Origin of the sequence: Providencia sp. R33 (assembly GCF_019343475.1) — a bacterium.
GTDB lineage: Bacteria > Pseudomonadota > Gammaproteobacteria > Enterobacterales > Enterobacteriaceae > Providencia.
Genome location: NZ_CP072453.1, coordinates 3,564,896 through 3,680,238, shown reverse-complemented (window position 1 = coordinate 3,680,238; position 115,343 = coordinate 3,564,896). Strand labels below are relative to the sequence as shown.

Here is a 115,343-nt window from a genome sequence, read left to right as displayed (position 1 = left end):
CTTGCTGGCCAAGTCCACGTTGGCGGCTCGTTATGGGTGACTGGCGCCGATAAGCAAGTTCGCATCAGAGGGATCCACCGGCAAAACCAATCTGCGGATTTTGCACAAGCGGGTGACCGTGTTGCATTAAATCTTTCAGGTGATATTGATAAAGAAGATATCACTCGAGGTGATTGGTTACTCGCTGAAAAACCTGCATTTATTGCTAATCGCGTGATTGTTGAACTAGAGTGTGATTCGCTGATTAAGCATTGGCAACCTGTTCATTTATACCATGGCGCAAGTCATATCACTGGGCGAGTTTCTTTATTGGTTGAGCACGGGGAAACGCCTATACTTGCCGAGTTAATTTTAGATACCCCATTGTGGCTAGTAGATAATGACCGTTTGATTATTCGAGATATCAGTGCCCGCCAAACGCTAGGTGGGGCTAGAGTGATCAGATTAACCTCCCCTCGTCGAGGAAAGCGCCTTCCTGAGTTTTTAGATTGGTTAGCTTTACTGTCTACAGAAAGTGATGAGCTCACGCATTTCAAGTTGCAACTCCCGCAAGGTGAACTGAATCTACAAGACTATGGTTGGGCTCGGCAATTAACGGGTGATGCACTTGAAAACGTATTAGTGCAAACGGATGCAGAACATGTTGGCAATAGCGTTCTTTCGGCTTTTAAAGCGCAAGCCGCGAAAGAACGCTTAATTCAAACTCTTGAAAAATTTAACGAAGTACATAGTGATCAGATAGGTGTTGGAAAAGCGCGTTTAAAACGTATGGCACTACCTTCAATGAGTGATGTGTTAGTTTTTAAATTAATTAGCGATTTGATTGATGATGGTATTATCAAACAAACCCGCGGTTGGTTGCATATGCCGCAACATGGGCTTATTTTTGATACTCAACAGGCAGTGATTTGGCAACAAATATCCCCGTTACTGACACGTAATGAAGCATGGTGGGTACGTGATTTAGCGCTTGAAAGTGGTCATGAAGAAGAGACCATGCGCCGAGTACTCAAAAAAGCGGCACAAATGGGGTTAATCACCGCGATTGTCCGTGATCGTTATTATAGTCATGAGCAAATTAACCATTTCGCATCACTGATCCATCGTCATTGTTTGGAAAATGACGTCATTTTTGCTGCTGATTTTCGCAATGAATTAGGCATTGGGCGAAAACTTGCGATACAAATTCTTGAGTTTTTTGACAAAAGCGGTTTTACTCGTCGTAAAGGCGATGGTCACTATTTACGAGATAAAGGCATTTTCGTTGAATAAATTGAGTGTTTTGATCCGCTATAGTGGTGCCTCATAGCAAACCTCTCATATTAAACTTGTGGTAAAACTGATGAAGAAAAAGTTATTTGCAGGCTTTTATCTAGCATTGATCTTTATTGGCTCTCTTTTCTTGGTGTTTGAGAAAGGTAGCGTAATTTATCCTGCACTCATATCGCTCAGTGTATATGCTGTGTTATTTGGTATTTTAATGGTACTAACCGCGCGTTGGTTATTTTCAGCTATCATCACCAGCACTCTGTTTATTATCATAAAATTTCTAAATCAGTTAAAAGTCCATTACTACAAAGAACAGCTTTTCTTTACCGATATTAATATCATGACAGACACCTCCAATATGGGCACGTTAAGCCATTATTGGTTGGCTGGCGTAGCATTAGTTGGGCTATTCATTTTACTGGTGGTTAATGGTGTCATTAGCTGGCGTTTAATTAAGTCGAGCAAATCACGTGTTTCACGTATTTTAGGTGTGCTACTGGTTGTTGTGGGTTATTTTGGCGCTAATTTTGCGAGCTCCCATTATTATGACCGATGGTCCCAGACGTTGCCAAAAGGCCGCGGGACTGTGACTAATATTATTATGTCCGCAAAAAACGCCAGTTACCAATCTCCTGAGTTTGCGGGTACCGCTGACTACTTTATCGAAAAAGCGTCGACCGTCTCATTAAACAATAGCACCTCGTCAGAAAAGCCAGATATTGTTTTATTACTGCAAGAATCTACGGTTGACCCGCATATTTATGATTTACCTGAAGGCACAAAACTCCCTAATTTATTTATGTTCCAACAAGATGAGGGCGTTATTGCCCATAGCCAAATGCGAGTCCAAACTTTTGGTGGCGGCACTTGGTTATCTGAGTTTTCGGCCTTAACTGGATTAAATAGTGACGATTTTGGGGCACAAAAAAGTGGTGTGTTTTATTTTATTGTCGACAATCTGAAAAATAGCTTATTTAAAGAAATGAAAGCCAATGGTTATTATACCGTTGTGCTGACGCCTTTTAATAAAGGGGCTTATCATTCAGGCCATGCATATGAAACATTAGGTGTAGACAGGATTATTCAGCCGCAGGAGCTAGGTTATCCGGGTAAATTACAAGATAACTTATGGACTATTAGCACAGATGACATGCTGAAATACGTCAAAGAAATCTTAGCAAAAGAAACGGATAAACCTGTCTTTATTTTCTCTTTAACCATGTATGAACATGGGCCTTATAAAGAAACACATAGCGATGATTTCGGTATAAAAGATAAAATTAAGCATCAAGATGCAGCTGGTGAATTTAGCCATTATATGGAAAAAATTACCGCATCCGATGGAGCAATGCGAGATTTTGCTGAGTTTATTGATAAGCGTGACCGCCCGTTAATGTTTTTATATTTTGGTGACCACCAACCCGGTATTAGCTTAAATCAGTATGACTCGCCATTCTCATCACCTGCGTATTTAACGCAATTTACGTTGCGGGATAATTTAAAATCAGGCACCGCAATCAAAACAGGCGCGTTAACGGATATTTCATTTTTGGGCGGTATTTTATTAGAAAGAGCAAACTTAAAAGTTTCCCCATTCTATGAAGCAAATATTAAAATGCGCCATTTATGTGATGGCAAGCTCAATGATTGCGAAGACCAAAAACTGTTAGACAGCTACCGTAATTATGTTTACCGCACATTGGAAGCGGCAGATAAAAAAGGTGCTCAATAAATAATGATTACTAGCCGTAAGTTTTAAAAAACTTGCGGCTTTTCTTATATCGATGCTTAAAATTTTAACTCTTCCTTAAAATTCCCTACTTTTTTATGCATTATTGTTTTAATAATAAAACCATTCTTTGTTTTTTTTGTCTTACATGAAGTTGATTTTTCTGTGAAATTCGGTGCTCTTTTGAGCTTTGTAAATGGTTTAACGCTAGAAGACGATAAATATGAAATACTTGGTCACTGGAAGTGCGGGGTTTATAGGGTTTAGGCTATGCCAGCGTTTATTGGAAAATGGGCATGAGGTCGTTGGGATTGATAACCTAAATGCCTATTACGATCAGGGATTAAAACAATCCCGTTTGCATTTGTTGGAGCAGTATCAATCATTTCGATTTATTCACCTTGATTTGACTGATCGTGAAACAGTGAGGGTTCTGTGCACCCAAGAGCAATTTGACCGTGTTATCCATCTTGCTGCACAAGCGGGGGTACGTTATTCATTAGAAAATCCATTTGCTTACGCTGACAGTAATTTGACGGGGCATCTTTCTATTTTAGAAGGTTGCCGCCAAGCCAAAGTTAAACATTTAGTTTATGCATCTTCTAGCTCTGTCTATGGCGTTACAGATAACGCACCATTTACAACTAATATGCCAACAGATCATCCAATATCGTTGTATGCTGCCACAAAGAAAGCCAATGAATTAATGTCCCATTCCTATTCACACTTATACCAGTTGCCGACAACGGGCCTGCGGTTTTTTACTGTGTATGGGCCATGGGGTCGCCCGGATATGGCGCTATTCAAATTCACCAAAGCCATTTTAGCGGGTGAACCAATCGATGTTTATAATAACGGCAATCTCAGCCGCGATTTCACGTTTGTTGATGATATTGTCGAGGGGATGATCCGGATTTCAGATATAATTCCCCAAGCAGATCCAAATAATCATTCGACATCGCCAGAGCAAAGCAGCGCGCCATATCGTATCTATAATATCGGTAATGGGAAGCCAGTTAAATTAATTGATTTTATTACTGCACTGGAAAAAGCGCTTGGTAAAGAAGCGATTAAAAACTTTTTACCGATGCAGGCAGGGGATGTATACACAACTTGGGCAGATACCGAGGACCTGTTTAATGTGACAGGTTATCACCCACAAATTTCTATTGAACAGGGTGTTCAGGCGTTTGTTGACTGGTATCGCTCTTATTACCATCAATAATATCAATAACCTGTAATCCTGTAGCAGGATTCGAGAGGCAAGTTTGAAAATAGCAATCGCAGGGACTGGCTACGTCGGTCTATCTAACGCCATGTTACTGTCACAACACCACGAAGTGGTTGCAGTAGATATTATTCCCGAAAAAGTGGTGATGTTAAACAACCACCAATCGCCGATTGTCGACACGGAGATTGAACAATTTTTAACAGAAAAAACACTGCATTTCCGTGCCACGGAAGATAAAGTAGAAGCTTATACAGGCGCACAGTATGTCATTGTTGCGACACCGACAGACTACGACCCAAAAACCAACTATTTCAATACCAAATCGGTGGAATCCGTTATTCACGATGTGAATGAAATCAACCCAACTGCGACGATTATCGTCAAATCGACCATTCCTGTTGGTTTTACCGCACGTTTACGGGAAGAATTTGGCTACACCAACGTGATTTTCTCCCCAGAATTTCTACGTGAAGGCCGCGCATTGTGGGATAACCTGCACCCATCCCGTATTGTGGTGGGTGAGCGCTCTGAGCGCGCGCAAATTTTTGCTGATTTGCTGCTTGAAGGCGCCATCAAAAAAGACGTTCCGGTTCTATTCACCGATGGAACGGAAGCCGAAGCCATTAAACTGTTTGCTAACACCTACTTAGCGATGCGTGTAGCCTACTTTAACGAGTTAGACACCTACGCAGAGAGCCGTGGTTTAAATGCACGCCAAATAATTGAAGGTGTATCCTTAGACCCACGTATTGGCAGCCATTATAACAACCCGTCATTCGGTTACGGCGGTTATTGTTTACCGAAAGATACCAAACAATTGCTGGCCAACTACGATGACGTGCCGAATAACCTGATTAACGCGATTGTGGAATCCAACCGCACCCGTAAGGACTTCATCTCTGACGCGATTATTGCTAAAGCACCACGTAAAGTCGGTGTCTATCGCTTAGTGATGAAAGCAGGGTCAGATAACTTCCGCGCCTCTGCGGTGCAAGGCATCATGAAACGCATCAAAGCTAAAGGCATTGAAGTGGTGGTGTATGAGCCAGTGATGAAAGAAACCGAGTTTTTCCGTTCAAAAGTGGTCAATGACTTAGCGGAATTTAAAGCTCAATGCGACATCATTTTGGCTAACCGTATGGTGCCTGAAATCGAAGATGTGGCAGACAAAGTGTATACACGCGATTTATTTGGCAATGACTAAATATTGATTCCCTGAATGGGTTGGTTGTTTGCCAACCTATTCTTCCTCTTTTCTCTCCATAAAAACCGCTCATTTTGTGCGGTAACTCGCAACATCCCTCTTTTCAAAGCCGTTTTTGCAAGAATCGCTAAGAAATGTCCTTTTTCATTTGTTAGCATCCGCCGATTGACTAAAAAACGGGCGTTGTCGTCATGCAAAAAATTATAAAAAAACAAAGAAACGACTTCATGACTTACCAAAAAGCAGGTGATATTGATTTTTGGCAAGTCATGATTGACTATATTGATGGAAAAATTGCTAGCAAAGATTTAGGCAGTGGAAATCCAGAGCGAAGTGTCGAGCGTATTTCGCTAAATGGTCGAAATTATATTATCAAGTGCGAAAAAGAGCGGGACAAGCGCATAGAAAAGCGAGTAATGCGTATGCTATCTGGCCCATTCTATTCACGTTTATTAACGCGTTTAGTCTCTGCACAAAATCAGGGTTGTACCGTGACAAATGACATCTATTTTGTGGCGGAAAAAATGCAATATCGTGAATCTGTTGAAACGTGGATTATTGCTGAATATGTCGAAGGGACAGTTTTATCAGAACTGGATGATTTAACGCCTTATTATCCTGAAATGAAATCGGTCATTGAGCAACTTCATCACTATGGCTTGTCTTCAAATGATATCCATGCAGGTAACTTTGTTTTGACAGAAGATGGATTAAAAGTGATTGATTTGTCTGATTATGGAAATTTAACCATATGTAAAGCCAATGACTTAATCGCATTAAAGCGTTTTTATGGCATAGAGCCAGACAAAAAAAGTGGAACTTATCGATTCATTAGCTTTAGGGACAATTTCCGCCATTGGTCAAGAAAACTACGAGGTAAGAAAACTCGGCGATAGCCTAAATTGAGTTTTCTTATTGGCGATTTTATTGATTTAACTGATAAAGCGCATCCAAAAACTCAGGAATAAAGCTACCCGTACCGCGGCAGCGCTGTGTCGCCGTTTTTCCTGCTTGTTTCATTAGTGCACAAGCGGTTGCAACATGTTGTAGTCTATCACCAGATAACGAACAGCTAGCGGCAACGACGGCAGATAGTGCGCATCCCGTCCCAACGATACGGGTCATCAAAATATCTCCACCTTCGACCGCAATTGTACGTACGCCATCAGTGATATAATCAATTTCACCACTGATGGCGACAATCGTATTCGCTTGTTTGGCCAGTAATTGTGCGGCAGGAAGGGCATCATTCGTGGAGTTTAGGGAGTCTACGCCCCGACCTCCGAGGCTAACACCGGCTAATGCCATAATTTCGGATGCATTGCCGCGAATTGCAGCAGGTTTAAGGCCAAGAAGCTCATGGCAAAAGTGGGTACGAAAAGTGAGGGCACCAACGGCAACGGGGTCAAGAACCCAAGGTTTTTGCGCGGTATTGGCACTGTGTACAGCGCGTTTCATTGCTTGTTGCCTATCCGCCGTGAGTGTTCCCACATTGATTAATAAACTGTTTGCTATGGAGGCAAATTGTTCAGCTTCTTCAGGTTCAATGACCATGGCAGGAGAACAACCTAGCGCTAACAGGACATTTGCCGTAAAGGTTTGAACGACATCATTGGTCATGCAGTGAACGAGAGGGGATTTTTCGTTAATTTGTTGTAATATCTGTGATTTTACAGTGTCGTTGATGTATTCAAATTCGGACATGATCCCCTCATTTAGCGTGATAGAGCATAAAATAGTGAATTGATTTTACACTCTATCCCGTTGAATGAAAGACGCAGTTAATCGCAGAGGTATTTTTCCATCACCATCCCACCCGCACCTTGTGCGACAATTTCATAAGAATCATTGGCTGCATAAATACGTGTTTGGATATGGGGGAAGGAAGCGAGTTTCCCTTCAACGGACTTTTTCGTCATTTCAAAGAAATGATTTTTTGGTGTTAAGGTTCCGCCACAAACAACGACATCAGCCTGAGTGGTTAAAATGGCATTCGCGATAGCGATTCCATAATAATAAGCGGCTTCTTCAAGCGCTTCGAGGCAAATAGGGTCGTTTAATGTCAGAGCTTGGAAAATTGTGTGGTAGTTAATGTCAGACTCATTATTAACTAGCTCATTAATGACGGAATTTCTACCTAATCTGAGCTGCTGGATCACGCGAGATTTAATCGCAGATAACGAGCTGTATTGTTTTAAGCAGCCAAACGAGCCGCACTCACAGCGTTGCCCATTGATATCAATAGTTGTGTGGCCAAAGGCCTGTGCGGTACTGATCGGCGCTGGCGCGTAATGATTATTGATGATCGTGCAACTGCGAATGTCTGTATCGCAGGTAGTAAATAAAAATCGTTGGCTATCAGACGTGTAACGTAATCGGTATTCGGCAAAAGCGGCAAAACTGATCCCGCTTCCTAGTAGCACAAAGCAAGGGACTTTTTGCGTAATGTAGCCGTAGAGCCCTTTAATGCGCGAGTTATATTGATGATAGGGGAGTTTGTCGCGCTCTAAAATATGGTCGATAGCAATACCGATACCGAGTAGGTTTTCTACGCTTAGTTGGTGCTCTGCAAGGAGTGAGTCTACTTTACCAAGTAGATGGTCAATCATATTTTCAGCCGTTTCCAAGTGCTCATATTTGACTTTCACCATCCCTAAAATTTCGAGTTTTAGGTTTTGTAGAACAATGGTGGAATAAATATCACTCATCTCAATACCAACAAGGTAGCCATCTGCTGGGTTGATACTGTACAGAATGGGTTTCCGCCCTCCAGTAGACTCCCCTAGCTCTGAGGTTGAAATTAATTGGCATTTACTTAGCTCATCTAGCAATCTTGCACAGGTAGCTGGCTTCATACTCGCGAGCGTGGCGAGCATTTCGGCTCGAATGGGGCCATGTTTGAGGATCAACCGGTAAAGTACTTTCAATTTTTGCGTTTTTGAATTTTTTGAGGTGCGAAATTCATTTAATAATGTATGTAGCAAGCGCCTCACTCCTTTTCGTTCCAACCATTGGGCTTAAGACTAGCAAATCTACGCACAAAGTTCTGCATCATGTGACACATCATACCTAAAAACTTTTTCTTAAAATGAGATTAAGATCTCTGTTCTGTTTTAAAATTGCGCTATGATCGATTTTAACAATCTATATTCGATTTTAAATTTGGAGATAGCCATGCACCAGACCAATGATATTTTAGAAAGCTTAAAGTTTATTCAGTCACGCACAGATATGAAACCAACGGTCGGGATCATTTTAGGCTCTGGATTGGGCCCATTTGCAGACACTCTCGAAAATGCAGTGCATATTCCTTATAGCGAGGTTCCTCACTTTGCTAAGTCTGAGGCGGTTGGCCATGCGAATGAATTAGTGATTGGTACAATTGCGGGCAAAACTGTGGTTGCAATGAAAGGCCGTTTTCACTATTACGAAGGTTTTTCATTAGACCAAGTTACTTTCCCTGTGCGTTTGATGAAAGCACTCGGTGTTGAAAAATTAATTATCACTAACGCCTGTGGTGCAGTAAATACCGATTTCAACCCAGGTGACCTGATGATTATTACCGATCACATTAACCTGACTGCGAATAACCCATTAATGGGGCCTAATAACCCTGAGTTGGGTGTTCGTTTCCTAGATGTGAGCGAGGTTTACAACAAAGAACTACGTCAGACAATCAAAGATGTTGCCTCTGAACAAGGTGTTTCTGTGCGTGAAGGTGTTTATGCATGGTGGACTGGCCCGACGTACGAAACCCCAGCAGAAATTCGCATGATCAGAATATTAGGGGCTGATGCAGTGGGGATGTCGACGGTGCCTGAAGCCTTAGTTGCTCATCACTCGCAAATTAAAACAGTCGGAATTTCCTGTTTAACCAATATGGCATGCGGTATTTTGGAACAACCGTTAAGCCATGATGAAGTGATTGAAACCGCAGAAAAAGTGAAAGCGACATTCTTGAAATTAGTCACTGGTGTGATCGCGCGTTTCTAATTTAAAGATTCTTTTTCTCAAAATAAAATAAAGATGCTGTAATTATAGATAGGGTGAATATTGAAATGAAATTTAAAGGTCTGATTTTAGTTTCTTTAGGCGCTTGTAGTTATGGCATTCTTTCAACATTAGTTGTACTGGCTTATCGCGCAGGTTATTCCTTAAATGATGTGATTGGTAGCCAAACAGTACTCGGCGCGATTTTGTTGTGGTTCTTTGTCGTTGTCGGCGCATTAATAAAAAAAGCGCGTTTAGTGTGGCCAACTCGGCAACAAGGTTTATTGATGTTACTCACGGGGACGACAACAGGGTTAACGGGCTTATTATATTATGCATCGTTACAATATTTGTCCCCTGCATTAGGCGTGGTGCTATTTCTGCAATTTACCTGGATGGGCGTCGCAATTAATGCAGTCATAAACCGTCAAATTCCACCATTAATGACAATTGTTTCTGTAGTGGTCATTTTAATAGGCACCGTACTGGCAACTGGGTTATTAAATAGCCAAGAAATTGTATTTCACTGGGCGGGGGTTTTATTAGGATTATGTGCAGCATTATCCAATGCGATACGGGTTTATGTGAGCGGCGCATTGGCTGTAAAGACCGACCCAATGATGCGTTCAGCGATTATGGTAACGGGCGGGGCTATTTTGACATCCATTATTGTGCCACCGACCTTCTTATTTAGTGCCTCAGTGTTCCAATCGTTATTCTTTACTTATGGATTACCTCTGGCTTTCTTTGGTTCTTTCTTCGGTATGTGGATGTTTGCTAAAGGCACTCCCCTTATTGGAACAAGTTTAGCGACCATTGTGAGCTCAATGCAGTTACCCGTCACTATTTTGCTCTCAGTGACTGTTTTGCAATTACCCCTCGAATTCATTCAGTTTGTTGGTGTCGCCGTCATCTTAATGGGGGTGGCTATCGCCGAGCTGAAAATAAAAATAAACAAATGTAACTCCAAACGGAGCTTCGTATGAATATTAAATCCCGCTTGAAAATCATGCTTTTCCTACAATATTTTGTTTGGGGAAGTTGGTTAGTTACGCTCGGCTCGTATATGATGAAAACCTTGAGTTTCTCAGGTGCTGAAGTTGGTTTAGTTTATAGTTCTAAAGGCATAGCGGCTATTTTAATGCCAGGGCTTATCGGAATTATTGCGGATAAATATATCCCAGCAAATCGCTTATATATGATTTGCCATTTGATAGGAGCAGCTGCGCTATTTTATGCCGCGACAGTCACCAGCTCATCGGTGATGTTTTGGGTGATGTTGGTAAATGCGATGGCTTTTATGCCGACAATTGCGCTTTCAAATACCATTAGCTACTCGTCATTAAGCCAATACCAATTGGATTCGGTCAGTAATTTCCCACCAATCCGTGTATTTGGAACTGTTGGGTTTATTATCGCCATGTGGAGTATCAGTTTATTAAAATTCGAACTCAGTAGCATGCAACTTTATATTGCAGGTGGTTGTTCATTGCTATTAGCTGCATATTCCCTAACGCTACCAAAAATTGACGTGAATAAAAAAGCCATTTCAAGTAGCTGGATGAGTAAACTTGGTTTAGATGCGTTAGTGTTATTTAAAAAACCGATAATGGCCGTATTCTTCTTATTTGCGATGTTACTTGGTGCGGTTTTACAAATTACCAATACGTTTGGGAACCCATTCTTACACGACTTTGGGCTCAATCCGTTGTATCAAGATAGTTTAGTGGTGCAATACCCCTCCATTTTATTATCTGTCTCACAAATGGCTGAAGTGTGTTTTATTCTAGCAATCCCATTCTTCTTAAAACGCTATGGCATTAAAACCGTTATGCTATTAAGTATGTTTGCATGGACATTGCGATTTGGTTTCTTTGCCTTCGGAGACCCATCAGCGATTGGTTTGATGTTCTTAATTATGTCGATGATTGTGTATGGTTGTGCATTTGATTTCTTTAATATATCAGGCTCTATTTTTATCGAACGAGAAGTTGATACACGAATGCGTGCGAGTGCCCAAGGATTATTTATGACCATGGTGAACGGCGTCGGGGCATATTTTGGCGCAATTCTTAGCGGATTAGTTGTCGATTACTATACTGTTGACGGTATTAAAGATTGGCAAATGATTTGGCTGGTATTCTCATCTTACACCATTGTTTTAGCAATTATTTTCCAGTTTACATTCCATTATAGCCACGATAAAGACGCGGCAATGAAGGAAGCCAAAGCGAGCTAAGATTAACGGCTAAAAATCAAGATCAAGCCTAAAAAGAGAAAGCCATTAAGTTGGCTTTTTCTTTTTGGTGCAATTCAACTAAACGTAGTTACGTTTACCCCGTAAAATATGCTCTGTTAGGGTTTCTTCTGCTTGAGAGAAGGCTTTTTCCTTCAGCTGCTCAACAAGTTGCTGATGTTGGCGTGTGGACTCAAAATAATATTCATTACGGTAAATGGGATCTGGCTGGAAATAAACACGTTGGCGAATATTATCGGCTAAATCTAAAAAGACGGTGTTATCGAGTAGCTCTAGAAAGAAGCGGTGAAAGCGTTCATCTTCTTTAATCCAACCTTGGTAATTATTTTCCGCAAGTAGGGCTTTTTGCTGTTCAATAATGGCTCCTAAACTGGCGAAATGCTCTTCAGTTAAATAATCACGAACAAGTTTAATGGCATGAGACTCAATGGCTAAGCGTAAATCATAATTATCCCGCGTTTCTTTTAAAGACAGTTTTTGGATAAATACCCCTTTGCGGGGAATAATTTTAACCAAACCTTCATTCTGCAACTGATATAGTGCTTCGCGAATTGGCGTGCGGCTCATTCCAAGCTCTTCTACTAAGCTGTTTTCAGAGGTGTAGCTTTCCTCGCCAAACTGCTTACTGAGAATTTTATGTTTAATTGCCGTATAGGCTTGTTGGCTGAGTGGTTTATCTTTCATTAGGATCTTGCGTCAAAAGTAGAAATTTCAGTGAGTATAGAAAGGAATAGACTGGTATACAAGCAAAGCACTAGCTTTATATTGTTTAGATAGCAAGCAAATATCGGCTAATTACTGATAATAATATGGATGATAAACCAGCATCCATGCCGGCTTTGATTGAGTTAATATAATTCAGGGCGACGGTTTTCCATACAGGGTAATTTTTGTCGTGTTTCAGCCGTGTGCTCAGGTGAAATTTCAGCGAAGAACACCGTTTCATCATAGCCCGCAGAAGCAATCGTTACGCCGAGGGCATCACAAATTAAGCTACGACCAATAAAAATATTGCCAGTTTGGTCGCACGCACAAACAGGAATGGTATTTTCTAAAGCACGGGTTTTTACGAGGGTTTGGTAGTGTTCTTCTTTGAGAGGCCCATTGACCCATGCTGTTGGTACTAAGAGTAAGTCTGCCCCAGCTAACGCTAATTTACGAGCAACTTCAGGGAAACGAAGCTCATAGCATACTAAAATACCAATTTTTCCAAATTCGGTTTCAACAGGCTTCAACTCATTGTGGCTTTGAATAATATTGAGCGATTCTTGGTAAGAAAATGCGTCGTATAAATGGGTTTTTTGATAGTGGTAAATCAGTTCCCCTTGTCGGTTTAACATAATGGTGGTGTTAAATGCGCGTTTAGGCTCATTTTCAGCACGCTCATAAATACCGCAAACCACGTAAATCCCATGTTCTTTTGCTGTCTTGGCCAGCTGAGAAACAAAAGGGCCATCAACATTCTCTGCGACGTCGGCATAGCTGATACCACTGTCCGCGGGGACAAACGCCATAAACATTTCAGGTAATAGCACTAAATCCGCGCCACCCTGGGCCGCTTTTTGGATAGCATCACAGGCTTTTTTTAAATTCTGCTCTTTATTAGGGCTACTGGCTAATTGGGCAATTGCAACTTTCATGTCGACTCCTTATTCGAAATATTTTGCAGCGCCTGAGATAGCCGCTAAGGTTTCACCCGCATCAATACGTTTTTTTACATCAATTTCAGCATGTTGTGCATTAAGTGCGCGTTGGCGATATTCTTGTAATGTCACTTCATCAGCGACTAAAATGCCATCACCATCTGCAATAATTAAATTACCTGGGTGGATAGTGACGCCATCGACACTGATTGGCACGTTGATTGCGCCTTCAATGCCTAGGATTCGAGTTGTTAGCGGACTGACTTTGCGGGCAAATACGGGAACACCAATCTCACGCAGCGCTTTGATATCCGTTACACAACCATCGATAACAGCCCCAGCAATTTTTTTCGCTCGTGCCATATAAGACACCATCTCCCCCCAACAGGCGCGGTCATAATCTCCCGACATATCAATGCAAACTACATCGCCTTCTTGAACGATATCAAAAACTTTATGTACTGCTGAAGAGTCCATATGCGGAATGCGTACAGTTACTGCATGACCAATAAACTGATTCTTTTCAATTTGTGGGCGTAGCGTTTTGATAAAACCAAAATCAGTCATATGGCCAATTGTTGAAGGACAAACATCACGGCAGCTTTCGATCACTTCTTGATTAAAACAGGTAACTCGAGGATTTAATGTAAACATAGGGCACCTTTATTCGTTATATTATTTAGAGAGTGTGAGTAAAACTAATTTTGCTCTACAGCAGCCGCAAGAGGCTTGTCAGGTTGAATGAAGAACCAGCAAATAATCGCTAAACTAATAGGTATCACATTGAAAAGTAAGGCGACTGTCCAGCCAAAGTGTTGAGCCAGCCAACCACATAAAATTGGGGAGATGACACCTCCTAAATTACCCCACAGGTTCATCCATCCGCTTACTGAGCCCGCGTATTGGCGTCCCTTATCCGCGGCGATTGCCCAAGATGTCACAACGGGCAGGCCTAAAGAGCCAAGAGCAAGGGTGAGCCATGCGACACTTGCAACGGCGCTTTCCGTTTGGGCTGCGCCACAAATTCCCACGATAAATAGGATGAAACCTGTAATAGCGATGTAGCCCCTTGCGACTAATTGGGAGTAACCTTTGTTGAGTAGCCAGTCAGATACTGAACCCGCAGTCAGTACGGCAATACAAATGGCTAACCATGGGAAACTTGCCGCAACACCCATTTGTGTTAGTGAAAATCCGCGTGCTTCTTGCAGGTAAGTTGGTAACCAAATCATGAATAACGTGGTCATATAGGCGACAAAAAAGTATTGAAATCCAACGGCCCAAAACGGACGTTCTTTCATGAACTTACGCCATGGTGCTTTGACATCCTCACCACCATTTTCACTGATTGTTCGGCCACTTTGTATAAAGGCGATTTCGCTTTGTGAGATTTTAGGGTGCTGTTCAGGTTTGTTTCGAGCACAGAAGTACCAGATCAATCCAATTAAAATACCAATGACCCCAAAGATGTAGAAAACGGCGTGCCAACCAAAAGAAATCATGATGAAAACTGTGAGAGTTGGCGCGATGACAGGGCCGAAATAAGAACCCGCTAATAAGAAGCTTGCTGCTCTGGCTTTTTCATTTTGGCGGAACCACCAAGTATTAAAAACCGCATTTGAAGGATATAACGGCGCTTCACCAACACCAAAGAGAAAACGCACGATACATAGCCAGATATAAGTTGGTGCAACCACCGTTAGAATGGTAAATGCAGACCAAATATATAAGCTTATTGTTGCTATTAATCGACTACCAAAGCGTTCCGCTAATATTCCACTTGGTATTTGCGCTAATGCATAACCTAAAGAAAATAATGCGCCTAAAAAACCAAATTGAACCTTACTCATGCCTAAATCGGTCATCATATGTTCCGCAACAATGGAAATATTGGCGCGATCCATATAGGCAATTAAACCGATAATAAAAAATATTGCTGCTAATCCCCAGCGTAAACGCCCTGGTGAGTCCTTCGCTGTAGGTACTATCACAGAGTCTTTGTATGACATAGTCTTACCTTTTTTATTGGTCTGTAGAGGTAATTAATTTTGTTGTATTTATATTGAATTCAACTTGTATACAAGATGGATGTTAATAACGGGTTATTGTTCTGTCAAAGATCTGTTTTGTTATCTGTGATTGGAATCAAAACATTTGGTGAATTTATGAGCGAGCTCATGTTTTTCAATAGAAAAATAATTAATGTAAATTAATTTTTATTAATCAATGAGTTATTTTTATTGGCAAGATAGGGGAATTAGGCACTTATCGCAGCAGAAAGTCGTTAACTCTAGAAATACGCAGACGTTTCTAGAGTTAACATAGGTGTTATTTGTCAATTTTCTTTTTTTTCACCTCTGTTTGCTCAAGCTGCCTTATGCTTTTTTGTGGCGTTGGTAAATTCTCTGGCATGGTACCGCCAAGCTCTTGAATCGTCTCTCTTACTTTTTGGCCTACTTCAAAGTGAGTTTTATTCGCTTCTGTTTTACTTTGAATGTTATCTCGTTTGAGCTTTTCATCAGTTTGAGTGGCTCTAAACAAGTTAGCAGCAAGCTCTGTTGAACCCATATGGTCGAGTATTTTCTGTGATTTTTTTAAACCTTTCTGTTGGTGAATGCCTTTTTGGTCAAGCCCACCATACAACCCGCGATAACCATGATTTTGAAAAACAGCAAAATCGATGCCTGTTGAGACCCCTGCTTGTTGGGCTGTTTCTACAAGAAGTTTATTGTGTTCTTTCAGTTCATTACGTAAAAATAACCGTTTTTCATCCTCCTTTAATTGTTTAAATGAAGCGTTATCGTTGAGCTCTTGGCGCCTTGTTTGCAGTGCAAAATAGGTTTGCCCAGCTGCAATGACGGGTTTACTCGGATCGCCATTTTGAACGACAAGGTAGCAGGCGTAACGTGAGAGATTAATATCATCTAATTCACGTTGTGCTCCAGAGCCTAAAGTGACCATTTTGTTGATGCTAACAAAATGGTCTGAGGGGGCTTGATGACTAGCTTCACAAGCTTGTATTGCTTTATTGAGAACTCTTTGAAAGTTACGCCATTCTTTATAATCGAGTAAGGGAGCGAGTTCTCTCGCTGACCAGTATTCATTACCTGAATTATCTGTTTTTCTAATATCTTCAAAAGGTTGTTGCGGTACCATTTTACGCTCCAATTTTTGAGTAAGTGATTTTTTGGGGAAGAAAGATAGTTTACCGTGGAGATTATTTGAGTGCCTAGGGGTTTTCAAAAAATAGCAATGTTAAGGCGGTTTATGCGATTTTCATTCCAAAATTGAGGGTTTTGCTACCTATTTCAGGTTATTTGGTGATTTTAGGAAAATAAAAAAAGCCAATTTATACAGAGTATTAATTGGCTTATTCATGCATTACTGTCAGAGATATTATTCAATATTCTGAATCTGTTCTCTCATTTGTTCGATTAATACTTTCAGTTCAACGGCAGAAGTCGTTACTTCACTGTTAATCGATTTTGACGCTAATGTATTCGATTCACGGTTAAATTCTTGCATCATAAAGTCAAGGCGGCGGCCATTGGCTTCTTTTTTCTTCAAAATATTACGCGTTTCTTTAACGTGCGCCTCTAATCTATCTAATTCCTCAGCAACATCAACACGTTGGGCAAGCAAAATTAGCTCTTGCTCTAAACGGTTATTGTCTACTTGAATTTCAGCTTCTTCGAGCTTACTTTGCAGGCGGTCACGCTGCCATTGCAGAATTTCAGGCATATGTTTACGCACTTTAGCCACTTCAACGAGAACACCATCAAGGCGCTGCTCGATTAAAGCATGCAATGAAGCCCCTTCGGCTTCGCGGCTCTGGATAAAGGCATCGATAGTTTCATCTAAACCGGCCATTAATTGTTCGCTGATGGCGTCTAAATCTTGTTCGCCAGCCGACATGACTCCCGGCCAACGTAAAATCTCTAACGGGTTGATTTCACCTTCGTGGCTGTAATTTTTAACCCAATTTGCTGCGCTAATTAATTGGCGCGCTAATTGTTCGTTAAGAATTAATTCACCACGGTTTGCACCATCTAATTCAAAACGCAGGTTACATTCCACTTTTCCGCGAGTTAAACGTGAACGAAGACGCTCGCGAATAACGGGTTCAAGGCTTCTGAATTGTTCAGGTAAACGGATATACGTTTCTAAATAACGTTGGTTTACGGAACGCAGCTCCCAGGCCGCATTCCCCCATTCACCCTTGATATCACGGCGGGCAAAAGCGGTCATACTACGGATCATAATTCGTTCCTATTATCGATAAGATAATGGGATTATAGCGCTATGAGAGATGACAGGATAGGCATTATCGTTTTAAGGACGTATAATGCGTCCCAATTTGAGTTGATAACGGAGATAACACCATGCGCCCAGCAGATAGACAAGCGGACCAAATGCGCCCGATTACCATCACGCGCAATTATACAAAACACGCAGAAGGCTCTGTTCTTATTGAGTTTGGCGACACCAAGGTGTTATGCAATGCAACGGTAGAAGAGGGCGTTCCTCGCTTCTTAAAAGGCCAAGGACAAGGTTGGGTAACCGCTGAGTACGGCATGTTACCGCGCGCAACAAATTCACGTAACCAACGTGAAGCTGCTCGTGGTAAGCAAACTGGCCGCACAATGGAAATCCAACGTTTGATAGCACGTTCTTTACGTGCAGCGGTTGATTTGAAAAAATTGGGTGAATTCACCATCACGTTGGATTGTGATGTTATCCAAGCCGATGGCGGTACACGTACTGCGGCTATTTCAGGCGCATGTGTGGCACTGGTGGACGCACTGAATAATATGGTTGCTCAGGGGAAAATTGCGAAAAGTCCTCTGAAGTCTATGGTTGCCGCAGTTTCGGTCGGAATTGTGAACCAAGAAGCCCTTTGCGACCTTGAGTACGTTGAGGATTCTGCCGCTGAAACGGACATGAATGTTGTGATGATGGATGATGGCCGCATGATTGAAGTGCAAGGCACCGCAGAAGGCGAACCGTTTAGCCATGAAGAGTTGTTGGCTCTATTGGCATTAGCCAAAACAGGGCTCGATACGATTTTTGAAGCTCAGCGAGAAGCGCTGAAATAAATTAATGATTAAATAGGCGGCTGAAAAGTCGCCTTTTTTATGTCTGCAAAATGGCAGATAACGTAGTCAGCAAAATAACAGATTAAATATACATAATTGTCATCAATGAGGAGAATGACCAATGAAAGCCTATCAGCGCGATTTTATTGAACTTGCCATGAAAAAACAGGTACTGAAATTTGGTGAGTTTACGCTGAAATCAGGTCGCAAAAGCCCTTACTTTTTTAATGCAGGGTTATTTAATACTGGACGTGATCTGGCACTTGTCGGTCGTTTTTATGCACAAGCACTGCAAGAGAGCGCAATTGAATGTGATGTAATTTTTGGGCCTGCCTATAAAGGTATTCCAATTGCAACTACCATGGCAGTCGCTCTCGCTGAACACCATGACATCGATATGCCATATTGCTTTAACCGTAAGGAAGCTAAAGATCATGGTGAGGGTGGTGTATTAGTTGGTAGCCCTCTGCAAGGACGTGTTGTTGTCGTTGATGATGTGATCACAGCAGGTACTGCAATCCGTGAATCGATGGAAATTATTAAGCAGCAAAAAGCGACTCTGAATGGCGTTTTACTGTGTTTAGACCGCCAAGAAAAAGGAAAAGGGGAAATCTCTGCTGTACAAGAGGTTGAGCGTGACTATAGCTGCAAAGTCTATTCAATCATTACGATGAGCGATTTGATTACGTATCTTTCTGAACAAGAAGGTATGGAAGCGCACTTAGTGGCGATGAAAGCTTATAGAGAGCAGTACGGTATTTAAAAAAATCCCCTCGCCCAAAAAACGGGCGGGGTGAGTAGTACTAATAATTGGTTATTGTAACTGAGCTAAAATTAAAGGCCAGCGCGCTTCGAACTCGACAGTCGGTCGATAACGAAATTCGGAACGTACGAAGCGTGATAGCATGCCTTCGCAAAAAGCGAGCAGTTGAGAGGCCAGTAGCGATTCATCATGCACAAAGCCATGACCATCGCGTATTTTTTTCTCTTTTAACACTTGGCGTAATTGAGATTCAATTCGCTCAAACAATTGGTTAATACGGTCTTGCAGCCTGTCTTGTTCAAACATAAGCGCATGACCTGTCATTATACGCGTTAAGCCAGGGTTTTTCTCTGAAAATCCTAAAATTAACGCTAACATTAATTTAATTCTAATGATGGTATCTTTTTCATCATTTAAAATCAGATTGATACGCGAAACCAGTGAGTCTTCGATAAACCCAATAAGGCTATCAAACATTTTCATTTTACTGGGAAAATGACGATATAACGCTGCTTCTGAAACACCAACGGTGGCTGCAAGTTTTGCAGTCGTAATGCGTTGGCTACCATCACTACTTTCTAACATTAACGCAAGAGCCTGTAAGATCTCATCACGTCTGTTACGTTTTTGTGTTGTCGCTTTTTCTGCCATGTCTAATTAGACCCCTGCTAAAACAGCAAAACAAACTATCCAAAATTTTGCTCTTAGTAAAGAGACTTACAGAGCAAAATAGATTTAAAAATGTAGAGAGTATAAGTAAAATTTGAACAATTTTCCTGTTCAGTAATATGCGACTGATTGTTTTGATTCATAAATATAGAACCTAAAGTAGGTTCTATATAGCATATTAAATGTCAGAATATTTTATTTATTGGCGACCTGAGTGGCCAAAGCCGCCTGCACCACGTTCTGTTGCATCAAAGTCATCAACAATATTAAATTCAGCTTGAACAACAGGAACAAAAACCATTTGGGCCATACGTTCACCCGGCTCTACAGTAAAAGTTTTGTCGCCACGGTTCCAAACAGAAACCATGAGTTGACCTTGATAATCGGAGTCAATAAGACCGACAAGGTTTCCAAGCACAACACCGTGTTTATGGCCTAATCCTGAGCGAGGGAGAATAACCGCAGCGAGACTTTCATCAGCGATATGAATCGCCAAACCTGTTGGAATCAATTCGGTTTGACCTGGCGCTAAATCAATCGGTGCATCAAGGCAAGCACGCAAATCTAAGCCTGCGGAGCCTGTTGTTGCATAAGTTGGCAAAGGAAATTCGTTACCGATACGGCTATCAAGGATTTTTAGGTCAATTTTTTTCATAACGTTGAAGTATCTCGTCAAGTAAATAGTGGCTTAATTCAATTTTACTGCTATGTGGCAACCGAGTATCACCATTGGCATCAAATAGGTGTAATGCGTTGTTATCGCTATTAAACCCATTATCTGCAAGGGAAACATCATTGGCACAAATTAAATCTAATTGTTTTTGTTGTCGTTTTTGGCGTGCATATTCTTCCACATTTTGGGTTTCAGCTGCAAATCCGACAACGTAAGGTCTATTTTTGGTAAGAGCACCGACACTAGCGACAATATCTGGGTTTTTCACTAGTGTAATAGTGAACTCATCACCTTGTTTTTTAATTTTATTTTCAGCGACAGTTTTGGCTCGATAATCTGCAACAGCAGCACAGCCAATAAAAATATCTTGTTCAGCGATAGATTGATGAACTTGCTCATACATATCTAACCCGCTAATAACATTTATTTGATTCACACCCATTGGTGTCGGGAGGTTAACTGGCCCTGAAATTAATGTCACATCAGCGCCTCGTTGGCTTGCTGCTTGTGCGATAGCAAACCCCATTTTTCCTGAGCTGTGATTGCTGATAAAACGCACAGGGTCTAAATCTTCACGAGTTGGACCAGCGGTGATCATCAGTTTGATGCCTTGTAAATCTAGCTTAGGATTGAAATATTCACCAGCCAAACGAACAATTTCGAGCGGATCAATCATGCGACCAGGGCCAATATCACCACAAGCTTGACTGCCGTCATCTGGCCCCCAAATTATACATTGGCGTTGTTTCAATCTGGTTAAATTATCTTGTGTTGCATGTGCACGGTACATTTGCTGGTTCATTGCAGGCACTATCGCAATGGGAGCTGCGCTGGCAAGGCATATTGTGGTAAGCAAGTCATTTGCCATCCCTGCATTAAGTCTAGCAATTAAATCCGCAGTTGCTGGGGCTAAAATAATTAAGTCAGCCCATTTTGCGAGCTCAATGTGGCCCATTGCGGCTTCAGCGGCGGGATCTAATAAGTCGTCAGCAACAGGGTGACCGGAAACAGCTTGCAAGGTCAGAGGGGTAATAAAGGCCTTTGCGCCTTGAGTCATAACGACACGAACAATCGCGCCTTGGTCACGCAAGCGACGTGTCAGTTCTGGAATTTTATAGGCGGCGATGCCCCCACTGATACCAATAACTATCTGTTTACCCAATAGTGATAGTTGATTCATTATTTTTATCCACTTTGCTCAACATGAACGGCATATTACCACATTGCACGTTTAGGGGGAGCGCTCGATTTCGCATCAACTTATTATTTTTGCGAAGCGCTACGCAAAGCCTCACGAACACAATTGTTTTCCACTGAAAACTCGATAAAAGTGGTGAGAGAGAATTCAGGGACGAATGATATAATGAATGAATACCAAAACTTACCGCCTAGAGAGAAGCTACTTGCTTATGGTGCGGCAACGCTTTCAGATGCCGAATTGTTGGCTATTTTTTTGCGAACAGGTAGCCAAGGAGAACCCGTTTTGAGGCTGGCTGAGCGGTTGATTAAGGAGTTTGGTTCATTGTACCTATTGATTCAAGCAGACTATGCGCGGTTGATGCAATGCAAAGGGATGGGACATTGCAAATTTACACAGCTACAAGCTGTTAGTGAGTTAGCTCGCCGTTTTTTTTCGGAGCAATTTCTTTATGAGGATGTGATGAGCGGGCCAGATCTCTTAAAGTCTAGGTTACTTGATTTGTTTGCAGGGCAAGAGCGTGAAGTTTTTATTGTGTTATTTTTGAATAACCAAAATCAAATTATTTGCCATGAAGAGATGTTTAAGGGCACATTAAATCGCGTTGAGGTACACCCAAGGGAAATTATTCGCTTTGCAATAAAAATGAATGCAAGTTCAATCATCTTGGCGCATAACCACCCATCAGGTAATCCTGAACCTAGCACAGCTGACAGGCAGGTGACTGAGCGAATTCAGAGCGCATGCTCCATTATGGGGGTGAAATTACTTGATCATTTTGTAGTTGGGCACAAGCAATGTGTCTCTTTTGTGGAACGAGGGTGGTTGTAAAATCATTTTTTGCCTAAAAAATGACAACTTTTACGCTGTTGGGCTTGAGTGAAAACGATTGAAAGCGTATACTACGCCACCTTTAAGGATCTTGGGTTTGGCGAGAAGGGCCTATCTCAGTAAATTTTTACTTGTCTTTGTAAATCTTTATTTAGGTATAAACGGTTTTTTCAGTCAATGAAAGTTTGCTGAGATGGGCTCCTAAGCCTGACGAGGCGGCCATACCCAGAACAAAAAAGCTCGAGCTGATTAGATTTTTGGAGAATAGACATGTCACGAGTCTGCCAAGTTACCGGCAAGCGTCCAATGAGCGGTAACAACCGTTCACACGCATTAAATGCGACCAAACGTCGTTTTTTGCCAAACCTGCACTCTCACCGTTTCTGGGTTGAGTCTGAGAAACGTTTCGTAACACTGCGTGTATCTGCTAAAGGTATGCGTGTTATCGATAAAAAGGGTATTGATGCTGTTCTTGCTGAACTGCGTACCCGTGGTGAGAAGTACTAAGGAGCTAAAAAATGGCTAAAGGTATTCGCGAGAAAATCAAGCTGGTCTCTTCTGAAGGTACAGGTCACTTCTATACCACTACGAAGAACAAGCGCACAATGCCAGAAAAACTGGAACTGAAAAAATTCGATCCAGTAGTTCGTAAGCATGTGATCTACAAAGAAGCAAAAATCAAATAATTTTGCTTTCTGCGTTAAAAACTCAGCCTCGGCTGAGTTTTTTTTTGCTTAAATTTTGATTGAGCAGAGATATGCGCACGAGAGGCTATGACCATTATTCTGAAAGTAGTAACATAGTAAATATTGGTTGAATTAATAATGATATTTATTGTCGAATATCTATCGTTTTGTACTTTTTATACATAGACCTGACTAAGAGTGCCTGGTGAAAAAACAGTTTAAAAAAATTCTTGTTATCAAGATGCGGTTTCATGGGGACATGTTGCTGACAACGCCAGTTATCAGCTCATTAAAACACCAATATCCTGATGCTGAAATTGATGTTTTACTCTATCAGGATACGCTCCCTATTCTATCTGAAAACAGCGAAATTAATGCGCTATATGGGATGGCGAATAAAAAAAGTAGCGGGGTCAGTAAAGCGTGCAATTTTATTAAATTGCTTTTAACGCTGCGCAAAAATAAATACGATTTAGTGGTGAATTTAGCGGATCAGTGGATGGTTAGCTTATTGGTGCGTGCAATTCCTGCTGAAACAAAAATCTCACATCAATTTGGTCATCGTGATTCTAAATATTGGCGTAATAGCTTTACGCATTTAACCGTCCCCGAAGGGGAGCATGTGGTTTTAAATAATCTATCTGTACTGAAACCGTTGGAATTAAAAGAACTTAAAACAAATCTGACGATGTCTTATACCGCGGATGATTGGAAAAATATTGACCAAAGATTGTTAGATTTAGGTGTGCACAGTAGTTATGTGGTTATTCAGCCAACAGCACGGCAAATTTTTAAGTGCTGGGATGATGAGAAATTCTCTGAAGTCATTGATGCATTGCAATCACGTGGCTACCAGGTGGTATTAACCTCTGGGCCGAGCAAGGAAGACCTTGAATGTGTCAATAATATTGCGAATGGCTGCCAAACAAAGCCAGTGATTGAATTAGCGGGTAAAACGACGTTTCCTGAACTCGGCGCGTTGATTGCACATGCAGCTCTATTTATTGGCGTAGATTCAGCTCCAATGCATATTGCAGCGGCGGTAAATACGCCTATTGTATGTCTTTTTGGTGCAACCAATCATATATTTTGGCGTCCATGGACAGATCATGCAGTGCAATTTTGGGCGGGTGATTATGAAACAATGCCGCCGCGGGATGAGTTGGATCGAAATAAAAAATATCTCTCCATTATCCCTGCATCTGATGTGATTAAAGCAACTGAAAAGCTGTTGCCAATGAATATTCGTTCTATGATGACAAGGTATTAATATGAAATTGGCATTTTGTTTGTATAAATACTTCCCTTTTGGTGGTTTACAGCGCGATTTTTTACGTATTGCGACAGAATGCCAATCTCGGGGTCATCACGTGCGAGTGTATACTCAGTCATGGGAAGGTGAAAAACCTGATGGTTTTGAGGTTATCATTGTTCCCGTGTCTGCAAGCACGAATCATGGCAGGAATGCACAGTATTGTGATTGGGTACTCGCCAATATCAAGCAGTACCCCGTTGATCGCATCGTGGGTTTTAATAAGATGCCTGGCTTGGACGTCTATTATGCTGCGGATGTGTGTTATGCGCAGAAAGTTGCTGAAGAAAAAGGCTTTTTCTATAAGCTGACACCGCGTTATAAGCATTATGCTGCATTTGAAAAAGCGGTTTTTGAAGTGGGTAAACCCACTCAGCTATTAATGTTAACGCCACATCAAATTAAACATTTTAAACAGCACTACCAAACTGAAGACATTCGCTTCCACATGCTGCCTCCAGGTATTGCTTTAGATCGTAAATACGACAAGCAAATTGCCGACGCAAAACGAATTTATCGCCAAAAAAATCAAATCCCTGAGTCTGCGTTTTTACTGCTGCAAGTGGGTTCTGATTTTAAACGTAAAGGCATTGACCGCACGTTAAGAGCCTTTGCTGCACTACCAGAGAATATCAAGAAAAACACCTTGTTGATGGTGGTCGGGCAAGATAAGCCCGCTAAATACCAGCGCTTAGCGGAAACATTAGGCATTAGTCAGCAAGTTTCTTTCTTTAGTGGGCGTAATGATATTGCAGAATTAATGGCTGCGGCCGATATCTTAATGCATCCTGCTTACCAAGAGGCTGCTGGTATTGTCTTACTGGAAGCGATTACGGCGGGATTACCGATTATTGTCACTGAAGTTTGTGGTTATGCCTCATTTATTCAAAAAGCCCAGTGCGGAGTCGTTATTAACGAACCTTTTGAACAGTCACAGCTCAATTATGCATTACAAAATGGTTTAGAAGATGCCAATAAGCGCATGCAGTGGGTTAAAAATGCACAATACTTTGCAGATACGGAAGACTTATACAGCCTACCGCAAAAGGCCGCTGATATTATTTTAGGATGCCAAGATGATTGAATTAAAACCGCCTTTTGATGCGCTTTGGCAAAATAAAGACCCATTTATTGAAGCGGATAAACTACACGGTGAGGTTTTTCGTGCATTAGAAACCCGAAAAACACTGCGTTTTGAGGTAGAAGGCCATAGCTATTTTATCAAAATTCATTACGGGACGACCTTAAAAGAAGTCCTGAAGAACCTGATTTCTTTTCGGTTACCTGTTTTAGGTGCAGATAGAGAATGGAATGCGATTCATCGACTTACGCAAGTGGGTGTCGATACGATGAATGGGCGTGCTTTTGGGCAAAAAGGAATAAATCCACTTCGTCGCCATTCCTTTATTATTACTGAAGACTTAACGCCAACGATTAGTTTGGAAGATTATTGTGCAAATTGGTTAAATGAACCTCCGCTATTTCCCACGAAGCAAATGATTATTCGCCGAGTCGCCGAAATGGTTCGTGGTATGCATAAAGCGGGCATTAACCATCGCGACTGCTATATTTGTCACTTCTTATTGCACTTGCCTTTCACTGAAAAAGAAGACGAATTAAAAATATCTGTGATTGACTTACACCGTGCGCAGCTCAGAACATCCGTTCCAATGCGCTGGCGTGACAAAGATTTGATTGGCCTCTATTATTCTTCATTGAATATTGGTTTAACACAGCGCGATATTTTTCGTTTTATGAAGATTTATTTTGCTTTACCATTAAAAGAAATTTTAAAACAAGAGCAAGCGCTTATCGAAAAAGTCAGCCATAAAGCTGAAAAGATTAAAGAACGTACAATTAGAAAGTCACTGTAAATACAATCGAAATTAGAGAGATAGAATACATGTTCTTCAATAAGGAAAATGCAGTCACAACACAGATTGATTTATCATCATCTGCTGCAGTTATTACTGATAGTAGCTTGCATATTTCGTATGGCATTGACCGTAACTTTTTATATGGTTGTGGAATTTCCATCGCATCACTATTAAAAACAAATTCTGATATCTCATTCTCATTTCATGTTTTTACAGACTATTTTGACGATGAACAATCTCGATTATTTAAGGCGCTTGCAGAACAATACAAAACCAGTATTAAAATATATCTTGTTGATTGTGAACAACTAAAGTCATTACCAAGTACTAAAAACTGGTCCTATGCCACCTATTTTAGGTTTATTATTGCGGATTATTTTTCGAATCAATTAGAACGAATGATCTACATGGATGCGGATATTATGTGCCAAGGCTCATTGAAACCGCTATTAAACATTCAGTTTGAGAATAATCAAGTTGCAGCGGTGGTACCTGAAAGAGATAGCGTATGGTGGCAGAGAAGAGCGGATGCTTTAGAGATCCCAAGTATTGCTTCAGGGTATTTTAATGCAGGTTTTTTAATTCTTAACTTAGTGAATTGGTCAAAATTTGACATATCGACGAAGGCAATGGAATTACTTTCTCAAGATTCTGTTAAAGCTAAGTTATCCTATTTAGACCAGGATATTTTAAATATGCTATTAACAGGGAAAGTTATTTACCTTGATGGAAAATATAATACGCAATACAGCATCAATTATGAGCTACAAAAAGGCAAAAAAGAAAATCCAATAACACCAGATACCGTTTTGATTCACTATATTGGCCCCACAAAGCCTTGGCATGAATGGGCGTCTTATCCAACAGCACAGTCTTTTGTTGATGCAAAAAATGCGTCGCCATGGAAAGATATTCCTTTATTAAAAGCAAAGAGTAGTAATCATTTACGTTATTGTGCTAAGCACTTATTTAACCAAGGGAAAGTTGTTGCTGGGATAAAAAATAATCTTCAGTATTTTTGGGTTAAATTAAATAAATAATAATTGGGTAATTTATGTCTTTTTTAGAAAGAAATGAAAAAATTCTCTCAAAGTATAATCGGGCGTTGGTACTAATATTTGTTGTTCTTTTTTTTGTGGAAAATGTGACAAGATATAAGCATATTTTGTTTTATTTGATGGTTACTACCTCATTGGCATATCTTTTTTTAGATACAAAAAATGTACTGAAAAGATTGAATAACAAACTGTTATATGGTGTTGTTTCTTTCTCTATTATACTATATTTATCAATAAGTTATTCAGATATTCCTAGTGTGTCTATTAAGGTGATTAATAATAATTTATTAAATTATGGGATCTTGAGTTTATCATTTTTATTTCCAATTATCCTGTATCGAGAGAGCTTAAAAGCGATTTCAAAATTGCTGCTAATAAGCTTCATTGTGTCGCTGGTCGTTATTCTGCTTGTTGAGTTGTCTCGGTACTATGCCGCTTATCAGCATGGTATTTTGCCATTTACTACCTATGATTTTAGGCATGTTTCGGATGCGTTAGTATTTTTCTTTCCAATTCTTCCTATTCTTTGGTACTTGTCACCTAAATATAAATTAATCTATTTTTATATTTTAAGTGCGGTATTTTTATTTGTTTTACTTGGAACACTTGCGCGAGGGGCATGGGTGGCTATTGCGGTTTCTGGGTTATTATTTTTATGTTTTAAACGACCATGGAAACTCATTGGGGTTGTATTATGTCTATCGTTAGTTTCACTTGTTTCAATCAAATCAATTTATCCAGATACAAGCAAAAAACTTTTTTATAAACTTGAGCAAACGGATAGCACTCATAGATATACTAATGGTACCCAAGGTACTGCTCTTGAGTTAATCAAGGAAAATCCAATCATTGGATATGGATTTGGTGACAAAATTTACCATGAAAAATATAACAGCGTAATAAAAGAACATCCTGAGTGGACATTTAAGACGTCAATCGGGCCCCATAATATCTGGCTTTATATATGGTTTGGTGCAGGTATTGCTGGGCTAATTGCATTTGGTGCTGTATTTCTGTCAATGTGTTATTCCTCAATAAAAGAGATAAAAATTGCCTCAGCTGAGCCTGAAATCTATTTTGCATTTATTGCATTATTATTGAGTCTTATTGGTTTTTATCTAGTTCGAGGAATGTTTGAGCAAGTCGATCTTAAGCCTTTGGGTGTTCTTTTAGGTTTCTTAATCTCTATGATGGGTCACAGTGCAGATGAACAGAAGATAAAAAACCATGAATAACCTTATAACAAACAAATATTTGATAAAAGAATACACGAGCAGTGATGACGTTGCATTGTCATGCCTTGATGTTATTTATGGCTCTGATGAAAACTATCAATTTGGCGCGGGTGTTTCAGCGGTCTCAGTACTTATTAATAACCCCCACACACATTTTAGGTTTCATTATTTTCTGGATAAGGTGGACTCTAATTTTTTAGAAAAGCTTAAGGTTATTTCGAAGCAATTTTTGGCTGAATTTCATATTTATGAATTAGATAATGAATCACTAAAAACACTACCAGCGTCAGATGTTTGGTCTTCTGCAATGTATTTTCGATTAATCGCACTAGATTATTTATCAGCTGACTATGACTTTGCATTGTATTTAGATGCTGATGTAATGTGCAATGGAGTTATTGATTTAGCCGCGGATTTAATTGCAGATAAGGTTTGCGGTGTTGTTGCTGATGATATTGGTGTAAGAACCAAAAGTGGCACAAGGCTTCATACTCCAGAATTAACTGAAACGTACTTTAATTCAGGCGTCATGTTTGTAAACTTAAAAAAATGGCATGAAAGACAAGTCACGGAGCATTGTTTTGAACGGTTGTCAGAAAAAGATGCAAAACAGCGCTACAAGTACCCAGATCAGGATGTATTAAACCTGATTTTGAAAGATGACTTAGTTCTATTAAATCAAAAGTTTAATACTGTTTATACGCTAAAAAATGAGCTTTCTGATTCAACTCACCAAAAATATCAACACGTTATTACGCCAGAAACGGTATTGGTTCACTATACTGGTGTGAGTAAGCCTTGGCACACATGGGCAAATTATCCTGCCTCAAAGCCGTTTTATCAGGCACTCACTCAGTCACCTTGGTCAACTGTAGACTTAAAGCCAGCGACTAAGTTTGTTGAAAGAAAAAAGGAATATAAACATTTACTCAAACAAGGCGCCTATTGGTCTGGGAGCTTGTCAGGTATTCGCTATTTGCTTGAAAAACTTAATGGTAAAAGAAAATAATATTATGATAAACAAAATCGTTTTAACGGTTTCCCCGATATTTTCTATACCGCCAAAGAGCGCTGCCGCGATTGAATCGTGGATGTATAATGTTGCGAAAAGGCTAGATATTGAAAACCGTATTGTATGTATACAAAATGACGGTTATTCCAAACACTCAGTCGTCAATAAACACTGTGAAATTGAGCGCATTAAGTTTGGAAAAGTGTACACGAGATTATTCAAAAAATGGACAAGACTAGACCCCTATTCTTATGCGGATAGAATTGTCAAAATTAAACATCAGTTTGCCCCAACAGCGAATGAAAGCGTTATTTTTGTTCATAATCATATTAAATCCTTCAAAAAAATAATTAAGAAAGAAGGGCATAGTCACGTTGTGCTGCACATGCATAACTTTTATGAACCTAAAGATGTGCCTGAAGATATCAAAATTATTGTGCCGAGTCGCTTTATGCAAAGTTGGTATCGCGAACGTTTACCCAATGCATTTATTGAAGTGGTTCGTAATGGATTTGATGGCGATATTTATGCGCAACCACCTGAGGTTAGTCGAGATGATTTTGGGTTAACTACAGATGATAAAGTTGTGTTATTTGCAGGTCGAATAGCGAGAGATAAAGGATTGCTTGAATTAATGCAAGCATGCCAAACTTTCTTTAAAAGCGACTCTCGCTGTAAGCTTGTTATCGTGGGCGACCCAAATGCCGCTTTAAAAGGCGAATTGGCACAGTATCAAGATGAAGTAAAAGATTATGCCAAACACCTGGGGGAACAGTGCATTTTCTTAGGGGGGGTTCACCCAGAAAAAATTCGGCACTATTATTCACTTGCTGATGTCATTGCAGTGCCCTCTATTGCACCAGAGCCATTTTGTATGGTAGCTCTTGAAGCCATGGCTTCAGGGCGTCCAGTGATAGCGAGTCAGCGAGGTGCAATGGTCGAATTCATCGCTCATAATAAGACGGGCTTTATTTTCAGAGAACCGCTTTCGCCAGAGATGATGGCTGAAGACATTACTAATGCATTAAATCATCCAGACAAGCAAAAAATAGCGGATAATGCGAAACAGCATGCTTATGAGAATTTTACATGGGAAATTGTGAAAGATGAGTTGCTTAGTGTAATTAAAAAATGGTACTCATAAATTAAAAAATACGAGTTTATACATGCCAGAACTACCTGAAGTCGAAACCAGCCGTCGTGGTATTGAGCCACATTTAGTCGGTAATACAATCTCTTACGCAGTCGTACGAAATAGCCGCTTGCGTTGGCCTGTCAGTGAGCAAATAAAAAGCTTATCTGATGAAATTGTTTTAAGCGTGCAACGCCGTGCAAAGTACTTGCTGATTGAATTGAAAAAGGGCTGGATTATCGTTCACTTAGGCATGTCCGGCAGTGTGCGTATTTTAACGGAAGAGCGACCTGAAGAAAAACACGACCATGTGGATTTAGTGATGCGAGATGGTAAAGTTTTACGTTATACAGACCCGCGGCGCTTCGGGGCTTGGCTATGGTGTGATGACTTAGAGAGCAGCTCGGTACTCGCGCATTTAGGCCCTGAACCTCTATCTGATGAATTTAACCCTCAATATCTTTATGAGCTCGCGCAAAAAAAGAAAGTGGCGGTCAAGCCTTGGTTGATGGACAACAAAATCGTCGTTGGTGTTGGCAATATTTATGCAAATGAAGCCCTATTTGCGACAAAAATTTCACCTGAAAAAACGACCAATACATTAACATTGGCTGAAATCACGGAGTTGGTTAAGCAAATCAAACTCGTGTTAGCTCGCTCAATTGAGCAAGGTGGCACAACGTTAAAAGACTTTTTGCAGTCAGATGGTAAACCGGGTTATTTTGCACAAGAGTTATTTGTGTATGGAAAAAAGGGTGAGCCTTGTTCAATGTGCGGAACGCCGATTGAAAGTATTAAACAAGGCCAGCGTAGCACCTTTTTCTGCCCTCAGTGCCAAAAATAACTCCGATAGCTATTTTTTATTGAGTTTTTTCAGCATTGCATCTGCAACAACTGGCGGTAGAAAAGAGGATATATCACCATCATGAAGGGCGACATCTTTGATTAAAGATGAAGACACAAAGGATAAACTTTGCGATGGGAGCAAAAATACCGTTTCTAATTCAGGGACAAAGTGGCGATTCATATTCGCTAATTGCCACTCATATTCAAAATCAGCTACTGAACGTACACCACGGATTAGAATATTCGCCCCTTTTTTTTGTGCAAAGCTCGCCATCAACTCAGAAAAACCCACCACCTCAACATTATCAAGATGAGACGTCACCTCCCTTGCAAGGGAAACGCGCTCATCAAGGGTAAACATGGGGTTTTTGCGTTGGCTATTGGCAATAGCGAGGAGTACATGGTCAAACATTGCCGCTGCACGGGTGACAATATCAACGTGCCCTGATGTGATAGGGTCAAAAGTACCTGGGTAGATGGCTTTATGTTCCATGGCGATAGTATCTCATTGTTTGTTATTGCTTATTCAAGATATTGACGTAAATAAGCGATGCGAGAGCTTAACCTTATCGGCTATCTTGCATGGTTGCAACAAGAGTTAGTGAGGCTTTGTGAATTTTTAGGTGCATATTCTGCACACTTTTACAGAAGGTTTATGGTAAGATAGCGCCAATTTTGGTAAGTGAATCAGATCGAATGTTATTGCTGCGGTTATATCAGGTACTTCTTTATCTTATCCAGCCATTTATATGGGTTCGCCTTTTACTGCGTAGCCGAAAAGCGCCTGCGTATCGTAAACGTTGGGGTGAGCGCTATGGTTTTTGTGCGGGTAAAGTTAAGCCTCAAGGCATTTTACTGCATTCGGTCTCAGTGGGTGAAACACTAGCCGCTGTCCCTTTAGTCAGGGCACTTCGCCATCACTATCCTTCCTTGCCTATTACTGTTACCACGATGACGCCCACTGGTTCAGAACGTGTGCAGTCTGCATTTGGTGATGATGTTAGCCATGTTTATCTCCCTTATGATTTACCGGGTTCGATGCGTCGTTTCCTTAAACAGGTCGATCCTAAGCTTGTGATTATTATGGAGACTGAGCTTTGGCCAAACATGATAAATCAACTGCATAAGAGAAAAATCCCCTTAGTTATCGCTAATGCGCGATTATCAGAGCGTTCTGCAGCGGGTTATCAAAAATTAGGTAGCTTTGTGAAGCGTATGCTACGCAATGTCACGATAGTGGCGGCGCAACATCAAGAAGATGGTGAGCGCTTTGTTCAGCTTGGGTTAAGGCGTATGCAATTAAGTGTGACGGGAAGCTTAAAATTTGATATCTCCGTTACCCCTGAATTAGCGGTTCGTGCCATTACCCTTCGCAGGCAATGGGCTGCACATCGCCCTGTGTGGATTGCGACCAGTACCCATGACGGTGAAGAAGCGATTGTTTTAGAAACTCATCAAAAGTTATTAAAACGTTTTCCAGATTTATTGCTCATTTTAGTTCCTCGTCATCCTGAACGTTTTGCAAAAGCCGAAGAGCTAACCCAAAAGGCAGGTTTAACGTTTATTCGTCGTAGCGCTAACACAATTCCTACCGTAGATACCCAAGTGGTTATTGGTGACACCATGGGTGAATTGATGTTGCTGTATGGAATTGCGGACATTGCGTTTGTTGGCGGAAGCTTAGTTGAAACGGGGGGGCATAATCCTTTAGAAGCCGCTGCGCATGCACTACCTGTTTTAATGGGGCCACATACCTTTAATTTTAAAGATATTTGTGGGAAGTTAGCGCAGGCTGATGGGCTGATTACTGTTACGGACAGTGAATCGATGGAACAAGCAGTGACGAGCTTGCTTTCTGATGAAGACTATCGGTTATATTATGGTCGTCATGCCGCAGAAGTTCTGCATGAAAATCAAGGCGCTCTCCAGCGTTTATTAAAATTATTACAACCCTATTTGCCACCAAAAGAACAGTAATGATGCAATGCGTCTTTTTTAGATGAGCCAACTTGAACATTACAACAATGAATCGCGAATATTTTCTCCCGCATCTTAGTATTGTATCTAAACTATAGTAGACTGCACCGTTTGTTATAGGGGTATTCTATTTTGCTATTTTAGCAATAGGTGGAGTACTTGGATTTTTCCTTATCTTTTAAGACAGTATGCCAGCAATCAATCAACCAAATTCAAATAAATATGTTTATTTATGGGTCATAGGCTATGCCGTAGCTTGGATCTTAGCGAGCTTTTATTTTGACCCAACAGTACCTTATGACACGGTAGAAGCTGTCAATTGGGGAATGAATGGGGAATGGGGCTCGCCTAAAAACCCATGGTTCGTTGGCGTATTAATGTGGCCAGCCATCTATTTGGGAATTTCATATAGTTTTTATTGGTATTTGGTCCATTTTGTTGGCATTGCATTTGGCTTGTTGGGTGTTTGGAAACTGGCTTATCGTTTAACTGAGCGTCGTGACCTTGCTTGGTTTGCGATGTTAATGTTGAACCTCTCGGGCGTGATTAATTTCGATATCATTCCTTATAATGATAACTATATTCTCGTCACCTTATGGCCATGGGTGCTTTATTTCTTTTTACGCGCAGTGGATGATAACCCTGCGTGGTGGCTGCCTTTTGCCTTGTTTGCTGGGCTGGCAACCATGGGAAAATACTCCTCACTCGCTTTAGTGGGTTCTGTTTTCTTACTGACTATTTTTGTTAAGCAGGCACGTCAGAGCTACCGTTACCCCGTTTTTTATTTAGCTATCGCGTTGTGGTTTGCATTAGTTCTGCCAAATTTCTTTTGGCTGATGGCGACGGACTTCTCAGCTTTTAAATGGGTCGATTCGCAAATTGACCCAGGTTTTAATTTCCATACAACTCAAGCGGCATTAAGTGTTTTTTACCCGTTAGTGATTGCTGCCATTATTGTTTATTGCAGTGGCGGGAAACTTGGTTGGCCTAAAGCATTACCTAATCGTATGGCAAATTTCATTATTTTATTCCCACTGGTTGTCATTTATGGCTGGTTTTCGTTCCATGATGGCGGGCGGATCACGGAATGGTTACAACCCTTTATGGCGATTATTGCGCCGTTGTTTGTTGGTTCAATAACTGTGATGCCAAAAAAACCATTTAAGAAATCACTCATTGGTTTTGCGATTTTTGGTGTTTTAGTGGTGGTTGGCTATATCACCGTTCAAGCGGCGAATATTCGCGGGGCAGGGCAAAAGTTTATTGGTGTAAAAACCCTGATAGCGGAAGGGGAAGAGCGCTGGCATCAACGTTATGGTACACCAGTTAAATATGTTGGCGGCGAAGATAATCAATATCAATGGTTTATTATTTATGCGAAAGATCGCCCGCATGTTATCCAGCCTTGGTCCATGGAAAAACATATGCCGCCAAATGTGTACAATCGCGATATTACAGAAGCAGAAATTCGCCAGCATGGTGCTTTATTGTTAGGTAAAAAATACGATGATTGCGCACATGAGAATTTTGCAAAAGTCCGTAAATTCTGGCCGCAATTTACCATCGAAAAAGAAGATGTGATTTACCGCTCTGAGCCTGATGCGGCACCTGAAACGATGTGTTTTGGGTTTATTGCGCCGCAGAAATAGCAAAAAGCGCCTTGAAATCAGGGCGCTTCTCTCATTAAGTTGGCTAATATAATTTTGTTATTTAATTATTCTCAATAGAATGCCAAGGCGAGTTAAGTAATTAATTTTTGAACCTTTATTGAATAATTTAAACACTTTAAACCATTCCATATGACCGAGGTAATTTAATTTAACTAAGCTTGGCTTTTGACTAGCACAAATTAAAAATACACCTTGGTCATCGTCGATGAGGCCTGACTGTATTAGTTTTTTCTGTGTTTGAAAAACAAGATGGTAAAACTCAATCCATTTTTCTTTAGTTGCAACAATAACCCCACCAATAATATAAGTATCATTATTAATAGCTTTCTCCATGATCCCTTTTTTATCTTGTAGATTAAGGTTATCTTTAATAGAGAAAAAATTCACTTTATTCTGATCAAATGGATATTTCCACTCAGTGATACCATTGAGCGTTTTTGCTTTTCGAATATAACCGAAATCAATCCAAGCTATAAGCTCATCACTTGACAGGCCTAATTCTATATATTTATTGATAAAATAGGCTTTAAGATTTGTCACTAAAACATATTCAGCTGACCAGTATTCAGGATTTTGTAATTGTTCAGGTTTTATAAGACTTTTAAATGAGTCACTATGCTGAATAGAAGATATTTTATTTATAATAAACTTAAACTTCTGTTGCAGATCAATTGTAATTATATGAGTCGGCTTACCTTCTCTAAGTTTAAGTATCTTGTCTTTTAAATCTGGGGAGGTAAAAATGATAATTTTATTATCAAGCTTCGCTAATCGTTTAAAGTGATTAAAATAAGTATCAGCTGTTCTTTCTAACCTATCGGATCGACCACTTTTAGCATTCCAATTTCCCCTGCCGATATCAAAAAATGCCGTTATAATTGTGATAGAGTTGTTCATTATAATAAGTGTCTGGTTTTGAGTAGATGAGAAAAGTACCTACATAAATGATGCAGTAAAACATCAAAAAACTTGGCAGGTTAAGATACCTTTCTAGAGAAAATGTTTCAACTGTTCATAAATATTTATAGCACTAATATGCTTAATGATATTACTTTTAGATATTATTGCATATTGATTCTGCCCATAACCCCCAATCAACCCCGGATCAGTAGGGCCAAACAGCGTGAAGTTGGGTTTATCCAGTGCGGCAGTTAAATGACTGAGCCCAGTATCGACGGAGACAACGGCTTTAGCATTGGCAATCTGTTGTGCCACTTCAGCGAGTGTTAGCTTTGGTAATACCTCAACAAAATCAAAGCCTTTAGCTAATCGCTCTGCGCGTTGTTGCTCATGTGGTGCTCCCCACGGTAGCTTTATTTTTACACCACTGCCCGCCATTAACTCAATTAAATTTCGCCAGTTTTCTTCAGGCCAATGTTTGTCATCTCGAGTGGTGGAGTGCAGAAAAATTACGTAAGGGCTTTCGTTATTTACACCGGATTGCAAGAAATGCTGTGCAATGGCGTAATCACCTTGCTGTGTCGGGCAAGTATAACCAAGGCTTTTTGCAAATAATTGGCGGATGCGTTCGACAGCATGTTGTTGCTTGCTAATGGCATAGCGATGGTCATAGAAAAAACTGGCAAGCGGTTCGCGAATGCTATGGCGGTCATAACCGTGCTTATCGCCATGGGCTAAGCGCGTAACGAGAAATGCGCTTTTTAGTAGCCCTTGAGCATCAATAATTGCGTCATACTGTGTTGCTTGTAATTGCTGACGAAACTCAGTGCGTTCGGCTCTGATTGGCGCAGAAAACCAATTTTTCCGCCAACGGCGGATAGCAACAGGGATCACTTGGTTAACTGCACTGTGCCAAATTGGAATTTGTGCAAAACCCTCCTCAACCACCCAATCAAATTGAATATTGGGGATAGCTTGCTGTGCATCAGTTAATGCAGGTAAAGAATGTAAAACATCGCCCATTGAAGATGTTTTGACTAATAATACTCGCATTATTCAATACCTATATTTAAACGTGCTAATGCGTCTAAAACCATTTTTGGCTGAATATCGATCAGGCTTTGGTGATAACCGCTTTCGCCATCCCCCTTACGGACTTTATGATACCCCTCGATTAAGCGGATCACTTCAGCTTTATCAGACAATGGTGGTGTGAAGTCTGGGCTACTTGGGCCATAAAGTGCAACTAAAGGTTTATCTAATGCGGCGGCAACATGCATCAGCCCTGAATCGTTACTCACAACAGCATGGCAGGCATCAATCAGGTTAACGGCTTGTTCTAGCGACGTTTCCCCCGCAAAATTATGGCAGTAGGGTTTGGCCTCATCCGTTAAGCTTTGGCGAATATCTTCCCCTGCGGGATGGTCTTTTTGGGAACCAAATAGCAGAACTTGATAGCCTTTTAAGCTGATCAATTCTTGGGCGAGGGTTGCATAATGGTAGTGTGGCCAGCGTTTTGCTGGACCAAACTCGGCGCCTGGGCAAAAACCAATAATCGGGCGAGAGTCATCAATGGCAAAGGTTTGCAGCGTTTCACTGACTTCTTGTGGAACCGTGACGAGTTTGGGTTTTAATATTGGTGATGGAATATCAGCAGCAGATTGAATGGTCTGCTTATCATAAGCAAGGGCAACATAACGTTGTACCATCAATGGAAATGCTTCTTTATTCAACGGGCGAATATCATTGAGTAACCCATAACGCATTTCCCCGCGCCAGCCCGTTCTTTTGGCAATGTTAGCAAAGAATGGAACAAGTGCAGATTTTAACGAATTAGGCAAAACAATCGCTTGGTCATACCCATTTCCTCGCAAACTGATACCTAATCGACGACGTTCACCGATTTCAAGGGCTCCATGCCCTAAAGGCATCGGGATGGCTTGATTGACTTCAGGCATTTTAGCCAGCAAAGGGCGGCACCATTGAGGTGCCATCACATCAATTTGCGCATGAGGATGAAGTGCCTTTATTGTGCGATAAAGGCTCTGTGACATCATCATATCCCCTACCCATGAAGGGCCGATCACCAATATTTTCATAAATACGAATTACGCGTCTTTATTGAGTAACTGCATATATTCAGTGACGCCTTCTGCAACCGTTTTAAATGGTGCAGTATAACCAGCAGCACGTAACTTGGTGAGGTCCGCTTGCGTGAAGCTTTGGTAGCGGCCTTTTAATTTTTCTGGGAATTCAATATATTCGACAGCCACATTCTTGTCTTTGTGGAATTCAGTCACTGCATCGGCAACGGCTTGGAAAGACTCTGCGCGCCCTGTTCCACAGTTAAAAATACCCGAAACGTTATTTTCCCAGAACCATAAATTTACAGCGGCAACATCGCCAACATAGATAAAGTCACGGCGGAATGTTTCGCTACCTTCAAATAATTTCGGGTTTTGCCCTTCATTAATTTGTTTATTTAAATGGTAGGCCACGCTCGCCATGCCACCTTTATGCTCTTCATTTGGGCCATAAACGTTGAAATAACGGAAGCCACAGATTTGTGATTCCGCTTCTGGCAGAATTTCGCGGACATACTGGTCAAATTGGAATTTAGAGTAACCATAAACATTTAATGGTTTTTCGAACTCGCGTTCTTCAACAAAGTTATCGCTACGGCCGCCATAAGTGGCTGCGGAAGAGGCGTATAAGAAGGGAATTTCACGCTCTAAGCAGTAATGTAATAGCTCTTTTGAGTACTGATAGTTGTTATCCATCATATACTTGCCATCCCACTCAGTGGTGGATGAGCATGCACCTTCATGGAATACGGCATCAACATCGCCAAAATCATCACCTGAAAGGATGCTAACAAGAAAATCTTCTTTGTCTGCGTAATCCGCAATATCAAGGTCAACCAGGTTGGCAAACTTAGTACCATCTTTCAGATTGTCCACAACGAGGATATCTGTGCGGCCCATTGCGTTTAGGGCTTTAATGATGTTGCTGCCGATAAAACCAGCTCCGCCAGTGACTATGATCATGGGATATACCTCAAATGGGTTAATAAAAAAGAGAAATCATTGGTGCCTATAATAACATCTCTTTGGCGAGACGGTAGCATTGATAGTAGAGAATTGAACTAGAGAGGGTGAGAAGCATAAGACAATTATCGTGATCTTGCCCGCAAACTTAAATTTTTTGTGCTGAGAATGTCGTTACTTTTAGAGGCTATAATTAAACTCTGAATGATTGCCAGATAGGAGTAATGTATGTCGAATAGATTCTACCAACAAATCCGTGAGCAACTGGTCCAAATTGAAGCTGACGGGTTATTTAAGCACGAACGCATTATCACCACTTCCCAAGATGCAGACATCGAGATCACCGGTGGCAAGCGTGTCATCAACTTTTGTGCCAATAACTACCTTGGTTTAGCTAATCACCCTGCGTTAATTGAAGCGGCAAAACAGGGTATGGACAGCCATGGTTTTGGGATGGCCTCCGTGCGGTTTATTTGTGGAACCCAAGATAACCATAAAGTGTTGGAAAACAAGTTAGCCACATTTTTAGGTATGGAAGATGCCATCCTGTATTCATCCTGTTTCGATGCTAATGGCGGCCTATTTGAAACCTTGTTAGGGCCAGAAGATGCAATTATTTCTGATGCATTAAATCACGCTTCAATCATTGATGGTGTTCGGTTAAGTAAAGCTAAACGCTACCGTTACAGTAATAACAATATGATGGAGTTAAAAGCGCGCCTAGAAGAAGCAAAATCAGCAGGGGCTCGTCATATTTTAATTGCTACTGATGGCGTTTTTTCAATGGATGGTGTGATTGCTGATTTACAATCTATCTGTGACCTTGCAGATGAATACCAAGCCTTGGTGATGGTGGATGATTCCCACGCAGTGGGTTTTGTCGGCGAAAATGGTCGTGGTAGCCATGAATACTGCAATGTCATGGGGCGCGTCGACATTATCACGGGGACATTAGGTAAAGCGCTTGGTGGGGCTTCCGGCGGTTATACCGCAGCGAAAAAAGAAGTTGTTGAGTGGTTACGTCAGCGTTCGCGCCCGTATTTATTCTCTAACTCTCTTGCTCCTGCCATTGTCGCGGCGTCTATCAAAGTGATTGATATGATGAGTGAAGGCCAAGCGTTACGTGAAAAACTATGGCGTAATGCGGTGTTATTTAGGGAGAAAATGACTGCGGTGGGTTTCACCCTAGCAGGCGCTGACCATGCCATCATCCCTGTGATGTTAGGGGATGCAAAACTTGCTCAAGTTTTCGCGAAAGAGCTGCTTGATGAAGGTATTTATGTCACCGGCTTTTTCTACCCTGTTGTTCCCCAAGGGCAGGCGCGTATTCGTACGCAAATGTCTGCTGCACATAGCGAGGAGGATATCTTACACGCTGTTGACGCATTCACCCGCATTGGTAAAAAACTAAATATAATCAAATAAAAGGCCTTTTATGAAAGCACTGTCCAAACTGAAAGCTGAACCAGGTATATGGATGACGGACGTTCCGAAACCGGAACTCGGGCACAATGATGTGATGATCAAAATTCGTAAAACCGCTATCTGCGGTACAGATGTACATATCTATAACTGGGATGAATGGTCACAAAAAACCATTCCTGTCCCGATGGTTGTCGGTCATGAGTATATAGGGGAAATTGTTGCGATTGGACAGGAAGTTAAAGGCTTTAAAATTGGCGACCGAGTATCAGGAGAAGGGCATATTACATGTGGTCACTGCCGTAATTGCCGTGGTGGTCGTACCCACCTTTGCCGCAACACAATTGGCGTAGGGGTAAATCGAGAAGGGTGTTTCGCCGAATATTTGGTGATCCCAGCCTTCAACGCTTTTAAAATTCCCGACAATATTCCCGATGAAATTGCCGCTATTTTTGACCCATTTGGTAATGCGGTACACACGGCTCTTTCTTTTGATTTAGTGGGTGAAGATGTGTTGGTTTCAGGGGCGGGGCCGATTGGTATTATGGCTGCTGCGGTGTGTCGCCACGTTGGTGCTCGTCATGTTGTTATTACTGATGTGAATGATTACCGCCTCGATTTAGCGAAAAAAATGGGTGTTTCGCGAGCCGTGAATGTGAGCCGAGAAAACCTAAAAGATGTGATGAACGAGCTGGGCATGAAAGAAGGCTTTGATGTGGCGTTAGAAGTATCAGGGGCGCCTGCGGCTTTTCAAACCATGTTAGACACCATGAATCACGGTGGGCGTATTGCACTATTAGGGATCCCGCCAGCTTCAATGGCAACTGATTGGAGCCAAGTGATATTCAAGGGGCTGTTTATTAAAGGTATTTATGGCCGTGAGATGTTTGAAACTTGGTATAAAATGGCAACATTAATTCAATCAGGGTTAGATTTATCGCCAATTATTACCCATCAATTTTCTATTGATGATTACCAAAAAGGCTTTGATGTGATGTGTTCAGGCCAAGCAGGGAAAGTGATTTTAAACTGGGATTAATCAGTTAAAGATCCCCTTCTGAGGTCACTATCTTCAGAAGGGGAGCATGTATGTGGAAGCCACGCTTTAAGATTCTGTTTTAAAAAGCATTCGCTTTTTCGTTGGTGCTTCTTGTGAAAGTAATGGCTGCAATGTTTTGTCTTGGTAAATATTTTCGACAATCGACATGATCAAATCGATACCTTGTAATTTCGTTTCAGGTATTTCGACCTCACAGACACCGAGTTCTTCAGCAACAGGCTCACTTTCATTTTTATTTTCAATCACTCCCGTTGACTCTGGTGTTTTTGGCAGCTCATTAACAGGCTGTTCCACTTTAGGTTGTGTCGGTTTTTTCTGAGCTTCTTCAGAGAGCATTCTGAGCGACTTCGCCGGTTGTTTAGCCGCTTCTTGCGGGTTCACTAATGTGCTCACGGCAACCAGTTCGATATCGGCTGGTAATTGTGGCAAATATTTTTGCAGTGCACGTACAGTAGAAGGATGGGGGTGACCTATCGCGACAGCGCTGCCGTGTTTGCGTGCGTAAGCAACGGCTTTGTTTAGTTGGGTACGCGTTTCTTCTTCTGATTGGTGGTTATCAATAAAAATATTACGGCGCAGCGTTGGGACACCGAATTCTTTTGCGGCATTTCCCGCCTGAGTATTGCCGATGGTCACACTGTCGAGAAAAAATAAGTTTGATTGAGATAGGCTTTGCATCACATTGCGCATGCCCGACAAGCTAGAGGTCATTTCGCTACCCATATGATTATTCATGCCTTTTGCATGTGGCACACGGGCAATGGCATTTTTAATAATGCGGTCAATCTCTGCGGCACTCATTGATGGTGCCAATGTGTCTTTTTCTAAAGGCTGTTTACTCAATGGCTTCATGGGCATGTGGATCAGAATATCTCGCCCTTGCTGATAGGCTTTCTCAGCCACTTCGCGACCATGAGGCGAACTGGGTAAAATCGCAATCGTGACCGCAGGGGATAGCGCCAAAATTTGGTTATCTTCTTTGGCTCGATAGCCAAAATCATCAATAACTATCGCGAGTTTTGCTGCGCTCACCTGTAGGCTCATCAGTAACAGTGGTAAACTAATGAATAATCTTAAGGGTAAGCGCTTCAACATAATTTCATCCTAATCGTTTGATTTTAAGTTTACTGGGTTATCTTCCTAACCATGGGCGAGGGTTAACGGTTTTACCTTGCCTGCGAATTTCAAAGTACAAGGATGGACGTTCTTGACCACCACTGCTACCCACTAACGCAATTGGCTGGCCAGCACGAACTTCTTGGCCCACATTGACTAAGGCACTTTGGTTATAGCCATATAGGCTCATGTCGCCTTTACCGTGTTCAACAACCACAACCAGCCCATAACCTTGCAGCCAGTCTGCCAGTAAAACGCGTCCATCTGCAATGGCTTTGACTTGAGTGCCTTCATTAGCTGCAATGACCATCCCTTTCCAACGTAATTCGCTGGAAATGACATCACCATAATTGTGGAGCAGGGAGCCACGAACTGGCCATATAGCTTGTCCTGCTGGACGCCCTAAACCACCCGTACGGGACATCAGCGACCGCTCACTTTCAGATGGTTTGTAAGTCGCCCCTTTCTGTTTTGCTTGGCGTTCTTTTTCAGCCACTTGAGCTCGAATACGCGCTGCTTCTTTCGCTTCTCGTTCTGCTCTTGCTTTAGCCTCGCGTTCCGCACGGGCAATTTTGTCTCGCAATCTCGCTTCGTTTTGTTTTAAGACAGCAAGGTTTTTTTGATCCTCTTTTAAGGTGCTTTCGAGTGCGCTAAGTGTTTTTTGCCGTGATGCTTGAACGTTGTCTAATTTACGTTTTTCTTGTTGCTGGCGAGTGAGCGTACTTTTTTGTTCTGCTTGTTTTTTCTGCTCTAATTGCCTTTGCTGTTGTAGCTCTTTGGTGGTTTCTTCGAGTGCAATAATGGTTTTTTCACGGGCCTGATTTAAATAACTATAGTAGGCCAAAATTCGCTCTTCCCGCTGGCCTTCTTCCCCTTTAAACATCAGGGTGAGACCTTGGTGTTTACCTAAACGAAAGGCAGCATCAAGCTGGTCTGCGAGCATTTTTTCTTGTTGCAGTTTTTTAGTTTGTAGCTGTTTGATATTGCTATTTAAGGAGACGATTTCTTTATCGAGCTGTTTTAATTGGTTTTGTGTCTCATGCAAACTACGTCCTGCAGCCGAAATACTTTGCTCTTGTTGCTTAAGCTGCTCAAGTAAGTTTGAACGTTTAGCTTGCTGTTCTTTAACACTTTTTTCTTTTTCAGCAATACTTTTGAGTAAATCGTGTAATTGCCCTTTATTTTCAGTGATCTGGTTTGCGAATGCGGTGTGCGTAGGGGCGAGCGCAAAGAGCCCTAAGCCAAGTAGAGCGGATGTAATAGCCTGACGAAGAAATGACGCTTTCATTCGATATTGTGTATTGGCCATTGTGATAGATCACCTCAATTAAATGCAATAACTGATTATTTCATCTGCAAGTGATGGTTTCCAGCACTCTCTAATAAATAGTATTGAAAACATTTACAAATTCGGATTTTTGCCCTGAAACAAAGGCTAATTAAGTCAAATAATATAGTTTTATTATCACTGATTTATTTTGTATAGCTAGTTTTGAACCGTTTTTTATTATTGAGCGCCTATTTAATCTACAGGTTAGCCCCGTTTAGGCATGTTTATGGTAAAATATTTGCGTACCGCTTCGAGAAAGAAATTCTATTTTTCAGTAAAATGGTATTAATTTTGCGTACATTACCGCAAAAAAAACACAGTAGTTTGCGTGAATTGGCTGTAATTAGCTCAACACACAGGTATACTCTGAACCCTTTGATATTCGATTTTAACTAACGGGAGTGATTGCCCCCCATGATCCAAGAAATCATGCAATTTGTAAGCCGGAACATGTTATTGAGTCTGGTTTGGATAGCGCTACTAGTTGCTGTGGTCGTCATGACCTTTAAAGGCCTCTTTTCTAAAACGAAAGTGATTGCTCGTTCACAAGCGATTACACTGATTAATAAAGAAGAGGCGGTTATTGTGGATTTGCGTTCTCGTGACGATTTCCGTAAAGGCCATATTATTGATTCTATTAACTTAACACCGTCTGAGATTAAAGATAATAATTTAGGTGAGTTAGAAAAACACAAACAGAAACCTGTGATTATCGTTTCTGCAAGTGGTATGGAATCAAACAAACCTGCAGAGCAATTAGTGCAACAAGGTTTTGAAAAAGTCTTTGTCCTGAAAGAAGGGATTGCTGGTTGGGCAGGTGAAAACCTTCCACTGGCTCGTGGTAAGAAGTAGTTACCGTTATCTCAAGTTGCCTATATTAGTGCAACTTGAGTAGCATAATACAACGAACTCCCTTGTAGCTCAGAATAACAGGGTTTCCCTTAAATTATTTGAGTTACAGGTAGGCAGCAAGTGAAGGTATCCAAGGAGCATACATCAGTATGTGACTTGGGTAACGCAATGCAGCGAACCCCCTTGTAGCTCAGAATAACAGGGTTTCCCTTAAATTATTTGAGTTACAGGTAGGCAGCAAGTGAAGGTATCCAAGGAGCATACATCAGTATGTGACTTGGGTAACGCAATGCAGCGAACACCCCTGTAGCTCAAAGAATAACAGGGAAAACTCATATGGAAGTTAAAAGGTACTAAACTTATGTCAGAACAAAACAACTCAGAAATGGTTTTTCAAATTCAACGCATCTACGCAAAAGACGTTTCTTTTGAAGCACCTAACGCACCACATATCTTTCAACAAGAGTGGCAGCCAGAGATCAAATTAGACTTAGATACATCTTCAAACCAGCTGTCAGAAGGCGTTTATGAGGTTGTTTTACGTGTGACGACTACGGCAACTTTAGGTGAAGAAACGGCATTCCTGTGTGAAGTTCAGCAAGCAGGTGTTTTCTCTATCGAAGGTATCGATGGCACACAAATGGCGCATTGCTTAGGTGCATATTGCCCGAATATCCTGTTCCCATATGCGCGTGAAGCGATTACTAGCTTAGTGGGTCGTGGTACATTCCCACAATTGAATTTAGCGCCAGTTAACTTTGATGCTCTGTTCATGAACTACTTACAGCAGCAACAAGGCGAACAAGCGCAGAACTCAGAAGCTCAACAGGACGCTTAATGAATACTGCTTCAATGTCAGTGATCGGTGCCGGCTCATACGGCACCGCTTTAGCCATTACGCTTGCCCGTAATGCACACCAAGTTGTGTTATGGGGTCATGATCCCAAACACATTCATCAATTAGAGCAAGACCGTAGTAATCAGGCATTTTTGCCTGGCGTTTCTTTCCCTGATAGTTTATCTCTCGAAACGGACTTAAAATGCGCCGTTGAGGCGAGTCCCAATATCTTGATAGTTGTACCGAGCCATGTTTTTGGTGATGTACTCAAACAAATCCAACCTTACTTGCGTGCTGATTCGCGTATTATTTGGGCGACCAAAGGCTTAGAAAGGGATACGGGGCGTTTGTTGCAAGAAGTGGCACGTGAAGTATTAGGCAACGAAATTCCGCTGGCAGTGTTATCAGGGCCGACCTTTGCGAAAGAACTCGCTGCGGGCTTACCAACTGCGATTTCTGTCGCGGCAAGTGATAGCCAGTTTGGTGATGACTTACAAAAGCTGTTTCATTGCGGCAAAAGTTTCCGAGTTTACAAAAACCCCGATATGGTTGGCGTACAACTTGGTGGCGCAGTGAAAAACGTGATTGCGATTGGTGCGGGGATCTCTGATGGCATGGGCTTTGGGGCCAACGCACGTACTGCGTTGATTACCCGTGGTTTAGCTGAAATGAGCCGCCTTGGTGCTGCATTGGGTGCAGACCCATCAACCTTTATGGGGATGGCCGGGTTAGGCGACTTAGTGTTAACCTGTACCGACAATCAATCCCGTAACCGTCGCTTTGGTATGATGCTAGGCGATGGTGTAACGGTTGAAGAAGCAGAAAAAGAGATTGGCCAAGTGGTTGAAGGGTATCGAAATACCAAAGAAGTCCGCGCACTTGCGGAACGCGCTGGTGTTGAAATGCCAATCACGGAGCAAATTTATCAAATCCTCTATTGCCACAAAAATGTGTTAGAGGCGGCGCAAGCGCTATTAGGCCGTGCAACGAAAGATGAAATTGCGGATATGCCAAAACTGCATGATTAATAAAAATTAACCTAATTAAGTTACACCATAGGGTAAATATAAAAATAGATAGGTGAGTCATTATGTCGCGTGAAGAATTGGATAGAATTTGGGGCTTCATTAAAGAAGAAGCGAAGTCGCTTGCTGACTGCGAACCACTCCTAGCCAGTTTTTTTAACGCGACGTTACTCAAGCATGACAACTTGGGCAGTGCGCTCAGTTATATGCTGGCGAACAAGCTCAGCTCGCCTATCATGCCCGCGCTTGAAGTTCGCGAAATCGTTGAAGAAGCATATCGCAATGACGAGCAAATGATCTTCTCTGCCGCAATGGATTTATCTGCTGTTCGCCTACGTGACCCTGCCGTCGATAAATACTCCACGCCGTTACTTTACCTGAAGGGCTTCCATGCACTACAAGCTTATCGTATTGGCAATTGGCTGTGGAAAGAAGGCCGCCAAGCACTCGCGGTTTACCTGCAAAACCAAATCTCTGTATCTTTTGGTGTGGATATTCACCCAGCTGCTCGCATTGGTTGTGGCATCATGCTCGACCATGCGACGGGTATTGTGATTGGTGAAACAGCTATCGTGGAAAACGATGTGTCGATTTTACAGTCTGTTACCCTCGGCGGGACAGGTAAAACTTGCGGCGATCGTCATCCCAAAGTCAGGGAAGGGGTAATGATTGGGGCAGGGGCAAAAATTTTAGGCAATATTGAAATTGGTCGCGGTGCCAAAATTGGTGCAGGTTCGGTTGTTCTTCACCCGGTACCTCCTCATACCACAGTGGCGGGGGTTCCTGCACGTATTGTTGGCAAACCAACCAGCGATAAGCCATCCTTAGAAATGGATCAAAACTTTAATGGCAGTATTTGGGGTTTTGAAAATGGGGATGGGATTTGAGTTGAGTTGTGGAAAGGCGTAAAAGGTAGCGAGTTGCTGACTATCGTTGTTATTCTTCAATAGGTCGCTTTTTAAGCATATTTCCCATTTTAAACTGAGTAATCGATTTATTTAAATGTTCTGCATTAGCGGGTGAACGTAATAAATAAGTGGTTTCATCGATGCTATCCAGTGGGGTATTAGTGGGTTGCTCAGTTTGTTTAGTAACGGTCTCTTTCATTAATATATCTCTCTTATGCTCAGAGCTATCCTCTCAATAATTCGAGCGATATGTAGCTTGGGTGTCGGAGTGAAGCCTCACTCATACCGCTTGAGGTATATCGAGTAATTCTAGTCTTTTAGTAGAGCCCCCGGATACCCCAATTGCCTCCATGCCTCAAACACGACAACAGCAACTGAGTTCGATAAATTCATACTGCGGCTATCGGCCAACATTGGAATGCGAATTTTTTGCTCCATTGGCATATTATCGAGCACATAAGGTGGCAACCCGCGCGTTTCAGGGCCAAACATCAAATAGTCATTTTCTTGGTAGCTGACATTACTGTGGCTTGGCTTACCTTTGGTCGTTAAAGCAAAGACTCTTGCACCACTTTCAGACTGATTATTATCTGGGTTCAGCCCTTCACTTTTTAAAAAAGCATAATAATCATGGTGATGTTTAATATCGGCAAACTCGCTGTAATCCAACCCAGCACGGCGTAAGCGTTTATCATCCCACGTAAACCCAAGCGGGTGGATAAGGTGCAAACTAAAGCCCGTATTGGCACAAAGGCGAATAATATTACCGGTGTTTGGTGGTATTTCTGGTTCGAATAAAACAATGTGTGGCATAGCGTTTGATTGATTTTATGATGATAAAAATGATGGGAAGAGTGTACGCGCAAATCGCATTATTTTCATGCGGAACTTTTATTTGCGAGCCAAAAACAAAAAACGCGCCATAGGAGGCGCGTTTACAATATAGCGAATCAGGATTAGCTTTTATAACCGTTCGGGTTCATGGACTGCCAACGCCAAACGTCATCAGCCATATCTTGAATGGAATATTGTGCGGTCCAACCTAAATCACGTTGTGCTTTCGCTGGCGTTGACCAATATTCCGCGATATCACCAGCGCGGCGCTCAGAAATAGTATAAGGGATGGGTTTACCAACTGCTTTTTCAAAAGCAGCGACAACTTCCAATACACTTGTTCCTGTGCCTGTCCCTAAGTTATAGATATGCAGGCCTGCTTGTTGGCTAACTTTATTTAAAGCAGCAATATGGCCATCTGCTAAATCCATCACATGGATATAATCACGTACACCTGTACCATCTTTAGTTGGGTAATCTCCACCAAATATAGCGAGCTCTTTACGGCGACCTACTGCGACTTGGGCAATAAATGGAGTGAGGTTGTTTGGAATACCGTTCGGGTCTTCCCCCATTAGGCCTGAATTATGAGCACCAACCGGATTAAAATAGCGCAGTAATGAAATGGACCACGTATTATCAGCAATATTCAAATCAGTCAGAATACGCTCAACCATATACTTGCTGGTACCGTATGGGCTATTGGTATTACCCACAGAAGCGTCTTCCGTTAATGGAATATGCTCAGGTTCACCGTATACCGTTGCAGAAGAGCTAAAAATCAGGCTTTTTACACCTGCTTTTTTCATGCTTTCCACTAACACTAATGTGCCATTGACGTTAACATCATAGTATTCAATCGGTTTTTCAACCGACTCACCCACGGCTTTAAGACCTGCAAAGTGGATCACTGAATGAATTTGGTGATGAGCAAGAATGGTGTCTAAAATTTGGCTATCACGCACATCACCTTGGTAAAATACAGGCTTTATCCCCGTAATCGTTTCAATACGGTTAAGCACTTCAAGGTTAGCATTATGCAGGTTATCTAAAATAATCGGCTGCATTCCTTGCTGGATCATTTGCACACAGGTATGGCTACCAATGTAGCCAAGACCGCCGGTGACTAGAACCTCTGTTTTATTAAGTATAGTATTTATAGTATAAGTAGGTTTCATTATTTATGGCGAATGTAAGAGGTGAGTTCAAGGAATCTTTTAGGGAGCTTTAAAGTTTCTTTGTGTAAATTAAATATAAGACCTTTTTTGAAAAAGTAATTCATTATAGTCAATGATAGTATTTCAATTACTAAGACACTGTAGGCTGCGCCTTTGAGTCCAAAAATTCTGATCATGGTATATGAGATAGGGATACTAAGTAAAACCATAATAAACATTTTTTTAGATAAAAAAGAATATCCTGAATGGCGAACAATAAACCGTGCTGACACAGTCCCTAAATTTGCAAATATAGTTGAACAACATAAGATTACTAAGAGTTCACTAGCCATTGCATATGAAGGACCAAATAATAAATTAATAAAATAACTACCGAAAAAATAAATAAAAGCGAGTACAGTGATTGATATAATTATAACTATAACATTTAAGTTAGCGGCAACTTTCGCTGCTTTAGACTCTTTTTTCTCTCCAAATATGGATGGAAGCGTTGAATTTATTATTGCAGTAAGTATGAAGACCCATGCTGTGGATAACGTTACAGCAACAGAATAAATACCTAGATTATAATCTCCTTCTAAATATGAAATCATAAATTGGTTTATTCGAGTATAAATTGCAATAGATAATGTTGAGAAAACAATGCTAATTCCGGATAATAAGATGTATTTGTTATATCGTGATTTATTTTTCCTTGTAATTTTACTTATTTTTGGAAATAAGTAAAAGCGGATAGATAAAGGTATGAAAGTAACAACTATGATTGGGATTGTTAAGTAAATAGGGTCAAGTTTGTTATATGCGATTGTGTATTGGAGGACAAGGCCTATACTTAAGCCAATTATATTTGCGATGGTATTTATTTTTGATTTTAATATTGCATTGTTATAAATTGAATAAATGTCAATGGATGAAAAGTAGCAGGCAATACAAATAGCGATGGAAAATATAAACGTTATATTATTTTTATATGAGTAAAAATAATATAACGTAGGGATGGATAATGAAAAATAAATTATAGTCCTTATTAAAAAAGTTGACTTGATTAATTTTAATCCAGATTCTTTTTTCTTAGATACTCGTTTGAATATTATATTATCGTTACCTAATTGAGCTATTATTTGTATAATCTGAAATGTTGCCGTTGCTAGAGCTATTATACCAAAGACTGAAGGGCCAACATATTTTGCAACATAGGAAGTTACAAAAAACAACCCAATAATAGCAATGAATTTTTCGGAGACCATCCATGCTGCATTTTTTAAAATTCTAGTATTCAATAGATTCACCCAATAAAAAAACCAACGCACAGTACGTCGGTTTTTTATGATATTAAATTCTAATATTCATAGTGGTAGTTATAATCATCAGATCTAGCATCGATACCATTGAGTATCACACCGGTAATCTCGATATCATTTTGCTTAAAGCGTTTAAGTGATAAATCCACGTCTTTCACGGTATTAACGCCATAAAAGGCGATTAACAATGATGTACCGACGTATTTACCAATAATGGCCGAGTCAGTGATGGCTAAGATTGGTGCGGTATCAATTACCACGATATCGTATTGATTTTTCACTTTATCTAGCAATTGCTTAAAGCGTTCACCCATCAGTAATTCAGAAGAGTGAGTAACGTTTTTACCGCGGCAAATTACATCCAGATTTTCAATCACATTGGTATGAACCGTTGGGGATTCTAAACTCTGTTGTGATAAATACTCAGAGAGACCGGCTTTGTTGTTTAAGCCAAAGGCTTTATGCAAGCGGCCTTTACGTAAGTCGGTATCGATTAACAGCACTTTTTTGCCTGCATTAGCCAGTACCACCGCCATATTGGAGGTCACAAAGCTCTTCCCTACCCCCGGTGACGCACTGGTCACCATCACCAAGTTATTCCCTTGGTTCATGACTGAGAAATAAACGCTGGTACGCAGTGAGCGAATAGCTTCAACTGCAGTATCCGCTGGGTTTTCAAGGGCTAATGGGTTTTTATTTCCTGCCTCAATCAGTTTTTTCTCGTGAGCAGAGAATGGGATTGTGGCATACACGTTAACACCCAGTGCATCGATATCTTCGGTGCTTTTAATTTTGTTATTAAAGAACTCGCGGGCAATCACATAGGCACAGCCGACAATAAAGCCGAGGATTGTGGCAAGTACAACAATCAGGAATTTTTTCGGTGCAACCGCATTCGGTTGGGACTCAGCGGAGTCAATAATACGCACATCTGCGGTAATACCGGAATTGAGCACGCTGAGTTCTTGCTGCTTAGCGACTAACTGGGTGTAAATCGCTTGCTCTGCTTCAACGTCACGAGTTAAACGCACGATTTCTTGTTGGGTATTGGGCAGCTTTTGAATATTTTTACTGATTTTTTCTTTTTCGCGTAACAACTGTTGGCGTTTATCTAATAGGGACTGATACGCAGGATGGTTACGGGTATATAACTGCTGAATTTCTACTTCTTTAAAGGTTAATTCATTGAGTTTTTCTTCCACTTGCAATGCAGTATCTAACGCGGCTTTAGCTTCTAAAGAAAGGTCGATAGATTCATTCTTTTTACGGAACGCATTAAGCTGGTTTTCATAGTTATCCAGCTTTGCTTTAATAGTCGGCAAGTAGTCATTTAAGAAGACTAACGTATTGTTGGTGACTTCTTTTTTACGCTCGGTATTTTGGTCAACGTAGTTTTGGATAATACTGTTAAGTATTTTAACGTTTTCCGCTTTATCTGCGCCTTTGATGGCTAAACTGATAATACCTGTTCCTTTGCCCACTTCTGCAATAGTTAAGGTATTACGCAAATCTTCAATGGAAGAGTAACGGGCATTTTTTACCAGAGCAAATTCATCACCCGCTTTTACTGATGAACTGGCAACCAGTAAATTAATTTCGCCCTGCTTAAGGACTTGGCCAACGTTACCGTCAAAAATTTGACCGTCAATATTCAGTGAGTAGGTTTTTTCACTGGTAAATGTCAGGGTTGCGGGCTCACCGACCAAATGATCTGGCAACTGATAGACCGTAATGTTTAAAGGTGCTGTTTCGCCAAGTAATTTACTGGCAAAACCTGTCGGTGCAACAAGAGCATCAAGGTTTAAATCCGCGACAGTTTTACCTAATACCATGCGGGACTTAATGACTTCGATTTCAGAGTCTACTTGGTTATTACTGTTACCAAATGGCATCACATCACTCATTTGGTCGAGTAATGAAACTTGCCCTAACTTATCGTACTGCAAGGTCGCATTGGCTTGGTAAATCGGGGTAGCAAGCAGGCTATACGCCACTGCGATTGCTGCAAAGATAACCGTGAAAAACCCAATTTTAATCGTGTTGGATTTCAAAACTTTAAACAGGGCGAGCAGATCGATTTCATCTGAGGCTGGGGAGCTATTTTTTGTTGTGTTCATAATAGATTAAATGTTAAGTCATCCAATAAATAAAATTAAATTTTTCCTTGCCAAGCGATGGCGGCTTTTTCCATTAACTGATAAACATGTTCAAACATTTCATCACTGCGTTTATGGGGGTCAGGGATTTCGGTTTTATTAATCCATTGCCCAAATAACATCACCTTGCCACGTGTCTGCGGAAACTGTTGGTGGATTTTAGCAATATGACCGCTTTCCATCACTAGGATTAAGTCTGCTTTATGGCATATTTCGCTAGTTAACCGACGTGACAGATGGTTTTCCAAGGAAAGTTGGTGCTGCTCTGCAATTCGGATGGCACTGTCATAGGCAGGGAGATCGTTTTTGGCAATAATTCCTGCTGAGTCGACTTTTTTGCTGGGGAAATACTGTTGCAATAAACGCTCCCCTGTCGGGGAGCGGCAAATATTACCCATGCAGACAACTAGGATATGATTAAACATGTCGATTACCAATCGTGAATACGTTTGGTGCCTTCTGTTAACTGATTATAAGACGCAATAGTTGGCAATAACTGGGTAATTAGACGGTTCCAACGTACTACAGGGGCTGCGGTAACATAGACTAAGTCATACGGCTGCAGTTTAAATTCGGTGCCCATCACGAGTGATGTCGCATCCGATAAATCTAACTGATAGACCGCTGCCATTTTTTTCGGCAGTAACGCTTCAAGTTCTTTATCTGCGGCTGGCTGGTTTTTGATTGGGCGAATAACAAATACACCCGTTGCATTGGCAGTGTTTTGGTTTAGGCCACTGGCTTTGCTCAGTGCTTCAGTGATGCTCATCCCCGCACGGTCAATCGTCAGTGTGGTTGGCTGGCCAACTTCACCCATCACAAATACTTTTTGTGAGTCATTACGTGGCACATACAGCACATCACCCGGCAGCATGAGGTAGTTTTGGGTTAAATCCCCATATTGGACTAAATCCTGTAATGAGACTTTAATTTCTTTGCCATTACGTGTCAGTACCACATTATCCCAATCCGCTTTTTCGGTTAAGCCACCTGCATTGTTAAAGGCTTCTAAAATCGTCAACGGCACGTTAGTAATTGGCAGTGTACCCGGTTTTGCTACTTCACCTGACACATACATTTTCTGTGAGCGGAATGCGGCAATACTGACATCCACTTGTGGGGATTCAATATAAGTCGCTAAGCGGTTGCTGATAAGCGTACGGATTTCCGTAACGGTTTTACCGATGACTTTGACTTTACCGATATACGGGTAGTAGATGGTGCCATCAGAGTGTACCCAGTTACCTGAGTCTTGCGCACTACGGTAAGAGCCCGCAGGGATAGTCAATTCAGGGTGGTCCCAAACAGTGATGGTTAATACATCACCGGCACCTACACGATATTCATAGTTAGTCAGTTGTTTTTCTAACTGCGAGTTAGGCTTGGCAATGGTTGGGGCTGTGTACATGTCATCGAGTAACTTTGGTGAAATTGGGTAAATATCAACCAGCTTTGTAATATCACGGTCACCCGTATCAACCACATTTTTGCCAGAGGTTGACATATAGGCACCAGGGGTAACGGTACAGCCTGTAAGTAAAATACTCACTGCTAATAGAGTCAGTGGAAGGCGCTTGCTAATCACTTGAGTATCCTGTTAAAAGTTAAATAATTATTTTTAAAATGAAGAATATTATTATGATTAGTGTTTGGCATTCCACACTAAATCACCAATGCCATCCGTTGGGTTAAATTCAGTTGGCGTTTCAAGTAAAATCTGGCGTATCGCTTCAAGGTCGTAATTTTGACATGCAAGATTTAATTTATCTAATACTTTAATGAAATCCTCTAAAGGGATAAAGACTTCATTGGCAGCCATAATACGCTGATGTTCTGTTGAATGGACATTATCACCGATTAAGAGCTCTTCATACAGCTTTTCACCAGGACGAAGACCTGTAAATTTGATCTCAATATCACCATTCGGATTTTTCTGGCTTTTTAACTCAAGGCCAGAAAGTTGAATTAGGTTTTTCGCTAAATCAACAATTTTAACAGGTTCGCCCATATCTAAGACAAAGACATCACCACCTTGGCCCATTGCTCCGGCTTGTAATACAAGCTGAGCGGCCTCAGGGATAGTCATAAAGTAACGGATAATATCTGGGTGTGTGACGGTAATGGCTTTACCAATTGCAATTTGTTGTTTAAACAGCGGGATCACCGAACCTGAAGAGCCTAACACATTACCAAAACGAACCATACAAAAGCGGGTTCCGTTTTCTTTAGCGCTTTCTTTTTCAGACAGCGCTTGTAGCCCTAATTCCGCCATTCGCTTTGATGTCCCCATTATATTGGTTGGGCGAACGGCTTTATCTGTGGAAATCAGCACAAAAGATTCAACATTTGCTTCAATTGCCGCTTGTGCTGCATTGTAAGTACCAAAAATATTATTACGGACACCTTCAACAACATTATATTCCACTAAAGGAACGTGCTTGTAGGCGGCGGCATGGTAAACCGTTTGGACATGGAAGGTTTCTAAGGCATTTTTTAAACGCTCAAATTCTTGAACGCTACCTAACAATGGAACAATTCTAACTTTTAATTTTTCGGCGTTAACAATGTTATTCAGCTCTTTATCAATCTCATACAAATTGAATTCTGAAATTTCAAATAACACGATTGTAGTCGGTTTTTGGCGAATAATCTGCCGACACAGTTCTGAACCGATAGAACCCCCAGCGCCTGTTACCATAACAACTTTATTTTTGATATTGGCACCGATTAAATCTGGGTTAGGGGCAACAGGGTCACGACCTAAAAGATCTTCAATAGCAACATCTTTTAAGTCATCAACTGTGGCGTGGCCTTCAACGATGTCGTTAAAATCAGGAACCGTCAAGACTTCAACAGAGAGGTGCAATAAACCGTTAATAATTGCTTTACGTTCTGATCGAGATGTTCGAGGCATCGCGAGTAAAATTTTCTCAATATCAAGTTTATTCACAAGTTCTTCGATTTTATCTGAAGAGTGCACGGTAATACCTTGAATAACGGTATGGTGTAGTGATGGGTCGTTATCAATAAAGCCCTTGACTTGGTAAGAAACCGCATTTCGTAAAGCAATTGCTAGCTGGCGACCCGTGCTACCCGCGCCATAAATTAGTACGGGTTCACAACCCTTACGGCTTGCTTGCACAATCATCGAACGTACTAACATTCTTGCCCCGCCACATAATAAAATGAGGAAGGTCATATAGATAAATGGAATGGTACGCGGAATGTTCGCTTCTAAGTAATACGAAAATGTTGTGATGGAAAATGTAGAAATTAATGCGCCTACCATGGCCACAGTTAATGCATGGAAAGTGAGATAGCGTAAGACTGCACGGTATAACCCTAATTTTACAAAGGCTAGCAGGGTCACGATAATCGTACCCAGCAAGGTTAGCCAAGTATGATAAGACAGGTGAATAACAACCTCACCCAGCCTTACCCACAGGGCGAGAAAGAATGAAACAATAATAAGTAGCGTGTCGATACCCAAGCCAATGAGCCTTTTATAAACTCGGGGTAGAGACCAGATGCGATTAAGTTTATCCATAATGATTACTTCTTTTTGTTTTCACTTGGCAGCAGCATCGCCGGAACCACTGCCGGTGACTGTCATCATGATATATTTAAAATAATTTTTAAGGTTCAGGTTATCTATCATTTCTTTATCTGTAGCCGCTAATAGCTGCGGAGTAGACATATCAATATTTTTAATTTGTGCTAATCCAGTTATACCTGGGCGAACATCATAGATATTTAGTGCTGAACGTTGTTGTATTAATTCTTCTTGGTTAAATAAATTAGGCCGAGGGCCGACTAAACTCATCTCACCTTTTAATACATTAATTAATTGTGGAAGTTCATCTATTTTGGTTTTACGTAAAATAGTCCCATATTTAGTTATAGAGTTAGTATCAACTAAATGACTGGCGACAGATGAAGTACCAACTTTCATTGTTCTAAATTTAACTAACTTGAAGGGTTTTTTATTTTTGCCAACACGAGTTTGAATAAAAATAGGTGAACCTGTTTCAAAATAACCAATAATAGAGGTAATAAGTAGTACAGGAGATAAAACGATTAACCCAATTAAGGCTGAAAAGAAATCAATTATACGTATCATTTCTTGTTGTTTCCTAAGTAACTCATTGTTTGCTCTATGGTATAAGGTGGAGTCCAGCCGAGTTCATTGAACATATTTGAGGAGTCGACCTCTAAATTTTGATAAAGCTGGGTAAAAAGACCTTGCTTGCCAATGGCACTTAATAGGGTCTTCATTAGGAGCTTAGGAACGGGTAGTTGAATGATATTCTTTCCTAGGCTTGTACCTATAACGCTAGTGAGTTCTTTTGTGGAAAGGTTTCTTCCATCTGAAACTAAAAAGATTTTACCGGCAACATTGGGGTGTTGAGTGCATATTGCAATAAAATGCGCTAAGTTCTTTACAGATATATAACTTCGTGAGTTATTCGTTAGCCCAAAAGGTAACATAGGTATTTTTTGTATCAACTTTAAAAGAAGAGCAAAATTACCAGGTGCATTTTCACCATAGACTAAAACAGGGCGTATGATCACGAGTTCCATACCTGTTTTGGCACAGATCTCAGAGAGGCCCTGCTCCGCAACTAATTTAGATCTAGCGTATTCATTATGTGGTGCTGGTGTGTCTTGTGGGGAGAATGGCTTTTCATGTGTGATATTACCATTTACACCAATGGAGCTTATAAACACAAAGCGTTTGACACCCGCTTTAGCTGCCTCATTTGCGAAATGCAACGTTCCTTCGACATTTACACTCCATAATTCCTTTTGTTCATCATCATTTGGTGTTTTTACTTTCGTACGATGCGCAATAGCTGCAAGATGAATAATACTATCTATATCATCAAATGCACCATTCCAATCTGTATTTTGATTAAAAGATTGAATGGTAAAACAGTCATTTAATTCAGATGTATGATTTCGAGTAATTATTCGATAGTTACTTTTTAATTCTTTAAGAACTGCTTTTCCAATAAATCCGGTAGATCCGCTAATTAAAGTTTTCATGCATATGTGAACCATGTTATATCTAACATATGTGCCATTTATGCCATACTTATTATAAATATATAAAATTTAATATTATGATATGGCTATGGAATAGCTGACTTAATCATTACCAAATAAATCGCGTGTATACACTTTGTCTGCCACATCTTCAATTTCAGGCACCATGCGGTTGGCCAAAATGATGTCGCATTGAGCTTTAAATTCCGCTAAGTCATTGACCACTTTGGAATGGAAAAATTCACTTTCCTTCATCACTGGCTCATACACCACCACTTCAATACCTTTGGCCTTGATGCGTTTCATAATACCCTGCACCGCAGAGGCGCGGAAGTTATCGGAGCCTGCTTTCATCACTAAGCGATAGACACCCACTTTACGTGGTGCTTTGGCAATAATTGCGTCAGAGATGAAGTCTTTACGAGTACGATTAGATTCAACAATTGCGTTAATCAGGTTATTCGGTACGTCATCGTAGTTTGCCAGTAATTGCTTGGTGTCTTTCGGTAAACAATAACCGCCGTAACCGAATGATGGGTTGTTATAATGGCTACCAATACGTGGGTCTAACGAAACACCTTCAATAATTTGGCGTGCATTTAAACCGCGGCTTTCTGCGTAGGTATCTAACTCGTTAAAGTAGGCTACGCGCATCGCTAAGTAAGTGTTCGCAAACAGTTTAATGGCTTCGGCTTCAGTGCCATCAGTAAATAACACGGGAACATCTTTTTTGATGGCACCTTCAAGCAGCAAATCGGCAAAAATTTGTGCACGCTCAGAGCGTTCACCGACCACAATGCGGGATGGGTGCAGGTTATCCCATAATGCGCGGCCTTCACGTAGAAATTCTGGAGAGAAAATCACGTTGGTGTAGCCAAATTCTTCCCGTAAACGTGCGGTAAAACCGACAGGAATAGTCGATTTGACGATAATCGTCGCAGTTGGGTTGATTTCATTCACATCGTGAATAACGGATTCCACCGATTTGGTATTGAAATAGTTGGTTTTTGGGTCGTAGTCTGTCGGTGTCGCAACAATGACATACTGTGCGTCTGTATAAGCTTCTACTTTATCTTCCGTGGCACGGAAATTCAGTGTTTTTTCTGTTAAAAACTGTTCAATCTCCGTGTCGACAATTGGCGATTGGTGGTTGTTTAACATCGCTACTTTTTCAGGAATGATATCCACAGCAACCACTTCGTGGTGTTGTGACAGTAACATGGCGTTAGATAGACCGACGTAGCCAGTCCCTGCGATTGCTATTTTCATAAGTGAACCAATAGATTAAATTTCAGAGAAAGTTTGAATGTTTTTTAACGACTGTTGGACAATAAATTGTGCCGTCTGATGATCACTAGCTTCAGCATAACACCTTAATTCAGGGGCGTTACCTGACGGTCTTAGATGAATAATATTGCCATTTGACAGTGTTATTCTTAGCCCATCAATTGTATTTAGATCTAATAAAGTATCATCGCCAAAACCTAAATGTTGCAATAAACACGTTGGATTTTCTTTCGCTTTCTCAATGATAGCTTTACTTTTTTCTGTTGCGAAGTTTTGTATTCTATCACTAAAGGTTATGCGTTTCGGCAATGAATCAACTAATTGAGCTATACCTTTTTCTTTTGCGGCTGATAACAACATTAAGAAGGGTAAAATGGCATCTCGAGTTGGTAGTGCTGACAATTGTTTGCCATTTATTTCAATGTTAGATCCTAAAAGGAAACCGCCGTTAGCTTCAAACCCTGCAATTTTCTTATAGTTTTTAGCTAAGTCTACAAATGCTTCAATAACATATGGGGAGCCAATTTTAGTTTGTTTTACACACTTAAAACCTTTATGAGATGAAATGATTGTATTGCAGCTCACAGGAACTGCTAATACTTCTATTTTCATCTCTAATGCGCATAATAAACCTAATATATCCCCTCGTAACCATTCACCATTTTCATCAGCAACAAGTGGGCGATCTCCATCCCCATCAGTAGAAAAAATAGCATCAAGGTTGTGCAATTTTGACCAATTTCTTGCTTTTATTTTGTCTTCTTCAGACACGGCTTCTGTATCAATGGGAACAAATTGGTCACTACGTTCTAGAGAAATAACTTCAGCACCGAGTTTTTTAAATAGAATCGGGTATATATCACGGCCTGCACTAGAATGTTCATAAATACCAATACGTTTACCAGTTAATAGATTTTCATCAAATATAGATAAATAACGATTGAGATACTCTTCAGTAGCTAAGGTATCTATTGGTAAGTGCTGAGAGGTAATATTGGAAATTTCAAATTGAGAGTTATTATTTAAAATAGCAACTTCATCAACTTTAGTGATTTCACCATCAGGGCGGTAAAATTTTAGTCCATTTCTATCAAAAGGGATATGACTACCAGTCACCATGATGCAAGGAATATTATTTTTCATTGCAGTATATGCAAGGGCAGGTGTTGGAATTACACTGTAATATAGGGGTTCTATTCCTTGTTGCTTTATTGCCTCTATACAAGCAATCGCAATAAATTCACTACTTGGGCGATTATCTATAGCGATGGCTATTTGGTCAAAACTAAATTTGCTTTTGATGCTATTAATAAATGCATGGGTAAATGCAGCACATGATTCTTCAGTAAATTGAGAGACTAATCCACGGGCTCCGCTAGTACCAAACTGTATGCCTGAATCAAGGATGATGTTTTTAGTGGTATTCATAATTATCAAAATTTACTTTTATAGAGAGATACTTTCACCATGATATAAGTGGCGATGAGATTAGGTATTATTTAATAAGCAATTTATTGACTATTTTTAAAGGAATTAAAAATAAAGGTGGAGCTATATTGTTTTTCTTCCATGATAAATAAACCTCCTTACTTCCTATATATCTGCTTTTAAAGCCAGAAGTGCTTTCTCCACCCATGCGCATAGCAACTAAATATTTATTTAGAATAGAGTGTTTGTAGTTATTTATAAAGATAGCTCGTAGAAGAAATTCATAATCGGAAGAAATTTTAAATTCACTATGATAATAGCCTATTTCTTTATATACCGAGAGTTTTACAAATGTGGATGGATGTGGCGGTTGTTTTCCTTTTTTCCACTTAGCTTTTGAGTTCATATCTTCACAAGGATATTTTCTAATGACCAGACTTGGGTCATTATTGAAATAGTATAAATTGCCAGAAACAAGGTCAGCATTGTTTTGATTAAATTCAGCAAGCACATCAGATAATACATAATCGTTTATATACAGATCATCAGAATTTAATATAGCTACAATTTTTCCTTTTGCTTTAGCTATACCTTTATTCATAGCATCATATAAACCTTTATCAGGCTCTGAGCTGTATTTCAGCCTGCTATCATTATTATTATTCAATATATCAATGGTTCCATCCGTAGATGCACCATCTATAATAATATATTCAAGTGTTACTCTTTTCTGGTTTAATACAGATGATATTGTTTCTTGTATTGTACTCGCAGAATTATAGCAAACAGTTATAACAGTAAAGTCAAGGTCATCTTTAAGCATATTGTTTAACTTAAGTATGTTATTTATAAAAGAGTAGAAAACCATTCAGTAATAGCTAGTTATGGTTTTTACCATACTCTTCTAGCCTAATGATATCGTCTTCTTGTAAATAATTACCTGAGCGAACCTCAATTAAATGTAGGTCAACTTTACCAGGATTTTCTATTCTATGAGGAGATCCAATAGGAATATAAGTGGATTCATTTTCGCTAATTATGAACGTTTTATCGCCATTGGTTACTTTTGCAGTCCCTTGTACCACAACCCAATGTTCAGCTCGGTGATAGTGCATTTGTAAGGCGGTTTTTTCTCCAGGTTTTACTTTAAGATGTTTAACATGGAAACGTTGGCCTTCAGCGATATCATCATGGGTCCCCCATGGGCGGTATGCTTCGCGATGTTGTTCGCATTCAGAACGGCCTGCATTCTTTAATTGAGCAACAATACTTTTTACATCTTGAACGTTGTTTTTATTGGCGACTAGCACTGCATCTTTAGTTTCTACTATCACCAAATTATCAATACCAACAGTGGATACGAGTTTATTTTGGGAGTAGATATAACTGTTTGTTGTATTTTCTGTTAATACGTCACCAACAATGACATTAGATTGTGTATCTTTGGGGGAAACCTCCCAAAGTGAACTGAAAGAACCAACATCACTCCAGCCTGCATCCATCGGAACGACTTGAACGTTGTTTGCCTTTTCCATCACAGCGTAATCTATTGAGTCATCAGGGCACGCACTAAAAATGTCTGGTTGTATACGAATAAAGTCCAAATCATTTTGTGAATTAAGAATTGCTTGTTCGCATATTTTTAAAATATCGGGGCAGTGTTTTTTTAATTCATTGAGATAACAGGATGCCTTGAAGAGAAACATACCGCTATTCCAGAGGTATTCACCGCTTGAAAGGTAACTTTCAGCGGTAGTTAAATCTGGTTTTTCAACGAAGCGTTCGACTTGATAAGTTGCAATATTAACAGGGGAGCCTTTTTTAATATAGCCGTACCCAGTTTCAGGTGTTGTTGGAATGATACCAAAAGTAATTAAAGCACCTTCTTCAGCAGCCTCAATTGCGTTTTCAATAGAATGAGTAAATCCTGCTTGGTTTTGTATGACATGATCTGCGGCTAAAACTAATAATAAAGGGTCATTTCCATTCTGTATTGCCCTAATAGCCGCTAATGCTATAGCAGGTGCTGTATTTCGACCAATGGGCTCTAAAATGATGCCACTGTGCTTGACATCTTCTTGCCGTAATTGCTCTGCAACAATAAAACGATGCTCTTCGTTGCAGATAAATACAGGGGGCTGATGTTGCAGCGTTTTTAACCGCGCTGCAGTTTCTTGCAACATTGTTTTTTTGCTAGTTAGGCTAATAAACTGTTTTGGATATAGGCTACGAGAAAGAGGCCATAAACGACTACCTGAGCCTCCTGCCATAATAACAGGCAATAACATAATAATTTACCGTAAATTTAAATGGTTATTAATAAAATAGGCTTTTGTATTATCGTGTACTTTAGATGAATCCAGAAGTTCGTTGATATCCCACCATTGATAGTTTCTATGTTGTTCCAAAGGTAATTTATTGAGATCAAGGTCTTCTTTAATTAAATATCCCAAGACGACATAATGAGTAGAAAAATTATCCTCTGAAAAATTATCTTGATAGAGATGCTGGTAATGACCAATAAACTTTGCATCATTGATATTATAACTGATACCAAGCTCATCAATCGTTAACCGCCGAAATGCGATGTCAAATGTTTCATCTTTGCAAATACGCCCACCTGGTACAAACCAATAACCTTGGGCGGGACGATTATTTCGTAGCCCTAACAATGCTTGATTTTTTGAATTACAAATAACCAGGTCAATAGAAACTAAAGGGGTAGATGCAACGATAGTCTTAAAAGTATCTAAAGCTAATCGCTGCGGCATTTTATTAATATCCGTTACTTACGAAAGTTTTGCTGGTTTTGGAGAAACCATTGATAAGTTTGGGTAAGTCCTTCTTCAAGATTGACGGAATAAGACCATCCCATGCTATTTAAACGGGAAACATCCATCAATTTACGTGGAGTACCATCTGGTTTGCTGCTATCAAAAATTACATCCCCTGTGAAACCGACAACATTAGCCATAGTTTCAGCCATCTCACGAATTGTGCAGTCGATACCTGTGCCTACATTAATATGGGATAACATTGGTTGGGTGTTTGCTTGATATGTTTCTTTGTTTAATTCCATAACATGGACAGAGGCTGCTGCCATATCATCGACATAAAGAAACTCTCGCATAGGTGTTCCTGTACCCCAAACAACGACCTCTTCGTCATTATTCAGCTTAGCTTCATGGAAGCGGCGCATTAACGCAGGAATAACGTGTGAGTTCTCTGGGTGAAAATTATCGTTTTCACCATATAAATTAGTTGGCATTACACTGCGGTAGTCACGACCATATTGTCGATTATACGATTCACAAAGTTTAATACCTGCAATTTTAGCAACAGCATAAGGCTCATTAGTTGATTCAAGAATACCCGTTAACAGTGCATCTTCAGACATCGGTTGTGCTGCTAACTTTGGATAAATACAAGATGAACCTAAGAATAGTAAATGTTGAACATTATGTTTATGAGCAGAATGGATAATATTGCATTCCATTATTAAGTTTTCATAAATGAAATCTGCTGGATAGGTATTATTTGCGTGGATACCACCAACTTTGGCAGCTGCTAAATAGACCTCGTCAATTTTGCTTTGTTCGAAGAAACTATCAACAGCCATTTGGCTAGTGAGATCCAACTCGTGGCGTGATTTTGTTATTAATTCAATGTCGTTACGATTTTGTAATTGTCTAATTATTGCTGAGCCAACCATGCCATTATGGCCAGCAACAAAAACTCTTTTTTTCACGGAGTGATCCTTAATTCTCTAAAGAAATAGCAACATCAAACCCATTTGCTTTAAGTAAAGCATGTTGTTTTGCTTTTTCTATATCAGATGCAACCATTTCTGAGCACATTTCTTCCACAGTGATTTCCGGTACCCAACCTAATTTTTCTTTTGCTTTAGAAGGATCGCCTAGAAGGGTTTCAACTTCTGCTGGGCGGAAGAATTTTGGACTAACGCGAACTATGATATCACCGACATTTACATTTGGTGCTAGTGTATTATTTACGCTAGTAACGGTTGCAATTTCCTCTACACCAGCCCCGCTAAATGAGAGCTCAATTCCTGCCTCTTTAGCAGACATGCGTACAAATTCACGTACAGAAATTTGTTTGCCTGTAGCAATAACGAAATCATCAGCGTGATCTTGCTGTAACATCATCCATTGCATACGAACGTAATCTTTTGCATGTCCCCAATCACGTAAAGCATCCATGTTACCTAAATATAGGCACTGCTCTAAGCCTTGTGAAATATTGGCAATAGTACGCGTGATTTTACGTGTAACGAACGTTTCACCACGACGCGGGGACTCATGATTAAATAAGGTACCATTACAAGCATACATGCCGTATGACTCACGGTAGTTCACAGTAATCCAATAAGCGTACATTTTCGCTACGGCATACGGTGAGCGAGGGTGGAAAGGTGTGGTTTCTTTCTGTGGGATTTCTTGAACTTCACCGTAAAGTTCTGATGTTGATGCTTGATAAAAGCGAGTTTTCTTTTCTAGGCCGTTAATGCGAATAGCTTCTAATAAACGTAATGTACCGATAGCATCAACATCAGCGGTATATTCAGGAGACTCAAAAGATACAGCCACATGGGACATTGCACCTAAGTTATAAATCTCATCTGGTTGGATTTCTTTGACAAGGCGAATTAGATTAGATGTATCTGTTAAATCACCATAGTGTAATTTGATTTTATCACTATTGTTAATAACAGAGTCAATTCTTTCTGTATTGAAAGATGAAGCTCGGCGAATTAACCCATGAACTTCATAGCCCTTCTCTAAAAGGAATTCTGCTAAGTAAGAGCCATCTTGGCCAGTGATGCCAGTGATCAGTGCTTTCTTCATTTACTGTTCTCTTAAATGTTTGTTAATATTAGTTGCATATGTATTGAATGAGTATTCAGAAATACCTTGTTGCATGTTGTATGACGATATTCGATGATAATCAGTAGAAAAATATTCTTTCTGTATTGAATCAATAAGAGACTGGGAGTCATTTTTATTTATCAAATATCCATTTTTTTCATTAATCATCTCTGGTAAGTAGTTGTGTTTAGTGGTCAGTATGACACAACCTGCAAGCATAGCTTCAATTATGGATATGGGCTGAGCTTCTGTAGGATAAAATGTTGGAAGGCAAAATAGGTCTGTTTCTTGTAGGAAAAGCTGCTTTTGTTTTCCGTCAATAGAGCCGTGATATTCAATAAATGGTTTTTTAATTTTTTCCAAAAAACTACTTTTCGTTGACTCTAAGTTTAGATAAGAGTCACCTAATATTTCTCCAGCGATGATTAACTTTATATTATACCCGTTATCAACTAATTGGTTGACAGCACTAATTAAATCAAATATTCCTTTGGAGTACATAATATTTGATAAATAACCGACTGTTAGACCTTCTCTATTAATGGATACTACTCTTGGTAGTGGTTGAAAATCAGTAGCATTATTAATAGCGAAAACTTCCATCGCTGGATACATTGCATATTGTTCACGCATTTTTGGGAATAAAACAATAGACTTATTAATTTTTTTATACACATAGTCAATTAAAGGTTTCAACTTTGATTTTTTACGAAAAGACAAAAAATCAGCGCCGTGAAGATGGTTTATTATTTTGAAACCAAATATTTTAGCATATAATATAACTAAAGCATCCCTAAAGAATCCCATTAGACTACGGCTGGATGTTAAGTAAACTACTTTCTTGCCTTTATGAAAGGGAAGAGTGAGTATATAGGATATGTAAAAAATGATGTTTTTTAACAAAAAAAAGGATTCACTCTTGGGAGGGTAACAATAAAGTGATTTCTTTTTATCGTAAACATTATACGTTAAATAAAACGATTTTGATTGTCCTGTTATAGGCTTCTTTGTTGGCCCAATAAATATAGTCATATTAAATCTCATTATTTAGATAAATATCAAAATTGTTTTCTTGAGCCATTAAGTTTTTTTGGAAAACACTTCGAATTGATAAGTAAGACTCATTATCATTAATGAATTTATCTGATAATGCTATTAAATCTTCAGTATTTATGCTATCGATGTTCTGGTATAACTCTGAGGCACCATATAAGTCTAACATTCCAGTTGTTTTTGGTAGATAGCTAATAGCGATGACAGGAGCACCTACATTTAAGGAAAAAATAGCACTGTGAAATCTTGAGGCAATGACTAATTCTGCATTCTTTAATTCATTCATAACTTGTTTAGGATTAGAGTCACGAAAAACAATTTCAGAGGGAACTGATAGGTTTAGTAGTTTTTGATGAAACTGGTCTATAGCAAAACTATCACTATCTACTTGATTTATAATTTTAATTTCAAATTTATATTTTTCGTATATAAATTTGGCAGTATCAACAAGTGAATCTATATATTTTTCAAAAAGAACTTCTTTTTCTTTCTGATTGTAGTTAGGAAAATTCCAGTTTATTACAGTAAAATACACTTTTTTATTTTTAGGGTGGTTGTTAATTTTATTATTCTCGATAAATTCATCGAATGCAAGATCACTAGATAATTTATTGTTCAATTTCAAGCTATTACATAACTCGTGGCTAATTTCCTCCCGAGTGAATATTATCTCTATATTTTTTAGACAACTTTTTAATATAAATAAATTAAATTTATTTTTAACTGGTCCTATGGACATAGGAGACATGATCATTTTTTTGCTTAGTTTACTACAAATATATACCTGCATAGCATGAGTATAAAATGAAAATGAAGAGTCTTCAAGAAAACCTCCAGGGCACCCTATAACCAAATCCATTTTTTTTAATGATGCTAACGCATTATATTGATCACTAGGTAGTAATAGTTTACACAGTGGTCTAAAAAATGAGAATATATATAGGAAGCATAAAAGCAAGTAAATAATTCTATATAATGGATTGCTTGCTTTCCCTAGCTGTTCATAAAAATTAATATTGGGAAAATGTTCTGAGCATAATTTAGGGTCTCTAGCTATAGCACTTATTTTATTATTATTTATAGATATTTTTTTTATTAGAGTGCTGAATAATTCAAAATCGCCTAAGTTCAAAGGGCCAAAAACGTTAGTTACTAAAATTTTCATAATGATTCAACTTCTTTTTTTAAACTATCAAATTCAACTTGTGTTAACTGCTTTCTTTTTTTTATATTTTTCAATAGTGATAACTGTATTTTTGGGTTTATTGAAACCATTAGTAAGAAGAAAGCAACAGGCAGCCAATTTTTTAAGAAAATTAATGGAAAAACTAGATATCCCCACATGCCAAATTTATTTAAAGAGTAATTAAAACGATAAGGTATAAACCATTTTGAGCGTATATCTAATAGTGACCATTTAATGAACTGTTTTCTTTTAGGTCTAAGTATGACTTGTTGCCATAACGGTAAATGCCTCAGAACATCATATTCTATATTAACTGTAATATCTGTATTACATTTTAGCAAGAAACCACATTTTTTTGCTTTTTCTAAATAAGGTGCGTCAGCAAAGTGAGGGAATTTTTGATAATTAATATTTCCAATCTTAAAAAAGATATTTTTTGGAATACTAGTGAAATTTCCATTTAAATATGAAACTGGTACGACCCCATTGTTGCTACTAATATTATAAATATTTCTTTCTACATTTTCACCATATAAACGAGCACCTACAATTTCCGAATGGTTATACTCGTAACTAATGAATAACGATACATCTTCAATTTTAAATTCGGTATCATCATTTAACCAAATAACTCGATCGCTATTAAGTTCATTAAATGAGTACTCCATTCCTTTGGCAATTGCCCCCCCCCAAAATAAATTACCGTCACCTTTGATTAAATGTAAGTTTTTTAAATTTTTATATTCATTTAAAATTTTGTATACATCTTCTCCACTGCCATCTAATATTATGACTAAATTTAGTGTGCTATTGAGTAAAGGTGAGATTTTTTCTAGACAACTTTTTAGTGCTAGGGGTCTATTATGAGTTGGTATTATTATAGAATATATCATTTATTTAAACTTTTAAGGAAAATATTAAATTTACGTTTAATACTAAAGATTAATATAAATATTGATGATTTTACATTGAACGGGTTTTCATTATAGCGAAGAAATATTTTTTGGTACAGGTGGCTATAATAATACTTCCTATCATGTTGATTAAAATCAGAATTATAAATAGCATTGCTCTTATCGAATGTTGAAAAGTTCCACTTTTTTGAGCCCTGTAAAATTGGTACTTGCCATATATTACCTGCAGATTTATGATTTTGTCCATCAAGACCATTATTGTTTGTTAAACTAGTTCTGGGATAAAAAAAGTGTTTGTTTTTATGAACCATATAGCGTAAAAAATGTTTTTTCCAAGAGCTCTTAGGCCAATTGTTTATATAACTAGGTATGCTCGCATCATTGAAATAATCACAATCATTTACATTAAACCAATCTTTAAAATCTTTCCACATAGCAGGCGTCCAAACTTGCCCCCAAGATGATGGGAATGATAAGTAATAATTATCATATCCATCTTCAATTGGTGAGAAACGTAATAAATCACCTTCACTTATTTTATATGAGTACAACGAGATTCCTGCAATGTTATCTTTATCTTTAACAACATATAATGCCTCTTGAATATAGTCAAAAATATACGGAGAAACTTCCAGGTCATCTTCCAGTAATATTAGATATTTATATTTTTCATTAAGTAATATATCCCCACACTGAATTATATGTTTTTTAAGTCCTAAGTTTTGAGGATGCTTTATAACTCTAATATTATTTTTAAAGCTTAATAACAGATCACATATTGTATTCTGCATGTCGGAATAGTCTAAGGAAACAATGACTTCAATATCATCTTTATTCTTAGTGAACTCAATTACGGAACTAATCAAGTTAATTAATGGATAAACTCTATTGTATCCAACTATGCATATAACTGCTGATTTCATAAACAATCACACCTTACCTTTAAATATAATGTTATTATTCGCTATAAGCGAATATATAATGCAAAATTTAATAATAAACAGTCGATCTAATATGAATAGGCCATGAGAGAAACCAAGCATAGAGAACAATAATGCCACTATTATTATATTATTTTCTGAAGTTAAGTTATAAGATATGGGGGCTATTAATATAAAGAAAAATAGAGCTAATCCAAGGATTCCCATTTGATAAAATCCACCAAGGATCCAATTGTCATAGACTAACCGGAAATAGAGAGTATAATCGCTAACAGATAAATACTCATTCAGATACAATTTAGGCATGACACCAAATCCAATTAGTATTTCAATTATGTTGATATGTTCGAATCCAGATAATGATTTTAAAATAAAGTTACTATAACCATATTCAACAATATTATAATTACTACCAAATGATTCTATTTCTACCATTGAAAGTAATGATATAAGTATCATTGAGATTATTGGGAATAAAATTATTTTCGGTGATTTTATGTTTTTGAATAAGAAATAAAAAATATAAAATAAGAAAAGTGTAAATATAGAGCTAAATGATACACTCAGGAAAATAGCTAGTACTAATATAATGGAGTATAATATATTTAAAATCCTCTTTTTAGTATTCCAGTTATATTTATATATGAGTATCAAAGCCATTACATAGTACACAGATGGTGCTGCTTGGGTAGAAAGGGCAAAAAGAGAGTTCATTCTTATTATTTCAATACCACTAATAGTTCTAGTGTATGCATTCTCTTCATTACCTTCAAACCTACTGGCTATTACATAACGGTCAAAGCTATCTGTAATATTAAATATGTAGTTAAGTAAACTAATACCAGCAACAATGGTTATACTCAGAACAAATAATCTTAAAATTGACTCTTTTTCAATTTTGGATAGGGTTGGTGTGATTAAATAGAGATAATAAAAACAACTTAAAGGTAATATGAAATCTTTGAGAGCAAGAGCAAAGTATATTAAGTCGTAATTAAATGCTGTTTTTATTGTGGATAAGATAATAGTCAAAAACATTATCGTAAATGCTACCAGTATATTTCTATTTATCTGGAATTTTTTTCTCAGAATTATTATCTGAGCTAATTTTAAAATTAAAACTAAACTAATAAGTGTATCAATTGAAGTTCCTATGGGGTTTTTCTCTACTATTTGTAGTATTCCATTAAAACTACTAATAATAGTAATAAATCCTATTAGATAATAATCATTTTTAAAGTAAATGAAAAAGGAAGCTAAGATCAGTAATATTGGTATATAAGGATTAATGAAAGATGTTAAAATAATCATTAATATTATAGCTGAGAAAATATTCTTTTTATTAATAATAGTCATTTTTATTTAATAAGTTGGTTTTAAATTCTTAAGTATCTGAATTTACTGTGTATATTTTAGGTGTGTTAGGATTTACATAGATAATAGTGTTAAATAGAAGGTTATTGATTGCACGCAAAAAATACAGTACTTATTGAAGTGATTGAAGTTACTGCCAGTATTATTTTTCAGGTTTAATATTATTAATCCATAGCTACCGCACTGGGTTGTCGGGTCCCAGAGCACCATTGAAATTGTAAATGCATACTTATTAATTGAAAACGTTACATTTTTTGCTATCGCGTTCAATTGATAAGCATGGCTTATTGTTTTTTTGCCGCCCAAAGGGTATGCCTCATGGCGAATCGGGTCAAGCAAAAGCGCTTAATAATACCACCAAACCTAGGTAGTGACTATCACTGCGATTGTCTTAGAGAATAGTCCTAATAGGAGTATTAAATGAATAAGTTATTTTAAATTATCAGGTTATAATTCTTTTAATACGCTTGTGCCGTGATTAAATATTTTGCTTAAGTTAAGTCTTTTATATCATTGGGATTAGTGTGGGTATAATTTGTTCAAAAATAAAACGCAACTATTTTTACGCGAATACAGTGTTGCAATAGATTAATAATATGCGTGATTGGTAATATTAATTTACCCAATTTTTGCGTTTATTTTTCAGCCAGATATGTTTTGTTGTAAAACAGAAACAAATTGGCGAAAAAAAACGGATTATAATTTGCATATAATCCGTTTCAATAATCAGTATGACTTGTGACTATAAAATGATTACCACTTAAATGGTACGTTTACCGTTACCGCGGCACCTACATCATTACGTGTTTCATAATCGGTTTTAGAAACCCACACTTTTGCATCAGTACTGACATCGTTATCAAAGTTATGCCACCAACCCATATCGACGCCTTTAATTGTCTCAGACCTTGGGAACAGTTTATTACCATCAAAGTTAGACTTATTGACTTTGGCATACACTAAACGTGTGCTAACACGGTTATCGTCATCAAGGGTATATTCCACTTTAGTGGTTAGCATACGGCCATCACCACCCATACCGTGACCTAACGATGCACCTTGTTGGTAGTAACCATCTTTATAAATAAAGTGGCGGTACATGACATTATCTTTATCCCATGTGCTATGGGTATTCGCACCTTCAATATACCAGTTTAATGGTTGACCCCATAATGTATGGTAGCCTTCAATACCCCCCATAAATGCATTTTGAGATGGGAAGAAGTTATTCACGTCTTCACCCACCACCTGTCCATAAAGGCTAACTGGTAGGTCAATTAATGGGTAGAGCTTGAGTTTAAAATCTAAACCAGCAAGTTGATTGCCTGGGTCTTTATAGCGATCGCCTGTATTATCATCGCCTTTAACGGCATCCCAGAACGAGCTCCAGCTATTTGGTCGCCCATCTCCGCCCCACATAATCACACGAGAACCACCCAGTTCGAAGAAGTCGGTTGGGTTCATCGTCATGCGCAAGCCAACCAGTTTGGTTTCAGGTACTGCAGCGTATTGCTTAATCTGCCCAGCAGTCAGCTGGTATTGCCAAGGACCAATCCAAGACAACCATGGGGTTTCAAATGGGCTTTGGTCTGCACGTTGCAGTAAAAAACCAGTGACAGGGCGGGCAGCATCGGTACGGATTAAGCTGCCGTCATGGCCGGGGCCCCACCATTGTGGGATTTCACCGAAGGTCACCCACTGGTTCCAAATTTTAACGCCGCCGTATGAACCGTTCAGGTTGTAGTCTGAACCGTTTTCAACACGCAGTGCGCGCTCGCCGTTGGCAGTGAGGTTTAAGTCCACATCATCAGTACTGTAGTTACCCGAAACGGTGTAACGGATGTCACTTTTTTCACTTTGGGCGAAGCCTTGTGGCATCGAGTTGTGGCTAGAAGCAAAGTGCGTTTCCAGTTGAACACTGTTCTTTTTGCGGTCTAAATTTTTCTTAATGCGTTGAATAATTGCTTCTTGTTCGCTATTGGTAATATTCGCATTATTCAAAGAACGTGTAATTTCTTCTTGGGAGAGTGGCCAAGTGGATAAGCTAATCTGAATGACATTACGCTCTGAAAGCCATGCTAAATCACTGCGTAAGTTATCATTGGGTAGAACTAATCCCCCTGCCACACTGTGTGCGCTCATTGCGCCTAATACCGCAAGCATTGCCAGCTTGGTAAGCTTGAATTTTTTCATTGATAAATCCGTTTGAAGTTGAGTTCGCCTAATATTGAACAGGTCAATAAAGATAAATAAGTTTCTAAAAATTAAACCAATATAAAGTGTGGTGATATTTTGCTTTATTATAAGTATGCTAATTTTATCGGGTGAGCCACCCGTGCTATGTCGAGAAGCAATCATCACAATTAAATTAAGTAAAATAGAATATCAGATTAATATATTCGGGATAGTAAAGGGTAACTTATTAAAATATATATCAATGTAATCCATGCTAGATTTATATATTTTCTATTTTTACTTTGTTGATTTTTAAAACTGTTTTTTTGTTTAAATTGAAAATAAATAGATTAATATTTTGCGGGATGGTTTGAGGTTTATGCTAGGGGAACTCAATATAAGAATATTCTATATTAGATGCTTATAAATCCATTCGGCAAGTAGAAGTAAAAAAGCCCTCTATTTAACATAGAAGGCTTTTGGGATGGAATATCTGCAATCGATTAACGGCCGTGTTCAGGTAACCAGATCTGTAACCGTAACCCGCCCAGAGGGCTGTCATCGGCTTTCACCCAGCCTTTGTGCTGCGTAATCGCTGTTTCAACAATTGCTAAGCCTAACCCTGTACCACCTGTTTCACGGTCTCGCGCTTCATCTGTGCGGTAGAATGGGCGGAAGATATGTTCACGGTCAGCAGGGCTAACACCCGGGCCATCATCATCCACAGTGATCAGAATACCGTTGTTTTCTTCTTTAAAATCAACAGCGATATGCGTGTGTGAATAACGTAGCGCATTACGGACGATATTTTCAAACGCACTTCCCACCGCTGATGGGTTGCAATACAGCGGCCAAGGGCCCGGATTAGAGGTGATATCGAGCGTTTTGTTCATCTGCTCCGCTTCGAAGCTAGCATCATCTAAGATATCCCCCCAAAGTTCATCAGCTTTGATATTTTCACGCAGGATTTCATTTTTATGTTGGCTACGCGAGAGCACCAACAAGTCATTGATCATGCTATCTAAACGATGTGTTTCGGTTTCGATACGCTCCAGCTCTTTACTTTCACCATGGCGACGGCGTAGTAGGGCGGTTGCCAGTTGCAAGCGAGTGAGTGGGGTACGTAATTCATGTGAGATATCAGAGATTAAGCGCTGTTGTGCGCTGACCATGCCATCAAGCGCGCTGATCATCTGGTTGAAACTGTTCCCTGCGGACAGAAACTCTTGAGGCCCAGCTTCCAGTTCAGGGTGGGGACGAAGATTCCCTTTGGCGACATCATCCGCTGCCATTTTGAGTTTTCGCGCGGGTCGAGCCAAGCTCCAAGATAGCCATAATAACAGTGGGGCACTGATTAACATGGTGGCAATTAACAGCAGGAATGGCCTATCAAACAATAGGTTAATAAAGTCAGATTGTGGGCTGCTGGCTGGACGCACTAAATAGAGTTGGTAGTGATCCTCGCCATCACGAATAGAGAATGGCCCGAGAATTTCAGCGCGGCCATATTTTTTCTTTTTGGGGTGATCGGCGTTATCGGATTGACCGATAAAGTTACGGATCACCTGCATTTCACTGGGCATCGCACCAATAACACGGCCTTCACTGGTGACGATAATTAGCCGCTGACCCGGCGGCGCCCATTTTTTGATGGCGTTCGAAATTCGACGCCACCAAAGTAGGTCATTCATGGGAGCTTGGGCGAGTTCGGCTTCAATATGTTGCTCAAGCATCTCCCCTTGGCGCTGTTCACTCTCCATTAGGACGGTGATTTGCCGAGAGTCGAGCTTGGGCACCATCAGCACTAGCATCAGCACTAGTGCGAGGGTAAACCAAAAAATCGCAAAGATCCTTGCGGTTAAGCTATTGATCATGTGGCAGAAACCATTAAGTAACCACGACCACGTAAGGTTTTAAACCAAGGTTGGCCATCGGTGCGTTCTGGCAATTTACGGCGCAAATTCGAAATATGCATATCAATCGCACGGTCAAACGGTGTTAGGCGTTTCCCCAGCACTTCTTGGCTAAGGTGTTCCCGTGAAACCACTTGGCCTAAATGCTGTGCTAACAGATATAACAAGGTAAATTCGGTGCCGGTTAAATCCAAAATTTCGTTATCGAAACTGGCTTCTTGGCGACCCGGGTTGAGTTGCAGTTTATCAACTTGCAATACAGGGGTATTGCTGTTGCTATCCTGTGTTTGTTCACTCCAATTTGAGCGGCGTAATAACGCACGAATACGCGCCACGAGCTCACGGTCATTAAACGGTTTTGGTAGATAGTCATCCGCGCCCAATTCTAAGCCCAGCACTTTATCTAACTCACTACCGCGAGCCGTTAACATAATGACAGGGGTTTGATGAAGTTGGCGCAGTTCTTTGAGTGTCTCAATACCATTTTTCTTCGGCATCATGACATCCAATAAAAGCAGATCAATGGATGAGTCAATCTGTTGCAATGCCTGTTCACCATCATAAGCGATGACGACATTGAAACCTTCCATTTCCAGCAGTTCTTTTAAGAGCGACGTGAGTTCACGGTCGTCATCAACTAATAGGATTTTATGCATTTTTTAAGTCCTCCACCTGCCAAAATACGATAACAATCTGTACGATTCCATGACTTTACGTTCTTTTACATGCTCTGACGCTAGTTTGCAGCCACAGGTGTATATTTATTCACATTGAATCACGAGCACAGTTCGGAGACAAGGTGTCAAATGCTTAGAACAACACATAGCAAAGTACATAATACAGTACATAAAACCGCAATGTTAGTTTTAGCTTCTGCATTTGTGTTCGGGCCAACAATTGCTTTCGCAGAAGTTTCACAGAATGTTGCGAATGATGAAAGCTCAGCGCCATTAATGTTGCAGATGCAGCCTGAGGAAGCACCCTCAACAGCGCATCAAGTTGTGGTGCCATTTCAATCACATGAAATGTTTAGCAGTGAAGAACGTGCCAGCACCTTTATGTTTAATGGCATCACATTAAATGAAAAGCAACGTCAACAGCTACGTGATTTGATGGCAACACAGCGCCATTACCACGTTGATAACACGGCGTTAGTGCAAGAGCGTGAAACGTTACATAAATTAATTATAGCGGATAGCTTTGATGATAAAGCGGTTCGTCAGCAACTTGAAAAAAGAATGCAACAAGAGTTGGAGCAACGCGTTGAAATGGCACGAATTCATCATGAATTGTACCAATTATTAACGCCAGAGCAGAAAAGTGAGCTTGAACAGATTCACCAACACAAAATGGCTGAATACCAAGCGATGCAGTTCCAATAAATCAGATTGAGAGTACCCGCAGTTGTCGTTGAGTAAGTAAGTTAATTTCAGATCCTTAATTTTGAAGTAAGTAGTGAAGTAGCAACAAATGAAGTTTTTCCTTGCCATAGACACCATCCCTGTCTTTTATAGCCCCTGTTAGGGGCTTTTTTTTCAATAAGTTATATTCTCAATCTTTTAAAAACAGCAACTTATCAATTTTTAAAAGGCTATGAAAGTTCATCAAAGTTTGCCGAGGTGGACGGAAAGTGGACGGTCGCCCACCTCGATTTAATTAAATTTTCATACCATTTAGTGGATTAAGCTTTATTGCTAACTGCAAATAATCGGGTGCTAAATGAGCATAGGCCATTGTCTGGTTAATGCTCGCATGCCCTAATATTTCTTTTAGTGCAACAATATTTCCCCCGTTCATCACGAAATGGCTAGCAAATGTATGTCGTAAGACGTGCGTTGCTTGTCCGCGTGGCAAATCGGGTTTTATTTCCTTTAGTTTTTCTCTAAAGGTGTTGTAATCCACTTTAAATAATTTTCCTGACTTCTTAGTTTTGATTTGTTCTATCAATTCATCAGAAATGGGAATCACTCTTTTCTTACCGTTCTTAGTCTGTAAGAACGTAACTCGCCCATTCTGGACTTGTTCACTATGCAGTGTTTCTGCTTCACTCCATCTCGCACCAGTGCTTAAGCAAAGTAGTGCTATGAGCTTATAGTCACCAGATACAGCATTAAGCAATGTTGCAATTTCTTGCTCATTTAAAAATGTAAGTTCTGGTTGTTTCTCTTTAAGTGGTGGTAAGCCATTTATTGGGTTTTTGCTTTTGAATAATTCTAATTTTTCAAGAGCAGTGAACATACCCGATAAACGATAAAGGTCTCTGTTAATTGTTGCAGGGCTAATACCGTCAATTAGCCGAGAGCTACGATGTTCAAGCAGTGCGTGTTTATCTAATTGGTTCATCGTTGGATTACCGAGGGCTTTTACTGTTTTGAGTAAGTGCCTTTTTTCGATAACACCGTTTTTTAACGTTTGGCCATGGTACAACCACCATTTATCAAGTAATTCTTTCAGTCTTACCTTTCCTGCCTGCTCTATGTCACCTGAGAATTTTTTAGCATTTGCAATCGCGTATTTTTCAAATGTGACAGCTTCTACTTTCCGATCAAATATCCGTCTTAATCGTTTTCCATCTTTCCCGTTCGGGCGTAAATCCACTTCGTATCGACCATCATTGAGCTTCTTAATTGCCATAAGTAAGCCCTCCGATGTAGCTGACTGACTGTGACCAGCAGTAATCAGAATATTGATATAAAACGTCTAACCAGTTTTCTTTTCTGAGAGGGATGAGGTTTCGTTCTCTTGCCCACTGTGTGCGAGGGCCGGTGCAATCTGACCAGCTTCAGGGAGTGTTTTATCGCTGATTATCCATAAGGCGTACTTATCAAATTTGGGGTGTTTGGTTATTTTCGACAGAGTTGAAACGCTGGGTTCTTGATAGCCTGCCTCTATTTTCTTTAGGGTGCTGATAGATATATCAACCAAATCAGATAGTTGAGATTGGCTGTATCCTTCAGCTTGCCTTACAGCTTTAATTTTTTGAGATATGTCCATTGACACGGTTCCTTTAACGAACTAGTATTCAGTCAATTGGTTCTTTATACGAACCAGTTGACACACGGAAACCCCTAAAACCCGAAACAAAAGGTTTTAAAAGGTTTGATCTAACGAGGGTAACAAATGAATAAAGAGCAAATCAATGTGAAATATCCGGTTACCGCTGTACCTTTGGCGAAATTTGCGGAGTTGATCGGTAAAAATCATGAAGCTGTAAAGACAATGGCTAAAAACGGTAAATTACCCATTATCGAATTTCGTGATCCAACTAAGCCAAAAAGTCGCGCGGGTGAAATTTGGGTAAGCATTACTGAATTTAACCGAGGTATGGATGAAGCATTTTATAGCCGTACAGAAGAGCAACGGAAAACATGGCTTTTATGGGTAGGGCTGTAATATGCAAATATTGCAGCTTAAATCCCATTGCTTTATTTATCGTGGTTTCACGATTAAAAAAATACCACGGAATAAATTACGCCAGATAACGCGCTATCAAGTTTCACAGAATGAGCAATCATTCGGGTTATTTGATGCAATGGCAGAAGCAACGAAATATATAGATAAACTTTACGGGGTTTAATATGGGTAACACGGCGATGAAAGAAATAGATAATAAAGGCGAGAAAGTAAATACAGCCGAGATTATTAGTTTTCAATCAAAGCTGGCTGATACCCCTAACATAAAAAGAAAGTCTTATGACCGTTACTATAATGATGGAGGAACACTTACAGAGCGCACCGCCGCACTAAACAAAGCGGCTGAGCTGAGAACTCAGTTACTACAATGCCGTAATGAAGAACCAACAAATCAACAATTATCAGGTTTCATTGATTACTTACGTAAACAAGATAAAAGAATATTAGATATGATTTTTCATCTTGCAAATTTAAGTGATAAAAAAGAAATGAGATTTGATGATTTAATTACTAGCGAACAAAAACAGTTTATTAGTGCACTTAATCAAATAAAGGCATTAAATGCATTGTTACCAACAAATATAGTAATGCCAATCTAATTAAATTTAATTATTTAAAATAATGACGTTTGTTTGTCAGGACTTTTTACAATCAAAATATAGGTAATGAATATGAGAACATTTCCTGATCCAATATTTACCCCTGTAGCAGAAAACATAAAAGCTAACCGAGAAGATGAGCGCAAATCAATATTTGGCAAATTTTCACATCATCTTGATTCGATTGCACACAAAGCACGTAAAGAAAAAATGACCTCAGATGAAATTATTCAATTAATTCATGATGAGTCTGAGCATTACTCAAATCTGGCTGCGGAGCTGGATCATGTCTAAAGAAATTGACCGCGCTAGCGACCACGAAATGTTAATCCGAGAACAACAAATAAAAGCGATCACTGATCGCCCGCGTGGGGTGTCGGCTTTCTTTTGTGAATGTTGTGGAAAGCCAATCCCAGAAAACCGGCGTATTGCATCCATTGGTTGCACTTTGTGCATTGACTGCCAAACGGTATCAGAGCTTAAAAGCAAGCATTATCGGAGTGTGTGAAATGGCGAATAAAACAATTCTAAAATGGGCGGGATCTAAAGTTCGCATTATAGAGAAGCTACGCCCGCACTTGCCAAAAACTAAACGCTTAGTAGAGCCGTTCGCCGGCTCATGTGCTGTTATGATGAACACTGACTATGAGCAATATTTAATTGCTGATGTTAACTCTGATTTAATTAATTTATATATTCAGATAGTTGAATCACCACAATTATTTATTGCAGATGCTAAAGAATCTTTTGATGGTAACAACAACGAATGGTCATATTACTATTCAAGGAATATGTTTAATATTCTTAAATTTGCTCTGCCTTATATTGAGAAACCCGCACCATTAGAACTAGCTAGTTTGTTTTTTTATTTAAATCGTCATTGTTATAACGGACTTTGTCGTTATAACTCTAAAGGTGATTTCAATGTACCTTTTGGTAAATATAAGAAACCTTATTTTCCAGAAAGAGAAATTATCGCTTTCGGCAAAAAGGCGACAAATGCTGTTATCGCAAAACTAGAGTGGCAGGACACACTTTCATTAGTTGAAGGTAATGACGGTATCTATTGTGATCCGCCATACATGGGCGGGCGCGATAGCTTCACTCAATATCATACTGCCGGCTTTACCAATGCTGACCATGAAGCGTTAGCGATTGCATTAAAAGATATTAATGATAGCCAAGGCAATCCGATCACTGTTTCTAATTCTGTGCTTGCAAAATCGCTTTACGCTGACCTTGGTTTCACTATTCATGAAATAGAAGCGCCGCGCACAATCGCGGCAAATGGCAATCGTAAAGCAGCAAAAGAAATTATCGCTGTTTTAGAGGGGGTTAAGTAATGATGCTTGATCCCATTAATGGCGTTTATATTAGCGGCACACGCTTTGCTATTCAGCGACATGTTGATACTGAAAACAATAAAATTATCTGGCGGTTGTTGTCATATAACCGTCGTACTCGTTGTTATAGCCTCGTTTGCTGTCATTCCGATCCGTGGATGCTGGCAATTGATTTAGTTTCTTATCATGTTCAAAACGTTAAAGGGCGAGGCATTAAAACACTAGATGTTTATCGTGAGGCGGTAGATGTCATTTCTCGTCGGTGTGAAACTGCGATTAATCTTTTAAGACCTGAAACATTAGGCGGGGCGCTTAATGTCTAAGGTATTAGATTTCACCACGTTACCGCTGACTTATACCACGGATATGGTATTTCCTTATCCGTGGAATAAGCCAAAAGATAATGATTACTATAAATCCGATATAGAAAGACCGCTTACCCGTGAGCAAATTGTTCAGGGGCAAGCGATTTTAAGTGATATTCAAACCTTGCCGCGCGTTCTGCGCTATCGCTATCAAAAACACTATGACAACTTATTAAAAGAAAATGGGCTACGTAAAGCCTACGACTTTTTATATTACCGTTTTCATGAGCAGATATGGCAAAGATTGCTTGTTATCAATGCACGTTATGAAATTGAAACAAAAGCATTATTAACAATATCAACTCGTTTATCACCTGATGTTAGCCAATATAACCGGTTGTTTGATTTGAATGATAAATCGGTGAAAAAGTTGGCTGAAATTATTGCTGTCGGCTTCTCTAATTTGTATGAAGTCTATTGCGATAAGTTTACAGAACAGAATAACGGTGATCGTGAAGTTATCTATCAAGATTCAGTACAAACAGAAATTTACGGGCGTTTGGCAGAGTTGGTGAAAGGGTTACATATTGCACCGCTTCATTATAAAGCCTACTGCCGAGTTTTGAAAAATCGCAAAAAAGGCAAAGGTAAACAAAATCTAGAAATTCGAAAAGTGATAGCGGCTGTACAGCGCTTGGTTAATGCAGACTTTTGGTGCCGAAAGTTAAAAGCCCACCGTACTCAATGGCTAGAAGCCTTAATGATTGCCAATATGGATGTTTGCCAAAATCGCAATCCATATGCGAGTAAACAAGCTATTCGCGCAGTGCAAGCGCAGCGTTTATCTAATATGCAATACTTGCAAGGCATGGATATTCAGGATGTTGAAACCGGAGAACGTTTTGATCTGTTCGATAAGGTCATGGCAAGTGTTTCAAACCCTGAAATTCGCCGCATGGAGCTTATGGCTCAAATGGCGGGGATTGAACGCGTAGCGAAAGAACGTGGTGATATTGGTATGTTTATTACCATGACTTGCCCGTCAAAATACCACCCAACAAAGCTACGTAAACGCAAAAAAGACGTGATCGCAGTACTTAACAGCAAATGGAAAAATGAGGCCTATACACCAAAGGACGGGCAACAGTACTTAGTCAAAGTTTGGTCGCGTATTCGTTCGGCATTTAATGACAATAACATTAATGTTTATGGTGTTCGGGTTGTCGAGCCGCATCATGACGGAACACCGCATTGGCACATGTTGTTATTTGTTGATAAAGCAAGTCGGGCAAAAGCCATTGAGATCATGCGCAAACGCGCATTAAAAGAAGATGGTGACGAGGCCGGCGCGCATAAATACCGTTTTGAATGTAAACACATGAATCGCGGTGGTGCAGTAGGCTATATCGCAAAATATATTGCTAAAAACATTGATGGTTACGCGCTTGATGGTGAGATAGACCACGAAACCGGCAAAGATTTAAAAAGCATGGCGGCGGCAGTTACCGCGTGGGCTTCAACTTGGCGTATACCACAATTTCATTTCTATAAACTCCCATCAAAAGGCGCTTATCGAGAGTGTCGCCGTTCTTGTTTGCGTGGTGTTTCTATTGCTGATCAGCTTGGTGAAGTTGCAGAGCGCGTACGTGCGGCAGCAGATAGCGGTGATTTCTTTGAATATGTTATGTCACAAGGTGGCCCATGTATTCGCCGGCGTGAAGAAACAATACGTGTTGCCCGTGAAGTCAGTGACGTAAATGTTTACGGTGAAGATGTTCAGAAAGTTGTTGGTATCTACAACCAATTAAAAGCCGGCGCCCCAGTCATTAAAACGCGCGACAGAAAGTATCAAATCGTCAAGAAAAGCGCCGTTGACGTTGACCTTAATCTTTTAAGAAGCGACAGCGGAGCGCCTCGGAGTCCTGTCAATAACTGTAGATCGCGGATCACATCCAATCTGTCAGATGTGCAATTTTACGAGCCTGAACAGGGTTCAGGTGAAGTATGCAACATTAAGGAATACGGTTTCGCATTTATAGAAACAGACGCTAATAACGCCGTAGGCAGCGAAATATCACAGGGTAATCAGCAAAGGGAGATATCAAAAATTGAATTAAGCGAGAGTGATAAAGAAATTCAGTCCGAAATAGTCACTTTTGCCAATGAGGTCGGTATTGATTTCGATATTCCCCACGTTGAAACCATGTTTGCTAAAGGCATGGGAGTTAGCGACGGTAACTATTATCTGAAATTAGACGGGGAACGGCTGAGGTTAGAATTAACAGAAGATGGAAAAGAACAAAGAAAACAAGAAATAGCAGCCCAAAATGAGGCTAGGATTCGGAAGTATAAACAACGGTGCGCTGATACATTGGCGCGAATCACAAAATTGATAGGGGGTAATTAATTATTATCTGTCATTTATGGGTGATATTAGCTCGAAGACACAATATATTGTGATCCGGAGAAAAAAAGCGCAATAATAAGGTGAAAATATTGGAGTTTGTGAAGATTGTGGTGTAAAAATAAGCCATAAAGGTTATAATATTAATAACAACATAATAAAAATAATGTAAATAGCTGAGCAACTTTAATCAAGTAACTCAGCTATTTTGTTTACTGAATATTCGAAACTGGATTTTAGTACCGATATGGAACTAACGAGGAGGCTCTTATGACAACTAAGCCAATGAGTCACTTATATGAAAAGGTTAAAAGCGCAGGATTTACGCTTCCGTACATAAAAAAAATGTTACCGGATTGGTGGGATGAGGCACTAGCTGATTCACCTTCGGGTAGACAGTTCGCCAGTCTGTTTTTGTCTAAAAGATTCAGCATTTGTCACGATAGTTTTAAGGATGATTCATCTCAAGCTGTATTTAATTTAGGCGGTAATCATCGTTTTAAACATAGAATTAATGTTGGTGAGGATGATTTAAACGTAGCAACAGCGATTGCGTATTCAGCCGCTAGAATTGCCGCTGAAAATTTTAAAACTCCTTACGACGAGTCGGTTAATTTAGACTGGCCTGTTATTAGAGATCAGATTCTTAAAAATCATCCGTGGGTATCTCTCTCTGTATTAGTTGAGTATTGTCACTCAGTAGGTATTCCTGTTGTTTTTTTGAAGAATTTTCCGCCAAAATGCACAAAGATGGCTGGTATTGCTCTGAGGGTGTTAAATCGACCTGTTATTGTTCTTACTCAGGTTAGAAAACATGGATATATGTTGTTTGATTTAGCCCATGAGTTAGGCCATATCGCAATGGGTCATGTGAATGATAATAATGGCGGCGTGTTCGTAGATAGAAAAATTGACTCACTAGCAACAAATGTTCTTGAGGCAGAGGCTAACGCTTACGCATTTGGTATATTGAGTGGAAAAGAAAACCTGCAAATGGGTTCTCGTTTTAATCTGAATGCTAGGGAATTAGCTGTAGCAGCTAAGGAATATGGGCATAGTAACCAAACCGACCCTACTCATATCATCCTTAATTATGGTTATATGAAAAATCTTTGGCCTGTTGCGACAAACGCACTAAAAATCGTTTGTAAGAACGAACCAACTGATCAGGATGTAGTCAGAAAATCATTTATGGAATCAATTGATTACGATGTAATTAATGATGATGATTTAGAGCTCATAGAAAAACTATGTGGGGAATAGGTGAGTGATTGTTCTTTCAGATAATGATGTTATTCTAAAGCTAGCTCAGTGCGATTTGCTTAAATATCTACCTGATATTCTTAATGAAAATTCAAACGATATTTTTGTTAGCCCTACTGCAAAGTTTCAATTGCTTCCTAAAAGTCCAGAAAAAGCTATACGAAAGTGCGGAACAATAGAAATTTATGAAAGAGTTGAGCGTTTTCTAAATGATGTTCGTATTATTGATGAAATTAAGAACGAACAGTTACTCAGAGAACTGGAAGAAATACCTCATATCGATATAGGCGAGCAACAATTGTTAGCGTCGTGCGTCGAAAAGCCAGAGTCGCTTTTTATGACTGGTGATAAACGGTGCTTGAAAGCTGTAATGCAACATCAAAATATAGTGGCAACAGTACATGCAAGGTTAATTAATTCTGTTGTTACTTTTGAGAGTGCGTTGCTTTTGTCCGTTGAACTACTCGGCTTTTCTAATTTTCTCACACAAATAAAACATCACCCTAAAATGGATGGAATGCTTAATTTAGCAATGCGATCCACAGAACATGAGCAAGTGTGTGAATGCTTATTTTCCTATACTAGGGATTTTTATGATTACCTTGCTTTTAAAGAGCGTTTACCAGCTCAAGATGCCTATAGATTAATGTAAATTTATTGCTAGTTATTTCTTGGCATAGGCATAAATACCTAACCGCTTTTTAGCGGTTTTTTATTGCCTAAAATAACCTCACAATTTCGTATCAAATTGCACAAATTTAACGTTAACCGATTTGCTATTCGGTGCCTGTACTGGTGCGGGTTTTGGTGATCGGCACAACTGCACAAAAAAGCACACCTTTTGTGTGCGGGCGAGGCGGGGGAGCAAGCGCGCGCAAAGGGGGTAATGGTGACTGCGCTGGGAAATGTGAAATTAGTCACGAGAGGTCGGTAATTTGAGGGTGCTGGGGCTGTACGCACGAGATAAAAAGAAAAACAAAGCGAGGGTTGTTTGTAATCTAGAACGGCGTGTAAGCCGTCCTAGTTCGTTTGGTGAGATAGGTTACTTGTAATTGGGTTCTTTGCTCTTGGCTTGGGTTAAAAAATCCAGCAATGCATATTGTTTAAAGCGGATCACTTCAACACCTAGCATGTCGTTAATTGATTTCATGCTTTCCATCAACGGTAATAACTCATTGAACCAGAACACCATTGCGGCCTTTTCAACATCACCAAGACTGCCCGAGCCTTGCGGAATGATCCCCATCAGTTGTGGTGGTATGCGGTGCATGGCCAACAAATCATCGCGGGTGGTGTCCTTGATGCCGACAAACTCATCTTTGGCACTGATTTGTGAAAATGGCAGTATTTGAATCCCATCCTTGCCACCGTTGGCGGCATACACAAAGATATTTTTAAACGCCTTACCTTTGCGCGCTTCGGTGAGTGATTTTTTTAATGACTCGACGGCCTTGTCGTCAGCCAATGCCGCGGAAAGATACACCATGACACCAGCGTGACTCCCATTCTCATAATAGTTTGTTCGAAACAAGGTAGCTGAATGATTCAAGTTAGCGGAAATAAGCCCCGCCAAATAATCGGGAACGCCGTATATCTCTTGGTGAATACACGGATTCTTCAAATGAATAATACTATTTTTGCGGAATTCGTAGGCATCTTGGTAATTCTTCACTTGCCAGTATTGCCCCTCATTTACACCGGCGCGGGTGTACTTAGCCAAGGAGGGTTTTAATGTCAGCATATCGCCGAGCCGGTTAATGCGCTTTTCAAGGTAGCCATTACCAAAAACTACAAAATCCTGCGCTAAGGTGGTGAAGTCAGGGCGTGATAAATACGGCGTTGGTTCAAAACAACTGGTGATCACATTACGTTTAAACACTAACGGTGATTGATGGTAGGCAGCTGACGAGGTAAACGAACGAGCAATACCAGTAAAATCAATCGGGGTTTCATACCAGCGGCCATTGTGGTTACACTCCATGCAATCCAGCAAATCACCAATGCCAGAGACAATTGATGGCGGGTCAAACGTAAATGAACAAAATTCAGGGCTTTGTGTTTGTTCTTCGGTTGCTGCTAATTCTGTTGCTTGTTCCATTGTTAAAACTCCATAACTTGTGCGCCAGCGCCGCCAGTTTCACTGGATATAGCTTCGTTAGAGAAAATATTCATTGCAGCCCATGCGAGGTCGCCGTGGTCTATGCCGCGAACTCGGCTAGATTCATAGGTGATAATCCCACTTGGGGCTTGCACTTTCTTGATGGTCATAAATGAGGTAATCAGTGGTTTATGTAACCCTGCATCGTATTCAAAGCGGCCATTGCGAATAAGCATGAGCATTTTCATGATCATCATGCGTTTTAAAGGGGCCGAATAGTTGAGTAAATTGGCAGCAGGGAAGAATTTAACGACCAGCTCGTGTACGGCGGCACCGGTACCACCGGTACCATCAATGGTGATGGATTGCACATTATAACGCTGAGTAATGCGTTTGATTTCTTCGGCTTGTTTTTCAAAGGCCATCCCGCGCAACTGGATAGTTTCAATAATGCGGAATTTCCCGCCAGTGACTGCCGGTGGTGAGGCAATCACTAGCCCCAAACCATCGCCATTATCACCGGTGCCGGTTGGGTCTGCACCTACCCAAACAGGGCGATTACCCAGCGGGCGCGGGGCGTAAGGTTTCCAGTCTGGCCATACATCACTGTTATAGCCATCCACGCCACAATTGATTAAGGCATCATAACTGAATGCACGTTCACCATTTTTAACAAATTCACACTCGTATAAATTACGGAAATCGTCGGGCGGGTTTTCTTCTTTGATTTCATCCAAATTAACACGGTTAAGGCCGCGCGCGATGGCATCATGGATATTCACGATTTGCCGCCACATACTATCCCCGCAGTAATGGCCGAGTTTTAATATTTTATGGGATAGCTCAATGATTTTACGTTCTTTCTCGGGCTTGCCTTTGTTATAAAAATCCCCTGTCCAAAATTCATAGGCTTCGTGATCTTCACTGGATGGCGTGGAAAAGTAGGTGCGGCGTAATCCCGTTTGTGTGGCCATCGCTGAGGCCACTTTTCGTAGTTCCAAGAAACGTGATACCCAGAACACCTCATCAAAGTAGAGGTCACCCGTGTATGACTGGGCTGTCGCCGCAGCGGTACCCAGAAAAAACAGTATCGCGCCATTCGATAAAATAATTTCATCGCCGCCTTTGAGCTCAACACCCACTTGACGTGCCAACAATTGAATAAAACGTTTGAACTGAAAGGCTTGTGCGCGGCTGGCTGATAGAAAGATCTGGTTATTGCCAGTTTCTAATGCGGTCAATAGGGCTTCGCGGGCAAAATACCATGTCGCCCCGATTTGCCGTGACTTAAGGATAAAGCGGTTTCGTTGCGTACGTTCTTCCCACCATTGGCGCTGATACTCAAATAAGCTGTCCAGTACCAAGGTTTTCAGTTTTTCGATTTGCTCAGGGGTAAAGTGGTTTTTAGGGGCTTTTGTTTTGGTGTTGACCGCCATTTGTTTTTTAAGTTCTAGACGTTCAATGCGGTCTAACTGGCGGTTAAAAAAATCCACAGTTTTAAAGTCATGGGCGGTCATGGTCTCTTTGGCCATGAGGCGCAATACTTTTACGTGAATTTGGTCAGCGACACGATGAATCGGGGAAACTTCATCCCATTTATCGCGCCGGCGCCATGAATAAATGGTGTGAATGCTTAAGCCCAGCCGTTTTGCAATCTGCGAAACACTGTAAGCCTGCCAATAAAGGTCTTTGGCCTCTTGCCGTGGGTCAATGTCTGTTTTCATCATGCTGTCACTTTGTCACGCCCGCGCGTAACCCTCTATGAATATGGGTTCTCATAGCCGTATGAGAACCGTAACTCTTTGAGCAAAAAGAAGATGATTGAGATAGTGGCGTTATCGAAATGACAGTTATGTCAGAAATGGAGATTGATTTATGTCGCAAGGTAAAAAAACGCGCCAGATAAAGCTGATTGCTTGTGCTGAGGGGATGACACTCAATGGTTTTCCCGTTGAGCGTGAACATATCGAACAGATGGCACAGGATTACGATCCTAAATTCTACTGTGGCCGCGTGAATTTAGACCACATTAAAAGTTTGTTTCCTGATAGCCAATTTCGTAGCTATAGCCTGATTTCAGCAGTCAATACCGTTGAGCTGACCGAGGGTGAATTAGCCGGTAAGTTGGGTTTAGAAGTGACCATCGATATTGATGATTTAAAAGATGAATACATCGTTAATTTGAATAAATCCGGTCAAAAGATTTTTTCCAGCATTGAGTATTTTCCCTCGTTCCCACAAACCAAACGCGCTTATTTAACCGGCGTGGCATTGACTGATTACCCCGCGGCCATTGGCTCTCGACCTATTGAATTGAGCGCGGTCTCTCGTGGCTTACCTGATAGCGGTAATTTCTTTACGGCATCATTAGAAACACAGTGCCAGTTACTAAGCGAGCAACAGGCAGAGCACCAAGAAGAAAAAGAAACGGGTAAGAAATTCTTATCAACGGTGATGCAGTGGTTAGGGGTAGAGCGTAAGCACAATTCCGTAGAAACAGGAAATTTGCAAAAAGCCATTGAGCTTACCGCAAAGCAATGCGGCACGTTATTAACAGACCAAGAAGCGCATAAGCAAGAGTTAACAAAGCTGGCTAATGACTTTAGCGAATTAAAGCAAAAGTTAGAACTCACGGATGGTTCGGGGGAAAGCCGCCCTCCCGTGACGGGTGGCTCGGTAAAGCTGGCCGACTACTAATAAGCCTGAATTAGCGTTCTTACGCATTCTTAAATTTCAATAAATAAAAGGTTTTTACTATGGGTATCAGTAATGAATCAATGGGAAGTTATCTCTCATGGCTTGATCAGCAAGCCCGATTAAGTGGGGTACGCCGCGAGGGTTCATCATTAAATTTTAGTGTTGATCCCGCCGTTCAGCAGCGTTTAGAAAAGGCGAAAATGGAAAGTAGCCCATTCCTAAAAGAGGTCAATTCATTTGGGGTGACCGACCAGGAGGGGCAAAAAGTGTTTGGCTCAGTGAGTAAGCCCATTGCAAGTACGAACACCTCGACCACTGACCGTCGTAACCCAGAACAAGTGCATGATGAAAGCAGTGATGATTACCGCTGCGATCAAACCAACTGGGATACGTTCATACCGTATTCATGGTTAGATGCATGGGCGGGAAATCCAGAGTTCCAGCCCATGATTAGTCAATTGATTGCACAGCAAGAAGCTAATGACCGCTTAATGATTGGTTTTAACGGTGTGAAGCGGGTGAAAAAATCCAATAAAACTGATAATCCGCTGTTACAGGACGTCAATATCGGTTGGCTGCAAAAAATCCGTGATGCCGCACCACAGCGAGTGATGAAAGATGTCACGTTAACCAGCCGTGATGAAAGCGGGAAGATCATTGCAAGAGGGATGTATGCCAACTCCGATGCGATGGTATTCGATGCGGTGAATTCTCTGTTAGATCCATGGCATCGCCGTGCGCAGGGATTAGTGGCTATCACGGGCTATCAGCTTTATACCGAGAAAAATTTCAAAATTATGAACCAGCACAGTGAGCAAAATCCGAACATGGAAATGCTCGCGGGTAATGAGTTATTGAAGTTGAGCTCATTAGGTAACTTGCCAACTATCCAAGTGCCGTTCTTCCCTGATGGTGCCACGTTGATCACTACGTTTAAAAACCTGTCGGTGTACTGGCAAAAAGGTAAATACCGCCGTGTGATCAAAGATGAACCGGAATATAACCGCGTGGCGACTTACTCATCGGGTAATGAGGGCTATGTGATTGAAGATTACGGCCTGTCTTGCTTGATTGAAGGCATTAATTACGCGCAGTAATCACTAAATCAGCGCTGCAATTCGTTGCAGCGCTGTATTGACCAACTAACGCGGGGAAACGCAATGGAACATTTAACACCAGCCCAGCAACACTGGCAAAAAACCATGGCAGAGCGCCGAGGTGATTTAGATGGCGAGCTGTCACGCGCAGATATGACAGCGTATGAAAATATTTTGCATCGCTTACGTGCTGACCAAGCGCAGTTAAGCAGTATTCGCGGCAATGACCGTAAGGCCGATTATAAGCGGGAAGTCCTCCCCAATTACCGCAGCTGGATTGATGGCGTGCTGGAAAGCCAAAGCGGTGTGGCTGATGAAGTTTTCACACGCACTTTGATTTGGCATATCGATGCCGGTTTATATGCCGAGGCGTTAAAGATGGCCGAGTATGCCATTCAGTTTAATTTACCGCTACCAGACAGTTATAACCGAAATTTAGCAACGGCTTTAGTGGATGAAATCTGCGACTGGTCACTCGCCGTTAAAGCGAGTGGTAAAGAGGATGAATTGGTTGCGTCATTGGATGAATTATTTGAATTAGAACGCATTACCAGCCAAGCCGATATGCCCGATGGGGCACGCGCCAAACTGTATAAAGTCATTGGTTTAACGTTAAAAACCGATGAAAAACAGCAAGAAAAGTCACTTGAATACCTGCAAAAAGCCATTTTAGCCGACAAAGAAATCGGCGTGAAAAAAGACATTGAGCAGTTATTACGGGCAGTCAATAAAAAGGCTGAAGCCGAAAAAGAGCCTGCCAGTTCTGATAATGATGGCGAGGTTGAGCCACCAAAAGCTAAAAAAACACAAAAGAAATCAACGACTACTAAGAAAAAATAATTAGTCGTGTTAACCGAGTTGCACCCGCGTGCCACGGAGGCACAGCAATAATAAAGGGCTAACCCTCTGTATTGTCGCTGTCCACCTCCGTTTTTTCAAAGGGGTAATCATGGGCTTAGTGGCATCAAAACAAATTCATAGCGTGCAAGACGAAAGCATCAGTGATGGTGATGAAAAAATCACTTCGGGTGAATTTTGGCCAGACATTGGTTTAGACCAGTTACGCCAATCCATGCGTTTGACGGGTAATGTCACCACAAGCCGTTTAAAGCATATGGCCACAGAAGCGGTGCTGTATGTCAATCAGCTATTGGATGAATGGCGGCAAGAACAGAACGCCAAGGGTTTTGCTCAATTATCTGCGGTGCCATCACCGGAAATTAACGACACCACGGCCGTTGTATTTCGTTATCACCATGCGGTGTATAGCTTTACTAAAGCGTTATTGATTGAAAACTACCGCGATATTGACACCACGCGCGAGGGTGAAAAGCACGCCCAAGCCTTGAGTACACAAGTTGATGACTTACGGCGCGATGGCCAAAACGCTGTGCGGGATATTCTCGGCAAGTTACGCATGTTTGCGGAGATCGTCTAATGAAAGTACAGGCGCTGCAAGGTGACACCGTTGACCTGTTGTGTTGGCGCCATTATGGGCGTACTCAGGGCATCGTTGAGCAAGTATTACAGGCCAATCCGAATTTGGTTGAGGGCGGCATACAGCTAGCCGCGGGGCAATGGGTGGAATTACCCGAACTCGCACCAGCGGCAAAACAAGACATGATCCAACTTTGGGATTAACAAAACGGGATTAATAGTATGAATGATTGGTGGAGCCGCTTAACTTACGCACTTTCTGGATTTGGCGGTTTGTTCAGTGGGTCGGGCATTTTAGGATTTTTTGGTGATTTCTCCGTGTATGAGTGGGGTTTTTTAACAGGGTTGATTGCCAGTGTTTCATTGGGCGTAATGACCTACCGGTTAAACCGCCGTGAGCAAATGAAACGCACACGCATATTAGAACGTTATTTCTCTCGTCACCCCATCAGTGAGCGCGATATTGAAAACATTGTAAAAGTCACTGAGCAATCACCAAAGGATTTATGAAATGAACACCAAATCACGATTAAGTCAGGCTGTTATTGCGTTGATTATTTCTGGCGCCAGTGGCGGTGCGATCCTCTCCGGTTTTTTGAATGAGAAAGAGGGAAATTCGCTCAAGGCATATCGTGACGGGGGTGGTGTGGTCACTATTTGTCGTGGTGTAACACGCATTGACGGTAAATCGGTAAAAATGGGTACTCAATTATCCCCAGCGGAATGTGACCGGCTAAATCAGATTGAAGCTGACAAAGCGATTGCATGGGTTAAACGCCATGTTCACGTACCACTGACTGAGCCGCAAATCGCCGGTATTGCGTCATTTTGCCCTTACAACATCGGGCCATCTAAATGTTTCTCATCCACGTTTTACCGAAAGCTGAATGCGGGAGATATGAAAGGCGCCTGTGCGGAACTCCCTAAATGGACGCGGGATGGCGGTAAAGATTGTCGGCAAACCAAAGGCCAGCCGAACGGCTGTTATGGCCAAGTGATCCGCCGTGACCAAGAGGCCGAATTACTGTGCGGCAAATGGGGGCAGTAATGGTGAATTATCGTCATGTGTTTGGGGGATATTTAGCGGTTGCTTGTATTGCGGCATTAGTGAGCGGCGGTGCGGTGTTTGGCATTGCACGTTTGGACTTCAAAGCCAAGTTAAGTGTGAGCGAACTGGGGCACCAAATGGCACTCAGTGCGATAAGCGCCCAAGCCTTTATTGATGCAAATGAAAAACTCGCTCAACTAAAAAAAGCACAAGAGGCCTCGCACCAGCTTGATGTGACTTATAACCAGAGGTTGTTAAATGAACAAAATGAATCTCAACGTTTGCGTGATGATTTGCTCACTGAGCGTCTCCGCGTGCAATTCGCCAGCGCCGACCTTGCAACCTGTGAGCTCACCATCAATCACACTGCCCGCGCCGGCAGCGTGGGCGATGCAGCCACCGTCGGACTCACTCGAAAAGGTGGACTTATTGTTCACGATATCCGAACCGGAATTCAGCGAGACAGAGCCAAAATAAGTTATTTACAGGGCTATATCCGTGAGGTGGTAGACCAGTGCAAGGGGGTGAAATGAAAACATTAATTAATATCTTGATATTCATTGTTTTTATTTTGTTTTTAAGCCTGATTTTGTTGGGCGGCGTGGTGTTATTGCAAGAGCCCAAATGCGCCACGGCACCACTACAAGAACGCATTGAAATGCGTTGCCAAAAAGCACTCTATGACACTCGGGGGAGATAATGTTAAAGCCGAATCTATTACGCCAAACTATTGTTGAGCAGATACCCCAGTTTAAACAAAATCCTGATTTATTAGAGGTCTATATCACTGAGGGTGGCATACAGGCCACTGGTACACAATCCGCGTCGTACTTGAATGAATACCAAATTCAGGTGCTGGCCATGGATTACGCCGGTGAGTTAAGCGCATTGTCATTGGCCATTTTGACCTTTGCCCGAAAACATCAGCCAGATTTGTTATTTAACCCTGATAAACGGGCAAACGGCATTCGCTATAAGGCCGACATTCTCGACAATGAAAAAATCGACGTGCTTTACACCATCAAGGCTACCGAGCGCGTGATTGTTAAAAAAGTGAATGGAAAGATTGTTCAAGAGCATATTTCCGAGCCTGAAATCGCCTTACCTGCGTGGGATATCGTGATTGATGAGGGAGTTATATTCCATGAGTGATAACACCCTGTTTATGCAACTTGAAAATGAGCTCAATGGCTTGTTATCGACAACCTCACCGGCTTACCGGCGAAAACTGACGGGCAAATTAGCGCGGGCAATTCGTGCCGACCAACAAAAGCGCATTCGCAGCCAACAAAATGCGGACGGCTCGGCCTATGAACCCCGTAAACGTAAAGTGTTACGCGCACAGCAGCAAATTAGATTTATTCACCGTGGTGATGTTCGCACCCTGCGAAATTGGCAAGGGTCAAAAGGTCGTCGCGGTAAAACCATTACCGGTTTTGATGAAGATAGAGGGGCGGTAAGAACCTTTTATCGTCAAGATATTACCCGTTTTTTAGATATTAATTTTTCCTCGGTCAAACGCAGTACCAAACGTAATGTACCGATGTTCAGACGGCTGAGGGCAGCGCGTTTTCTTCATGCACGTAGTACGCAAGATAGCGCGATAGTGGGATTTCAGGGCAAAGCTGCGGCAATTGCACGAGAACATCAATACGGGCTTGAGGGGGCAGTGAATGAGCTGGCGCGGGCACGTTACCCCAAACGGGAGTTATTAGGATTATCAGAGCATGAGCGTTTAGGTTTATTGGAAATGATTTATCTCGATTTGGTGGGACAGCTATGAGTTTACAAGAGCTATACCGCTTACTCAGTAACCTTTTTCGACAAGGCGTGGTCACTGAGGTGGATTTAGACAACGATTGTTGCCGCGTTCAAGTGGGGGAATTAGTCACTGACTGGATTAGATGGTTAGTGCATCGCGCCGGCGAGTCTCGCAGTTATTGGGCGCCAACGGTGGGTGAACAAGTGTTGATTGGGGCGATTGGCGGTGAGTTAACAACAGGTTTTGTTTTGGGCTCCCTGTATAGCAATGCGAACCCTGCGCCGGCACATTCAGCCAATGCATTACACCTGACTTTTCCCGATGGTGCAGTGATTGAATATGAGCCGGAAACAGGCGCACTCAAAGCCATAGGCATTAAAACAGCCAACATTGAAGCCAGTGAGGAAATCAGCGCGACAACCCAAAAGGTGATTTGCAAAGCCTCTGTCGAAATCACACTCGATACACCGAAAGTGATTTGTACCAATAACCTCACCACTGCCACGTTAAATGTGAAAAAGGGCGGTGAAATGACCGGTGATTTTAACCATAACGGCGGGTCGATAACGTCTAATGGTGTGGTTATTCATACTCACCAACACAGTGGCGTCCGTTCGGGTGGGGATACATCAGGGAAACCAGTATGAAATATTGCGGCATGAATGCGAAAACAGGTCGTGTCATGACTGACAGTGAGCATATTCGCCAAAGTATCGCTGATATTTTGCGAACGCCGATTGGTTCGCGGGTGATGCGTCGGCAATACGGCTCACTGTTGTATGACTTGATTGACCAGCCGCAAAACCCTGCGCTGCGCCTCAAAATTATGAGCGCGTGTTATATGGCGTTAATGCAATGGGAGCCACGCGTTAGGTTACAGACCATTGATTATATTCGTTCAGATGTTGGCGAAATGGGCGTGAGTTTATCCGGTGTCATTATGCAAACGGGTGAGCCGATTTCGATTTCTATTCCAGTGAGGTAGGTATGGCAGCCAGTATTGATTTAAGTTTATTGCCGGCACCGGATGTGGTCGAGTTATTAGATTTTGAGGTGTTATTTTCCGAGCGCAAAACCGCCCTAATTGGTGCTATGCCAGCAGAGCAGCGGGAAGCTATCGCCCGTACTTTGGAATTAGAATCTGAACCACTCACTAAATTACTGCAAGAGAGCTGTTACCGTGAATTGATACTACGTCAGCGTGTCAATGAAGCGGCTCGCGCAAGTATGGTGGCCTTTGCCACCGGTGCCGACCTTGACCAACTCGCGGCCAATAATAACGTGAAACGCCTGATGTTATCAGCGGGTGATGAAAACGCCATCCCACCGATTGCACCGGTGTATGAGTCTGATGCCAATTTACGCATGCGTATACCGGCCGCTTTTGAAGCGTTAAGCGTAGCAGGCCCTATTGGTAGTTATGAATATCACGCACGGTCTGCCGATGGCAGGGTCTCCGATGCGTCAGTCGTTAGCCCGCTACCGGCTCATGTGACAATTACCGTTTTATCCCGCGAGGGGAACGGCAGCGCACCGGCTGATTTAATTGAAAAAGTGAATGTGGCGTTAAACGATGAGGACGTTAGGCCGGTGGCTGACCGCGTCACCGTTCAATCGGCAACCATCGTTAACTATGAAATCGACGCGGTAATTTACTGTTACCCCTCACCTGAATACGAGCCGATTATGGCGGCGGCAGAGGAGCAAGTGAAACGTTATGCGACACAGCAACACCGGCTAGGCCGTGACATTGTGCTCAGTGCCATTTATGCCGCGCTACATGTGCAAGGCGTGCAGCGTGTGGAGCTGAAAAAGCCGGTTGCAGATATCAAATTGGATAAAACACAGGCGAGCTTCTGCACACAAATTAACGTGGCACTAGGGGGCTCAGATGAATAATCGTTTATTACCTGTCGGCTCATCACCGTTAGAGCTCGCGGCGGCAGAATCACTGGCACAGATTGAGCGCGTGCCTATTCCTATTCGTGAACTTTGGAACCCTGATAAATGCCCCGTGCATTTGCTGCCGTATCTGGCGTGGGCGTTCAGTGTTGACCGATGGGATAAAAACTGGACGGAAAAAGCCAAACGGGATGCGGTGAAAGCCGCCATGTTTATTCATAAACACAAGGGCACGATTGGGGCATTGCGCCGTGTGGTTGAGCCGTTGGGTTATTTAATCCGTGTGATTGAATGGTGGAAAACTAATGAAACCGCCGGCACGTTTCGCGTTGATATCGGTGTTCTTGAAACCGGTATAACCGAGGAAATGTATCAAGAGTTAGAGGCATTAATTTTTGATGCCAAGCCGGCAAGTCGTCACCTTGTCGGGCTCACTATTCAACTAGAAACCCGCGGTGAATTTTATTGCGCGGCATCCAGTTACACCGGTGACTCATTGACTGTTTATGCGTATACACCGCCTTTAATTTCGATTTCTGGCCTTGATGTTCAAGGTGCGGCTATTCACTTAATTGATGAAATGAGGATTAACCCATTATGAAATATTTTGCATTACTGACTAAGTTAGGTGAAAACCTGCTCGCCCAGGCAACCGCACTGGGTACAAAGATTGAATTGACCCAAATGGCGGTGGGCGATGGCGGCGGTAAATTACCAACCCCTGATACCAATCAAACAAAATTGATCGCCGAGAAGCGCCGAGCGGCGATTAATACATTATTCATTGATGACAATAATAAAAATCAAATCATTGCAGAGCAAATTATCCCTGAAAAAGACGGCGGTTGGTGGATACGCGAGATTGGATTATTTGATAAAGCAGGTAATTTAATTGCGGTAGCAAACTGCCCCGAGACCTATAAACCTCAATTAGAGGAAGGTTCAGGCCGTACGCAATCTATCCGAATGGTATTAATTGTCAGTCATACAGAATCGGTCACATTGAAAATTGACCCGTCAGTTGTACTGGCAACTCGTGAATATGTGAATACTGAAATCACGGTACTAGATAAAAAAATTGATGCTCTATCGGCGCAAACTAAATTGGATTTAAATAAAAAGTTCGATAAAGCGAATATTTCAGGCCAAAAAGGCAACGATAACGACAAAGTCCCTAGCTTGGGTTTATTCACCACAGAAACTGGAAAGCTACAGCCTAAAGGGGATTACGCGACTAAGGATGAGGTAAATAAGAAGCTTGATACATCAGGCGGAGCAGTAACAGGGCCATTGAATGTTCAACGCTTAGAGTCGAACAGGTTAAGTGGTGCCAACAAGCAAATTATGAGTGCCGGTACAAATGCTGTTTATGTGGGAAACCCGACTGATGTTAGTGAAGTTAGACTACAAACAAATAATGGGAATGTTCGGGTTGATGTCGGGTCAGCAAGCTATTCTGTCTATCATGAAGCAAATGTGAGAAAAGACCCTAAGGGGTATCTCTGCGGATTATCATCGAATGGAGAAGTTCTACTCGTTGGTGAAAATGGGATAGGCACCGAAGTTACATTTAAAAACGTCCCTAGAGATTCAGCGGGTTGGCCTTTTGGTGGTGTTGGAGGGGGACAGATGTTATCTCCGCCAAATTCAGCAGTGTTCCAAGCCGTGCTGTGCTGGACGAAGGGCGGCACCTTCCGTTTATCGGGACGAACATCAAACGCCAGTGGCGCCCCTAGTGATTTTGTTGAGTTTTACTCAACTGGAAATACCACAATAGATAGAAATGGATATATCCGCACATCAACCACCTCTGAAGATATGCAAAGTGTGCCTATTGGTGCATCAGTTATCTGGAACTCATCAGCACCAATCCCTAATAATTTTTGGCCTAATGAGGGGCGTTCATTTTCAGCGGCGGAATATCCCGAGCTGGCTAAAATTTTTACAAATCTAAGACTCCCTGATGACCGTGGGTATGGTATTCGTGTCGCGGATAATGGTAAAGGAATTGATGCGGGGCGAACCGTTGGTACCTATCAAGAGGATGCAGTGCAATCTGTGACAGGCTCAGTTAGAAACTTAGCGGCAACCAGTGCTGATTATCAATATGCAGGTGCATTTTTTGGGTCAGATAAGGGAGGTATTGAATATGCCTCTGGCTCATCAGGACAGCGATTTAGAACATTAGAGTTCGATATTGGCCGTGTTGCAAGAACCGCAAATGAAACACGTATGAAAAACGTGGCAAAAATTTTAATTACGAGAGTGAAATAATGAAATATTCAACTGAAATTCAAAAAGCACAATTTGACGAACATGGTCTAGCGATTATCGCTGGTTGGGTAGAAGTTTATCTATGTGACTCAATGACTCGTGAATACACTCGCGCATCATTGGATAATGTTCCCTTTGGTGGCTCAGTAGTTGCTGATGCTTACACAGATAAGCCAGAAATTCCGACTAAATCAGGTATTGCAATTATTCGTAGTGAAGATGAAAAATCATGGCTTTATGTTACTGACTATCGTGGTAAAACCGCGTATAGCACGGAAACACGTGAGCCTGTTGTAATTAACTTTATCGGTGACTTGCCAACTACGCTAACATTGCTAGAGCCTAAAACTGAGTTTGATGTGTGGAAAGGTCAAAAATGGGTGACAGATACCGAAGCGCAAAAAGCTGCATACGTTGCCGAGGCTGTTAGTGAAAAGGCTAAATGCTTAGAAGAAGCAGAACAAAATATTTCAATGCTTGAGCGTAAGCTACGCTTAGGTATGGCAACTGATGAAGAAAAAGAGTTACTAAACCAATGGGAAATATATAGCATTAATGTGACCGATATTAATACTTCAACAGCACCAGATATTGATTGGCCACAAAAACCAGAGTAATGAATAAAAAGCCCCAAATTTGGGGCTTTAATCAAAACGTACCGAGCAAATCACCCATCGTAATATTCGCCAGCCTTTCCCTCACATCTTCATTCACTCGGCTTAATGACAGCGTAAAATCTATTTTCTTCGCCTTTCCATCGGTAAAAAACTCTGTTCTATCGGTGACTAAGTTAGTGATCACATACACCCCATAAATGGTACCTGTGCCCTCAATTAGTGGTAATGGTCGGGCAACATAGGCAGAGGTTTTTAGTAATTCCAGTGATACATCACCGCCGGTAACTTCGGGGTAAAGCGTACCGGCCAGCGTGATCTTGTCTTCACCAGCGCCCACATATTGCCATTTTGCACTGCGGCCAACACGGTCATTTTTTACATGACGCCAGTCAAGTGAATGGTTAAAAGTTTGATAAGGTGCGGTGCGTAGCTCAAAAACAAACATGCCATAAATCATCATCATAATATTAATCCTGATCTTTTAAGCTGGAACGGCGGCGGCTATCACGCTCACGTAACAAGGTGGTTAATTGCTGTTTCACAATGTCGGCAATTTCTTTTTTATTGCTCATATCAACTCCGTAAAAATTCAACTCAAAGGTATTGTATTCCGGCTGCATGATTTGGCGTTCTGGCCGTGTCGGCGATACCGCCACCGGTACTGCATTTAATTTGGGCTGAATAGGGGCTAACGTATTAATGAGTGAATCATTGAACTGGGGAAATAATGAGGTTTTTCTCGCAGCAATGCGGGGCTCTTGATATAACCCATCAACGGCTGTTACGGCTGGAAAGTTTTTAAACACAATATCGCCGAGTTTATTTCTATCGACACTTTCCGCGGCGTCACTTAATGCAGATTTACTGCCTTTGGATTTACTCTTTTTCTCTGCGCCGTCATACACCAAGGTACCGTATTTTTCTGCATTTTCTAGCGGGTTCACGTCATTGGCTTTTTTCTGTAGTTCGCTACTTTTCTCAAGCTGTTTACCTGCAACGGTAACACTACTGGTTATTTTACTGGTTGCCTCGGCTTGCTGTTTTTGTGCCTGTTCATTGGCCTTAGCGGTTTTCCCTGCATAAGCAGAAACGGAGTTCAGAACTTTGAACGGGTCTTTTTCGTTCGGGTCAACCCCCATGGCACGAGCCGCATCGGCGGCAGCTTCGGCAGCGGAGGGAATAACGCCAAGTTTTTCTAATATCCAGCCAAGTCCTTTAGCGACTTGCTGAATGGGAAAGAATAGGGCGCTGATGGCTTTACCGACCACCTCACCAAAAACTTGGCCAGCTTCGGTGCAAGATTTCAATTCTTCGGTAGATAATTGAACCGGTGACAGTAATTCCTTAAACCAATTCCATACTTTACTAACAGCATTTGAAATGCCGTCAAATATCGGGGCAAACGGGGCAAAGGTAGCACTGAAAGCCACGCCAATTGGCGCAAGGGCTGATGTGAACCCCTCCCAAAATCCACCGAAAAAAGCTTTAATCGGCTCCCAGTATTTATAAATTAATACCCCAGCTGCTACGATGGCGGCAACAAATAAACCTACAGGGCTCAATAACAACGAAAACCCGCCGCCAATAAGGTTAATGGCATTACTGCCCGCGACCATTAAGCCACCAAATCCTTGGCTGCCAGTAAGCATAAATAGGCTGAGCCGCATAGCTGCAAATGGCACAATCACCGCAGCAGCGGCAAGAGCTAATGCGCCAAGCGCAGTGACTAAGGTGGCAATAGCTATTCCACCGACGGCAAGGGCTTGCGTCATTTTGGGGTGTTCTTTCATCCACTGACCAACTTTACCTATAAAGTCAGTCAATGCTTGGGTGACACGGCGTAGAGGGGAATCGACATTTTCTTGAATTTCAATGCCGAGATCTTCCCATGCAGACTCTAACTGTTTTAGGTCGCCTTTTAAGTTATCAATTTTAACTTTGGCGTTTTTATCCGCTTCCCCCTCGGCGCCCATGTTCGCGGTTTTCAGTGCGTCATAGCGACCATTCATTACAGCATCAATGACAGCACCCATACCGACCATGGCTTCTTCGTCGAAAATATCTTTTTTCATGCGAATCTGGCTGGCTTGGTCAAACTTACGCATACTCTTGCCAACGTCTTTTAATATTTCGTCAGCATCACGGAGTTTGCCGCTGGCGTCTTTGACACTGACGCCTAGCTTATCAAGAGCGGCTTGGCCTTTGCCGACAGGGGCAACCATGCGCGATAAGCCGGCGCGGAGTGACGTACCCGCCATACTGCCACGAATACCGTTATCTGCCATGGTTCCCGCCATTGCCGCCATACTTTCAAGGCTTACGCCAAGTTGTGCAGCAATCGGGCCTGCATACGTCATGGTTTCACCGAGTTGGCGTAAATCGGTATTACTGCGGGTAAAGGTGGCCGTGAGCACGTCAGAAACGCGGTTCATGTCTTCCGCTTTTAATTGAAATTGCGTCAGAACGTTTGAACCAATATCGGAAGCCTCACCGAGATCCATGTCACCAGCTAACCCCATGTTTAATACGCCACCCAATGCGGCCTTAATGGCATCCGGTGTAAAACCGGCCATCGCCAAAAACTTTTGGCCGGCCGCAACGTCAGTGGAGGTATAAGCGGTACTGGCGCCCAGCTCTCGCGCTTGCTGACGTAGCATGGCCAATTGTGGCGAGTTTTTATCTAATCGGGTGAGGGCTTGAACCGTTGACATACCCTCATCAAAGTCTCGACCCGGAGCAGTAATTCGCGCACCGGCATACAGCGCACCCGCGCCGCTTGCGGTGGCAATCGCACCGCCAGTGGCTAATTTATTGCGTAGCTCTTTTGATTTGGCATACTGGCCTTGTGCCCGTGTGACCGCGCTAAGCCGGCGGCGTTGTTCATCCAGTTGTCGGTTATAGATTTCAGTGCGTCGTGTCACTTGTGCCGTCGCATCGCCGCTTTGTCGTGCGGATATGCCGTGGCGGTATAATGTGGCCGTTACGGTGTTGAGTTTTTGTTTTTCTTTGTCAAGTGTGCGGCCGTAACGGTCACGCTCTAGCCGTGCAGCGGCCAAAGCTTTCTTTTGCTCTTCGGTTTGCTGGGTCAGCGGGGGGTATTGGTCACGTAACGCCTTAACCTTGTTTTTGGCCGTTTCGTAGGCTTGTGAGTTTTTATTGACGGAATTAGAAAGCCGTTCGAACGTTTTCGACTGGCTTTGTAAATTACGGATTGAAGCGTGTGTGGCTTTGATTTGAGTTGCTAATCCTGCGGCGCTGCGCTGCGCAGCACTGACAGGGGATGACAACTTATTCGCAGCACTTAACGACACTTTGATATTTAAATTGCGGTCACTCATGATTCATTTCCTGTTCTGGCGGCTGCGCGTTTATGCCATAACAGGATTTCGCCAACCGTCATGGCGTCATATTCAGACGGCGCCCAGTGGAAAACGGTGGCGATATCAGCGATTAACTCGTCCGTTTCAATATTCGGGCACTCAATTACTCGTCCGCGCTGTCTGTCGTCTCTTGCGGGGAGTTCGGTACTAAAAAATTGGCAATACCGGTGGCGAGTGCATTAAATGCAGGAATAGGGAGTAGTGAAACGTCGCGCTCAGTCATGCGGGGTGAGGTCACACGCGGCAGTAACTTAATCAGTGAATCCACATCAGAGGTCATCACGTCATACAGTTTTAAGCCACGTAATGCGCCGACTTGCTTCATGGTGTCGGTGATGGTGATTTCAGTGACTTCTTGCCCTGACTCTAATTTAATGGGTGCGTCGAATTGAATAACTTCAGCCATGGTTACTATTCCTATTAAAATAAACGTGAAATGGGTGGGTGATGAAACCCACCGTATTAATTAGTGGCCAATGTTGGCGCGGTGTTTTTCCAGCATGTCTTTACCGTTGACTTTCCACACCATGTTGAGCAAATCCACTTCAAATGATTCTTTGTTATTGATGGTAATTTTGCAGTACGTATTTTTGATGGTGTATTTGTGTTGCGTGTTATCACCGGCTTTCGCACTGCCGAAATCCAATTCAGTGAAACGTCCGCGAGTTTGAATTTCACACGGAACGGATTCACCGGTTGAATCATTGTAGTAAGAGCCCGCAAAGCGGAATTGCTTACCGTCAATCGTAGCGCCCCAGCTTTCCAGCAATTCAGACATTAAGCCCCCCATAGAGGCCTCCATATCTAATGCACCAGAATCAAAGCCCATCATGACAGCCACAGAGCCCACCATACCGGCACCTTGATAATCCTCTGTTTTTAATGACAGCTTTGGCGGGGTGACTTCTTCTACTTGTCCAAGGTAGGTTTGGCCATCAATAAACAGGTCAAACATAAAAAGTTTTTTAGGCATACCCATAATTCAATTTCCTTAGCCCAGTTGGTCAAAAACAGCGAAATACTCGTCAGTGAATTCCTGCGTTAAAGACAGGTTTTCCAGTGGCGGTACGGGGGTGTACTTGTAGCGAATGTGCGCCTTACCATCGCGTAAATTTTCTTTCGGGTTATCCGATGGGTCATACCAACACTGGAACCCTAATAAACGGCCTTGCGTGACGAGTTGTGCGCCTTTGCGGTTGATCCCATCAACAATATCTTTCACCAATGAGGGCGTGAGTGTTTTGTCGATATAACTAAAATGCGCCTCGGCGATCATTTCAGCCAAGATTTGCGCGGTGCGGGTATACACTTCAAAGGTATAAATTTCTTTATCACCGGTGCGATTACCCCAAATACGGTACCCATCGCGCTTAATCAGCGTGGTGATTTGGTGGCTGTTTAAATCGTTGGCGTCGGTGTCTTTACCTTGTAACGTCCAGTAAATATCCGCGCTAATACCCAAAACGCCATTAACCGGCACGTTAGAAATCGACTTATGCCAGCCTTGTTCCGCATCAATTTTGGCACGTAAGCCAATGGCGTAAGCGGTGGCGGGGATAACTTCGTTTTGGCCACTTTCTTTGTTGTACGCGATAAATTCAGGATAGATGATCATCACTTCGCGCTGATTGAAATCCTCGCGGTATTTCTTGGCTTCGGCGATAGTTTTACAGCCGTTGGCACTGATATAGGCAAAGGCTTTTATTTGCTCGGCAAAAATTGCAAGCTGCATGGCAACAGGTTTGGTGTCCAGTTTGGGAACTGCCAAAATGCGCGGACGTTCCCCGATATTCGCTTCAGCGGTTAGCAGGGCATAAAGGCCAGTGTAGCGACCATCGTCACTGGTACCTCCAATCACTAATTGGTCTTGTGTCTTATCACCGCTTTTCGCTTCGGCAACGCGCACAATGACGACTTTCGGGCTGCATTGGTCATCAATGGCTTTAAGTGTGGTGTAAAGCGTACCTGTTTTACCCGCTTTGCTGAGTACCGTTTTAATGCGTGTGACTAATACGGGGGTGTCGAGTGGGAACGCCTCGGGGTCGGCATCTTCTGCGGTGCAGACGATACCAATCACGGAAGTGTCGATATCTCGAATAAGGGTGCTGAGGTCGGTGGTTTCATGGACTTCAACACCGTGATGATATACGGCCATCGTTATTATCTCCTGATGTCTATTTATCTTTATTCTCAGGGATGTTTGATAACAAATCATGTACTTAGGGTTCTCACAGACATAAGAGAACCATTGATGATTGCTCACTTACGCGCGCGACGACAATCTAGGCATATTGAATTGGTTAGGTGGTGAATATGTCTTTTACGGATTGGACAGAGGGGAATTTAGTCAAAGTTCCTGCATTTGATTTAACTGTCGGTGGCGTGCAGCTCTTGAGCGTCAATGACCGGCTTATGTCATTAACATTAACGGATAATCGCGGTTTTGAAGCCGATACTTTAGAGCTCACTATCGATGATACCGACGGTAAAATTGCATTACCGGCGCGTGGGGCTGAGATTTCCGTTTCCCTTGGTTGGCAGGGGGAAGCCTTGGTACACAAAGGGATGTATACCGTTGATGAAATTAGCCATTCAGGCCCTCCCGACCAAATCACGGTAACCGCACGTAGCGCGGACTTTCGGCAAGATTTTAACGTCAAACGAGAATATAGCTGGCACGATATCAAAGTGCCCGATGTCGTGAGCGCGATAGCGGGGCGTTATAACCTAAAACCCGCAGTGAGCAAACAATTGATGCACATTGAAATTGACCATGCTGACCAGACCAATGAGAGCGATATCAGCTTTTTAACGCGCATGGCTGAAATGCTCGGTGCGATAGCCACCATTAAAAATGGCAGCCTGTTATTTATCGTGCCTAATCAAGGCGTCACGCAAAGCGGCAAGCCTTTACCTGTCATTACCATCATGCGGGAAAGTGGGGATAGGCATTATTTCCGATTGGCTGACCGGCAAGCGTACACTGGCGTACAAGCTTACTGGCTAGATTTGAACTACGGTAAACAAAAGAAAACCAATCTCAAACGCAAGCAAAAACCCAAAAAAGAGAAGTCGAGCAAAAAAGAGGGTGATTATATTGAGGGCGCCGAGGGTAATGTTTTTGTGATGCGGCAAACCTTTAAAAACGAGCAATCCGCTAAACGCGCCGCCGCAGCTAAGTGGTTAAAATTACAAAGGGGTGTGGCAGAATTTAATATTACGTTGGCCGAGGGGCGAGCCGATTTATACCCTGAAATGCCTGTCACGGTATCTGGCTTTAAACCGACCATTGATAGTCACCAGTGGGTGATTAGCCGAGTGACACACACCATTGATGGGAACGGGTTTATCACCCATTTGGAACTGGAAATAAAAATCAAAGATATTGATATGACGGATGACGAGCAAAACGAAACATAATTGATTATAATAACGTCAGGCATACCCATAACCCAAGGTTATAAAATGGCGTTCAATTGTCCAAAGTGTGGCGCTGTGACTTATACCAAAACCAGTAAATCCATGAGTAGTGAAACCCGTAGAAGTTATCACCAATGCCAGAATATTTTGTGTGGTTGCTCTTTTACAACAATAACCTCAGTGGAAATATTTTTAACTATACCAACCCCGCAAGAATTACCGATAGGTTTTGAGATCCCAATGGAGGGATTACCAAAATCACATCGAGGTGAAACGCAATTAGATATGTTTTGAAATAGCCCGCCATTTTGGCGGGTTTACTTTTTGTGATAGGGTCGGTTGAGCAATAATAAAATTTACGTATAACGTACTATTTGAATTAGATTAATAGGGGTATTTATGAAAAAGGGGTTTTTGATAACGGCGTTAAGTTTGGGAATTGTTGCTACTGCAAACGCTGCATATATTAGTGGTGATTATCCGGTTTGCATTTCTGAGAATGCATTTGATAGGCTTCATACGGCAGCGAGCCATGATGATAAAAAGGCGGTTGCAAAACTAATGCAGACAGAGTGCCTTTTTCTCAAAGAGGGTTTCCCCATTGAAAAAGTAGTTTCTCAAGGTTGGACTAGCGGAGTTGCACACGTAAAAGTTTACGTGAAAGGGTCGGGAGAAATTATTGATGTTTGGACTAACTCAGAGAACTTAAAATCTGGTAAGAAATAATAAAATATTAAATCCCCTCTCTCGAGCCAACAAAAGAGGGGATAGTGGTCAATAATGGTCGATGTGGACGGAACGTGGACGACATGAATTATAAATCATTTAATAACAAATGCTTACGGTTCAATAACGAACACCATCCCTGTCTTTTATAGCCCCTTTTAGGGGCTTTTTTTTGTTTAAATAGGCTGAGTGTTAACTGTAGTTGACAATTTGTAGAGGGTGATTAAGATACAAGTATCAAGACAAGGAGACGTCTTATGATAACAGTATTAACAACAGATCTATTCGACAACTGGATACGGGATCTCAAGGATTTAAGGGCGAAAACCAAGATTCAAGTGAGAATTCGGCGCCTAAAAAATGGAAATTTTGGCGATATTGAGCCGATTGGTGATGGTTTTTCAGAGCTGAGGATACATGAGGGGCAAGGGTATCGCGTTTATTTAAAACAGAAAAATAACGTTATGGTCATTTTGCTCTTCGGTGGGAGTAAAGGAACCCAGCAAAAAGATATCATCAAAGCCAAACAGGTCTTTAGTCAAATTGAAGGTGAATTATGACCATTAAATTAAAAGAATATGATATTGCTGAGCATTTAAATAGCGAAGAAGAAATCCAATTGTATCTTAATGAGATCTTGGAGGAAGGTGATCCTGCTTTATTATTATCAGCCCTCGGGGATATCGCAAAAGCTCGCAATATGAGTCAATTAGCTAAAGAGGTAGGGATGAGCCGTGAAGGTTTATATAAAGCATTGTCAGGTCAAGGTAATCCTACATTCAATACAATAATAAAAATAGTTAACTCTCTTGGTTTGAAGCTACAATTTAAAAGTATTTAATACTCTATTTTTATTGAAATAAATGTTTATTATTTCAATGCCTTGCTATTACCTCTCTACTAAAAAATAGGATAACGTTATGGTTCACGTGTTAACCGCTCAGGATTATCGCAGTATGCCTTGGAAAAATGGGCAAGGCGTCACGTTAGAAGTAGCGAGAAGCCATGGCGAAGGGCTTGATGATTTTGACTGGCGGGTTTCAATTGCGGATGTGAAAGCCGCGGGGCCTTTTTCTCATTTTTTAAATCGCCAACGTATTATTGGTGTGTTGGAAGGCGAAGGGATGACTTTGCATGTGGATGACCAGAACCCAGTGACGTTACGGCAAAAAGCGTTTTTTGCCTTTAAGGGTGAAAGTCATGTGCATGCAGAACTGGTCAAAGACGCTATTCGTGATTTCAATTTGATTTATAACCCTGAAAAATATTCAGCACGCTTGCAGTGGATTCGTTCATCGTCAGGCACTTCATGGATTAGCGATGCAGCCCAGATTCTCGTTTTCAATACTGCGCCAAGTCTGAGTATGAAAGTGAACTCGCAACCATTTGTTTTAAATCATTTTGAAACGTTGTTAGTGAGGGATAATCTCCAGCCGCTGCAATTTTCAACCAAGCAATCTGCAGAGCAGGATTTCTGTATAATAGAGCTGTTTATTAAATAGTTAGGGATTTAATGCTATTTATTTGGATGTTTCCCCAATATTTTTAGCGGTAATTATTTTTTAGGATGAGATATTACTCCGCCGATTAAATTATTTTAGTAAAAATGTTATCAAATTCATAGAACCTGTAATTATGGCTTTATTCCTATTGTTATTTTTCGCAAAATTTATAGTCTTTAGCGTCACTAAAAAAATAAGAATGGTATTTTTAAAGGAAAAAATGATCTATGAAAATGAAAGCGCTTGTAGCAGTTGCTGTTTCTGCTGTGATTCTGACAGGTTGTAAAAATATTGACCAAGGGATGTTGACTAACTCTGGGATGCAATTATTCCAAGCAGCAACACTGAGTGATTCAGATGTTAAGCAATTAAGCGACCAATCTTGTAAAGAGATGGATGCACAGAACAAAATTGCACCTGCATCGAGCAAATATTCCAAACGTTTAGACAAAATCGCTAAAGCTCTGGGTAACGAAGTTGATGGTACCCCAGTTAACTATAAAGTTTACATGACTAACGATGTGAACGCATGGGCGATGGCTAACGGTTGTGTGCGTGTATACAGCGGTCTGATGGATGTTATGAACGACAACGAAGTTGAAGGCGTTCTAGGCCATGAAATGGGTCACGTCGCATTAGGCCATACTCGTAAAGCAATGCAAGTTGCTTATGCAGCCGTTGCAGCGCGTACAGCGGCAGCATCAGCGGGTGGCGTGGTTGAACAACTGAGCGCATCACAAGTTGCTGCACTGGGTGAAAAACTGGTCAACTCCCAGTTCTCTCAACACCAAGAAAGCGAAGCGGATAACTTCTCTTACGACTTACTGAAAAAACGCGGTGTGAAAACTGACGGTTTAGTCACTGGTTTTGAGAAATTAGCAAAAATGGGTAGCCAAGAGACCAGTATGTTTGACTCTCACCCACCTTCAAGCGAACGTGCACAAAACATCCGTGACCGTATTGCCGCTGACAAAAAATAATTTTTAATTATTTTTGATAATAAGGTGTAACAGTGTAAATAAGCATTGTTGCACCTATTATTTATGTCTTGCAGAAGTTCTTATTTCAGCGTTAGAAATCAGAACTTCCCCCGTTGTACTTCCTCAAATCACTCACTATCTTATTCATATAAATAATATTCAGGTTTTTTCATAGTGTTGCAGTTTTACGTTTGCTAAAACGCTAACAAGGAAAAAAGATGGAAAAAGTGCAGAGAATTTCCCTTCTTGCAAAGGGAATGGGAATGCTGTTATCGGGAACTTGCCGCTTATTAACTGGGGTGCGTACTCGTTGGGTGGGTTGTCAACCTGCCATAACTCCACGTATCTATTATGCAAACCATTCAAGCCATTTGGATGGATTAGTGATTTGGTCTGGCTTGCCTCCCCTTATGCGCCATTTTGTTCACCCTGTTGCGGCGAAAGATTATTGGGATAAAACACCATTTCGTCGTTATTTGGTGAATAATGTTTTTCGCGCCGTTCTTGTGGATAGAAAAGGGGACAAACCTACACAAGGTAATATTTTGGAGCCTCTCGAATCCGTTTTAGCCGCTAAACATTCATTGATATTTTTCCCTGAGGGAACTCGCGGTAATGGTGAAGAGCTAGGCCAATTTAAGAGTGGCCTTTACCACTTAGCGAAGAAATACCCCGATGTTGAAGTCGTTCCTATCTACCTCGAAAACCTTAACCGTGTATTGCCGAAAGGGTCTAAATTAGTTGTGCCGGTTATTTGCTCTGCGGTGGTCGGTGAGCCTATTTCTCCTTTAACCGAAACTGAAAATAAAACTGAATTTTTGCAACGTGCCAAAGAAGCGTTAGAGGAGTTGATGCCATGAACTTGTGGGACAGCGAATTAGCCTTATTATTATCGGGCGTGTTTGGGATCTTGGTTTTTGCGAGCGTGATTGGTGGAATTTTGGCCTACCGTTATTCTGGTGATAAAAGCAACCCAACCATTGATAACTTAAATGCTCGAATTCGGGCATGGTGGGTGATGTGCATTATCTGCGTATTGGCGGTAGTACTGGGTAATATCGCCGTGGTTATCTTATTTGCGTTGATATCCTTCTTTGCACTGCGCGAGTTTATTACTTTAACGCCAACGCGGCGAAGTGATCATGAAGCCCTGTTTTGGTGTTTCTTTATTTTCATTCCGCTGCAATACCTGTTGGTTGGTGTTGAGTGGTACGGAATGTTTTCAATTTTTGTGCCTGTGTTTGTTTTCCTCTTTTTACCAACACGCATTGCATTGGCAGGGGATACCTTTCATTTTCTTGAGCGTACAGCAAAAATTCAATGGGGAATGTTGGTAACAGTTTTCTGTTTAAGCCATGTTCCAGCACTGTTGATGCTGAATATTGAGGGCTATGAAGGGGAGGGGGTAAAATTATTGCTCTTCTTAATTATTGTGACGCAGATTTCCGATGTGTTGCAGTATGTATTCGGTAAACTGATGGGTAAACGCCCTATTGTGCCTAAATTGAGCCCAAATAAGACGATAGAAGGTTTTATTGGGGGGATTTTATCCTCTGTACTGATCGGGATTTGCTTATATTGGGTGACACCATTTAGTTGGTGGGTCGCGGGTTTAATGTCATTAGCGATCACCATTATGGGGTTTGTAGGTGGATTATGCATGTCAGCCATCAAGCGTGATAGTGGAATTAAAGACTTCGGGGCTATTATTGAAGGCCATGGTGGCATGCTAGACCGAATAGATTCACTGTGTTTTGCTGCACCCATTTTTTTCCATTTAACGCGTTATTATTACACTTAACGGTGTTTAATTTTCGTTTTTGTTCGTTCACTAAGATAAGGCACCAAATGGTGCTTTTCTTTTGCTTTGAGGCTACAGCGCCTGATGAATTAAAGTGGTATTATCCTTACTTAATTTGTGTTTCAAACTAAGGCGACCAGAGTGCACTGTAGTTAAATTTGTTTAGGCTCTCTTTTTTAGAGGGAACAAGTTTACCTATTGAGGTCATCGACTAGAATTATGTAAACTGGATCACAATAAAACACAAAAGCTTGATGGAAAGCAGATGCATAATGCCTACTTTACCGTATTATGCCAGTTGTTGAATCAATTCAGCTTTGATTCTAAGTAGGTTGGTAGCGGTTCAACGGTTTTTCATAGATTTGCAATTTTATATTCATTAATCAGAGGTCATCATGGTCAAGCAGATTAAAAGAATTGGGGTTTTAACGAGTGGTGGCGACGCACCTGGTATGAATGCTGCGATCCGTGGCGTGGTACGTGCTGCTTTAGGTGAAGGCTTAGAAGTGATGGGTATTTTTGACGGATACCTTGGCCTATATGAAAACCGCATGAAACAATTAGACCGATACAGTGTGTCGGACATGATTAACCGTGGCGGCACCTTTTTAGGCTCAGCTCGTTTTCCACAATTCCGTGATGAAAAAGTACGTGCTATCGCCTTTGAAAATCTGAAGAAAAACCATATTGATGCGCTGGTTGTTATTGGTGGTGATGGTTCCTATTTGGGGGCTAAAGCACTGACAGAAGCAGGTTTCCCATGTATTGGTTTACCAGGCACAATCGATAATGACGTGGCTGGGACTGACTACACCATTGGTTATTTCACTGCACTTGAAACTGTTGTGGAAGCCATTGACCGCTTGCGTGATACCTCAACATCCCATAAACGTATCTCCATTGTTGAAGTAATGGGGCGTTACTGTGGTGATTTAACCCTATCTGCGGCGATCGCGGGGGGGTGCGAATTCCTTGTATTACCTGAGCAAGAAATGTGTTTTGACCGTGAAGAGCTATTATCTGAAATCAAACGTGGTATTGAAAAAGGCAAGCGCCATGCGATTGTGGCTATCACAGAACACGTTTGTGACGTAGGTGAGCTAGCCAGATATATTGAGCAAGAAACACACCATGAAACCCGCGCAACAGTACTCGGACACATTCAGCGTGGTGGTTCGCCAGTGGCATATGACCGTATTTTAGCCTCGCGTATGGGGGCATACTCCATCCAATTACTGCTTGAAGGTTACGGTGGGCGCTGCGTGGGGATCCAAAATGAGAAACTGGTTCACCATGATATTATTGATGCGGTAATGAATATGAAGCGCGTATTTAAGAAGGATTGGTTTGATACGGCTAAGAAGCTTTACTAACATCTTCGTCATACTTTGAGCTGTGACGTTGTTGGCTGCTCTCGGCTACTCGGGTCACATACTTATGTATGTTCCCCGAGCTATCCTCGTTTGCCGCCTAGTCACAACTCACATTATTTAGAAGATGGATATCTGTCATGTTAAAAATGGATATTCGCCATATTTCAGCGGTAGGAGTGTTGGTTACGCTCACTAACCCTAGTCACAACTTAAATCTCCCCTTACCTGTTCATATATTCCCCATAAGCATAAGTTTTTCTTTTTAATTATTTCCAGTTATTGATGCTATCTGTCAGCCTCGTCCTATCGACAATTTGGTGAGGAATCAAAAATGGCACTTTCATGGCAGGTAACAAAATCACAATTAACGACCGCATTGTTATTGGTGTTGACGACAGGAGCTTGGGCGAAAAACATTCAACTGTTGAATGTGTCTTATGATCCTACGCGTGAGTTCTATCAGCAATATAATCAGGAGTTCAGTGATTATTGGCAAAAGAAAACGGGTGATACTGTTACTGTGCGTCAATCCCACGGTGGATCAGGTAAGCAAGCTATTTCAGTCATCAATGGGTTAGAGGCAGATGTTGTTACATTAGCCTTAGCATATGACGTAGATGCCATTGCGCAAAGCGGTCGTATAGATAAAAACTGGATAGAAAAATTGCCTGATAATTCTGCACCTTATACGTCCACCATTGTTTTTTTAGTGCGTAAAGATAATCCGAAGAATATTCGAGACTGGGATGATTTAATTCGTAAAGACGTCTCAGTGGTGACACCTAATCCGAAAACATCAGGTGGAGCACGTTGGAATTATTTAGCTGCGTGGGGTTATGCATTAAATAAAAATCAGCAAGACCCTGAAAAAGCGAAGCAATTTGTGAAGCAACTTTATCAAAATGTGGAAGTATTAGACTCGGGCGCGCGGGGAGCAACAAATAGCTTTGTTGAACGCGGCATTGGTGACGTATTGATTGCGTGGGAAAATGAAGCGCTACTTGCTATCAATGAGCTAGGGGGAAATGGCCAATTTGAAGTGGTGACGCCCAGTATTTCCATATTAGCGGAACCTACAGTGGCAGTCGTCGACAAAACGGTTGATAAACGTGACCGCAGAGAAGTTGCAGAAGCTTATCTAACACATCTTTATTCGCCAGAAGGGCAAGAAATTGCTGCTAAAAATTATTATCGGCCACGAGACAGTAAAGTCGCAAAAAAATATCAGCAACAATTCCCTGAGTTGAAGTTGCTAACAGTTGATAAAGATTTTGGGGGCTGGCAAGCCGCGCAAGCAACGCATTTTGCAAACGGGGGGGTGTTTGACGAGATAATTCAACGCTGATACTCGTCATATTTCAATTTGTAGGGGTGTTGGCTTCACTCACTCACCCTAGTCACATACTGGTGTATGCTTCTAGGGATTCGCTTAGCTCGCCGCCTACCTACAATTTGAACTATTTAGAGTATTAATATTCGCCATATTTCGCGCCGTGGCGTTGTTGCTTGCGCTCAGCTACTCAGGTCACATACTGATGCATGCTCCTAGGGATCCTCTTAACTTGAGCAAGCAAACAAACTTCCCTAACCTGTTAGAGGTAGGCTAGGGGAGTGATTTATCAGTTTACTGCCATTGGTATTTAACACCTAATTGGCCCAGGTAGAAGGTTTGACGGTTATTGCTACCGGAAGTAATACCTGCATTTTTTTCATTTTCCCATGTACTTGGTTCAACGGCAAAGCCTCCCCATAAGGTCAGTTTCGGTGTTAAGTTATAGAAAACTTGAGTTCCAACTCGATAACCCTCTTTCACTTTTTGAGTCGTACGTTTGTTGCTGTCATAGTTATGTTCGTTTAAATAGTAACGAAAATAAGGCATGACACTCCAATCTTGATTAAGCGTAATTGGGAAATAGCCACGAATTTGGTTTTGTTCCCATGTTTTGTTGAAATCTTTATCCCATGTCCAGTCGGTATACATATAAACTTTTGCTGTCGCTGAATCATTGATTTTATAAACTAAACCGTGCTCAGATTCCCACTCGTAGCTATTTGGTGCGTGAAAATTATCATAGTGATACACCGCATCCCAGAAGTTAAAGGCCCATTTATCTGTAATATTGTAAGTACCACTCGGCATCAACCAGAACATGGTATTGGATGGTCGGGCTTGGGTTCCTGGGGCTGAGTCATTAGATTCTTTTCGATAAGTGACATTCAGATTGAATTGGCCAATATCACTGGCATACATTTTTCGAGTAGCACCAATTTGTGTACGGTTACGAATAAATGAGTCTTTAGACGTCGAAAAGTCGTGGTTATAGCTTCTTAATGATTCCTTGTGCTCAAGGAAGAAGCTCCACTTTGATTCAG

The 115,343-nt window shown here is 41.1% G+C and carries 122 protein-coding genes (2 of these 122 running past the window's edge); 68 read left to right on the top strand and 54 right to left on the bottom strand.

Going from position 1 to position 115,343, the window contains the following annotated elements; genetic code table 11:
- The 5 genes from selB to J6836_RS17335 all read left to right on the top strand — a co-directional run.
- Positions 1-1,272 carry the 3' portion of a selenocysteine-specific translation elongation factor gene (gene selB, locus J6836_RS17355; RefSeq protein ID WP_219245153.1) on the top strand. Its footprint begins 597 nt before the window's first position, so the window shows 1,272 of its 1,869 coding nt (coding positions 598-1,869); the start codon falls outside the window, past its left edge; the stop codon is at positions 1,270-1,272.
- Between the two features lie 70 nt (positions 1,273-1,342).
- The gene (locus J6836_RS17350) at positions 1,343-3,001 is read left to right on the top strand and encodes an LTA synthase family protein (RefSeq protein WP_219245152.1); all 1,659 of its coding nucleotides are present in this window, start codon (positions 1,343-1,345) and stop codon (positions 2,999-3,001) included.
- Positions 3,002-3,221: 220 nt separating this feature from the next.
- Entirely contained in the window at positions 3,222-4,223 is a 1,002-nt protein-coding gene (locus tag J6836_RS17345; protein ID WP_219245151.1) for an NAD-dependent epimerase, read from the top strand.
- A 43-nt stretch (positions 4,224-4,266) separates the two neighbouring features.
- Positions 4,267-5,433: a nucleotide sugar dehydrogenase gene (locus J6836_RS17340; RefSeq protein ID WP_219245150.1), complete on the top strand. Its 1,167-nt coding sequence runs from the start codon at positions 4,267-4,269 to the stop codon at positions 5,431-5,433.
- Positions 5,434-5,624: 191 nt separating this feature from the next.
- The gene (locus J6836_RS17335; protein ID WP_219245149.1) at positions 5,625-6,329 is read left to right on the top strand and encodes a lipopolysaccharide core heptose(II) kinase RfaY; all 705 of its coding nucleotides are present in this window, start codon (positions 5,625-5,627) and stop codon (positions 6,327-6,329) included.
- Positions 6,330-6,357: 28 nt separating this feature from the next.
- On the opposite strand, the gene thiM is transcribed toward J6836_RS17335, so the two are convergent.
- Entirely contained in the window at positions 6,358-7,137 is a 780-nt protein-coding gene (gene thiM / locus J6836_RS17330) for a hydroxyethylthiazole kinase (protein ID WP_219245148.1), read from the bottom strand.
- Positions 7,138-7,214: 77 nt separating this feature from the next.
- A complete protein-coding gene (locus tag J6836_RS17325) occupies positions 7,215-8,417 on the bottom strand; it encodes an ROK family protein (protein ID WP_219245147.1) in 1,203 nt (400 codons plus the stop codon).
- A 190-nt stretch (positions 8,418-8,607) separates the two neighbouring features.
- On the opposite strand from J6836_RS17325, the gene J6836_RS17320 reads away from it, so the two are divergent.
- The 3 genes from J6836_RS17320 to J6836_RS17310 all read left to right on the top strand — a co-directional run bounded on the left by J6836_RS17320 (position 8,608) and on the right by J6836_RS17310 (position 11,662).
- Positions 8,608-9,426: a purine-nucleoside phosphorylase gene (locus J6836_RS17320; protein WP_219245146.1), complete on the top strand. Its 819-nt coding sequence runs from the start codon at positions 8,608-8,610 to the stop codon at positions 9,424-9,426.
- Positions 9,427-9,491: 65 nt separating this feature from the next.
- Positions 9,492-10,409, top strand: coding sequence for a DMT family transporter (locus tag J6836_RS23220; protein ID WP_219245145.1), 918 nt, complete (start codon positions 9,492-9,494; stop codon positions 10,407-10,409).
- Positions 10,406-11,662, top strand: a complete 1,257-nt coding sequence (locus J6836_RS17310) for a nucleoside permease (RefSeq protein ID WP_219245144.1) — start codon at positions 10,406-10,408, stop codon at positions 11,660-11,662. Before J6836_RS23220 ends, J6836_RS17310 begins: the two co-directional genes overlap by 4 nt.
- A gap of 78 nt (positions 11,663-11,740) precedes the next feature.
- On the opposite strand, the gene J6836_RS17305 is transcribed toward J6836_RS17310, so the two are convergent.
- The 6 genes from J6836_RS17305 to J6836_RS17280 form a co-directional block, all read right to left on the bottom strand.
- Positions 11,741-12,364, bottom strand: a complete 624-nt coding sequence (locus tag J6836_RS17305) for a GntR family transcriptional regulator (RefSeq protein ID WP_219245143.1) — start codon at positions 12,362-12,364, stop codon at positions 11,741-11,743.
- A 164-nt stretch (positions 12,365-12,528) separates the two neighbouring features.
- The gene (locus tag J6836_RS17300) at positions 12,529-13,320 is read right to left on the bottom strand and encodes a carbon-nitrogen hydrolase family protein (protein WP_219245142.1); all 792 of its coding nucleotides are present in this window, start codon (positions 13,318-13,320) and stop codon (positions 12,529-12,531) included.
- A 9-nt stretch (positions 13,321-13,329) separates the two neighbouring features.
- Positions 13,330-13,977 (bottom strand): RraA family protein, encoded by a 648-nt coding sequence (locus tag J6836_RS17295; protein WP_219245141.1) that lies wholly within the window; start codon positions 13,975-13,977, stop codon positions 13,330-13,332.
- Between the two features lie 44 nt (positions 13,978-14,021).
- Positions 14,022-15,332 (bottom strand): MFS transporter, encoded by a 1,311-nt coding sequence (locus J6836_RS17290; RefSeq protein ID WP_219245140.1) that lies wholly within the window; start codon positions 15,330-15,332, stop codon positions 14,022-14,024.
- A 319-nt stretch (positions 15,333-15,651) separates the two neighbouring features.
- Positions 15,652-16,479 carry a DNA damage-inducible protein D gene (gene dinD / locus J6836_RS17285; protein WP_219245139.1) on the bottom strand — a complete coding sequence of 276 codons (828 nt, stop codon included), beginning with the start codon at positions 16,477-16,479 and terminating at the stop codon, positions 15,652-15,654.
- A gap of 240 nt (positions 16,480-16,719) precedes the next feature.
- Positions 16,720-17,583: a YicC/YloC family endoribonuclease gene (locus J6836_RS17280; RefSeq protein ID WP_219245138.1), complete on the bottom strand. Its 864-nt coding sequence runs from the start codon at positions 17,581-17,583 to the stop codon at positions 16,720-16,722.
- Positions 17,584-17,705: 122 nt separating this feature from the next.
- Between J6836_RS17280 and rph the strand changes: the two genes are divergently transcribed.
- Together rph and pyrE are read left to right on the top strand one after the other, a co-directional pair.
- Complete coding sequence (gene rph / locus J6836_RS17275; RefSeq protein ID WP_219245137.1) at positions 17,706-18,419, top strand: ribonuclease PH; 714 nt, start codon at positions 17,706-17,708, stop codon at positions 18,417-18,419.
- Between the two features lie 121 nt (positions 18,420-18,540).
- Complete coding sequence (gene pyrE, locus J6836_RS17270; protein WP_219245136.1) at positions 18,541-19,182, top strand: orotate phosphoribosyltransferase; 642 nt, start codon at positions 18,541-18,543, stop codon at positions 19,180-19,182.
- 51 nt (positions 19,183-19,233) lie between these two features.
- Here the strand turns inward: pyrE and slmA are convergent, their stop codons facing one another.
- From slmA to coaBC, 3 genes are all read right to left on the bottom strand, one after another.
- Complete coding sequence (gene slmA / locus J6836_RS17265; RefSeq protein ID WP_219245135.1) at positions 19,234-19,833, bottom strand: nucleoid occlusion factor SlmA; 600 nt, start codon at positions 19,831-19,833, stop codon at positions 19,234-19,236.
- Positions 19,834-20,050: 217 nt separating this feature from the next.
- Positions 20,051-20,506, bottom strand: coding sequence for a dUTP diphosphatase (gene dut, locus J6836_RS17260; protein ID WP_219245134.1), 456 nt, complete (start codon positions 20,504-20,506; stop codon positions 20,051-20,053).
- On the bottom strand, positions 20,493-21,704 hold the full coding sequence (coaBC, locus tag J6836_RS17255; protein WP_219245133.1) for a bifunctional phosphopantothenoylcysteine decarboxylase/phosphopantothenate--cysteine ligase CoaBC: 1,212 nt from the start codon (positions 21,702-21,704) through the stop codon (positions 20,493-20,495). Before coaBC ends, dut begins: the two co-directional genes overlap by 14 nt.
- A 183-nt stretch (positions 21,705-21,887) precedes the next feature.
- Between coaBC and radC the strand changes: the two genes are divergently transcribed.
- The 11 genes from radC (at position 21,888) to mutM (ending at position 31,709) form a co-directional block, all read left to right on the top strand.
- Positions 21,888-22,553, top strand: coding sequence for a RadC family protein (gene radC / locus J6836_RS17250; protein ID WP_219245132.1), 666 nt, complete (start codon positions 21,888-21,890; stop codon positions 22,551-22,553).
- Between the two features lie 270 nt (positions 22,554-22,823).
- Positions 22,824-23,060 carry a 50S ribosomal protein L28 gene (gene rpmB / locus J6836_RS17245; protein ID WP_004265123.1) on the top strand — a complete coding sequence of 79 codons (237 nt, stop codon included), beginning with the start codon at positions 22,824-22,826 and terminating at the stop codon, positions 23,058-23,060.
- 11 nt (positions 23,061-23,071) lie between these two features.
- A complete protein-coding gene (gene rpmG / locus J6836_RS17240; protein ID WP_004265124.1) occupies positions 23,072-23,239 on the top strand; it encodes a 50S ribosomal protein L33 in 168 nt (55 codons plus the stop codon).
- 205 nt (positions 23,240-23,444) lie between these two features.
- Positions 23,445-24,509, top strand: coding sequence for a lipopolysaccharide core heptosyltransferase RfaQ (gene rfaQ / locus J6836_RS17235; RefSeq protein ID WP_219245131.1), 1,065 nt, complete (start codon positions 23,445-23,447; stop codon positions 24,507-24,509).
- A gap of 1 nt (position 24,510) precedes the next feature.
- Positions 24,511-25,635 (top strand): glycosyltransferase family 4 protein, encoded by a 1,125-nt coding sequence (locus J6836_RS17230; RefSeq protein WP_219245130.1) that lies wholly within the window; start codon positions 24,511-24,513, stop codon positions 25,633-25,635.
- Positions 25,628-26,425, top strand: coding sequence for a lipopolysaccharide core heptose(I) kinase RfaP (gene rfaP, locus J6836_RS17225; protein ID WP_219245129.1), 798 nt, complete (start codon positions 25,628-25,630; stop codon positions 26,423-26,425). Before J6836_RS17230 ends, rfaP begins: the two co-directional genes overlap by 8 nt.
- 20 nt (positions 26,426-26,445) lie before the next feature.
- Positions 26,446-27,468: a lipopolysaccharide 3-alpha-galactosyltransferase gene (waaO, locus tag J6836_RS17220; RefSeq protein WP_442959480.1), complete on the top strand. Its 1,023-nt coding sequence runs from the start codon at positions 26,446-26,448 to the stop codon at positions 27,466-27,468.
- Positions 27,469-27,482: 14 nt separating this feature from the next.
- Entirely contained in the window at positions 27,483-28,721 is a 1,239-nt protein-coding gene (gene rfaL, locus J6836_RS17215; RefSeq protein WP_219245127.1) for an O-antigen ligase RfaL, read from the top strand.
- A complete protein-coding gene (locus J6836_RS17210; protein ID WP_219245126.1) occupies positions 28,714-29,730 on the top strand; it encodes a glycosyltransferase family 8 protein in 1,017 nt (338 codons plus the stop codon). The genes rfaL and J6836_RS17210 overlap by 8 nt, the downstream gene beginning before the upstream one ends.
- Positions 29,618-30,877, top strand: a complete 1,260-nt coding sequence (locus J6836_RS17205) for a glycosyltransferase (protein ID WP_255586251.1) — start codon at positions 29,618-29,620, stop codon at positions 30,875-30,877. Before J6836_RS17210 ends, J6836_RS17205 begins: the two co-directional genes overlap by 113 nt.
- Positions 30,878-30,899: 22 nt before the next feature.
- Entirely contained in the window at positions 30,900-31,709 is an 810-nt protein-coding gene (gene mutM / locus J6836_RS17200; RefSeq protein WP_219245125.1) for a bifunctional DNA-formamidopyrimidine glycosylase/DNA-(apurinic or apyrimidinic site) lyase, read from the top strand.
- Between the two features lie 9 nt (positions 31,710-31,718).
- Here the strand turns inward: mutM and coaD are convergent, their stop codons facing one another.
- Positions 31,719-32,204, bottom strand: a complete 486-nt coding sequence (gene coaD / locus J6836_RS17195; RefSeq protein ID WP_219245124.1) for a pantetheine-phosphate adenylyltransferase — start codon at positions 32,202-32,204, stop codon at positions 31,719-31,721.
- Between the two features lie 203 nt (positions 32,205-32,407).
- Between coaD and waaA the strand changes: the two genes are divergently transcribed.
- Together waaA and J6836_RS17185 are read left to right on the top strand one after the other, a co-directional pair.
- Complete coding sequence (waaA, locus tag J6836_RS17190) at positions 32,408-33,688, top strand: lipid IV(A) 3-deoxy-D-manno-octulosonic acid transferase (RefSeq protein ID WP_219245123.1); 1,281 nt, start codon at positions 32,408-32,410, stop codon at positions 33,686-33,688.
- A 188-nt stretch (positions 33,689-33,876) separates the two neighbouring features.
- Positions 33,877-35,337, top strand: coding sequence for an ArnT family glycosyltransferase (locus J6836_RS17185; RefSeq protein WP_219245122.1), 1,461 nt, complete (start codon positions 33,877-33,879; stop codon positions 35,335-35,337).
- 57 nt (positions 35,338-35,394) lie between these two features.
- On the opposite strand, the gene yibB is transcribed toward J6836_RS17185, so the two are convergent.
- The 4 genes from yibB to rfaD all read right to left on the bottom strand — a co-directional run bounded on the left by yibB (position 35,395) and on the right by rfaD (position 39,305).
- Positions 35,395-36,255 (bottom strand): protein YibB, encoded by an 861-nt coding sequence (yibB, locus tag J6836_RS17180; RefSeq protein WP_219245121.1) that lies wholly within the window; start codon positions 36,253-36,255, stop codon positions 35,395-35,397.
- A 93-nt stretch (positions 36,256-36,348) separates the two neighbouring features.
- Positions 36,349-37,311, bottom strand: a complete 963-nt coding sequence (gene rfaC, locus J6836_RS17175; protein WP_219245120.1) for a lipopolysaccharide heptosyltransferase RfaC — start codon at positions 37,309-37,311, stop codon at positions 36,349-36,351.
- Positions 37,311-38,357, bottom strand: a complete 1,047-nt coding sequence (rfaF, locus tag J6836_RS17170) for an ADP-heptose--LPS heptosyltransferase RfaF (RefSeq protein WP_219245119.1) — start codon at positions 38,355-38,357, stop codon at positions 37,311-37,313. Before rfaF ends, rfaC begins: the two co-directional genes overlap by 1 nt.
- A 9-nt stretch (positions 38,358-38,366) precedes the next feature.
- Positions 38,367-39,305, bottom strand: coding sequence for an ADP-glyceromanno-heptose 6-epimerase (rfaD, locus tag J6836_RS17165; protein ID WP_219245118.1), 939 nt, complete (start codon positions 39,303-39,305; stop codon positions 38,367-38,369).
- A gap of 228 nt (positions 39,306-39,533) precedes the next feature.
- Between rfaD and J6836_RS17160 the strand changes: the two genes are divergently transcribed.
- Together J6836_RS17160 and tdh are read left to right on the top strand one after the other, a co-directional pair.
- A complete protein-coding gene (locus J6836_RS17160; RefSeq protein ID WP_219245117.1) occupies positions 39,534-40,730 on the top strand; it encodes a glycine C-acetyltransferase in 1,197 nt (398 codons plus the stop codon).
- 10 nt (positions 40,731-40,740) lie between these two features.
- Complete coding sequence (tdh, locus tag J6836_RS17155; RefSeq protein WP_219245116.1) at positions 40,741-41,766, top strand: L-threonine 3-dehydrogenase; 1,026 nt, start codon at positions 40,741-40,743, stop codon at positions 41,764-41,766.
- A 66-nt stretch (positions 41,767-41,832) separates the two neighbouring features.
- Here tdh and J6836_RS17150 read toward each other — a convergent pair whose 3' ends face one another.
- Positions 41,833-42,882: a divergent polysaccharide deacetylase family protein gene (locus tag J6836_RS17150; protein ID WP_219245115.1), complete on the bottom strand. Its 1,050-nt coding sequence runs from the start codon at positions 42,880-42,882 to the stop codon at positions 41,833-41,835.
- A gap of 37 nt (positions 42,883-42,919) precedes the next feature.
- A complete protein-coding gene (envC, locus tag J6836_RS17145) occupies positions 42,920-44,212 on the bottom strand; it encodes a murein hydrolase activator EnvC (RefSeq protein WP_219245114.1) in 1,293 nt (430 codons plus the stop codon).
- A gap of 435 nt (positions 44,213-44,647) precedes the next feature.
- Here envC and J6836_RS17140 point away from each other — a divergent pair, with 435 nt between their 5' ends.
- The 4 genes from J6836_RS17140 to cysE all read left to right on the top strand — a co-directional run bounded on the left by J6836_RS17140 (position 44,648) and on the right by cysE (position 47,835).
- Positions 44,648-45,085, top strand: a complete 438-nt coding sequence (locus tag J6836_RS17140) for a rhodanese-like domain-containing protein (protein WP_219245113.1) — start codon at positions 44,648-44,650, stop codon at positions 45,083-45,085.
- Positions 45,086-45,446: 361 nt separating this feature from the next.
- The gene (gene secB, locus J6836_RS17135) at positions 45,447-45,923 is read left to right on the top strand and encodes a protein-export chaperone SecB (protein WP_042846715.1); all 477 of its coding nucleotides are present in this window, start codon (positions 45,447-45,449) and stop codon (positions 45,921-45,923) included.
- On the top strand, positions 45,923-46,951 hold the full coding sequence (gpsA, locus tag J6836_RS17130) for an NAD(P)H-dependent glycerol-3-phosphate dehydrogenase (RefSeq protein WP_219245112.1): 1,029 nt from the start codon (positions 45,923-45,925) through the stop codon (positions 46,949-46,951). The genes secB and gpsA overlap by 1 nt, the downstream gene beginning before the upstream one ends.
- 62 nt (positions 46,952-47,013) lie before the next feature.
- Positions 47,014-47,835, top strand: coding sequence for a serine O-acetyltransferase (cysE, locus tag J6836_RS17125; protein WP_219245111.1), 822 nt, complete (start codon positions 47,014-47,016; stop codon positions 47,833-47,835).
- Positions 47,836-47,884: 49 nt separating this feature from the next.
- Here the strand turns inward: cysE and J6836_RS17120 are convergent, their stop codons facing one another.
- From J6836_RS17120 to cpxR, 25 genes are all read right to left on the bottom strand, one after another.
- On the bottom strand, positions 47,885-48,055 hold the full coding sequence (locus J6836_RS17120) for a hypothetical protein (protein ID WP_442959459.1): 171 nt from the start codon (positions 48,053-48,055) through the stop codon (positions 47,885-47,887).
- A 110-nt stretch (positions 48,056-48,165) separates the two neighbouring features.
- Positions 48,166-48,669: a tRNA (uridine(34)/cytosine(34)/5-carboxymethylaminomethyluridine(34)-2'-O)-methyltransferase TrmL gene (trmL, locus tag J6836_RS17115; protein ID WP_206085996.1), complete on the bottom strand. Its 504-nt coding sequence runs from the start codon at positions 48,667-48,669 to the stop codon at positions 48,166-48,168.
- Positions 48,670-48,812: 143 nt separating this feature from the next.
- The gene (gene galE, locus J6836_RS17110; RefSeq protein ID WP_219245110.1) at positions 48,813-49,868 is read right to left on the bottom strand and encodes a UDP-glucose 4-epimerase GalE; all 1,056 of its coding nucleotides are present in this window, start codon (positions 49,866-49,868) and stop codon (positions 48,813-48,815) included.
- Positions 49,868-51,148, bottom strand: a complete 1,281-nt coding sequence (locus J6836_RS17105) for an oligosaccharide flippase family protein (RefSeq protein WP_219245109.1) — start codon at positions 51,146-51,148, stop codon at positions 49,868-49,870. Before J6836_RS17105 ends, galE begins: the two co-directional genes overlap by 1 nt.
- Before the next feature lie 59 nt (positions 51,149-51,207).
- Complete coding sequence (locus tag J6836_RS17100) at positions 51,208-53,286, bottom strand: polysaccharide biosynthesis tyrosine autokinase (RefSeq protein ID WP_219245108.1); 2,079 nt, start codon at positions 53,284-53,286, stop codon at positions 51,208-51,210.
- Between the two features lie 35 nt (positions 53,287-53,321).
- Entirely contained in the window at positions 53,322-53,750 is a 429-nt protein-coding gene (locus J6836_RS17095) for an arsenate reductase/protein-tyrosine-phosphatase family protein (protein WP_219245107.1), read from the bottom strand.
- A gap of 5 nt (positions 53,751-53,755) precedes the next feature.
- Positions 53,756-54,910 carry a polysaccharide export protein gene (locus J6836_RS17090; RefSeq protein ID WP_219245106.1) on the bottom strand — a complete coding sequence of 385 codons (1,155 nt, stop codon included), beginning with the start codon at positions 54,908-54,910 and terminating at the stop codon, positions 53,756-53,758.
- Positions 54,911-54,967: 57 nt separating this feature from the next.
- The gene (locus tag J6836_RS17085; protein WP_219245105.1) at positions 54,968-56,872 is read right to left on the bottom strand and encodes a nucleoside-diphosphate sugar epimerase/dehydratase; all 1,905 of its coding nucleotides are present in this window, start codon (positions 56,870-56,872) and stop codon (positions 54,968-54,970) included.
- 21 nt (positions 56,873-56,893) lie between these two features.
- Positions 56,894-57,445 (bottom strand): sugar transferase, encoded by a 552-nt coding sequence (locus J6836_RS17080; protein WP_166267096.1) that lies wholly within the window; start codon positions 57,443-57,445, stop codon positions 56,894-56,896.
- On the bottom strand, positions 57,442-58,371 hold the full coding sequence (locus J6836_RS17075; RefSeq protein WP_219245104.1) for an NAD-dependent epimerase/dehydratase family protein: 930 nt from the start codon (positions 58,369-58,371) through the stop codon (positions 57,442-57,444). Before J6836_RS17075 ends, J6836_RS17080 begins: the two co-directional genes overlap by 4 nt.
- Before the next feature lie 102 nt (positions 58,372-58,473).
- Positions 58,474-59,640, bottom strand: a complete 1,167-nt coding sequence (locus tag J6836_RS17070; RefSeq protein ID WP_219245103.1) for a nucleotide sugar dehydrogenase — start codon at positions 59,638-59,640, stop codon at positions 58,474-58,476.
- A 15-nt stretch (positions 59,641-59,655) separates the two neighbouring features.
- Positions 59,656-61,086: a phosphomannomutase gene (locus J6836_RS17065; RefSeq protein WP_282560550.1), complete on the bottom strand. Its 1,431-nt coding sequence runs from the start codon at positions 61,084-61,086 to the stop codon at positions 59,656-59,658.
- 67 nt (positions 61,087-61,153) lie between these two features.
- Complete coding sequence (locus tag J6836_RS17060; protein WP_219245101.1) at positions 61,154-61,909, bottom strand: glycosyltransferase family 2 protein; 756 nt, start codon at positions 61,907-61,909, stop codon at positions 61,154-61,156.
- 55 nt (positions 61,910-61,964) lie between these two features.
- Positions 61,965-63,374, bottom strand: a complete 1,410-nt coding sequence (locus tag J6836_RS17055; RefSeq protein ID WP_219245100.1) for a mannose-1-phosphate guanylyltransferase/mannose-6-phosphate isomerase — start codon at positions 63,372-63,374, stop codon at positions 61,965-61,967.
- 6 nt (positions 63,375-63,380) lie between these two features.
- Positions 63,381-63,857: a GDP-mannose mannosyl hydrolase gene (locus J6836_RS17050; RefSeq protein WP_219245099.1), complete on the bottom strand. Its 477-nt coding sequence runs from the start codon at positions 63,855-63,857 to the stop codon at positions 63,381-63,383.
- Positions 63,858-63,871: 14 nt separating this feature from the next.
- A complete protein-coding gene (gene fcl / locus J6836_RS17045) occupies positions 63,872-64,798 on the bottom strand; it encodes a GDP-L-fucose synthase (protein WP_255586423.1) in 927 nt (308 codons plus the stop codon).
- A gap of 46 nt (positions 64,799-64,844) precedes the next feature.
- Positions 64,845-65,951, bottom strand: a complete 1,107-nt coding sequence (gene gmd / locus J6836_RS17040; protein WP_219245097.1) for a GDP-mannose 4,6-dehydratase — start codon at positions 65,949-65,951, stop codon at positions 64,845-64,847.
- Positions 65,952-67,004, bottom strand: a complete 1,053-nt coding sequence (locus J6836_RS17035; protein ID WP_219245096.1) for a glycosyltransferase family 4 protein — start codon at positions 67,002-67,004, stop codon at positions 65,952-65,954.
- A gap of 1 nt (position 67,005) precedes the next feature.
- Complete coding sequence (locus tag J6836_RS17030) at positions 67,006-68,190, bottom strand: polysaccharide pyruvyl transferase family protein (protein ID WP_219245095.1); 1,185 nt, start codon at positions 68,188-68,190, stop codon at positions 67,006-67,008.
- Positions 68,187-69,104, bottom strand: a complete 918-nt coding sequence (locus tag J6836_RS17025) for a glycosyltransferase family 2 protein (protein WP_219245094.1) — start codon at positions 69,102-69,104, stop codon at positions 68,187-68,189. The genes J6836_RS17030 and J6836_RS17025 overlap by 4 nt, the downstream gene beginning before the upstream one ends.
- A complete protein-coding gene (locus tag J6836_RS17020) occupies positions 69,101-70,048 on the bottom strand; it encodes a glycosyltransferase (protein ID WP_219245093.1) in 948 nt (315 codons plus the stop codon). The genes J6836_RS17025 and J6836_RS17020 overlap by 4 nt, the downstream gene beginning before the upstream one ends.
- Before the next feature lie 6 nt (positions 70,049-70,054).
- Positions 70,055-71,422 (bottom strand): hypothetical protein, encoded by a 1,368-nt coding sequence (locus tag J6836_RS23215; RefSeq protein ID WP_219245092.1) that lies wholly within the window; start codon positions 71,420-71,422, stop codon positions 70,055-70,057.
- 771 nt (positions 71,423-72,193) lie between these two features.
- On the bottom strand, positions 72,194-73,633 hold the full coding sequence (locus J6836_RS17010; RefSeq protein WP_219245091.1) for a capsule assembly Wzi family protein: 1,440 nt from the start codon (positions 73,631-73,633) through the stop codon (positions 72,194-72,196).
- 485 nt (positions 73,634-74,118) lie between these two features.
- Positions 74,119-75,489: an envelope stress sensor histidine kinase CpxA gene (cpxA, locus tag J6836_RS17005; protein WP_047756819.1), complete on the bottom strand. Its 1,371-nt coding sequence runs from the start codon at positions 75,487-75,489 to the stop codon at positions 74,119-74,121.
- Positions 75,486-76,184, bottom strand: a complete 699-nt coding sequence (gene cpxR, locus J6836_RS17000; protein ID WP_219245090.1) for an envelope stress response regulator transcription factor CpxR — start codon at positions 76,182-76,184, stop codon at positions 75,486-75,488. The genes cpxA and cpxR overlap by 4 nt, the downstream gene beginning before the upstream one ends.
- Positions 76,185-76,334: 150 nt before the next feature.
- Between cpxR and J6836_RS16995 the strand changes: the two genes are divergently transcribed.
- Positions 76,335-76,910 carry a Spy/CpxP family protein refolding chaperone gene (locus tag J6836_RS16995; protein WP_219245089.1) on the top strand — a complete coding sequence of 192 codons (576 nt, stop codon included), beginning with the start codon at positions 76,335-76,337 and terminating at the stop codon, positions 76,908-76,910.
- Between the two features lie 274 nt (positions 76,911-77,184).
- Here the strand turns inward: J6836_RS16995 and J6836_RS16990 are convergent, their stop codons facing one another.
- Together J6836_RS16990 and J6836_RS16985 are read right to left on the bottom strand one after the other, a co-directional pair.
- Complete coding sequence (locus J6836_RS16990; RefSeq protein ID WP_219245088.1) at positions 77,185-78,162, bottom strand: phage integrase; 978 nt, start codon at positions 78,160-78,162, stop codon at positions 77,185-77,187.
- A 66-nt stretch (positions 78,163-78,228) separates the two neighbouring features.
- On the bottom strand, positions 78,229-78,522 hold the full coding sequence (locus tag J6836_RS16985; RefSeq protein WP_219245087.1) for a helix-turn-helix domain-containing protein: 294 nt from the start codon (positions 78,520-78,522) through the stop codon (positions 78,229-78,231).
- A 126-nt stretch (positions 78,523-78,648) separates the two neighbouring features.
- Here J6836_RS16985 and J6836_RS16980 point away from each other — a divergent pair, with 126 nt between their 5' ends.
- From J6836_RS16980 to J6836_RS16935, 10 genes are all read left to right on the top strand, one after another.
- On the top strand, positions 78,649-78,921 hold the full coding sequence (locus J6836_RS16980; RefSeq protein ID WP_219245086.1) for a Cox family DNA-binding protein: 273 nt from the start codon (positions 78,649-78,651) through the stop codon (positions 78,919-78,921).
- Between the two features lies 1 nt (position 78,922).
- Complete coding sequence (locus tag J6836_RS16975) at positions 78,923-79,105, top strand: hypothetical protein (protein WP_219245085.1); 183 nt, start codon at positions 78,923-78,925, stop codon at positions 79,103-79,105.
- A gap of 1 nt (position 79,106) precedes the next feature.
- Positions 79,107-79,541, top strand: a complete 435-nt coding sequence (locus J6836_RS16970; RefSeq protein WP_219245084.1) for a DUF5347 family protein — start codon at positions 79,107-79,109, stop codon at positions 79,539-79,541.
- Positions 79,542-79,613: 72 nt separating this feature from the next.
- A complete protein-coding gene (locus J6836_RS16965) occupies positions 79,614-79,835 on the top strand; it encodes a DUF2732 family protein (RefSeq protein WP_219245083.1) in 222 nt (73 codons plus the stop codon).
- The gene (locus J6836_RS16960) at positions 79,828-80,049 is read left to right on the top strand and encodes a TraR/DksA C4-type zinc finger protein (protein ID WP_219245082.1); all 222 of its coding nucleotides are present in this window, start codon (positions 79,828-79,830) and stop codon (positions 80,047-80,049) included. Before J6836_RS16965 ends, J6836_RS16960 begins: the two co-directional genes overlap by 8 nt.
- A 1-nt stretch (position 80,050) precedes the next feature.
- The gene (locus J6836_RS16955; RefSeq protein ID WP_219245081.1) at positions 80,051-80,884 is read left to right on the top strand and encodes a DNA adenine methylase; all 834 of its coding nucleotides are present in this window, start codon (positions 80,051-80,053) and stop codon (positions 80,882-80,884) included.
- Complete coding sequence (locus tag J6836_RS16950) at positions 80,884-81,207, top strand: DUF5405 family protein (RefSeq protein WP_144396023.1); 324 nt, start codon at positions 80,884-80,886, stop codon at positions 81,205-81,207. The genes J6836_RS16955 and J6836_RS16950 overlap by 1 nt, the downstream gene beginning before the upstream one ends.
- Complete coding sequence (locus tag J6836_RS16945; protein ID WP_219245080.1) at positions 81,200-83,596, top strand: replication endonuclease; 2,397 nt, start codon at positions 81,200-81,202, stop codon at positions 83,594-83,596. Before J6836_RS16950 ends, J6836_RS16945 begins: the two co-directional genes overlap by 8 nt.
- A gap of 267 nt (positions 83,597-83,863) precedes the next feature.
- Positions 83,864-84,856, top strand: a complete 993-nt coding sequence (locus J6836_RS16940; protein ID WP_219245079.1) for an ImmA/IrrE family metallo-endopeptidase — start codon at positions 83,864-83,866, stop codon at positions 84,854-84,856.
- Positions 84,857-84,860: 4 nt separating this feature from the next.
- Positions 84,861-85,508, top strand: a complete 648-nt coding sequence (locus tag J6836_RS16935; RefSeq protein WP_219245078.1) for a hypothetical protein — start codon at positions 84,861-84,863, stop codon at positions 85,506-85,508.
- Positions 85,509-85,898: 390 nt separating this feature from the next.
- Here J6836_RS16935 and J6836_RS16930 read toward each other — a convergent pair whose 3' ends face one another.
- Together J6836_RS16930 and J6836_RS16925 are read right to left on the bottom strand one after the other, a co-directional pair.
- Positions 85,899-86,954 carry a phage portal protein gene (locus J6836_RS16930; RefSeq protein WP_219245077.1) on the bottom strand — a complete coding sequence of 352 codons (1,056 nt, stop codon included), beginning with the start codon at positions 86,952-86,954 and terminating at the stop codon, positions 85,899-85,901.
- Positions 86,955-86,956: 2 nt separating this feature from the next.
- On the bottom strand, positions 86,957-88,681 hold the full coding sequence (locus tag J6836_RS16925; protein WP_219245076.1) for a terminase large subunit domain-containing protein: 1,725 nt from the start codon (positions 88,679-88,681) through the stop codon (positions 86,957-86,959).
- 148 nt (positions 88,682-88,829) lie between these two features.
- Between J6836_RS16925 and J6836_RS16920 the strand changes: the two genes are divergently transcribed.
- The 17 genes from J6836_RS16920 (at position 88,830) to J6836_RS16840 (ending at position 99,788) form a co-directional block, all read left to right on the top strand.
- Complete coding sequence (locus J6836_RS16920) at positions 88,830-89,651, top strand: GPO family capsid scaffolding protein (RefSeq protein ID WP_219245075.1); 822 nt, start codon at positions 88,830-88,832, stop codon at positions 89,649-89,651.
- 59 nt (positions 89,652-89,710) lie between these two features.
- Positions 89,711-90,748, top strand: coding sequence for a phage major capsid protein, P2 family (locus J6836_RS16915; RefSeq protein ID WP_219245074.1), 1,038 nt, complete (start codon positions 89,711-89,713; stop codon positions 90,746-90,748).
- A gap of 63 nt (positions 90,749-90,811) precedes the next feature.
- On the top strand, positions 90,812-91,588 hold the full coding sequence (gene gpM, locus J6836_RS16910; RefSeq protein ID WP_219245073.1) for a phage terminase small subunit: 777 nt from the start codon (positions 90,812-90,814) through the stop codon (positions 91,586-91,588).
- A 109-nt stretch (positions 91,589-91,697) separates the two neighbouring features.
- Positions 91,698-92,186, top strand: a complete 489-nt coding sequence (locus J6836_RS16905) for a head completion/stabilization protein (RefSeq protein WP_219245072.1) — start codon at positions 91,698-91,700, stop codon at positions 92,184-92,186.
- On the top strand, positions 92,186-92,389 hold the full coding sequence (locus J6836_RS16900; RefSeq protein WP_219245071.1) for a tail protein X: 204 nt from the start codon (positions 92,186-92,188) through the stop codon (positions 92,387-92,389). Before J6836_RS16905 ends, J6836_RS16900 begins: the two co-directional genes overlap by 1 nt.
- A gap of 18 nt (positions 92,390-92,407) precedes the next feature.
- Positions 92,408-92,695, top strand: a complete 288-nt coding sequence (locus J6836_RS23210; protein ID WP_125894430.1) for a potassium channel protein — start codon at positions 92,408-92,410, stop codon at positions 92,693-92,695.
- A gap of 1 nt (position 92,696) precedes the next feature.
- Complete coding sequence (locus J6836_RS16890) at positions 92,697-93,233, top strand: lysozyme (RefSeq protein WP_219245070.1); 537 nt, start codon at positions 92,697-92,699, stop codon at positions 93,231-93,233.
- The gene (locus tag J6836_RS16885; protein WP_219245069.1) at positions 93,233-93,766 is read left to right on the top strand and encodes a lysis system i-spanin subunit Rz; all 534 of its coding nucleotides are present in this window, start codon (positions 93,233-93,235) and stop codon (positions 93,764-93,766) included. Before J6836_RS16890 ends, J6836_RS16885 begins: the two co-directional genes overlap by 1 nt.
- The gene (locus J6836_RS16880) at positions 93,763-93,933 is read left to right on the top strand and encodes a preprotein translocase subunit SecG (RefSeq protein WP_141173614.1); all 171 of its coding nucleotides are present in this window, start codon (positions 93,763-93,765) and stop codon (positions 93,931-93,933) included. Before J6836_RS16885 ends, J6836_RS16880 begins: the two co-directional genes overlap by 4 nt.
- Entirely contained in the window at positions 93,933-94,385 is a 453-nt protein-coding gene (locus tag J6836_RS16875) for a phage tail protein (protein ID WP_219245068.1), read from the top strand. The genes J6836_RS16880 and J6836_RS16875 overlap by 1 nt, the downstream gene beginning before the upstream one ends.
- A complete protein-coding gene (locus tag J6836_RS16870) occupies positions 94,378-95,016 on the top strand; it encodes a phage virion morphogenesis protein (RefSeq protein WP_219245067.1) in 639 nt (212 codons plus the stop codon). The genes J6836_RS16875 and J6836_RS16870 overlap by 8 nt, the downstream gene beginning before the upstream one ends.
- Positions 95,013-95,642 (top strand): phage baseplate assembly protein V, encoded by a 630-nt coding sequence (locus tag J6836_RS16865; RefSeq protein WP_219245066.1) that lies wholly within the window; start codon positions 95,013-95,015, stop codon positions 95,640-95,642. Before J6836_RS16870 ends, J6836_RS16865 begins: the two co-directional genes overlap by 4 nt.
- The gene (locus J6836_RS16860) at positions 95,639-95,980 is read left to right on the top strand and encodes a GPW/gp25 family protein (RefSeq protein WP_219245065.1); all 342 of its coding nucleotides are present in this window, start codon (positions 95,639-95,641) and stop codon (positions 95,978-95,980) included. Before J6836_RS16865 ends, J6836_RS16860 begins: the two co-directional genes overlap by 4 nt.
- A 2-nt stretch (positions 95,981-95,982) precedes the next feature.
- Entirely contained in the window at positions 95,983-96,894 is a 912-nt protein-coding gene (locus tag J6836_RS16855) for a baseplate assembly protein (RefSeq protein ID WP_219245064.1), read from the top strand.
- Positions 96,887-97,498, top strand: coding sequence for a phage tail protein I (locus J6836_RS16850; RefSeq protein WP_219245063.1), 612 nt, complete (start codon positions 96,887-96,889; stop codon positions 97,496-97,498). The genes J6836_RS16855 and J6836_RS16850 overlap by 8 nt, the downstream gene beginning before the upstream one ends.
- On the top strand, positions 97,495-99,171 hold the full coding sequence (locus tag J6836_RS22805; protein ID WP_255586249.1) for a phage tail protein: 1,677 nt from the start codon (positions 97,495-97,497) through the stop codon (positions 99,169-99,171). The genes J6836_RS16850 and J6836_RS22805 overlap by 4 nt, the downstream gene beginning before the upstream one ends.
- Complete coding sequence (locus tag J6836_RS16840; protein ID WP_255586248.1) at positions 99,171-99,788, top strand: tail fiber assembly protein; 618 nt, start codon at positions 99,171-99,173, stop codon at positions 99,786-99,788. The genes J6836_RS22805 and J6836_RS16840 overlap by 1 nt, the downstream gene beginning before the upstream one ends.
- A gap of 31 nt (positions 99,789-99,819) precedes the next feature.
- On the opposite strand, the gene J6836_RS16835 is transcribed toward J6836_RS16840, so the two are convergent.
- The 6 genes from J6836_RS16835 to J6836_RS16810 form a co-directional block, all read right to left on the bottom strand.
- Positions 99,820-100,251, bottom strand: coding sequence for a phage tail protein (locus tag J6836_RS16835; RefSeq protein ID WP_219245062.1), 432 nt, complete (start codon positions 100,249-100,251; stop codon positions 99,820-99,822).
- 4 nt (positions 100,252-100,255) lie between these two features.
- Entirely contained in the window at positions 100,256-103,126 is a 2,871-nt protein-coding gene (locus tag J6836_RS16830) for a phage tail tape measure protein (protein ID WP_219245061.1), read from the bottom strand.
- The gene (locus J6836_RS22800) at positions 103,123-103,188 is read right to left on the bottom strand and encodes a GpE family phage tail protein (protein WP_230083332.1); all 66 of its coding nucleotides are present in this window, start codon (positions 103,186-103,188) and stop codon (positions 103,123-103,125) included. The genes J6836_RS16830 and J6836_RS22800 overlap by 4 nt, the downstream gene beginning before the upstream one ends.
- An 83-nt stretch (positions 103,189-103,271) precedes the next feature.
- On the bottom strand, positions 103,272-103,574 hold the full coding sequence (locus J6836_RS16820) for a phage tail assembly protein (RefSeq protein ID WP_123381962.1): 303 nt from the start codon (positions 103,572-103,574) through the stop codon (positions 103,272-103,274).
- Between the two features lie 60 nt (positions 103,575-103,634).
- On the bottom strand, positions 103,635-104,147 hold the full coding sequence (locus J6836_RS16815) for a phage major tail tube protein (RefSeq protein ID WP_219245060.1): 513 nt from the start codon (positions 104,145-104,147) through the stop codon (positions 103,635-103,637).
- 12 nt (positions 104,148-104,159) lie between these two features.
- Positions 104,160-105,323, bottom strand: coding sequence for a phage tail sheath subtilisin-like domain-containing protein (locus J6836_RS16810; protein WP_219245059.1), 1,164 nt, complete (start codon positions 105,321-105,323; stop codon positions 104,160-104,162).
- A 158-nt stretch (positions 105,324-105,481) separates the two neighbouring features.
- Here J6836_RS16810 and J6836_RS16805 point away from each other — a divergent pair, with 158 nt between their 5' ends.
- The 11 genes from J6836_RS16805 (at position 105,482) to J6836_RS16755 (ending at position 114,315) form a co-directional block, all read left to right on the top strand.
- Positions 105,482-106,588: a phage late control D family protein gene (locus J6836_RS16805; protein WP_219245058.1), complete on the top strand. Its 1,107-nt coding sequence runs from the start codon at positions 105,482-105,484 to the stop codon at positions 106,586-106,588.
- A gap of 45 nt (positions 106,589-106,633) precedes the next feature.
- The gene (locus tag J6836_RS16800; protein ID WP_219245057.1) at positions 106,634-106,882 is read left to right on the top strand and encodes an ogr/Delta-like zinc finger family protein; all 249 of its coding nucleotides are present in this window, start codon (positions 106,634-106,636) and stop codon (positions 106,880-106,882) included.
- A gap of 105 nt (positions 106,883-106,987) precedes the next feature.
- On the top strand, positions 106,988-107,314 hold the full coding sequence (locus J6836_RS16795) for a hypothetical protein (protein WP_255586247.1): 327 nt from the start codon (positions 106,988-106,990) through the stop codon (positions 107,312-107,314).
- 257 nt (positions 107,315-107,571) lie between these two features.
- Positions 107,572-107,874, top strand: a complete 303-nt coding sequence (locus tag J6836_RS16790) for a type II toxin-antitoxin system RelE/ParE family toxin (RefSeq protein ID WP_219245056.1) — start codon at positions 107,572-107,574, stop codon at positions 107,872-107,874.
- Positions 107,871-108,155 carry an addiction module antidote protein gene (locus J6836_RS16785; protein ID WP_219245055.1) on the top strand — a complete coding sequence of 95 codons (285 nt, stop codon included), beginning with the start codon at positions 107,871-107,873 and terminating at the stop codon, positions 108,153-108,155. Before J6836_RS16790 ends, J6836_RS16785 begins: the two co-directional genes overlap by 4 nt.
- Before the next feature lie 79 nt (positions 108,156-108,234).
- Positions 108,235-108,816 carry a HutD/Ves family protein gene (locus J6836_RS16780; protein WP_219245054.1) on the top strand — a complete coding sequence of 194 codons (582 nt, stop codon included), beginning with the start codon at positions 108,235-108,237 and terminating at the stop codon, positions 108,814-108,816.
- 227 nt (positions 108,817-109,043) lie between these two features.
- Positions 109,044-109,796 (top strand): M48 family metalloprotease, encoded by a 753-nt coding sequence (locus J6836_RS16775; RefSeq protein ID WP_219245053.1) that lies wholly within the window; start codon positions 109,044-109,046, stop codon positions 109,794-109,796.
- Between the two features lie 218 nt (positions 109,797-110,014).
- On the top strand, positions 110,015-110,656 hold the full coding sequence (locus J6836_RS16770; protein ID WP_219245052.1) for a lysophospholipid acyltransferase family protein: 642 nt from the start codon (positions 110,015-110,017) through the stop codon (positions 110,654-110,656).
- A complete protein-coding gene (locus J6836_RS16765; RefSeq protein WP_219245051.1) occupies positions 110,653-111,597 on the top strand; it encodes a phosphatidate cytidylyltransferase in 945 nt (314 codons plus the stop codon). Before J6836_RS16770 ends, J6836_RS16765 begins: the two co-directional genes overlap by 4 nt.
- A 395-nt stretch (positions 111,598-111,992) precedes the next feature.
- A complete protein-coding gene (pfkA, locus tag J6836_RS16760; RefSeq protein ID WP_219245050.1) occupies positions 111,993-112,970 on the top strand; it encodes a 6-phosphofructokinase in 978 nt (325 codons plus the stop codon).
- A gap of 331 nt (positions 112,971-113,301) precedes the next feature.
- The gene (locus J6836_RS16755) at positions 113,302-114,315 is read left to right on the top strand and encodes a sulfate ABC transporter substrate-binding protein (RefSeq protein ID WP_219245049.1); all 1,014 of its coding nucleotides are present in this window, start codon (positions 113,302-113,304) and stop codon (positions 114,313-114,315) included.
- 279 nt (positions 114,316-114,594) lie between these two features.
- Here the strand turns inward: J6836_RS16755 and J6836_RS16750 are convergent, their stop codons facing one another.
- Positions 114,595-115,343 carry the 3' portion of an OmpG family monomeric porin gene (locus tag J6836_RS16750; RefSeq protein WP_219245048.1) on the bottom strand. It continues 208 nt past the right edge of the window, so the window shows 749 of its 957 coding nt (coding positions 209-957); its start codon lies beyond the right edge, outside the window; it ends in the stop codon at positions 114,595-114,597.

What these genes read in the sequence shown, in the direction of transcription:
- J6836_RS17100 (WP_219245108.1), bottom strand. Translation starts at nt 53,286, where the DNA reads ATGAACACAACAAAAAATAGCTCCCCAGCCTCAGATGAAATCGATCTG.
- J6836_RS17025 (WP_219245094.1), bottom strand. Translation starts at nt 69,104, where the DNA reads ATGATATATTCTATAATAATACCAACTCATAATAGACCCCTAGCACTA.
- J6836_RS16930 (WP_219245077.1), bottom strand. Translation starts at nt 86,954, where the DNA reads ATGGAACAAGCAACAGAATTAGCAGCAACCGAAGAACAAACACAAAGC.
- rpmG (WP_004265124.1), top strand. Translation starts at nt 23,072, where the DNA reads ATGGCTAAAGGTATTCGCGAGAAAATCAAGCTGGTCTCTTCTGAAGGT.
- J6836_RS17320 (WP_219245146.1), top strand. Translation starts at nt 8,608, where the DNA reads ATGCACCAGACCAATGATATTTTAGAAAGCTTAAAGTTTATTCAGTCA.
- trmL (WP_206085996.1), bottom strand. Translation starts at nt 48,669, where the DNA reads ATGCCACACATTGTTTTATTCGAACCAGAAATACCACCAAACACCGGT.
- fcl (WP_255586423.1), bottom strand. Translation starts at nt 64,798, where the DNA reads ATGGTTGGCTCAGCAATAATTAGACAATTACAAAATCGTAACGACATT.
- J6836_RS16765 (WP_219245051.1), top strand. Translation starts at nt 110,653, where the DNA reads ATGAACTTGTGGGACAGCGAATTAGCCTTATTATTATCGGGCGTGTTT.
- J6836_RS17305 (WP_219245143.1), bottom strand. Translation starts at nt 12,364, where the DNA reads ATGAAAGATAAACCACTCAGCCAACAAGCCTATACGGCAATTAAACAT.
- gpM (WP_219245073.1), top strand. Translation starts at nt 90,812, where the DNA reads ATGGAACATTTAACACCAGCCCAGCAACACTGGCAAAAAACCATGGCA.
- J6836_RS17300 (WP_219245142.1), bottom strand. Translation starts at nt 13,320, where the DNA reads ATGAAAGTTGCAATTGCCCAATTAGCCAGTAGCCCTAATAAAGAGCAG.
- J6836_RS17160 (WP_219245117.1), top strand. Translation starts at nt 39,534, where the DNA reads ATGTCGAATAGATTCTACCAACAAATCCGTGAGCAACTGGTCCAAATT.
- J6836_RS16855 (WP_219245064.1), top strand. Translation starts at nt 95,983, where the DNA reads ATGGCAGCCAGTATTGATTTAAGTTTATTGCCGGCACCGGATGTGGTC.
- J6836_RS17295 (WP_219245141.1), bottom strand. Translation starts at nt 13,977, where the DNA reads ATGTTTACATTAAATCCTCGAGTTACCTGTTTTAATCAAGAAGTGATC.
- J6836_RS16835 (WP_219245062.1), bottom strand. Translation starts at nt 100,251, where the DNA reads ATGATGATGATTTATGGCATGTTTGTTTTTGAGCTACGCACCGCACCT.
- J6836_RS16775 (WP_219245053.1), top strand. Translation starts at nt 109,044, where the DNA reads ATGAAAATGAAAGCGCTTGTAGCAGTTGCTGTTTCTGCTGTGATTCTG.
- J6836_RS16945 (WP_219245080.1), top strand. Translation starts at nt 81,200, where the DNA reads ATGTCTAAGGTATTAGATTTCACCACGTTACCGCTGACTTATACCACG.
- J6836_RS16795 (WP_255586247.1), top strand. Translation starts at nt 106,988, where the DNA reads ATGAAAAAGGGGTTTTTGATAACGGCGTTAAGTTTGGGAATTGTTGCT.
- cpxA (WP_047756819.1), bottom strand. Translation starts at nt 75,489, where the DNA reads ATGATCAATAGCTTAACCGCAAGGATCTTTGCGATTTTTTGGTTTACC.
- J6836_RS16810 (WP_219245059.1), bottom strand. Translation starts at nt 105,323, where the DNA reads ATGGCCGTATATCATCACGGTGTTGAAGTCCATGAAACCACCGACCTC.
- rfaP (WP_219245129.1), top strand. Translation starts at nt 25,628, where the DNA reads ATGATTGAATTAAAACCGCCTTTTGATGCGCTTTGGCAAAATAAAGAC.
- J6836_RS16920 (WP_219245075.1), top strand. Translation starts at nt 88,830, where the DNA reads ATGTCGCAAGGTAAAAAAACGCGCCAGATAAAGCTGATTGCTTGTGCT.
- J6836_RS17290 (WP_219245140.1), bottom strand. Translation starts at nt 15,332, where the DNA reads ATGTCATACAAAGACTCTGTGATAGTACCTACAGCGAAGGACTCACCA.
- coaD (WP_219245124.1), bottom strand. Translation starts at nt 32,204, where the DNA reads ATGGAACATAAAGCCATCTACCCAGGTACTTTTGACCCTATCACATCA.
- coaBC (WP_219245133.1), bottom strand. Translation starts at nt 21,704, where the DNA reads ATGAATCAACTATCACTATTGGGTAAACAGATAGTTATTGGTATCAGT.
- secB (WP_042846715.1), top strand. Translation starts at nt 45,447, where the DNA reads ATGTCAGAACAAAACAACTCAGAAATGGTTTTTCAAATTCAACGCATC.
- J6836_RS17060 (WP_219245101.1), bottom strand. Translation starts at nt 61,909, where the DNA reads ATGCTTAAAGATGACCTTGACTTTACTGTTATAACTGTTTGCTATAAT.
- rfaC (WP_219245120.1), bottom strand. Translation starts at nt 37,311, where the DNA reads ATGCGAGTATTATTAGTCAAAACATCTTCAATGGGCGATGTTTTACAT.
- J6836_RS16805 (WP_219245058.1), top strand. Translation starts at nt 105,482, where the DNA reads ATGTCTTTTACGGATTGGACAGAGGGGAATTTAGTCAAAGTTCCTGCA.
- dinD (WP_219245139.1), bottom strand. Translation starts at nt 16,479, where the DNA reads ATGGTACCGCAACAACCTTTTGAAGATATTAGAAAAACAGATAATTCA.
- cysE (WP_219245111.1), top strand. Translation starts at nt 47,014, where the DNA reads ATGTCGCGTGAAGAATTGGATAGAATTTGGGGCTTCATTAAAGAAGAA.
- J6836_RS17150 (WP_219245115.1), bottom strand. Translation starts at nt 42,882, where the DNA reads ATGTTGAAGCGCTTACCCTTAAGATTATTCATTAGTTTACCACTGTTA.
- J6836_RS17070 (WP_219245103.1), bottom strand. Translation starts at nt 59,640, where the DNA reads ATGAAAATAGCAATCGCAGGGACTGGCTACGTCGGTCTATCTAACGCC.
- J6836_RS17310 (WP_219245144.1), top strand. Translation starts at nt 10,406, where the DNA reads ATGAATATTAAATCCCGCTTGAAAATCATGCTTTTCCTACAATATTTT.
- J6836_RS16850 (WP_219245063.1), top strand. Translation starts at nt 96,887, where the DNA reads ATGAATAATCGTTTATTACCTGTCGGCTCATCACCGTTAGAGCTCGCG.
- J6836_RS16940 (WP_219245079.1), top strand. Translation starts at nt 83,864, where the DNA reads ATGACAACTAAGCCAATGAGTCACTTATATGAAAAGGTTAAAAGCGCA.
- yibB (WP_219245121.1), bottom strand. Translation starts at nt 36,255, where the DNA reads ATGAACAACTCTATCACAATTATAACGGCATTTTTTGATATCGGCAGG.
- J6836_RS23220 (WP_219245145.1), top strand. Translation starts at nt 9,492, where the DNA reads ATGAAATTTAAAGGTCTGATTTTAGTTTCTTTAGGCGCTTGTAGTTAT.
- J6836_RS16865 (WP_219245066.1), top strand. Translation starts at nt 95,013, where the DNA reads ATGAGTTTACAAGAGCTATACCGCTTACTCAGTAACCTTTTTCGACAA.
- J6836_RS17230 (WP_219245130.1), top strand. Translation starts at nt 24,511, where the DNA reads ATGAAATTGGCATTTTGTTTGTATAAATACTTCCCTTTTGGTGGTTTA.
- envC (WP_219245114.1), bottom strand. Translation starts at nt 44,212, where the DNA reads ATGGCCAATACACAATATCGAATGAAAGCGTCATTTCTTCGTCAGGCT.
- J6836_RS17140 (WP_219245113.1), top strand. Translation starts at nt 44,648, where the DNA reads ATGATCCAAGAAATCATGCAATTTGTAAGCCGGAACATGTTATTGAGT.
- J6836_RS16860 (WP_219245065.1), top strand. Translation starts at nt 95,639, where the DNA reads ATGAAATATTGCGGCATGAATGCGAAAACAGGTCGTGTCATGACTGAC.
- mutM (WP_219245125.1), top strand. Translation starts at nt 30,900, where the DNA reads ATGCCAGAACTACCTGAAGTCGAAACCAGCCGTCGTGGTATTGAGCCA.
- rfaL (WP_219245127.1), top strand. Translation starts at nt 27,483, where the DNA reads ATGTCTTTTTTAGAAAGAAATGAAAAAATTCTCTCAAAGTATAATCGG.
- J6836_RS17065 (WP_282560550.1), bottom strand. Translation starts at nt 61,086, where the DNA reads ATGAATACCACTAAAAACATCATCCTTGATTCAGGCATACAGTTTGGT.
- J6836_RS16995 (WP_219245089.1), top strand. Translation starts at nt 76,335, where the DNA reads ATGCTTAGAACAACACATAGCAAAGTACATAATACAGTACATAAAACC.
- J6836_RS17075 (WP_219245104.1), bottom strand. Translation starts at nt 58,371, where the DNA reads ATGAAAACTTTAATTAGCGGATCTACCGGATTTATTGGAAAAGCAGTT.
- J6836_RS17020 (WP_219245093.1), bottom strand. Translation starts at nt 70,048, where the DNA reads ATGAAATCAGCAGTTATATGCATAGTTGGATACAATAGAGTTTATCCA.
- J6836_RS16820 (WP_123381962.1), bottom strand. Translation starts at nt 103,574, where the DNA reads ATGGCTGAAGTTATTCAATTCGACGCACCCATTAAATTAGAGTCAGGG.
- J6836_RS16840 (WP_255586248.1), top strand. Translation starts at nt 99,171, where the DNA reads ATGAAATATTCAACTGAAATTCAAAAAGCACAATTTGACGAACATGGT.
- J6836_RS17080 (WP_166267096.1), bottom strand. Translation starts at nt 57,445, where the DNA reads ATGATACGTATAATTGATTTCTTTTCAGCCTTAATTGGGTTAATCGTT.
- J6836_RS16970 (WP_219245084.1), top strand. Translation starts at nt 79,107, where the DNA reads ATGGGTAACACGGCGATGAAAGAAATAGATAATAAAGGCGAGAAAGTA.
- J6836_RS16915 (WP_219245074.1), top strand. Translation starts at nt 89,711, where the DNA reads ATGGGTATCAGTAATGAATCAATGGGAAGTTATCTCTCATGGCTTGAT.
- J6836_RS16960 (WP_219245082.1), top strand. Translation starts at nt 79,828, where the DNA reads ATGTCTAAAGAAATTGACCGCGCTAGCGACCACGAAATGTTAATCCGA.
- J6836_RS17095 (WP_219245107.1), bottom strand. Translation starts at nt 53,750, where the DNA reads ATGTTTAATCATATCCTAGTTGTCTGCATGGGTAATATTTGCCGCTCC.
- J6836_RS16900 (WP_219245071.1), top strand. Translation starts at nt 92,186, where the DNA reads ATGAAAGTACAGGCGCTGCAAGGTGACACCGTTGACCTGTTGTGTTGG.
- J6836_RS23215 (WP_219245092.1), bottom strand. Translation starts at nt 71,422, where the DNA reads ATGACTATTATTAATAAAAAGAATATTTTCTCAGCTATAATATTAATG.
- J6836_RS16985 (WP_219245087.1), bottom strand. Translation starts at nt 78,522, where the DNA reads ATGGACATATCTCAAAAAATTAAAGCTGTAAGGCAAGCTGAAGGATAC.
- galE (WP_219245110.1), bottom strand. Translation starts at nt 49,868, where the DNA reads ATGAAACCTACTTATACTATAAATACTATACTTAATAAAACAGAGGTT.
- J6836_RS16965 (WP_219245083.1), top strand. Translation starts at nt 79,614, where the DNA reads ATGAGAACATTTCCTGATCCAATATTTACCCCTGTAGCAGAAAACATA.
- J6836_RS17010 (WP_219245091.1), bottom strand. Translation starts at nt 73,633, where the DNA reads ATGAAAAAATTCAAGCTTACCAAGCTGGCAATGCTTGCGGTATTAGGC.
- J6836_RS16885 (WP_219245069.1), top strand. Translation starts at nt 93,233, where the DNA reads ATGGTGAATTATCGTCATGTGTTTGGGGGATATTTAGCGGTTGCTTGT.
- rph (WP_219245137.1), top strand. Translation starts at nt 17,706, where the DNA reads ATGCGCCCAGCAGATAGACAAGCGGACCAAATGCGCCCGATTACCATC.
- J6836_RS17345 (WP_219245151.1), top strand. Translation starts at nt 3,222, where the DNA reads ATGAAATACTTGGTCACTGGAAGTGCGGGGTTTATAGGGTTTAGGCTA.
- J6836_RS16875 (WP_219245068.1), top strand. Translation starts at nt 93,933, where the DNA reads ATGTTAAAGCCGAATCTATTACGCCAAACTATTGTTGAGCAGATACCC.
- J6836_RS17120 (WP_442959459.1), bottom strand. Translation starts at nt 48,055, where the DNA reads ATGAAAGAGACCGTTACTAAACAAACTGAGCAACCCACTAATACCCCA.
- J6836_RS17050 (WP_219245099.1), bottom strand. Translation starts at nt 63,857, where the DNA reads ATGCCGCAGCGATTAGCTTTAGATACTTTTAAGACTATCGTTGCATCT.
- rfaF (WP_219245119.1), bottom strand. Translation starts at nt 38,357, where the DNA reads ATGAAAATATTGGTGATCGGCCCTTCATGGGTAGGGGATATGATGATG.
- J6836_RS16870 (WP_219245067.1), top strand. Translation starts at nt 94,378, where the DNA reads ATGAGTGATAACACCCTGTTTATGCAACTTGAAAATGAGCTCAATGGC.
- rfaD (WP_219245118.1), bottom strand. Translation starts at nt 39,305, where the DNA reads ATGATCATAGTCACTGGCGGAGCTGGTTTTATCGGCAGCAACATCATT.
- J6836_RS16785 (WP_219245055.1), top strand. Translation starts at nt 107,871, where the DNA reads ATGACCATTAAATTAAAAGAATATGATATTGCTGAGCATTTAAATAGC.
- gpsA (WP_219245112.1), top strand. Translation starts at nt 45,923, where the DNA reads ATGAATACTGCTTCAATGTCAGTGATCGGTGCCGGCTCATACGGCACC.
- J6836_RS16980 (WP_219245086.1), top strand. Translation starts at nt 78,649, where the DNA reads ATGAATAAAGAGCAAATCAATGTGAAATATCCGGTTACCGCTGTACCT.
- J6836_RS16890 (WP_219245070.1), top strand. Translation starts at nt 92,697, where the DNA reads ATGAACACCAAATCACGATTAAGTCAGGCTGTTATTGCGTTGATTATT.
- J6836_RS17350 (WP_219245152.1), top strand. Translation starts at nt 1,343, where the DNA reads ATGAAGAAAAAGTTATTTGCAGGCTTTTATCTAGCATTGATCTTTATT.
- J6836_RS17185 (WP_219245122.1), top strand. Translation starts at nt 33,877, where the DNA reads ATGCCAGCAATCAATCAACCAAATTCAAATAAATATGTTTATTTATGG.
- J6836_RS17055 (WP_219245100.1), bottom strand. Translation starts at nt 63,374, where the DNA reads ATGTTATTGCCTGTTATTATGGCAGGAGGCTCAGGTAGTCGTTTATGG.
- J6836_RS16800 (WP_219245057.1), top strand. Translation starts at nt 106,634, where the DNA reads ATGGCGTTCAATTGTCCAAAGTGTGGCGCTGTGACTTATACCAAAACC.
- J6836_RS17280 (WP_219245138.1), bottom strand. Translation starts at nt 17,583, where the DNA reads ATGATCCGTAGTATGACCGCTTTTGCCCGCCGTGATATCAAGGGTGAA.
- J6836_RS16975 (WP_219245085.1), top strand. Translation starts at nt 78,923, where the DNA reads ATGCAAATATTGCAGCTTAAATCCCATTGCTTTATTTATCGTGGTTTC.
- J6836_RS17035 (WP_219245096.1), bottom strand. Translation starts at nt 67,004, where the DNA reads ATGACTATATTTATTGGGCCAACAAAGAAGCCTATAACAGGACAATCA.
- J6836_RS16955 (WP_219245081.1), top strand. Translation starts at nt 80,051, where the DNA reads ATGGCGAATAAAACAATTCTAAAATGGGCGGGATCTAAAGTTCGCATT.
- pfkA (WP_219245050.1), top strand. Translation starts at nt 111,993, where the DNA reads ATGGTCAAGCAGATTAAAAGAATTGGGGTTTTAACGAGTGGTGGCGAC.
- J6836_RS16830 (WP_219245061.1), bottom strand. Translation starts at nt 103,126, where the DNA reads ATGAGTGACCGCAATTTAAATATCAAAGTGTCGTTAAGTGCTGCGAAT.
- gmd (WP_219245097.1), bottom strand. Translation starts at nt 65,951, where the DNA reads ATGAAGAAAGCACTGATCACTGGCATCACTGGCCAAGATGGCTCTTAC.
- radC (WP_219245132.1), top strand. Translation starts at nt 21,888, where the DNA reads ATGAATGAATACCAAAACTTACCGCCTAGAGAGAAGCTACTTGCTTAT.
- J6836_RS17085 (WP_219245105.1), bottom strand. Translation starts at nt 56,872, where the DNA reads ATGGATAAACTTAATCGCATCTGGTCTCTACCCCGAGTTTATAAAAGG.
- slmA (WP_219245135.1), bottom strand. Translation starts at nt 19,833, where the DNA reads ATGGCAGAAAAAGCGACAACACAAAAACGTAACAGACGTGATGAGATC.
- J6836_RS16880 (WP_141173614.1), top strand. Translation starts at nt 93,763, where the DNA reads ATGAAAACATTAATTAATATCTTGATATTCATTGTTTTTATTTTGTTT.
- J6836_RS16780 (WP_219245054.1), top strand. Translation starts at nt 108,235, where the DNA reads ATGGTTCACGTGTTAACCGCTCAGGATTATCGCAGTATGCCTTGGAAA.
- waaA (WP_219245123.1), top strand. Translation starts at nt 32,408, where the DNA reads ATGTTATTGCTGCGGTTATATCAGGTACTTCTTTATCTTATCCAGCCA.
- J6836_RS17210 (WP_219245126.1), top strand. Translation starts at nt 28,714, where the DNA reads ATGAATAACCTTATAACAAACAAATATTTGATAAAAGAATACACGAGC.
- J6836_RS16925 (WP_219245076.1), bottom strand. Translation starts at nt 88,681, where the DNA reads ATGATGAAAACAGACATTGACCCACGGCAAGAGGCCAAAGACCTTTAT.
- J6836_RS16790 (WP_219245056.1), top strand. Translation starts at nt 107,572, where the DNA reads ATGATAACAGTATTAACAACAGATCTATTCGACAACTGGATACGGGAT.
- pyrE (WP_219245136.1), top strand. Translation starts at nt 18,541, where the DNA reads ATGAAAGCCTATCAGCGCGATTTTATTGAACTTGCCATGAAAAAACAG.
- J6836_RS16770 (WP_219245052.1), top strand. Translation starts at nt 110,015, where the DNA reads ATGGAAAAAGTGCAGAGAATTTCCCTTCTTGCAAAGGGAATGGGAATG.
- J6836_RS17335 (WP_219245149.1), top strand. Translation starts at nt 5,625, where the DNA reads ATGCAAAAAATTATAAAAAAACAAAGAAACGACTTCATGACTTACCAA.
- J6836_RS23210 (WP_125894430.1), top strand. Translation starts at nt 92,408, where the DNA reads ATGAATGATTGGTGGAGCCGCTTAACTTACGCACTTTCTGGATTTGGC.
- thiM (WP_219245148.1), bottom strand. Translation starts at nt 7,137, where the DNA reads ATGTCCGAATTTGAATACATCAACGACACTGTAAAATCACAGATATTA.
- J6836_RS16755 (WP_219245049.1), top strand. Translation starts at nt 113,302, where the DNA reads ATGGCACTTTCATGGCAGGTAACAAAATCACAATTAACGACCGCATTG.
- J6836_RS16815 (WP_219245060.1), bottom strand. Translation starts at nt 104,147, where the DNA reads ATGGGTATGCCTAAAAAACTTTTTATGTTTGACCTGTTTATTGATGGC.
- J6836_RS16905 (WP_219245072.1), top strand. Translation starts at nt 91,698, where the DNA reads ATGGGCTTAGTGGCATCAAAACAAATTCATAGCGTGCAAGACGAAAGC.
- J6836_RS16950 (WP_144396023.1), top strand. Translation starts at nt 80,884, where the DNA reads ATGATGCTTGATCCCATTAATGGCGTTTATATTAGCGGCACACGCTTT.
- rpmB (WP_004265123.1), top strand. Translation starts at nt 22,824, where the DNA reads ATGTCACGAGTCTGCCAAGTTACCGGCAAGCGTCCAATGAGCGGTAAC.
- dut (WP_219245134.1), bottom strand. Translation starts at nt 20,506, where the DNA reads ATGAAAAAAATTGACCTAAAAATCCTTGATAGCCGTATCGGTAACGAA.
- cpxR (WP_219245090.1), bottom strand. Translation starts at nt 76,184, where the DNA reads ATGCATAAAATCCTATTAGTTGATGACGACCGTGAACTCACGTCGCTC.
- J6836_RS22805 (WP_255586249.1), top strand. Translation starts at nt 97,495, where the DNA reads ATGAAATATTTTGCATTACTGACTAAGTTAGGTGAAAACCTGCTCGCC.
- J6836_RS16990 (WP_219245088.1), bottom strand. Translation starts at nt 78,162, where the DNA reads ATGGCAATTAAGAAGCTCAATGATGGTCGATACGAAGTGGATTTACGC.
- tdh (WP_219245116.1), top strand. Translation starts at nt 40,741, where the DNA reads ATGAAAGCACTGTCCAAACTGAAAGCTGAACCAGGTATATGGATGACG.
- J6836_RS17030 (WP_219245095.1), bottom strand. Translation starts at nt 68,190, where the DNA reads ATGAAAATTTTAGTAACTAACGTTTTTGGCCCTTTGAACTTAGGCGAT.